The organism is Enterococcus sp. DIV1368f, from assembly GCF_051712245.1.
Classification (GTDB): domain Bacteria; phylum Bacillota; class Bacilli; order Lactobacillales; family Enterococcaceae; genus Enterococcus; species Enterococcus faecalis.
The window spans coordinates 1865245-1980587 of record NZ_JBIOON010000001.1 but is presented as its reverse complement, the minus strand read 5'-3'; the positions used below and the strand labels follow the sequence as shown (position 1 = coordinate 1980587).

General features: G+C 36.6%; 96 protein-coding genes, 1 other RNA gene, 3 pseudogenes and 1 riboswitch (1 of these 101 running past the window's edge). Of the genes and pseudogenes, 70 read left to right on the top strand and 30 right to left on the bottom strand.

The genetic code is table 11. From position 1 onward, the window contains the following. From ybeY to IGL07_RS09640, 7 genes are all read left to right on the top strand, one after another. Positions 1–448: the 3' portion of an rRNA maturation RNase YbeY gene (gene ybeY / locus IGL07_RS09670; RefSeq protein WP_002356745.1), read on the top strand. It extends 32 nt beyond the left edge of the window; 448 of the gene's 480 nt are visible here — the last part of the coding sequence; its start codon lies off the left edge, out of view; the stop codon is at positions 446–448. Beyond that, positions 432–833 (top strand): diacylglycerol kinase family protein, encoded by a 402-nt coding sequence (locus tag IGL07_RS09665; RefSeq protein ID WP_002382764.1) that lies wholly within the window; start codon positions 432–434, stop codon positions 831–833. Before ybeY ends, IGL07_RS09665 begins: the two co-directional genes overlap by 17 nt. A gap of 13 nt (positions 834–846) precedes the next feature. Continuing rightward, complete coding sequence (gene era / locus IGL07_RS09660) at positions 847–1749, top strand: GTPase Era (protein ID WP_195526180.1); 903 nt, start codon at positions 847–849, stop codon at positions 1747–1749. Between the two features lie 82 nt (positions 1750–1831). Beyond that, on the top strand, positions 1832–2626 hold the full coding sequence (gene recO / locus IGL07_RS09655) for a DNA repair protein RecO (protein WP_002374343.1): 795 nt from the start codon (positions 1832–1834) through the stop codon (positions 2624–2626). Between the two features lie 863 nt (positions 2627–3489). After that, positions 3490–4398, top strand: a complete 909-nt coding sequence (gene glyQ / locus IGL07_RS09650) for a glycine--tRNA ligase subunit alpha (RefSeq protein WP_002379669.1) — start codon at positions 3490–3492, stop codon at positions 4396–4398. Position 4399: 1 nt separating this feature from the next. Continuing rightward, positions 4400–6484, top strand: a complete 2085-nt coding sequence (gene glyS / locus IGL07_RS09645) for a glycine--tRNA ligase subunit beta (protein WP_002374344.1) — start codon at positions 4400–4402, stop codon at positions 6482–6484. Between the two features lie 39 nt (positions 6485–6523). Next, positions 6524–6715 carry a DNA-directed RNA polymerase subunit alpha C-terminal domain-containing protein gene (locus IGL07_RS09640; protein WP_002374345.1) on the top strand — a complete coding sequence of 64 codons (192 nt, stop codon included), beginning with the start codon at positions 6524–6526 and terminating at the stop codon, positions 6713–6715. A 33-nt stretch (positions 6716–6748) separates the two neighbouring features. Here the strand turns inward: IGL07_RS09640 and yidC are convergent, their stop codons facing one another. Together yidC and IGL07_RS09630 are read right to left on the bottom strand one after the other, a co-directional pair. Then, positions 6749–7681, bottom strand: a complete 933-nt coding sequence (yidC, locus tag IGL07_RS09635) for a membrane protein insertase YidC (protein WP_002356755.1) — start codon at positions 7679–7681, stop codon at positions 6749–6751. A 166-nt stretch (positions 7682–7847) separates the two neighbouring features. Continuing rightward, entirely contained in the window at positions 7848–8123 is a 276-nt protein-coding gene (locus IGL07_RS09630) for an acylphosphatase (RefSeq protein ID WP_010706543.1), read from the bottom strand. Positions 8124–8229: 106 nt separating this feature from the next. Between IGL07_RS09630 and IGL07_RS09625 the strand changes: the two genes are divergently transcribed. The 11 genes from IGL07_RS09625 (at position 8230) to sufB (ending at position 18503) form a co-directional block, all read left to right on the top strand. Further along, positions 8230–9006, top strand: a complete 777-nt coding sequence (locus tag IGL07_RS09625; RefSeq protein WP_010817502.1) for a TrmH family RNA methyltransferase — start codon at positions 8230–8232, stop codon at positions 9004–9006. A 19-nt stretch (positions 9007–9025) separates the two neighbouring features. Then, the gene (locus IGL07_RS09620) at positions 9026–9460 is read left to right on the top strand and encodes a GNAT family N-acetyltransferase (protein ID WP_010817501.1); all 435 of its coding nucleotides are present in this window, start codon (positions 9026–9028) and stop codon (positions 9458–9460) included. Positions 9461–9646: 186 nt separating this feature from the next. Beyond that, a complete protein-coding gene (gene rpsB, locus IGL07_RS09615) occupies positions 9647–10432 on the top strand; it encodes a 30S ribosomal protein S2 (protein WP_002356759.1) in 786 nt (261 codons plus the stop codon). Between the two features lie 105 nt (positions 10433–10537). Next, the gene (tsf, locus tag IGL07_RS09610; protein WP_002356760.1) at positions 10538–11419 is read left to right on the top strand and encodes a translation elongation factor Ts; all 882 of its coding nucleotides are present in this window, start codon (positions 10538–10540) and stop codon (positions 11417–11419) included. A gap of 260 nt (positions 11420–11679) precedes the next feature. Next, complete coding sequence (gene pyrH / locus IGL07_RS09605) at positions 11680–12402, top strand: UMP kinase (protein WP_002356761.1); 723 nt, start codon at positions 11680–11682, stop codon at positions 12400–12402. A 3-nt stretch (positions 12403–12405) separates the two neighbouring features. Beyond that, a complete protein-coding gene (gene frr / locus IGL07_RS09600; RefSeq protein WP_010817500.1) occupies positions 12406–12963 on the top strand; it encodes a ribosome recycling factor in 558 nt (185 codons plus the stop codon). Between the two features lie 369 nt (positions 12964–13332). After that, positions 13333–14103 carry a Fe-S cluster assembly ATPase SufC gene (sufC, locus tag IGL07_RS09595; protein WP_002356763.1) on the top strand — a complete coding sequence of 257 codons (771 nt, stop codon included), beginning with the start codon at positions 13333–13335 and terminating at the stop codon, positions 14101–14103. 14 nt (positions 14104–14117) lie between these two features. Continuing rightward, a complete protein-coding gene (gene sufD, locus IGL07_RS09590; protein WP_010817499.1) occupies positions 14118–15404 on the top strand; it encodes a Fe-S cluster assembly protein SufD in 1287 nt (428 codons plus the stop codon). Further along, positions 15401–16636: a cysteine desulfurase gene (locus tag IGL07_RS09585; RefSeq protein WP_438747338.1), complete on the top strand. Its 1236-nt coding sequence runs from the start codon at positions 15401–15403 to the stop codon at positions 16634–16636. Before sufD ends, IGL07_RS09585 begins: the two co-directional genes overlap by 4 nt. Then, complete coding sequence (gene sufU / locus IGL07_RS09580; protein WP_002356768.1) at positions 16623–17090, top strand: Fe-S cluster assembly sulfur transfer protein SufU; 468 nt, start codon at positions 16623–16625, stop codon at positions 17088–17090. The genes IGL07_RS09585 and sufU overlap by 14 nt, the downstream gene beginning before the upstream one ends. Positions 17091–17108: 18 nt before the next feature. Beyond that, positions 17109–18503: a Fe-S cluster assembly protein SufB gene (sufB, locus tag IGL07_RS09575; RefSeq protein ID WP_002356769.1), complete on the top strand. Its 1395-nt coding sequence runs from the start codon at positions 17109–17111 to the stop codon at positions 18501–18503. A gap of 85 nt (positions 18504–18588) precedes the next feature. Here sufB and IGL07_RS09570 read toward each other — a convergent pair. The 8 genes and pseudogenes from IGL07_RS09570 to IGL07_RS09535 all read right to left on the bottom strand — a co-directional run. Next, positions 18589–18726, bottom strand: a pseudogene (locus IGL07_RS09570) (site-specific integrase); the annotation flags it as partial. 827 nt (positions 18727–19553) lie between these two features. Then, entirely contained in the window at positions 19554–20282 is a 729-nt protein-coding gene (locus IGL07_RS09565; protein ID WP_002401908.1) for an ABC transporter permease, read from the bottom strand. Further along, on the bottom strand, positions 20282–21067 hold the full coding sequence (locus IGL07_RS09560; RefSeq protein WP_002362855.1) for an ABC transporter permease: 786 nt from the start codon (positions 21065–21067) through the stop codon (positions 20282–20284). Before IGL07_RS09560 ends, IGL07_RS09565 begins: the two co-directional genes overlap by 1 nt. 2 nt (positions 21068–21069) lie before the next feature. Continuing rightward, positions 21070–21777, bottom strand: a complete 708-nt coding sequence (locus IGL07_RS09555; RefSeq protein WP_002378542.1) for an ABC transporter ATP-binding protein — start codon at positions 21775–21777, stop codon at positions 21070–21072. Between the two features lie 51 nt (positions 21778–21828). Continuing rightward, the gene (locus tag IGL07_RS09550) at positions 21829–24120 is read right to left on the bottom strand and encodes a lasso peptide biosynthesis B2 protein (protein ID WP_002407163.1); all 2292 of its coding nucleotides are present in this window, start codon (positions 24118–24120) and stop codon (positions 21829–21831) included. Next, positions 24120–24368 (bottom strand): PqqD family protein, encoded by a 249-nt coding sequence (locus IGL07_RS09545; protein ID WP_002362859.1) that lies wholly within the window; start codon positions 24366–24368, stop codon positions 24120–24122. Before IGL07_RS09545 ends, IGL07_RS09550 begins: the two co-directional genes overlap by 1 nt. A 57-nt stretch (positions 24369–24425) precedes the next feature. Continuing rightward, positions 24426–26156, bottom strand: coding sequence for an asparagine synthase-related protein (locus tag IGL07_RS09540; RefSeq protein ID WP_010817498.1), 1731 nt, complete (start codon positions 26154–26156; stop codon positions 24426–24428). A 174-nt stretch (positions 26157–26330) separates the two neighbouring features. Next, positions 26331–26468 (bottom strand): hypothetical protein, encoded by a 138-nt coding sequence (locus IGL07_RS09535; RefSeq protein ID WP_002414657.1) that lies wholly within the window; start codon positions 26466–26468, stop codon positions 26331–26333. A gap of 460 nt (positions 26469–26928) precedes the next feature. Between IGL07_RS09535 and IGL07_RS09530 the strand changes: the two genes are divergently transcribed. Together IGL07_RS09530 and IGL07_RS09525 are read left to right on the top strand one after the other, a co-directional pair. Continuing rightward, the gene (locus IGL07_RS09530) at positions 26929–28890 is read left to right on the top strand and encodes a sensor histidine kinase (protein ID WP_002404120.1); all 1962 of its coding nucleotides are present in this window, start codon (positions 26929–26931) and stop codon (positions 28888–28890) included. Next, a complete protein-coding gene (locus tag IGL07_RS09525) occupies positions 28887–29480 on the top strand; it encodes a response regulator transcription factor (RefSeq protein WP_002362865.1) in 594 nt (197 codons plus the stop codon). Before IGL07_RS09530 ends, IGL07_RS09525 begins: the two co-directional genes overlap by 4 nt. A gap of 50 nt (positions 29481–29530) precedes the next feature. Here the strand turns inward: IGL07_RS09525 and IGL07_RS09520 are convergent. Continuing rightward, positions 29531–30102 (bottom strand): annotated as a pseudogene (locus IGL07_RS09520) (CHAP domain-containing protein); the annotation flags it as partial. Then, positions 30053–30385 (bottom strand): ATP-binding protein, encoded by a 333-nt coding sequence (locus IGL07_RS09515; RefSeq protein ID WP_075575401.1) that lies wholly within the window; start codon positions 30383–30385, stop codon positions 30053–30055. The pseudogene IGL07_RS09520 and the gene IGL07_RS09515, both read right to left, overlap by 50 nt. Positions 30386–30702: 317 nt before the next feature. Here IGL07_RS09515 and IGL07_RS09510 point away from each other — a divergent pair, with 317 nt between their 5' ends. Further along, complete coding sequence (locus IGL07_RS09510; RefSeq protein ID WP_438747331.1) at positions 30703–30933, top strand: hypothetical protein; 231 nt, start codon at positions 30703–30705, stop codon at positions 30931–30933. A 56-nt stretch (positions 30934–30989) separates the two neighbouring features. On the opposite strand, the gene IGL07_RS09505 is transcribed toward IGL07_RS09510, so the two are convergent. Then, positions 30990–31592, bottom strand: coding sequence for a YczE/YyaS/YitT family protein (locus IGL07_RS09505; protein ID WP_002393123.1), 603 nt, complete (start codon positions 31590–31592; stop codon positions 30990–30992). A gap of 85 nt (positions 31593–31677) precedes the next feature. Beyond that, positions 31678–32457, bottom strand: coding sequence for an SDR family oxidoreductase (locus tag IGL07_RS09500; RefSeq protein ID WP_002359767.1), 780 nt, complete (start codon positions 32455–32457; stop codon positions 31678–31680). Positions 32458–32872: 415 nt separating this feature from the next. Here IGL07_RS09500 and rseP point away from each other — a divergent pair, with 415 nt between their 5' ends. The 9 genes and pseudogenes from rseP (at position 32873) to asnS (ending at position 49968) form a co-directional block, all read left to right on the top strand. Then, positions 32873–34141 carry an RIP metalloprotease RseP gene (gene rseP / locus IGL07_RS09495; RefSeq protein WP_002362168.1) on the top strand — a complete coding sequence of 423 codons (1269 nt, stop codon included), beginning with the start codon at positions 32873–32875 and terminating at the stop codon, positions 34139–34141. A 71-nt stretch (positions 34142–34212) separates the two neighbouring features. Then, on the top strand, positions 34213–35931 hold the full coding sequence (locus tag IGL07_RS09490; protein WP_002359769.1) for a proline--tRNA ligase: 1719 nt from the start codon (positions 34213–34215) through the stop codon (positions 35929–35931). 250 nt (positions 35932–36181) lie between these two features. Next, on the top strand, positions 36182–40537 hold the full coding sequence (locus tag IGL07_RS09485; RefSeq protein WP_002381593.1) for a PolC-type DNA polymerase III: 4356 nt from the start codon (positions 36182–36184) through the stop codon (positions 40535–40537). Between the two features lie 210 nt (positions 40538–40747). Beyond that, positions 40748–42205, top strand: coding sequence for an amino acid permease (locus IGL07_RS09480; protein WP_002356790.1), 1458 nt, complete (start codon positions 40748–40750; stop codon positions 42203–42205). A 216-nt stretch (positions 42206–42421) separates the two neighbouring features. Beyond that, positions 42422–43797 (top strand): annotated as a pseudogene (locus IGL07_RS09475) (hypothetical protein). A 180-nt stretch (positions 43798–43977) separates the two neighbouring features. Beyond that, complete coding sequence (locus IGL07_RS09470) at positions 43978–46767, top strand: ATP-dependent DNA helicase DinG (RefSeq protein WP_075575400.1); 2790 nt, start codon at positions 43978–43980, stop codon at positions 46765–46767. Positions 46768–46842: 75 nt separating this feature from the next. After that, positions 46843–47361: a cell wall elongation regulator TseB-like domain-containing protein gene (locus tag IGL07_RS09465; protein WP_025189406.1), complete on the top strand. Its 519-nt coding sequence runs from the start codon at positions 46843–46845 to the stop codon at positions 47359–47361. A 38-nt stretch (positions 47362–47399) separates the two neighbouring features. After that, positions 47400–48599, top strand: a complete 1200-nt coding sequence (locus IGL07_RS09460; protein ID WP_002376910.1) for a pyridoxal phosphate-dependent aminotransferase — start codon at positions 47400–47402, stop codon at positions 48597–48599. Positions 48600–48615: 16 nt separating this feature from the next. After that, a complete protein-coding gene (asnS, locus tag IGL07_RS09455) occupies positions 48616–49968 on the top strand; it encodes an asparagine--tRNA ligase (RefSeq protein WP_002376912.1) in 1353 nt (450 codons plus the stop codon). 46 nt (positions 49969–50014) lie between these two features. Here asnS and IGL07_RS09450 read toward each other — a convergent pair whose 3' ends face one another. Further along, positions 50015–50974 (bottom strand): Gfo/Idh/MocA family protein, encoded by a 960-nt coding sequence (locus tag IGL07_RS09450; protein ID WP_002389307.1) that lies wholly within the window; start codon positions 50972–50974, stop codon positions 50015–50017. 166 nt (positions 50975–51140) lie between these two features. Here IGL07_RS09450 and IGL07_RS09445 point away from each other — a divergent pair, with 166 nt between their 5' ends. The 12 genes from IGL07_RS09445 to clpB all read left to right on the top strand — a co-directional run bounded on the left by IGL07_RS09445 (position 51141) and on the right by clpB (position 68036). Then, complete coding sequence (locus IGL07_RS09445; RefSeq protein ID WP_002382789.1) at positions 51141–51665, top strand: hypothetical protein; 525 nt, start codon at positions 51141–51143, stop codon at positions 51663–51665. A 59-nt stretch (positions 51666–51724) separates the two neighbouring features. Continuing rightward, the gene (locus tag IGL07_RS09440; RefSeq protein ID WP_002384259.1) at positions 51725–51904 is read left to right on the top strand and encodes a hypothetical protein; all 180 of its coding nucleotides are present in this window, start codon (positions 51725–51727) and stop codon (positions 51902–51904) included. A 99-nt stretch (positions 51905–52003) separates the two neighbouring features. Continuing rightward, the gene (locus IGL07_RS09435) at positions 52004–52645 is read left to right on the top strand and encodes a glycoside hydrolase family 73 protein (protein ID WP_010712655.1); all 642 of its coding nucleotides are present in this window, start codon (positions 52004–52006) and stop codon (positions 52643–52645) included. Between the two features lie 19 nt (positions 52646–52664). Continuing rightward, positions 52665–53351, top strand: coding sequence for a hydrolase (locus IGL07_RS09430; RefSeq protein WP_002356802.1), 687 nt, complete (start codon positions 52665–52667; stop codon positions 53349–53351). A gap of 147 nt (positions 53352–53498) precedes the next feature. Further along, positions 53499–53596, top strand: a riboswitch (purine riboswitch). A 154-nt stretch (positions 53597–53750) separates the two neighbouring features. Further along, positions 53751–54332 (top strand): xanthine phosphoribosyltransferase, encoded by a 582-nt coding sequence (locus IGL07_RS09425; RefSeq protein WP_002356804.1) that lies wholly within the window; start codon positions 53751–53753, stop codon positions 54330–54332. Positions 54333–54334: 2 nt separating this feature from the next. Continuing rightward, on the top strand, positions 54335–55654 hold the full coding sequence (locus IGL07_RS09420; protein WP_010712654.1) for a nucleobase:cation symporter-2 family protein: 1320 nt from the start codon (positions 54335–54337) through the stop codon (positions 55652–55654). Between the two features lie 328 nt (positions 55655–55982). Continuing rightward, entirely contained in the window at positions 55983–57098 is a 1116-nt protein-coding gene (gene purK, locus IGL07_RS09415; protein WP_010712653.1) for a 5-(carboxyamino)imidazole ribonucleotide synthase, read from the top strand. 42 nt (positions 57099–57140) lie between these two features. After that, positions 57141–58436, top strand: coding sequence for an adenylosuccinate lyase (gene purB, locus IGL07_RS09410; protein ID WP_010817495.1), 1296 nt, complete (start codon positions 57141–57143; stop codon positions 58434–58436). A gap of 395 nt (positions 58437–58831) precedes the next feature. Beyond that, entirely contained in the window at positions 58832–59893 is a 1062-nt protein-coding gene (locus IGL07_RS09405) for a DUF916 and DUF3324 domain-containing protein (protein ID WP_010817494.1), read from the top strand. A 30-nt stretch (positions 59894–59923) separates the two neighbouring features. Then, the gene (locus IGL07_RS09400; RefSeq protein WP_010817493.1) at positions 59924–64600 is read left to right on the top strand and encodes a WxL domain-containing protein; all 4677 of its coding nucleotides are present in this window, start codon (positions 59924–59926) and stop codon (positions 64598–64600) included. A 187-nt stretch (positions 64601–64787) separates the two neighbouring features. Next, positions 64788–65159 carry a DoxX family protein gene (locus IGL07_RS09395; protein ID WP_002368998.1) on the top strand — a complete coding sequence of 124 codons (372 nt, stop codon included), beginning with the start codon at positions 64788–64790 and terminating at the stop codon, positions 65157–65159. A 270-nt stretch (positions 65160–65429) separates the two neighbouring features. Beyond that, entirely contained in the window at positions 65430–68036 is a 2607-nt protein-coding gene (clpB, locus tag IGL07_RS09390) for an ATP-dependent chaperone ClpB (protein WP_002356811.1), read from the top strand. 35 nt (positions 68037–68071) lie between these two features. Here the strand turns inward: clpB and IGL07_RS09385 are convergent, their stop codons facing one another. Both IGL07_RS09385 and IGL07_RS09380 read right to left on the bottom strand, forming a co-directional pair. After that, positions 68072–68551, bottom strand: coding sequence for a nucleoside 2-deoxyribosyltransferase (locus IGL07_RS09385; RefSeq protein WP_002362157.1), 480 nt, complete (start codon positions 68549–68551; stop codon positions 68072–68074). A gap of 23 nt (positions 68552–68574) precedes the next feature. Then, positions 68575–69795 carry a GNAT family N-acetyltransferase gene (locus tag IGL07_RS09380; protein ID WP_438747326.1) on the bottom strand — a complete coding sequence of 407 codons (1221 nt, stop codon included), beginning with the start codon at positions 69793–69795 and terminating at the stop codon, positions 68575–68577. A gap of 246 nt (positions 69796–70041) precedes the next feature. Between IGL07_RS09380 and lepA the strand changes: the two genes are divergently transcribed. After that, positions 70042–71880 carry a translation elongation factor 4 gene (gene lepA, locus IGL07_RS09375; protein ID WP_002362887.1) on the top strand — a complete coding sequence of 613 codons (1839 nt, stop codon included), beginning with the start codon at positions 70042–70044 and terminating at the stop codon, positions 71878–71880. Positions 71881–72136: 256 nt separating this feature from the next. Then, positions 72137–72970 carry a hypothetical protein gene (locus IGL07_RS09370; RefSeq protein WP_002369000.1) on the top strand — a complete coding sequence of 278 codons (834 nt, stop codon included), beginning with the start codon at positions 72137–72139 and terminating at the stop codon, positions 72968–72970. A 40-nt stretch (positions 72971–73010) separates the two neighbouring features. On the opposite strand, the gene IGL07_RS09365 is transcribed toward IGL07_RS09370, so the two are convergent. Continuing rightward, positions 73011–74072: a LacI family DNA-binding transcriptional regulator gene (locus tag IGL07_RS09365; RefSeq protein WP_010817492.1), complete on the bottom strand. Its 1062-nt coding sequence runs from the start codon at positions 74070–74072 to the stop codon at positions 73011–73013. Between the two features lie 175 nt (positions 74073–74247). On the opposite strand from IGL07_RS09365, the gene IGL07_RS09360 reads away from it, so the two are divergent. From IGL07_RS09360 to trpS, 10 genes are all read left to right on the top strand, one after another. Next, entirely contained in the window at positions 74248–74634 is a 387-nt protein-coding gene (locus IGL07_RS09360) for a hypothetical protein (protein ID WP_010712644.1), read from the top strand. Continuing rightward, positions 74615–76414 (top strand): DUF2264 domain-containing protein, encoded by a 1800-nt coding sequence (locus tag IGL07_RS09355; protein WP_002359866.1) that lies wholly within the window; start codon positions 74615–74617, stop codon positions 76412–76414. Before IGL07_RS09360 ends, IGL07_RS09355 begins: the two co-directional genes overlap by 20 nt. Positions 76415–76429: 15 nt before the next feature. Next, positions 76430–77572 carry a glycoside hydrolase family 88 protein gene (locus IGL07_RS09350; RefSeq protein ID WP_010817491.1) on the top strand — a complete coding sequence of 381 codons (1143 nt, stop codon included), beginning with the start codon at positions 76430–76432 and terminating at the stop codon, positions 77570–77572. 49 nt (positions 77573–77621) lie between these two features. Then, complete coding sequence (locus IGL07_RS09345) at positions 77622–78899, top strand: ABC transporter substrate-binding protein (protein WP_002356838.1); 1278 nt, start codon at positions 77622–77624, stop codon at positions 78897–78899. Between the two features lie 150 nt (positions 78900–79049). Then, positions 79050–79952 carry a carbohydrate ABC transporter permease gene (locus IGL07_RS09340; protein ID WP_002356840.1) on the top strand — a complete coding sequence of 301 codons (903 nt, stop codon included), beginning with the start codon at positions 79050–79052 and terminating at the stop codon, positions 79950–79952. Further along, the gene (locus tag IGL07_RS09335; RefSeq protein ID WP_002383582.1) at positions 79925–80842 is read left to right on the top strand and encodes a carbohydrate ABC transporter permease; all 918 of its coding nucleotides are present in this window, start codon (positions 79925–79927) and stop codon (positions 80840–80842) included. The genes IGL07_RS09340 and IGL07_RS09335 overlap by 28 nt, the downstream gene beginning before the upstream one ends. Before the next feature lie 12 nt (positions 80843–80854). Next, positions 80855–81526: a hypothetical protein gene (locus IGL07_RS09330; protein ID WP_002389246.1), complete on the top strand. Its 672-nt coding sequence runs from the start codon at positions 80855–80857 to the stop codon at positions 81524–81526. Between the two features lie 100 nt (positions 81527–81626). Next, the gene (locus IGL07_RS09325; protein WP_010817490.1) at positions 81627–82595 is read left to right on the top strand and encodes a hypothetical protein; all 969 of its coding nucleotides are present in this window, start codon (positions 81627–81629) and stop codon (positions 82593–82595) included. A gap of 10 nt (positions 82596–82605) precedes the next feature. Next, entirely contained in the window at positions 82606–86385 is a 3780-nt protein-coding gene (locus IGL07_RS09320) for an Ig-like domain-containing protein (protein ID WP_438747322.1), read from the top strand. Positions 86386–86546: 161 nt separating this feature from the next. Further along, positions 86547–87551: a tryptophan--tRNA ligase gene (gene trpS, locus IGL07_RS09315; RefSeq protein WP_010817488.1), complete on the top strand. Its 1005-nt coding sequence runs from the start codon at positions 86547–86549 to the stop codon at positions 87549–87551. Positions 87552–87604: 53 nt separating this feature from the next. Here the strand turns inward: trpS and IGL07_RS09310 are convergent, their stop codons facing one another. After that, positions 87605–89383: an ABC transporter ATP-binding protein gene (locus IGL07_RS09310; protein ID WP_002374418.1), complete on the bottom strand. Its 1779-nt coding sequence runs from the start codon at positions 89381–89383 to the stop codon at positions 87605–87607. Between the two features lie 52 nt (positions 89384–89435). Continuing rightward, positions 89436–91163 carry an ABC transporter ATP-binding protein gene (locus IGL07_RS09305; RefSeq protein WP_010817487.1) on the bottom strand — a complete coding sequence of 576 codons (1728 nt, stop codon included), beginning with the start codon at positions 91161–91163 and terminating at the stop codon, positions 89436–89438. Positions 91164–91229: 66 nt separating this feature from the next. Between IGL07_RS09305 and IGL07_RS09300 the strand changes: the two genes are divergently transcribed. Continuing rightward, positions 91230–92045, top strand: coding sequence for a MerR family transcriptional regulator (locus IGL07_RS09300; protein WP_025189568.1), 816 nt, complete (start codon positions 91230–91232; stop codon positions 92043–92045). A 63-nt stretch (positions 92046–92108) separates the two neighbouring features. Here IGL07_RS09300 and IGL07_RS09295 read toward each other — a convergent pair whose 3' ends face one another. Beyond that, complete coding sequence (locus tag IGL07_RS09295) at positions 92109–92267, bottom strand: hypothetical protein (RefSeq protein WP_002369010.1); 159 nt, start codon at positions 92265–92267, stop codon at positions 92109–92111. Between the two features lie 284 nt (positions 92268–92551). Here IGL07_RS09295 and IGL07_RS09290 point away from each other — a divergent pair, with 284 nt between their 5' ends. The 6 genes from IGL07_RS09290 (at position 92552) to IGL07_RS09265 (ending at position 99816) form a co-directional block, all read left to right on the top strand. Further along, positions 92552–93508 (top strand): ABC transporter permease, encoded by a 957-nt coding sequence (locus IGL07_RS09290; protein ID WP_002356852.1) that lies wholly within the window; start codon positions 92552–92554, stop codon positions 93506–93508. 11 nt (positions 93509–93519) lie between these two features. Further along, on the top strand, positions 93520–94443 hold the full coding sequence (locus IGL07_RS09285) for a carbohydrate ABC transporter permease (RefSeq protein ID WP_002359877.1): 924 nt from the start codon (positions 93520–93522) through the stop codon (positions 94441–94443). 23 nt (positions 94444–94466) lie between these two features. Beyond that, positions 94467–95933 carry an ABC transporter substrate-binding protein gene (locus IGL07_RS09280; RefSeq protein ID WP_002369012.1) on the top strand — a complete coding sequence of 489 codons (1467 nt, stop codon included), beginning with the start codon at positions 94467–94469 and terminating at the stop codon, positions 95931–95933. A gap of 70 nt (positions 95934–96003) precedes the next feature. Continuing rightward, positions 96004–96639 (top strand): YesL family protein, encoded by a 636-nt coding sequence (locus tag IGL07_RS09275; RefSeq protein ID WP_002362905.1) that lies wholly within the window; start codon positions 96004–96006, stop codon positions 96637–96639. Further along, on the top strand, positions 96593–98323 hold the full coding sequence (locus tag IGL07_RS09270) for a sensor histidine kinase (RefSeq protein ID WP_029659062.1): 1731 nt from the start codon (positions 96593–96595) through the stop codon (positions 98321–98323). The genes IGL07_RS09275 and IGL07_RS09270 overlap by 47 nt, the downstream gene beginning before the upstream one ends. An 11-nt stretch (positions 98324–98334) precedes the next feature. Then, positions 98335–99816, top strand: a complete 1482-nt coding sequence (locus tag IGL07_RS09265) for a response regulator transcription factor (protein WP_010817484.1) — start codon at positions 98335–98337, stop codon at positions 99814–99816. 40 nt (positions 99817–99856) lie between these two features. On the opposite strand, the gene IGL07_RS09260 is transcribed toward IGL07_RS09265, so the two are convergent. Next, complete coding sequence (locus IGL07_RS09260) at positions 99857–101998, bottom strand: GH92 family glycosyl hydrolase (protein ID WP_010817483.1); 2142 nt, start codon at positions 101996–101998, stop codon at positions 99857–99859. Between the two features lie 172 nt (positions 101999–102170). Between IGL07_RS09260 and IGL07_RS09255 the strand changes: the two genes are divergently transcribed. Next, positions 102171–103283: an FUSC family protein gene (locus IGL07_RS09255; RefSeq protein ID WP_010817482.1), complete on the top strand. Its 1113-nt coding sequence runs from the start codon at positions 102171–102173 to the stop codon at positions 103281–103283. Positions 103284–103326: 43 nt separating this feature from the next. On the opposite strand, the gene IGL07_RS09250 is transcribed toward IGL07_RS09255, so the two are convergent. After that, entirely contained in the window at positions 103327–103809 is a 483-nt protein-coding gene (locus IGL07_RS09250; RefSeq protein WP_002356863.1) for an SRPBCC family protein, read from the bottom strand. A 21-nt stretch (positions 103810–103830) separates the two neighbouring features. Continuing rightward, entirely contained in the window at positions 103831–104211 is a 381-nt protein-coding gene (gene gloA2, locus IGL07_RS09245; protein WP_002356864.1) for an SMU1112c/YaeR family gloxylase I-like metalloprotein, read from the bottom strand. Between the two features lie 211 nt (positions 104212–104422). Here gloA2 and treP point away from each other — a divergent pair, with 211 nt between their 5' ends. Further along, entirely contained in the window at positions 104423–105889 is a 1467-nt protein-coding gene (gene treP, locus IGL07_RS09240; RefSeq protein ID WP_002383776.1) for a PTS system trehalose-specific EIIBC component, read from the top strand. Positions 105890–106016: 127 nt separating this feature from the next. Next, positions 106017–107021: a nucleoid-associated protein gene (locus tag IGL07_RS09235; RefSeq protein WP_002389942.1), complete on the top strand. Its 1005-nt coding sequence runs from the start codon at positions 106017–106019 to the stop codon at positions 107019–107021. A gap of 39 nt (positions 107022–107060) precedes the next feature. On the opposite strand, the gene IGL07_RS09230 is transcribed toward IGL07_RS09235, so the two are convergent. Then, positions 107061–107414 carry a YxeA family protein gene (locus IGL07_RS09230; protein WP_010817481.1) on the bottom strand — a complete coding sequence of 118 codons (354 nt, stop codon included), beginning with the start codon at positions 107412–107414 and terminating at the stop codon, positions 107061–107063. Positions 107415–107611: 197 nt separating this feature from the next. Here IGL07_RS09230 and IGL07_RS09225 point away from each other — a divergent pair, with 197 nt between their 5' ends. Continuing rightward, positions 107612–108316 (top strand): zinc metallopeptidase, encoded by a 705-nt coding sequence (locus tag IGL07_RS09225; RefSeq protein ID WP_010817480.1) that lies wholly within the window; start codon positions 107612–107614, stop codon positions 108314–108316. A gap of 83 nt (positions 108317–108399) precedes the next feature. Further along, the gene (locus IGL07_RS09220; protein ID WP_002356871.1) at positions 108400–108738 is read left to right on the top strand and encodes a hypothetical protein; all 339 of its coding nucleotides are present in this window, start codon (positions 108400–108402) and stop codon (positions 108736–108738) included. Between the two features lie 26 nt (positions 108739–108764). Here the strand turns inward: IGL07_RS09220 and IGL07_RS09215 are convergent, their stop codons facing one another. Both IGL07_RS09215 and IGL07_RS09210 read right to left on the bottom strand, forming a co-directional pair. Then, positions 108765–109610 carry a PhzF family phenazine biosynthesis protein gene (locus IGL07_RS09215; protein WP_010817479.1) on the bottom strand — a complete coding sequence of 282 codons (846 nt, stop codon included), beginning with the start codon at positions 109608–109610 and terminating at the stop codon, positions 108765–108767. Positions 109611–109666: 56 nt separating this feature from the next. Further along, positions 109667–110518, bottom strand: coding sequence for a PucR family transcriptional regulator (locus tag IGL07_RS09210; RefSeq protein WP_002398570.1), 852 nt, complete (start codon positions 110516–110518; stop codon positions 109667–109669). 77 nt (positions 110519–110595) lie between these two features. Between IGL07_RS09210 and tadA the strand changes: the two genes are divergently transcribed. Next, positions 110596–111117, top strand: a complete 522-nt coding sequence (gene tadA, locus IGL07_RS09205) for a tRNA adenosine(34) deaminase TadA (RefSeq protein WP_002369024.1) — start codon at positions 110596–110598, stop codon at positions 111115–111117. Positions 111118–111156: 39 nt separating this feature from the next. Further along, positions 111157–111243, top strand: an RNA gene (ffs, locus tag IGL07_RS09200) — signal recognition particle sRNA small type. A 92-nt stretch (positions 111244–111335) separates the two neighbouring features. On the opposite strand, the gene IGL07_RS09195 is transcribed toward ffs, so the two are convergent. Together IGL07_RS09195 and IGL07_RS09190 are read right to left on the bottom strand one after the other, a co-directional pair. Beyond that, positions 111336–111716 carry a PH domain-containing protein gene (locus IGL07_RS09195; RefSeq protein ID WP_002356881.1) on the bottom strand — a complete coding sequence of 127 codons (381 nt, stop codon included), beginning with the start codon at positions 111714–111716 and terminating at the stop codon, positions 111336–111338. A 259-nt stretch (positions 111717–111975) separates the two neighbouring features. Then, entirely contained in the window at positions 111976–113214 is a 1239-nt protein-coding gene (locus tag IGL07_RS09190; protein ID WP_010817478.1) for an aminopeptidase, read from the bottom strand. Between the two features lie 250 nt (positions 113215–113464). Here IGL07_RS09190 and IGL07_RS09185 point away from each other — a divergent pair, with 250 nt between their 5' ends. Both IGL07_RS09185 and IGL07_RS09180 read left to right on the top strand, forming a co-directional pair. Next, positions 113465–114037: a TetR/AcrR family transcriptional regulator gene (locus tag IGL07_RS09185; RefSeq protein ID WP_002356883.1), complete on the top strand. Its 573-nt coding sequence runs from the start codon at positions 113465–113467 to the stop codon at positions 114035–114037. Positions 114038–114194: 157 nt separating this feature from the next. After that, positions 114195–114668: a TspO/MBR family protein gene (locus IGL07_RS09180; RefSeq protein WP_002356884.1), complete on the top strand. Its 474-nt coding sequence runs from the start codon at positions 114195–114197 to the stop codon at positions 114666–114668. Positions 114669–114742: 74 nt separating this feature from the next. On the opposite strand, the gene IGL07_RS09175 is transcribed toward IGL07_RS09180, so the two are convergent. Then, positions 114743–115186, bottom strand: a complete 444-nt coding sequence (locus IGL07_RS09175; RefSeq protein WP_010817477.1) for a flavodoxin — start codon at positions 115184–115186, stop codon at positions 114743–114745. Between the last annotated feature and the right edge of the window lie 157 nt (positions 115187–115343).

Below are 115343 nucleotides of genomic sequence, written 5' to 3'. Positions count from 1 at the left end.
AGTACCAACAGAAGAAATCAAAGAAATCGAAAACTTGCTGCAATTTGCAGCGGGTTTTCTAGAAATTGCCGAAGATACGGAGATGTCGGTGACTTTTACAGATAACGCAGGTATCCAAGTGATTAATCGTGACTATCGGGGCAAAGATATGCCTACAGATGTCATTAGTTTTGCTTTAGAGGATGAAGGGGAAGACGAATTGCCAATTATTTTTGATGATGAAGAGTTGGCAGAGTTACCACGTAATCTAGGTGATTTAATTATTTCAACAGAGCGAGCAGCAGAACAAGCAGTTGAATATGGGCACACATTGGAACGAGAAATGGGCTTTTTGGCAGTACATGGCTTTTTACATTTGAATGGGTACGATCATATGGAACCTGAAGATGAAAAAGAAATGTTTGGTTTACAGAAAGAGATTTTAGATGCGTATGGCCTTAAAAGATGAGCAAACAGGAAAAAATAAACATTTTATTAATTCATTAGAATTTGCCTGGCAAGGAATCAAAACAGTTTTTCGAGAAGAACGTAATATGCGCAAACATGTGGCGTTTGGCGTCACGGCCATTGTGTTTGGTTTCTTGTTTTCCTTAACACTTGCTGAATGGCTGTGGTTGTTATTGGCCGTTTTTCTCGTCTGGTTGGCAGAAATTATCAACACAATTTTTGAAAATGTCGTAGATATGTTTACGGATTTTCACTTTCATCCAATCGGAAAAAAAGTCAAAGACATGGCCGCAGGAGCTGTTTTATTAACAGCCGGTTTCGCAGTGCTAGTAGGACTAATTCTATTTGTACCAAAAATTTTACAAATCATTCAAATGTGGAAATAAGAGGAGAAATACAATGACAACTGAACATAAATCTGGTTTCGTAGCCATTGTCGGCAGACCAAATGTTGGAAAATCAACATTGTTAAATCGAATTGTCGGCCAAAAAATTGCAATTATGAGTGACAAAGCACAAACAACTCGTAATAAGATTCAAGGAATTTATACAATTCCTGAAGCACAAATTGTTTTTATCGATACTCCAGGGATTCACAAACCTAAACACCGCTTAGGCGATTTCATGGTGGAAAGTGCCTACAATGCGATGCGTGAAGTAGATGCTACTTTATTTATGGTAAGTGCTGATCAAAAACGCGGGAAAGGTGACGACTTTATTATTGAACGATTGAAAAATAATAATAGTCCAGTCTACTTGATTATTAATAAAATTGACAAAGTCCATCCAGATGATTTATTGATTATTATTGAAGACTATTCGAAACAAATGGACTTTAAAGAAATTATTCCCATTTCTGCTACGGAAGGAAATAATTTTGAGCATTTAATGGATGTTCTCGTTGAGCAAATGCCAGAAGGACCACAGTATTTCCCTGATGACCAAATTACGGATCATCCAGAATATTTTATCGTTTCCGAATTAATTCGTGAAAAGGTGTTACTTTTAACAAGAGATGAGATTCCTCATTCTGTCGCTCTCGTTGTGGACTCAATGAAACGAGATGAAAACGATAAAGTCCATGTCCAAGCAACCATTATTGTGGAACGGGACAGTCAAAAAGGCATCATCATTGGCAAAGGCGGAAAAATGCTGAAACAAATTGGTACCAAGGCGCGTCAAGATATTGAATATTTATTAGATGACAAAGTGTATTTGGAGCTTTGGGTAAAAGTCCAAAAAGACTGGCGTGACAAAAAAATCTATTTACAAGATTTTGGTTATCGCAAAGAAGAATATTAAGAAAGTAGTGTTTGGGAAGCGAGTGTATAAACGAACTTTCCAAACACTACACTAATTTACATAAGAAATGGAAGTGAATTGAATGGCATTAGGGGAGACCAAAGGCATTATTTTATTTACGAAGGATTTTAAAGAGAAGGATAAACTCGTCAAAATTTTTACAGAATCCTATGGAAAATTGATGTTTTTTGTGAAAGGTGCGCATCGAAAAAATAATCCTCTTTTGCCAGCGATTCTGCCATTTACAGAAGCCGTCTACATCGGAAACTTTAGAGAAGAAGGCTTATCTTTTCTCAATAGCAGCAAAGAAGTTCAACCTTTTCGAAACATTCAACAAGACATATTTATTAACGCATACGGAACATATATTTTAAACTTAGTCGATGCAGCAATTGAAGATCAGCACTATGACCCTAATTTATTTCAATTTACCCACATGGCATTATCCGCTTTAAATGAGCAAAAAGATCCGGAAATCATTACAAATATTTTTGAAATTCAATTGTTAGAACGGTTTGGTGTACGACCAGAATGGCATCATTGTGTGGCTTGTGGCGAAACACAAGGGAAATTTGATTATTCCTCAAAATATAGCGGTGTGCTTTGTGAAAAACATTGGCATTTAGATGAGCAGCGCTACCATGCAGATCCTAGAGCGATTCATTTTATTCGCTTATTTTCGCAAGTCTCCTATGAAAAAGTCCAAAACATTCAAGTAAAAGAAGAAACTAAGAAAAGTATTCGAGAAACGATTGATATGTTATACGATGAATATGTCGGTTTGCACTTAAAAAGCAAAAAATTTATTGATCAAATGAAAACGTGGGAAAATACGTTAAAAATTCCACCACGAAAGAAGGAAGAAAAAGAAACATAAACAAGCAGTCATTTTTCTAAAAAAAAAATTGACAACTTCCCTCAGACACCGTATTATGATAGAGAAGTTAAATACGTACGAAGAAAAAGAGAAGTAAAAAGAACCCTCTGTTAAGCGAATCTGGGAGAGTGGGAGCCAGAAACACGGAACTTTTGAAAGGCACTTTGGAGTACGACAAACGAAGCTGCCGATGAACACATCGGAAGTAGGGTGGAACCGCGATAATTATTCGTCCCTATGTCTATTAATAGGCATGGGGACTTTTTGCTGTGAATCACTACGATTGGCGCAAATGCGACAGAGTAGATGATGAACAGTACAAGGTGACCAAAGGGAACGTTGTCTCCTCTATGTTAAAACAAACTGCTTAGCCAAAAACATGGAGCAGATGATGAACAGCACAAGGTGACCAAAGGGAACGTTGTAACCGAATAAAAAAAAGCAAACAGTTAACACCAAAAGAAAAAATAGTAACGTTTATTCAAAAAAGCTCAATTGGCGCAAAAGTGTCAGAGCAGATGTGGAACAGCACAAGGTGACTGAAAGGAACGTTGTCTCCTCTGTTCCTCTGTGTTAAAACAAACTGCTTAGCCAAAAACATGGAGCAGATGATGAACAGCACAAGGTGACCAAAGGGAACGTTGTAACCGAATAAAAAAAAAGCAAACAGTTAACACCAAAAGAAAAAATAGTAACGTTTATTCAAAAAAGCTCAATTGGCGCAAAGGCGACAGAGTAGATGATGAACAGCATAAAAATTATCCCATTCTACAAAATTGTTTTTCTGTAGCCCTTTTTAAATTTACATTCCCGAAGCAAAGTCAATCCCTATGTCTATAAAAAATATTCCAAGGAGGAAAACAATGAAAAACAAGTTAACCGTACAAGAAATGATTTTAACCTTGCAAAAATTTTGGTCATCTAATGGCTGTATGTTAATGCAAGCCTATGATACAGAAAAGGGAGCCGGCACCATGAGTCCTTACACGTTTTTACGTGCCATTGGACCTGAACCATGGAATGCTGCCTACGTAGAACCTTCTCGTCGTCCAGCTGATGGACGCTATGGCGAAAATCCGAACCGTCTATACCAACATCATCAATTCCAAGTTGTAATGAAGCCTTCTCCTGAAAATATCCAAGAACTTTATCTAGAAAGTTTGAAATTATTAGGAATTGATCCATTAGAACATGACATTCGTTTTGTAGAAGATAACTGGGAAAATCCTTCAATGGGCTGTGCTGGTTTAGGTTGGGAAGTTTGGTTAGATGGCATGGAAATTACCCAATTTACGTATTTCCAACAAGTTGGCGGCTTACAATGTCATCCTGTCACTTCTGAAATTACTTACGGGTTAGAACGCTTAGCATCATATATCCAAGAAGTCGAAAGTGTCTATGATTTAGAATGGACACAAGGCGTTAAATATGGTGAAATTTTTGTGCAACCTGAATATGAACATTCAAAATATTCCTTTGAAATTAGTAATCAAGAAATGCTTTTAGAAAACTTTGACAAATTTGAAAAAGAAGCTAAACGCTGTATTGAAGAAAGCTTAGTTCATCCAGCCTATGATTATATTTTAAAATGTAGCCATACATTCAATTTATTAGATGCTCGCGGCGCTGTCTCTGTAACAGAACGTGCAGGATATTTAGCCCGCATTCGGAATATGGCTCGTTCCGTAGCGAAAATTTTTGTGGCTGAACGTGAAAAATTAGGGTTCCCATTATTAAATAAAGATCAAAGTGTATCCAAGGAGGCAGAATAACATGGCAAAAGATTTATTATTAGAAATTGGCTTAGAAGAAATGCCCGCACATGTTGTCACACCAAGCCGTATCCAACTTGAAGAAAAAGTAATCAAATTTTTAGATGAACATCATTTAGACTATGAAACAGTGCAATCCTTTGCCACACCTCGTCGTTTAGCCGTGAAAGTAACTGCGATTCCTGAAAAACAAGCGGATGTTGAAGAAGAAGTAAAAGGTCCAGCGAAAAAAATTGCTTTAGATGCTGAAGGAAATTGGTCAAAAGCTGCACAAGGTTTTGTACGCGGCCAAGGAGTTACAACTGAGGACATTGTTTTCAAAGAATTAAATGGTGTCGAATATGTCTATGTGACGAAGTTTACCAAAGGCCAAAGTGCCAAAGAGGTATTAACAAAATTAAATGACGTGATTACAAGTCTAACTTTCCCGGTAACAATGCACTGGGCAAACTATGATTTCGAATATATTCGTCCAATTCATTGGATTGTGGCACTACTTGATGATGAAGTAATTCCTTTCAAAGTGTTAGACGTGACGACAGGGCAAACTTCTCGTGGCCACCGTTTCTTGGGAGACAATGTGACGTTCCAACATGCTAATGAATATGAAGCAAAATTAAAAGAACAATTTGTAGTGGTTCAACCGAATGAACGGAAACAAATGATTGTTGATCAAGCGAACGCACTCGCTGCAGAAAAAAATTGGCAGTTAGCTTTAGATGAAGAGTTATTGGAAGAAGTCACGAATTTAGTGGAATATCCAACTGCATTTGTAGGCAGTTTTGATGAAAAATATTTATCTGTTCCAGATGAAGTATTAGTGACTTCTATGAAAGAACACCAACGTTACTTTGAAGTTCGTAACGACCAAGGCTTATTAATGCCGCATTTTATCGCTGTTCGCAATGGGGATAATGTTCACCTTGAAAACGTGATTAAAGGAAATGAAAAAGTGTTAATTGCTCGTTTAGAAGATGCAGAATTCTTTTACAATGAAGATAAAAAATTAACGATTGAAGCATGTGTTGAAAAACTAAAAAATGTGACTTTCCATGAAAAGATTGGTTCAATTTATGAAAAAATGCAACGGGTTGCTTTAATTGCACAAATCATTGGTCGAAAAGTTGGCTTATCTGAGGAGGAATTGGAAGATTTAAAACGTGCCTCTGAAATTTATAAATTTGACTTAGTAACAAATATGGTTGGTGAATTCCCAGAATTACAAGGAATTATGGGAGAAAAATATGCCTTATTACAAGGCGAAAAACCAGCCGTAGCAACGGCGATTCGAGAACATTATCTACCAACTTCCAGTGAAGGTGAATTGCCAGAAACAGCAATCGGGGCTGTTTTAGCCTTAGCCGATAAGCTTGACAGCGTCTTTTCATTCTTCTCAGTTGGTATGATTCCAACAGGTTCTAACGATCCTTATGCACTTCGTCGTCAAACCTATGGCGTTATCCGAATTATTGAAGATAAAGGCTGGACCTTCCCATTAGTTCAATTACAAACAGAAGTTGATGAAGCAGTGAATCAAGATGTTGAGAAATATGGCGTTTTACTAAACGAAGGACAAGCAGAAGTCGTTGAATTTGTGAAAGCTCGCTTACGTCAATTATTAATGACGAAAAATGTTCGCCATGACATTATCGATGCAGTGGTGTCTGCTGAGCAAGCCGATTTATCGAAATTATTTGCTTCAGCGAATATTTTAAAAAGCCGTTTTGAAGATCAAGATTTTAAACCATCAATGGAAGCCTTAACGCGTGTTATTAATTTAGCGAAAAAAGGTCAAGAACTTTTAGGTGATACTGAAGAAGGGATTGATCCAAGTCTGTTTGAAAATAAGGCAGAAAAAGAACTGTATCAAGCGGTTAACGATTTATCTGAAGCTTTTGCGACACGCACGATTGCAGAAAACTATGAAGCACTAGTAAATCTACGTCCGTTAATTGATGCGTACTTCAATGAAACGATGGTTATGGTTGAGGATGAAAAAGTCAAACAAAACCGATTAAAACAATTAATGCAAATTGCTAAAATGGCGTTATCAATTGCTAGCTTAGACTTATTAATTGTAAAATAAAAAGCGCTGCTTTTCGACCGCTAAGGAGGAACTGGTAGCATGCTAGAAACAACATTTGAACAAATTTTAACACAATTATCAAAGCCAGCTGTTCGTGCGCTAACGAATGAAAAAATCGACAGTGTGGATGAACTCTACGCACGAGGCCGAGAAGCATTACTTTCGTTGCATGGCTTTGGTCCAAAGTCTATTCGAACTATTGAAGAGATGACTGGGAAGGAATTGAAGTAAAAAAAGGATCGCCGTTTAGAGGCGATCCTTTTTTTATTTACGTTTTTGTTTTCCAGCATTGCGACCTTTATTGCCGTTTGCTTTTGGTTGGTTCGTTTTTTGCGTTACTTTGTTTGTTTCTTTTGGTGTCACATCCTTAATAGGAGTAACCACTTGTTTTGGTGGGTTATTTTTCAATTCTTCTTGTACTTGTTTTTTAATTCTTGGACGTAAGAGGATATTTGTGATGGCAGATTGAATACATGTGAAAATACCACCAACTACCCAGTAAAGCGCTACGCCTGCAGGTGAGCTAAAGGACATGAAAACAATCATTAATGGTGAAACAATCAGCATTGATTTCATTGTTTTCTTTTGTTCTTCAGGAATACCAATCATTGAAATATAACCTTGAGCTAAATAGGCTAAACCAGCTAATGCCACTAAAATCATATTTGGTTGCCCTAAATTCATTCCTAAGAAGCTTGCTGTGGCAATACCTTTTGTATAACGAGCAGCAAAGAACAGAGAAGAGAAAATAGGCATTTGAATTAATAAAGGCAAACAACCAATTCCGCCAACCATACTCACATTGTTTTCTTTATAAATCTTTTGTAGTTCTGCTTGTGCGGCCATTTGTTCTTCACGCGTACTTGCTTGTTTCATTTTTGCTTGTGCAACATCCACTTGGGGTTTGATTGCTTGCATTTTTTCCGTTTGGATAAAGCTTTTTTTCGATTGATGTAAGCCTAACGGTAAAATAATGATCCGTACAATAATGGTGATAAAAATAATCGCCCAACCATAGTTCCAATTAAAGTTATCGACAAGATAAGTAATTGCATTACTCATCGGTAAAACAAGGAAGTTATAGACAAAACCTTCACCAGTTGGTTGTCCATCTGCTCCTGTTTTCACACAGCCTGATAAAAACATTACTAAAAATAGTAAGCCAGAGCCGTAAAGCCATCGGTTTAATTTACGCATGTAATTCGGTCCTTTTCTAAAAAATTTTTACATGGTTAACTATACTTGAAACAGCGCTCTTTTTCAATCAAAATCGAAAAGAAGCTCTTACAAAAATCAATAAAAAGCAGGAACTACTTGCTGTTCAAGGCTTCTTCCCAAAGAAATCAATTGTTAGAAAGTAAGTTTATTGAATCACTTTAAATTGTTCCGTTTCTTCTAACAAAGGGTCTTCTTGAATATCAACATACGTTACACGTCCCGCTGGACTGGGGGAATCTTTGATTTTTTTGATAAATGTTTCCATTATGTCTTCGGGTGCAATTGCTGTAATTGAAACGGACCCGTCGTCTTCGTTCCTCACTGAACCAGTGACACCTAATTGATCTGCCACCATTTTGGTCATGTAGCGGAAGCCAACACCTTGGACACGTCCTTGTACATTCATTCTTAGTTTTTCCATGAGAGACACTTCCTTTGCTTTTTTCTTTATGATAGCGATTTTTCTTGGTTCTAGCAAGTATCCAAGCAAGCTAGAAGCATGCTATAATACAAAGGCGAGGTGACTTATGAAAGAAATTACATCAACGAAAAATAACCAATTAAAAGAATGGAAAAAATTACACAAAAAGAAGTACCGAGAAGAACTGAACCAATATATAATAGAAGGATTTCATTTAGTTGAAGAAGCGGTGAAGGCCAATGCCGATGTCCAGTGGATTTTGTTTAACCAAAGAGGTCAACAAGAATGGGGAACTTGGTTAGCTGAACAAGAAACAGAAAAATTAATTTTTGTAAGTGATGAGGTTTTAAATAGTTTGTCGGAGCTGCCAACTTCACAAGGAATTTTGGCAATTGTCACCTTGGAAACGCAGAAAGAGCAGTCGCTTTCTTTTAAAGGTGGTTGGTTACTTTTAGATAATATCCAAGACCCTGGTAATGTTGGTACGATGATTCGCACAGCTGATGCAGCAGGTTTAGCAGGTGTGATTTTAGGCAAAGGCACAGCAGATATTTACAATACAAAAGTGTTGCGCTCAATGCAGGGAAGCCACTATCATTTACCAGTTCTCCAACGAGAGTTGACCGAAGTGGTTCAGGCATTCAAGAAGCAAGGACTACCAGTTTTCGGTACAGAATTAAATGAAGCTGCGATTGCTTATTATGAACAAGAGGCAGTGGAAAATTATGCGTTGATTTTAGGCAATGAAGGTAGCGGGGTTTCGCCAGAATTGTTAGCAGAAACCACGAAAAATCTTTATATTCCAATGAAAGGTCAAGCAGAATCATTGAATGTCGCTATCGCAGCGGGCGTGTTAATGTTTTATTTTGAAAATAATCAATAACAGAAACGAGTGTCAAAAAATGCTGACTATCAAAAAGACAACCCAGTTAACAGAAAAAGAATTAGAAACCATTATGGCGATTTGGCTGCAAACGAATCTAGAAGCTCATCCATTTGTCGCACCAACTTATTGGCAAGAAAATAAGGCATTTGTCCGCGCTGCGTTGCCAAAAGCAACACTGATCTTAGCGGAAGAAGAGGGTCAGATAATTGGGTTTTTAGGCTTAATGGATAACTATATCGCAGGAATTTTTATAAAAAAAGCGTTTCAAGGGAAGGGCATCGGTCAGAAATTACTGCAAGTAGCAAAAGAAGAACAGGACATCTTATCTTTGGCTGTTTACAGGAAAAATCAAGCAGCTTATGCCTTTTATCAAAAACAAGGCTTTGTCCAACAAAAGCGAACCATCGATGAAACGGGAAACGAAGAATGTCATCTTGTTTGGCAAGCGTAGCAGGAGCGACATTTCTAGTTTTAAGGCTTGCTATTTTTCTGAAAATATCTTATACTGTTAAAGGTGTGATTTTCACACACGAAATCCACATTCTTTTCCATCTGCGAAGTGGTGCTACTACGGTAGTTCTTCAAGGAGTTGACGAAAAGAAGAGGAAAATAAAAACCAAACTGGAGGAAACACAACATGGCAGTAATTTCTATGAAACAATTACTAGAAGCCGGCGTACACTTTGGTCACCAAACTCGTCGCTGGAACCCAAAAATGAAGAAATATATCTTCACAGAAAGAAACGGTATCTACATCATTGACTTACAAAAAACAGTGAAATTAGTAGATGCAGCTTACGATTACATGAAAAACGTTGCAGAAGAAGGCGGCGTTGCTTTATTCGTAGGAACTAAAAAACAAGCACAAGAAGCAATCAAAGATGAAGCAATCCGCGCTGGTCAATACTATGTAAACCATCGTTGGTTAGGTGGTACGTTAACTAACTGGGATACAATCCAAAAACGTATTGCTCGCTTGAAAAAAATCAATGCAATGGAAGAAGACGGCACTTTCGAAGTTTTACCTAAGAAAGAAGTTGCTGGCTTAAACAAAGAACGTGAACGTTTAGAAAAATTCTTAGGTGGTATCGCTGATATGCCAAGAATTCCTGATGTAATGTACATCGTTGACCCACGTAAAGAACGCATTGCTGTTCAAGAAGCACACAAATTAAACATTCCAATCGTTGCAATGGTTGATACAAACTGTGATCCTGATGAGATTGATGTTGTAATCCCTTCAAATGATGATGCAATCCGCGCCGTGAAATTAATCACTGCTAAAATGGCTGATGCTTTCATCGAAGGTAACCAAGGGGAAGACCAAGCAACTGAAGAGTTATTCGTTGAAGAAACACCAGAAGCAACTTCAATCGAAGAAATCGTTGATGTTGTTGAAGGAAACAACGAATCAGCTGAATAATAATGATTACGGAGCTGTCTCAAAGGCTAGGCGACAAAAAGCCTGATTCTCCTTTGAGATAGCTTTTTTAAAAAGAATTGATAATATCCGAGGAGGACACAAATAATGGCAGACGTTACAGCTAAAATGGTAAAAGAATTACGCGATATGACTGGCGTTGGAATGATGGACGCTAAAAAAGCATTAGTAAAAGTAGAAGGCGACATGGAAAAAGCCGTAGACTTTTTACGTGAAAATGGTATGGCTAAAGCAGCGAAGAAAAATGACCGCATTGCGGCTGAAGGTTTAGCAAACGTAGCAACTGTAGGTAACGTTGCAGCAATCGTTGAAGTAAACTCAGAAACTGACTTCGTTTCTAAAAACGAAATGTTCCAAGATTTAGTTAAAGATATTGCGACTAAAGTTGCTGAAAACAAACCAGCTACGATGGAAGAAGCAATGGCTATTAAAACTGAAAAAGGCACAATCGAATCTGATTTAATCGAAGCAACAACTGTTATCGGTGAAAAAATCAGCTTCCGTCGTTTTGAAGTTGTCGAAAAAGCTGACAATGCTGCATTTGGCGCTTACTTACACATGGGTGGCCGTATTGCTGTATTAACAGTTATCGATGGCACAACTGACGAAGAAGTAGCGAAAGATGTTGCTATGCACATCGCGGCAATCAACCCTCGCTATGTCAACGAATCTCAAATTCCTCAAGAAGAATTAGAACACGAAAAAGCTGTGTTAACTGAACAAGCATTAAACGAAGGTAAACCAGCAAATATCGTTGAAAAAATGGTTGTTGGTCGTCTACAAAAATTCAAAGCAGAAATCGCTTTGGTTGACCAACCATTTGTTAAAGATCCAGATATGACTGTCGAAAAATTTGTTGCTTCTAAAGGCGGCGAAGTGAAATCATTCGTACGTTTTGAAGTTGGCGAAGGTATCGAAAAACGTGAAGATAACTTTGCGGATGAAGTAATGAGCCAAATGAAAAACTAAGAGCATCAAACGCTCGGTTGAAAAGCCGTGAATCATAAGTATCTAAACAGACAGCGATCCCCAAAGGAAGCTGCATAAATTGATTACTGCTTGATTCAAGGCAGTCTTTCAGCCATTTGGGAACGCATAACTTTGATATGCGCTCCCTTTTTTTAGGCAAAACCAGTGGATCGCACTGCTTGGTCTAAAAAATCATTTTGGTGAAAAGTCATCTAAATGAGGAATTGAATGATTTTTAGAGAATCTTGGAGGGAATTATGATGGTTAAACCTAAGTATCAACGTGTCGTATTAAAGTTAAGTGGAGAAGCGCTAGCCGGAGAAGACGGTTTTGGCATTAAACCACCAGTCATTAAAGAAATCGTCCAAGAAATTAAAGAGGTCCATGAATTAGGTATCGAAATGGCCATCGTGGTTGGCGGCGGAAACATCTGGCGTGGACAAATTGGTGCTCAAATGGGCATGGAACGTGCACAAGCAGATTATATGGGCATGTTAGCTACTGTGATGAATGCCTTAGCATTGCAAGATACATTAGAAAATCTTGGTGTGCCTACACGTGTTCAAACATCAATTGAAATGCGTCAAATTGCAGAACCATACATTCGTCGTCGTGCAGAACGTCATTTAGAAAAAGGCCGCGTTGTTATTTTTGCCGGAGGAACAGGAAATCCTTACTTCTCGACAGATACAACGGCTGCGTTACGAGCTGCAGAAGTAGATGCGGACGTCATCTTAATGGCGAAGAACAATGTTGATGGTGTTTATTCTGCGGATCCACGTGTGGATGAAACAGCGACAAAATTTGAAGAACTAACACATTTAGATGTTATTTCTAAAGGGCTACAAGTAATGGATTCAACAGCAAGCTCATTAAGTATGGATAACGATATTCCTTTAGTTGTCTTTAACCTAAATGAAGCAGGAAATATCCGTCGTGCCATCCTTGGTGAAAATATCGGAACAACTGTAAGGGGGAAATAAAGAATGTCTAAAGAAGTTTTAGCAATAGCCAAAGAAAAAATGACAAAAGCGGAAGAAAGCTTACGCCGTGAATTAGGTCAAATTCGTGCTGGTCGTGCGAACGCAAGTCTATTAGACCGTATTCAAGTAGAATATTATGGTGCACCAACACCAGTTAACCAATTAGCAAGTATCAATATCCCAGAAGCTCGTGTATTAATGATTACACCGTTTGACAAAAATTCTATCGCTGACATTGAAAAAGCTATTCAAATGAGTGATATCGGCATTAGCCCAACCAATGATGGAAATGTCATCCGTTTAGTCATTCCACAATTAACGGAAGAACGTCGGAAAGAATTAGCCAAAGACGTGAAAAAAGAAGCGGAAAACTCAAAAATTGCTGTCCGTAACGTTCGTCGTGATGCAATGGATGAGTTGAAAAAAGCTCAAAAAAATGGCGACATCACTGAAGATGAATTACGTTCATTTGAAAAAGATGTTCAAAAATTAACAGATGATAGCATCAAAAATATCGATGCGATTACTGCTGAAAAAGAACAAGAACTTTTAGAAGTATAAAACCAATCACTAATAAAAATTATTGAATCCAGAGAAGCAAATGCTCTGGATTTTTTTGTATAGATGAGGAAGGCGTATCTCAACGCTCTCTTTGCGAAAGTCATTCTAAAGTAATTATTTAAGAAAACGCTTTCTTGAATAAATTCTTTTATTCTACCAGAATTTTTTTCTTTGTGTAGAGAGGATCACTTAAAAATATAGAGAAACTTTGAAATATCAGCCTTTTAAAATTTTCCTTCACAAATTGAATCCTAAAATTTGATGATAAGAGTTGTTATTTTTAGCAATTGTAATTTGCGATTCATTCTCAATTAGGCTAAAATGAGTGAGAACGGAAAAACGATTAAAACAAGTTGGAGGGAATTGTACATGTCTGTGTTAGAAATCAAAAATTTACACGTATCAATTGAAGATAAAAAGATTCTAAAAGGGGTCGATTTAACAATTAATACTGGAGAAATCCATGCAATTATGGGACCTAATGGAACTGGTAAATCTACTTTATCAGCAGCAATTATGGGAAATCCTAACTATGAAGTCACAGAAGGAGAAATTCTATTTGACGGCGTCAACGTTTTAGATTTAGAGGTAGACGAACGTGCTCGCTTAGGTTTATTCTTAGCAATGCAATACCCAAGTGAAATTCCAGGAATTACCAATGCTGAATTCATGCGTGCAGCAATCAATGCAAAACGTGACGAAGACAACAAAATGTCAGTCATGCAGTTCTTAAAAAAATTAGATAGTAAAATGGAATTATTAAATATGCCTGAAGAAATGGCTGAGCGTTACTTAAACGAAGGGTTTTCTGGCGGCGAGAAAAAACGAAATGAAATTTTACAATTATTGATGTTAGAGCCTACGTTTGCCATTTTAGATGAAATTGATTCAGGCTTAGATATCGATGCGTTAAAAGTAGTTTCTAAAGGGGTTAATGAAATGCGCGGTGAGAACTTTGGTGCGTTAATTATTACCCATTATCAACGCTTATTGAACTATATCACGCCAGATGTTGTTCATATCATGATGGAAGGCCGCGTTGTGAAAACCGGTGGGGCTGACTTGGCAAAACGTTTAGAAACAGAAGGCTATGCTGGTATCAGCCAAGAATTAGGTATTGATTACAAAGAAGAAGCGTAAGGAGGACAAGATAAATGAAAAAAGTAAATCTAATGGATTATCTTGACGAAGTCACCGCTTTTTCACTAGAACATGAAGAACCAGCTTGGATGACTGAATTGCGAACAACGGCTTTAAGAAACGCTGACGAAAGTGAGTTACCACATATTGATCGTGTGAAATTTCATCGTTGGCCTTTATTAAATGTTCACATGGAAAGTTATGTGCCTTCTGAAGGAAATGTCGCAAGTTTTGATCAAATGAAAGACAATCCTTTAATTGTTCAACAAGGATCTTTTCATGCTTTTGAGCAATTGCCAGCCTCATTAGCGGAACAAGGGGTAATTTTTACAGACATTTTTACTGCTTTACAAGAGCACCCAGAATTAGTTAAAGAATACTATATGACTAAAGCCGTATTACCAGAAGAAGATAAGCTGACAGCAGCTCATGCAGCTTTCATGAATAGTGGCGTTTTCTTATACGTTCCTAAAAACGTAGTGATTGAAGAGCCCATTGAATCTTTGTTTATTCAGGATTCAGATAGCAACCAACCTTTCTTTAAACATGTTTTAATCGTTGCAGATAATCATAGTGAATTCAGTTATTTAGAACGTTTTCAATCAACTGGTCATCACGCAGAGAAAGCTTCTGGAAATATTGTTGTGGAAGTAATTGCCAAAGATGGCGCAAAAGTTAAATACTCAGCTGTGGATCAATTAGGGAAAACTGTAACGACTTATATGAATCGTCGTGGCTATATTATGCGGGATGCCTCTGTTGATTGGGCTCTAGGCGTCATGAATGATGGCGATGTTGTGGCTGATTTTGATTCTGATTTAGTTGGCGAAGGCGCTCATTCAGAAGTTAAAGTCGTTGCAATTAGTGCAGGTAAACAAACACAAGGCATCGACACACGAGTGACAAACAAAGCGCCACATTCAATTGGTCATATTTTACAACATGGAGTTATTCGTGAACGTGGTACTTTAACGTTTAACGGAATTGGCCACATTTTAAAAGGAGCAAAAGGAGCCGACGCACAGCAAGAAAGTCGTGTTTTAATGTTGTCTGATAAAGCTCGTGGTGATGCCAATCCAATTCTTTTAATTGATGAAAATGAAGTGACTGCCGGGCACGCAGCCAGCGTTGGTCGAGTAGATCCAGAAGAAATGTATTATTTAATGAGCCGCGGCTTGCGTAAAGAAGAAGCGGAACGTTTGGTGATTCGTGGCTTCCTAGGTTCTGTCATTACAGCAATTCCAGTTAAAGAAGTACAAAATGAATTTGTAGAAGTAATCGAAGGGAAGTTAAACGCATGATGGATGCAGCAACCATTCGTCAATCGTTTCCTATTTTATTTCAAGAAGTTAATGATGAACCGCTAGTTTATTTAGACAATGCTGCGACAACCCAAAAACCAACGGCGGTGTTAGATGTTTTACGACATTATTATGAAACCGATAATGCCAATGTTCATCGTGGGATGCACACGTTAGCCGAACGAGCAACGAAAGACTATGAGGCCTCCCGCGAAAAGGTTCGCCAATTTATCCATGCCAAAGAAACAGCGGAAGTTTTATTTACACGAGGAACAACAACCAGTTTGAATTGGATTGCCAAAAGTTATGGTGACTTGGCAGTTACAGCTGGGGATGAAATCGTCATATCTTACATGGAACATCATTCAAACATTATTCCCTGGCAACAATTAGCCCAACGTACAGGAGCCATTTTGAAGTATATAGACGTCACTGAAGACGGCTTTTTAGACATGGCAAGTGCACGTCAACAAATTACAGAAAAAACGAAAATTGTTTCGATTGCTCATGTTTCAAATGTGTTAGGGGTCATTAATCCAATCGAAGAATTAACACAATTAGCTCATCAAAATGGCGCTGTGATGGTGGTAGACGGCGCGCAAGCAGTTCCTCATATGCCTGTGGACGTTCAAGCCATCGATGCTGATTTTTATGCATTTAGTGGTCACAAAATGTGTGGACCAACTGGAATTGGTGTCCTTTATGGCAAACGTCATTTATTGGAACAAATGGAACCTGTGGAATTTGGTGGCGAAATGATTGACTTTGTTCATCTTCAAGAAAGTACTTGGAAAGAGCTTCCATGGAAATTTGAAGCTGGCACACCTAATATTGCCGGGGCAATTGCCTTAGGTGCCGCCATTGATTATTTAACTGAAATTGGTTTAGAGGCCATTCATCAACATGAAGCAGCCCTTGTTCACTATGTTTTGCCGAAGTTGCAAGCTATCGAGGGCTTGACGATTTATGGTCCACAGAATCCAAAAGACCACACAGGTGTGATTGCTTTTAATATTGACGGTTTACATCCACATGATGTGGCTACGGCGTTAGATATGGAAGGGGTCGCTGTCAGAGCGGGTCACCATTGCGCGCAACCGCTATTAAACTATCTGAGCGTGCCAGCAACTGCACGGGCAAGTTTTTATTTATACAATACCAAAGAAGACGCAGATCGCTTAGTTGAAGCGATTAAAGCGACAAAGGAGTTTTTCCAGCATGGCACTTTCTAAATTAGATAACTTATATCGCCAAGTCATTTTGGACCATTCTAGCCACCCACATCACCACGGAACGCTAGATGCGTCTAGCCAAACAATTGAACTGAATAATCCTACTTGTGGAGATGTGATTGAACTGGATGTGGCCATTGAAGACGGTGTGATTAAAGATATCGCCTTTCAAGGAAGTGGCTGTTCCATCAGTACAGCAAGTGCTAGTATGATGACTGATGCGGTCTTAGGAAAAACAATCGCCGAAGCAACGGCCTTAGCAGAGGATTTCTCTCAACTTGTTCAAGGAAATGAAGTGGCCGAAGATGAAAAATTAGGCGATGCAGCAATGTTAAGCGGCGTAGCTAAATTTCCAGCTCGGATTAAATGTGCAACCCTGGCTTGGAAAGCCTTAGAGCAGGCTGTTGCTAATAACGGCCAAGGCGAAGCCGGTCATTTACATTGTGAAAAATAAAGAAAGGGTGACGACGAATTGAGTACAGTACCTGAATTAGAAGAATATAAATTTGGCTTTCACGACGATGTGGAACCAGTCTTTAGTACCGGAGACGGCCTAACAGAAGACGTCGTTCGTGAAATTTCTCGCGTGAAAGGCGAACCAGAATGGATGCTTGACTTCCGTTTAAAATCGTTAGAACAATTCAATAAAATGCCCATGCAAGAATGGGGTCCAGACCTGTCAGATATTGACTTTAGTAAAATTAAATATTACCAAAAACCGAGTGACAAACCCGCACGCGATTGGGATGATGTACCTGATAAAATCAAAGAAACCTTTGAAAAAATTGGGATTCCCGAAGCTGAGCGTGCTTATCTAGCTGGGGCTTCTGCTCAATATGAATCAGAAGTTGTTTACCACAATATGAAAGAAGAATTTGAAAAATTAGGCATCATTTTTACAGATACTGACTCTGCGTTAAAAGAATATCCTGACTTATTCAAAGAGTATTTTTCAAAACTTGTGCCGCCAACAGATAATAAACTGGCCGCTTTAAACTCAGCTGTTTGGTCAGGTGGAACCTTTATTTATGTACCAAAAGGCGTTCGAGTTGATGTACCATTACAAACATATTTCCGAATCAACGCTGAAAATACCGGCCAATTTGAACGGACCTTGATTATTGTCGATGAAGGGGCCAGCGTTCACTATGTCGAAGGCTGTACGGCACCCACGTATTCAAGTAACAGCTTGCATGCGGCCATCGTAGAAATTTTCACTAGAAAAGATGCTTATTGTCGTTATACCACTATTCAAAACTGGTCAGATAACGTCTACAACCTAGTAACCAAACGTGCTAAAGCTTACGAAGGTGCCACTGTCGAATGGATTGATGGGAACCTAGGAGCTAAAACAACCATGAAATACCCAAGCGTTTACTTAGATGGCAAAGGTGCCCGTGGCACGATGTTATCGATTGCCTTTGCTGGCGCTAACCAAATCCAAGATACTGGAGCCAAAATGATTCACAATGCGCCGAATACCTCTAGCTCAATTGTTTCAAAATCAATTGCTAAAGACGGCGGCGAAGTTAACTACCGTGGCCAAGTGACTTTTGGCAAAGACAGCGCAGGCTCGATTTCCCACATCGAATGTGACACGATTATCATGGACGAAAAATCAAAATCAGATACGATTCCGTTTAACGAAATCCATAACAGCCAAGTGTCCTTAGAACACGAAGCCAAAGTTTCAAAAATTTCTGAAGAACAATTATATTATCTAATGAGTCGCGGCTTATCTGAAGCCGAAGCGACAGAAATGATTGTTATGGGCTTTGTTGAACCATTTACGAAAGAATTACCGATGGAATATGCGGTTGAGTTGAATCGGTTGATTAGTTATGAGATGGAAGGCAGTGTAGGGTAAAACCTTTTTTAGCGCTAGAAATGTTGATTTATCAATGTTTCTGGTGCTTCTTTTTTTCAAAAAAGCAAACTAACTACAATTTCTTTTAGAAAAGATATTTTTCCTTTTCAATAAACTGAGCGAATTGGTCAGCGCTACGCTCCTTACGTTCGGGGTAGAAGTAGTTATATACTTGTCGAGTCATCTTTGAATCTTTATGGCCGACACGGTACATAATATCTTCTTTTTTACAACATATTTTTCTAGTAGAAATCTCTTTTCTTTAATATTAAGTTGTTTGATTGCTTATATAAGCAATTCATCTTCAAAATAAGTTTCAAAGTTTTTCAAGTCAAGTGATGACATATTGATAATATTAAAATAGTTATATGTGTAAGAAGAATCGAGCGTGATATCGTGAAAATAGGTAAAGAGTAGTCTAGTGGAGTAGTTCCTCTTTTTTTATAATAGTTGTTTGCATGATAGTGTAGTACACCTATATGAATGTATTTTTTTAGTTTGTTATCGCTTGGAGTATTGTCCATGTAAACTACCTCCTATATCTATGTGACTTTTCCTGATGTCTATACTGCCAAAAACTTTTATGAACTTTTTTAACAGGTAAGCTATTATCGTCTGGCATTTTTGGTAAAATATTATTTACTAGATTGTTATAACCTAAATTGAAATGTAGATTTTTTTGTGATTACAGAATAAATTTGTGAAGCATTCATCGGTATGCCAGAAGTTTTAAAAATGTAGCAGATATTTTTAGAAATAATGTCGTGAGAATAGAAGTAGTCTTTATTTTTTGATCATTAAATTTTGCGTAATCAATTTTTTCTATTTGGTTTAATCGTTTTTCGATTGTCTCACAAAGACTGGTAATTGCTTTTCTCTCATAGATTAATTCAACTATAAGTTTCATAAGCGTTTTTTTCTTCTAATAAATTCAAAATAATCACTTCTTTATTAATAAGAGGTTTTAAAGCCATTCAATAACAACAAAAAACTATCAATTGATTTTTGATAGTTTCTATATAGTAGTATTTAAGGAAAGTGAAGAGGTAGTCATCGAACATCACGATATTGAATCAATCCAAATGAAATTAGACTAAGAAATAAGGACCAGATACTTTGAACTAATAAACCCTGAGAACCATTTAATAAAGTAGTTGTATGGGTTGAAAAAAAAAGATTCATGGTTGCTAAATCGGGTAAGTATTTTGCAAATGCAGTCATTGCGAATAACATTTGACTTAATCCAAGAATAAGAGAGAACATTATTGCAATTGGTAAAATATGTGATTTGGTAATGATGGTCAAAAAGACTGTAATCCAAGTTATTTGCGTCCAACTTAACATTGCAATAATCACTTTAATCAAAAATTCAAGAATTAAAGAGAGAGTAAAAGAGCCGTTAAATTGGATAATACCAATTCCTAAGCAAATTAAACTGGAGAATAAACCAATAATCCATACGATAACTGTTAGAAGAAATAGTTTAGTAGTAATGAGTTTTATTCGAGCAGGTATCGTTAGTAAAGTTGTACGTAAATATGAATTTGAATATTCTTGACCGAAGAAACTAGCAGCTATTATAACAAGTCCCGCTTGACTCAAAAAAAAATTACGTATACTCATGGATAATATCTCATTGGTTACCAAAGGTTGATCATTTCCAATTCCAGAAAAAAATAATATTACAGGAGCTACTAAAATGGTTCCGACTGTGCCGAATAAGCACCAATTATAAGAGAAAAATTTGATTATTTCACTTTGAAGAATATTTTTAACCATCAATATTTTCCTCCCACGTCGCTACGAGTAAACGAATAGAATGCTATTAACATAGAAAAAAATATCCATAGAAGAAGTATCAATGTACCTTTTGCTGGATCATGAGGATAAGATTTAACCGGAGTAGCAACAATAAAATTTCCTGCTGCTACGGGTAGATATTCCCCCCAGGGCCATTTCTCTGCTAGATAACTTCCAAGATTATAGATTTGAGGAACTAGAAATATCAACGGAACAATCATATTTCTAAAAAGTAAGCCAATCAAAAAGGATAAAACCGTTAATAATATCCAATTTAATGTAGTGTAGCCAATAAACTTCCAAGTAGTTTGACTTAAAATGAATGGATTCAATCCTAAACTACCTAATCTAACATGTGTAATCGCAACGGTAATAAATATTGAAATGAATGAAATTGATATAGTAGAAATCAAAATAGTTAGTAGTTTGGCATTAAAAAGTTCTTTACGCTTATTACTATATAACATGGTTGTACGTAAATTATGATTTTTATATTCATTAGCTCCGCTAATTCCGCCCCATATTACAATTGGAAGTACTCCAAATAGAGCGGCATCAAAACCAAAATAATCTAATGGAGGCATAGCTTCTAATAAATCTGGATGTGTTGCAGGAGTTGCATCTAATCCTATGGAAAGTAATTGATCCGCTTCTAATAATCCAAGTAAGGGTTGAAGCACGATTACTAATCCAAAAACTATCCACCATCCACGACTATTTATCAGTTTAGAAAATTCGGAATAAGTTACTTTAACAAAACTCATGATTAATTTCCTCCCTCAGTAAGTAGAAAGAATACATCTTCTAATGTTTCAATATTTTGCATCACTTCATGAAGTTCACCAGTAACAACAATCTGACCTTTGTTAATGATAACAACGTCATCCGCAATAGCTTCGATTTCAGAAAGGTAGTGTGAGGAGAGTAATACTGTTTTTCCTTGATCAGCTTGTCTACGAATAAAATTTCTAAACCATTTTATTCCCATGGGATCTAAACCATTTGTTGGTTCATCAAGAACCAGATATTGGGGATCTCCTAGCAGAGCAATAGCAATACCTAATCTTTGCCCTTCACCTAAAGATAAGGTTCCAAGTTGTGCATGACTTTTATTTGATAGGTCGACAAGATCTAAGACTTCTGAAATACGTTTATTCGGGATGTTGTTACTTTTTGCAATGATTTTCAGATGTGTTTTAACTTTTCTTGATGGAGTTCCGCCAATCCCATCAAATGCCGATCCGACAATTTGTAATGGAAAGATGAAATTACTATACTTTTTTTTACCGAAAGTGGCTGTTCCTGATAAAGGCAGGTCTAAACCGAGAAGTATTCTAAGTGTAGAGCTCTTTCCAGCTCCGTTAGGTCCAAGAAAAGCTGTTATGCGTCCTTCTTTAGCCTTAAAAGTTATATTTTCTAGTATATTTTTCTTTTTATGTTGTTTACATATATTTGAAAGGACAATATTTTTCAATAGTATGGCTCCTTTAAATTTTTTTATTTAATTTGTTCTTAAATTAAAAATTTACAGTTCTCTATCCACAAATTGTTCTTTCGCTAATTCTCGATAAAGTGGAACTGTATCAATTAGCTCATTATGATTTCCTGAACCGACAACTCTACCATGTTCAAGGACATAAATGATATCAGAATCAATTACTGTGGATAGACGATGTGCTACAACGATAACTGTTTTTTTCCCTTTTAATTTATCCACTGCCTTTTTCATTCCTAATTCATTTAAGCTGTCCAAGTTAGAGGTTAATTCGTCAAGTAACACAATTTCTGCAGATGATAAAAGAGAGCGTGCCATAGCCAAACGTTGTCTTTCTCCACCAGAGAGGTTTGCACCAGATTCTCCAACCTGCATATCAAGTCCTTTAGAATTTCTATCTAATAAATGATGAAGATTGACTTCTTCCAATACTTCGATGCAGTTTGAATCAGATATTTTAGAATTTCCTAAAAGTAGGTTGTCGCGTAGTGTCCCAGATATAACAGGAGCGTCTTGTTCAACATAAGTGATGAAGTTCCGAAGCTCCTCTCTGCTATAATGCCTATAATCCTTTCCTTGAACGAATATCTTGCCACTGTCAGGATCATAAAATCTTTCAATTAATTGAAGCAATGTGCTTTTTCCTGCGCCTGAGGGACCTACAATTGCAGTTCTTTTTCCCTTTTCTGCACGTAACGTTACTTCTTTGAGAATCATGCTATCTTCTTTTTCCTTAGGATCAGAACCAAATTTCATTTTATTATATCCAAAGCTGATTTTTTCAAAATAGACTGCAGTTTCCTCAGTTATTAAATTTGAACTGGGGGGAATAGCGGGAGTGACATCATAGTCACTTTCTAATGCAAGTTCTAATAATTCGCGAATTCTAGCAAAAGCACCGAGTGATTCGCCAACGCCCCCGAAGGCATTGAAAACTTGTCCTATCGGACCAATCATTGTATAGAGTAGCAAAGCGAATGCAATTAAGTCAGCAACAGACATTAAACCAATAGACACACGGTATCCACCTATTCCCAGTACAATTAGACCAGATAGTTGCAGAGTCATATTAGAAATAGGAGTCATGAATGCTTGTATTTTAGCTAATCTTATTCCAATATTACGCAATCGTTCTGCTTGCAATTTAGATTTTTCTTCCTCCTTGTCTGTTGCGTTTGTTGCACGAATTGTTCTGATAGCATGTAAATCACGTTCGATATCTCCACTCAATTTTCCCAACTCTTTTTGTGCAGAAAAACTAGCCTTTTGTATAGCTTTACTCATAATGATGGTTCCAATAAAAGATACACAAACTGTTGAAAGAGCCATAAAAAATAGCAAGGAATCTCTCAAAATCATCCCGATAGCTGCCCCAACAACAACTAAAAAACCACTACTGAGCGCAATACTCACTTGTATTAAAGCCATTCTCAATTTAGAAGAGTCACCACTAACCCTGCTTAGTAAATCACCTACACTTCTTGTATCGTACTCGTGGATTGGCAATCTTAATAAATGACTAATTAAACTTTTTCGCGCTTTAAAAACGACCCCTTCACCAATTATTTGTAGCAGATAATATTGAACAGCCGTTAAAATCGTAGATAGTATCAATACTACAATGAGAATTCCTAAACTTGAATTAATCTTAATTCCTGTATTTGATTGATCAATTAAATTAGCAACAAGGTTAGGTTGAGCGAGGGTTAAAGCTGCACTGATTAATCCTAATATTCCAACGCAAATGAATTCCCAATTATGCCCTTTTGCTAATGCAAACAGGGATCTAATATTTACTGAGGGCGTATGGTCTTCAGGATTAACAATTTCGGACTCCTTCTTTTTACGTTCTATATTTTCTTGTTTTATTTTTTTCAAATACGATTCCTTTCTGAGAATATCATTTGAACGGTGTGGAACACATATTGCTTTAGAATATATTTGAACTTCTACGGGTTCTCCAATAGGGCATTCATTCAATTCTATCCATGCATGTGCTCTAAATGGCTCTTGTGCATACCCAGTACACCAACTTACTGATTTACGTTGTAGCCATAGTACTATTACAACAGCAAGCGATCGTCTAAGGCATCCTTCTTGACTTCTACATCTACTACTTACGATACACACTGCGTTTCGCGCAATTTTTACCTGTTTTTCTGATGCGGGAGGATTGTTTTTTATTAGCTTCACCAATATTTTTTCAATTCTCCCAGGGGACATCCAATTAAGCGGTGCAGATAGTATTAAACTCAAACGAGCCAGAAATCTTGCACTAAAAGATACCGGATCTATTTGTTCTGGAAAAAGTTGGATATTCATTATGCAAGTTTCATCTCCTTCAAAAGAGCCATAAACTCGGCAACATCTGTTTCCGCTTGAGCTTTATCTAGAGAAAATGAAGTTTCCAATTGTAGTGCTAACTCTTCTATCGTCAATCCTTTACTCAAACCTTCTAACATAGAAACTCCAGAAGCATTTACTTGGAAATAAATTCCTCTACTTTTATCCAAAACAATTGCACCATCATCTTGGCTAATAATTTTCAACTCTCTTTTTACTTTTCTCATTAATATTACTCCTCCTTTTTAGAAAATAACTACAACTAGGTAAGCAGCAACTTCCTTTTATTTTGAGTTCTTTTTTAAAGCTACACGAAGCCAGCGTTCAACAGCTGCTAATCTCTCAAAGGCTTCAACTCTAGTATGTAGAGCAGAAGGCATTGATAATTCAGAAATTAGTATATCTGCATCTACAATTCCTAATTCAACTAATTTGAATTGGTGCACTTGCTGGGAATGCTTTTTTACGGCTTCTTTGTAACTTTTATACAAACTTGTGGAATAGTCTCCTTTAAATCCACGTGTAAAAATATTTTTTGAAACAAGTCCTTTAGTGGCATTATATAAAATCGATTTTGTTACAGTGTGATCTTGTCTGTAACGAGCTGGTATAGTTAACGAGTAATTAATAATATCGACATCTAAAAAGGGAGCTTGCCAAGTCATACCATTAACACCATATATGTTGTTAATCTGAGTTACCAAATGTCTTTGAAAAAGTAGAGACTCGATCATTTGGTGTCGAGAACGATCGGAATCTAAAGAATTCGATGTGTGATCTAATTTATTTATTAGAACTTTATAACTTAATTCTCGGTAAGGCTTCGTAAGCCAATTAGGTACCGTGACTGGACCGCACCAGTTGAGTGCGGAGTTTTGACGAGTTGGTTTAGCATAACCAAATCCTTTGTCTATTTCATTTTTTACAGCTTCCTTAAAGGAATTATTATTTATTAGATCTACTGTCCCAACTGAAATAGGAATCCGATTTAGTAAACAATATCGTAAGCCTAAGTCTATACTGCGTAATTTATTTTGTCGTACAAGAGACCATGCGTTAGCAGGCATAGGAGTGAATAATTCATCCCCGCCAAGACCTGTAAAATGAGTGGCATTGGCGGGAGTTAATGCTGAATGTTCTATGGATTCAACATATCCCTCTGTATCTGCCCAAAATAATGGAGAATCTGGTAACACTGAGTTTGAGTAATCTCTATCAATTTCAAAATTTTTTCCCGAGCTACCTAAAGAAGGTAATGAAGTAAATATGACGTTGATATCGTTTGAGATTAATTTTGCCCATGTAGAATCGCTATTCCATTCACTATCAGCATTTGCGTGATAAAGTTTAACATTAGCTTGAAGCGCTTTTAAGATATAAATAATTGTTGCTGAATCAACTCCACCCGAAAGGTCAGCGGATATCTCAGAGTAACTAACTGTATTTTGACTAAGCAATTCTAGAAGCCGCTCTCGTATTTTTGAATAAATAGATTCGACTTTGTTTTCTAAGTTTGGAGGTGTCCAAGTTTGTATGGGTTCTAAGATTCCATTTGTTGTACATTTCAAAATATAGAATGGTTGGATCGTGTTTACTTTTTCCCATAAGGGAATATTTTGGAATGGGTAGTATGGTAAATTATGAATTAGATTTAATGCAAGAGCCGATTTAGAAATTGGTAAATTAAGAAATAATGCGATATTTGCTGATGAATCACTAATGATTAGTTCATCATTTGAGTCCAACCATGAAAGAGAAACATCAAATAATGATCCTCCCATAAATAGCCCTTCTTTATTTATTAAAACAAATACGCCTTTAGAAATATTTGCTTGAAGATAATCTAACATGTTTTCTGTAGTAGTGTAGTTAAATTGGTCTTTATTGCAAAATATTCTTGAATATTCAGAAGAAATACAGTAAATTTCAAATTGATCGTGTGTATGTTGAGAGTACTCGGTATTGGATACCAGCAGTATATTAGTGTAGTCTGTAGTAATACGTTTTTGAAACATCAATTTTTTTGAGGATATAGAGATATTTGATTTGTTTACAATAATTAGAAGCACCTCCCTAAATAAAGACTATGCGGATTACTAAAAAGGTCATCGAATTATGTAATTCGATGACCAATGGCATAATTATGTAATTCGATGACCGCTAGCATAATTATTTCCCATTTTTCTGTCCTAGTAATAAATTACAACTTGGAAAAGAGCGCGTCCACCAAATACATCTCTAAATTTACCTGTCCAAAGACCACGAGTAGATTCTTTAAAACCTGCAATTTTTTCAATTGATGGTTTACTGTAATTTTGCTTTGTCATAGAGTTCACCTCCTTCATAGTTGGTGTATACTAAATTTTCTAATTCAAGTAAATTAGAAAATAGTTACCTTGATTACTTAGTACTGAAAAATGAGTATAGGAAATTCTTGACATCTATATTTTAGTTAAACAATAGAACAAAACAGCTAGAATCAGGAAATAAATTACTCTTAATTCGTTGTTTTTAAGGTTAAGTAGCTTTTTTCTATTCAACTTATATATTAATCATACAAAAAAAGGGATTATTTGTAATGAGTATATTGTGCAATTATTTAAGAAAGAGTAAGATGAAGATATCATTAAAAAATACACAGAGTGGAGTATGAATAAAATCTGTGTTGTTTAATACATTAGTGGGATATTAGAAAATTTTATTCAAACTATAAATTCAAAATTAGTATCTTTAAAAAAACGAAGAACTGTAGAATATTCAAGGAATACTTAGATTGGAGAAAAGTGTATGAAAGAAAAATTTGTTTATTTGTTATCCTTATTTGTATTCTTAGTGATAGCTCTACTTACTATTAAGCAGAATGACTATTTGTATGGATCGCAAGCAGTAACTGTTGTACCGATTATTGTTGTACTTATTCTTTTTTGCGCAGTTATTATTTTTGTCTCTAAAGATATTAAAAAGATTAGATACTTCGCTGTACTTACTTTTTTTACTTCCATTTCCTTAGCAATAGGATTATTTCCTTATTCTTTTGTGCATCCTGTCAAATCCCTGCTAATTTCATTTTTACCTTACTTTGTTTATAAGTTTTTTGTCACTTTTAACTTAATTTCGATTTTATCTGTTTCTAAAAAAATTGATCAAATTTTATTTATACAATCTATTATTGTATCCATGTTACTGCTTCTTAATTTTGAAAAATTCATATGGATGGTGAGTATAGTAATCATTTTGGATATTTTTGGTTGTTTATTTTTATATTTTAAAGGAAAAGATCGACTAACCATTCGAACAAAAAAAGAACAAGTTTTTCTAATTCGAATACTAGTTTTATCGCTATTTTCGTTAATTATTTCTACTTCTATTTTAAGTGGGTTGGTTCTTTTTCTTATCCCAATCACAGTCGGAATTATTTTAATAAAACGTAATGAAATTAGCTTAGATAAAGTATCAATTATTATAAATTTAGTTATCCATATTATTTGTATAGGAATCTTCTTCATTATTAATTTTTATTTTCTTCGATTATCAATACTTGATATCTATTTTATTTCTATTTTTTATTGTCTGATTTTGTTTATCCTTTATTTGAAGAATTGGTATTTGAGTAGTATTGAGGTGAGCCGAATTCAACAAAGAAAGAAAGATTTCCAAAAAGAAAAGATCGATTTTGTACAAACTATCAGTAAAGAAAAGACTTTGTCTTCAGTAAGTACTTTAATTAGTACAATCTTTTTGCAACATTACGAAATAAATAGTTATTTAATGGTTTGGAAAGATCAATACCAACCATATATTTTGTCTAGCTCAGGAGAATTTTCTAAACTGATTTTAACGAATAAAATTATTGCTGAATTTGAACGCGACTCTAACATATTCCATTATCACAACAATAAATATAGAAAATTCACTTTTTTTGAGAATAAACAAATTTTAGGTTGGTTACTCATAGATAGAGAAAAAGACTTTGACTTGGCGAGTATGAAACATGAAGAAATATATGATTTAGTTGGTGTTGCTGGTAAAATAATTATTGAAAATGAACGCTTATATGATATTAAACAAGAATCATTAAAAATAGAAAGTTTATCTTATGATGAATACGTGAATTATGAATATTTAAACATGGTGCAAAATTTTCATAAAGATTTTTCATTTTTTATTCATGACAATGTTTTACAAAATATTTTGGCTTTAAAAAAACTAATCGAATCTATGTCTACTGAAAATGTAGAAACAAAGAAATTAGTATTAGAAACTTTTGATACTTTAAATAAAACTTTTAGAGACAAGATATTTGAATTATATCCTTCGACGATTGAAACAGTGCCTGTGTCGCAAAGCATTCGAATTCTTTGTGATAAATTCAATGAGGGACAAGAATCTATATTTGTTCATTTTTATTGTCCACAAGAAATGCATCTAAAAAAAGAAGAGAAATTTCATATTTATCGAATTATACAAGAGTTAATAACTAATGCTCTAAAACACTCTCGAGCAACAGTAGTTTGTGTTTATCTCATTCAAAGGGACTTTTATATAGAATGTATTGTACAAGATGATGGCACAGGCTTTGATTATAGCAAAATAAAACTTAGAGGATTTGAAAATAAACATTTTGGTATTCTATCAATAAATCAAGAGGTTAATTCATTAAATGGAAAAATGAGAGTATCATCTGTAAATCCACATGGTACAAAATTTACAATAACTTTACCGATTGCAAAGGAGGATATAGATTCATGAAAGTATATTTATTAGACGATCATGCACTTTTCTCTAAAAGTCTTGAAATTGCATTTCAACCAATGGATGTCTCAATTACTAGTTTTACTAATCCAGAATTTTTTTTAAATAAACTAAAAAATGAGCAACCAGATTTAGCATTATTGGATATCCATATTGGAGAGTTAAGTGGATTTGAAATATCTAAAGAAATTATTGGAAAATTTCCAAATCAAAAAATAGTTTTTTTATCAGGTTTTGATTTAATTGAATACAAGAATGAAGCAATAAAATCTGGAGCATGGGGACTATTAAATAAAAATGTAACAATTGAAGAATTGTATGATGATTTACAAAAAATACATCATGGAACTGATCTGCTACCCAAGTGCCAAAGTACATTAGATGTTCTTAGTAAACGAGAAAAAGAGATACTAAAATGTGCTGCAGAAGGTTTTAAGCAGCAGGAGATAGCAGAACAACTTCATATCAGTAGAAGAACAGTAAATAATCATCTTGTATCCATAAATAATAAGCTAGAGGTAAATTCAACCATTTCTGCAATTATTCAAGCTATTGAATTGGGAATTATTAGAGTAAAAGGATATTGATACTAAAAAATGTTGAAATTATCAAACATTTATTCAGAAAGATATGCTGTTTACGGAATACCATAACCCATGATATAAGGGCTATTTTTTCATAACTTAGTTTAGCAATTTTGTTTCCTGAATTCTCTTCAATTGTGTAAACAACTTCATTTTCTACTTTCTCAACAATCCCAACGTAATAACTGATAGAATCACCATCCCAATCAAAAAAGATGATATTCCCATTTTTAGGCAAACTTCCTTTCCTAAACCATTGGTTATTCGCTTTAAAATTTTCAATACCAGTTGGGCAATAGGCAAAATGTTCCATTTTAACTCCAGCTTTTTCAGCATTATAAGAAACAAAAATAGCGCACCATTCTACACGTCCATTAAAGCCATACCATTGCCAATATTTCGTTCCACCCTTATGTATTCCTTCATTCAATTCTTTAAGTGCTGCTTTTACAATAGCTGAATTCCCTTGACTATTGTTGTTGGAAATAGAAGTGATGTATTGTTTAACAATTTGAGCATAAAACATATTGCCATACGCATAACGATAATCATAGCCTATGTTGATAGCTATAGGATTAGTGTAAGTGACTGTTTTTCCATCTGCTTGAGTTTTTGAGAATTGAATCGTAATAAAGTGGATGATTGATCACCTCCATAATCCGATTAAAAAACTCAGATTTAGGGTCAACGTACAAGACTTTTCCATTCATTAAAACGGAGAGGAAGAAAATGAACTTTGCCAAGTAAGATTTTCCGTTTACAGTGGGTCCAGTGATGGCAATGTGCGGGCTATTGGCTTTTTTATCGGTGATATCATTTAGTATAATTGTACTATAAAACAATTGAACACATTGAAAGGGGAAGAAATGTACAAATTCAAAAAGTACAAATATAAAGGCGAGGAGCATTATTTTACTGGTGTTACTCTTTTCAAAGTGAACGACAATAAAATTATTTCGCTTAAAGAATTTAAATCAATAACAAATACTTATCGTCCTTTCAAGTAGAATAATTTAGTGTTGCACTTAAACTGTAACACTAGGTTTATTATAAAAACGTACGTTCTTGTTTGTAAATAACTCTTTTGTCGTAATTAATTTATTCATGAAAACTGACTTTGTTATAGTTATTCGTTTAGCTCGCATTTTTCTTACTAAAAACTATCCAAAAGTATCCATATTTTTATAGTTGAAACGGTTTGAAACTAAATCAAAACTAACTACAATTGAAAAAAATCACTGGTATTTCACAACATTCTAAGAAAAAGAATAATGCTGTCATACCAACGATTAGAGCTTATCAGAAGCTCTTAAAAAAACTAACCCTTTGCTGGAAGGCTCTGTCGGCTAGTTTTTCACTCTACCAACAAATAATCAACCAAAATAACAACGGAAAGCCAAACAAGAAACACCCTGATCATGCTTCTTCAAAGAAAGCACAAATAAAAAAGCGATGACTCGAGAAGAAAATCTCTATGAAGTCATCGCTTTTTCTTATATTTTAGTTAAAAAATTATTTTACTAAAGGTTGAAGTAACTTGTTCCAGAAACTAATGAGTGGGCCAGCACCAAATGCACAAATAATTGTACCAATCCCAATTGGACCACCAGCAATAAAGCCAATTAATAGGACCAACAAATCTTGTGCTTTTCGAACAGAAGCGTAAGGTTTGTTGATTTGTTGACAGATGGTTGGCGCAATCGCATCATAGGGGGATTCGCCTTGATCTGTAGCCATGTATAAGGCGCAGCCAAATGTAAAAATCAGAACTCCGACGAATAAAGAAAGTAGTTTGCCAATTGTTGAGCCTCCTAAACTATCGGCGTAAGGTTGAAGCCAAGTAGAAATCTGTTGAATCAAAATCCCTACTAAAAGCATATTTAAAATAGTTCCCAGACCAATGGCTTTTTTGTTTTTTAAATAGACATAGAATAAAATAAACGCATTGACAATAATTTGAAAAATGCCTAATTGCATACCAAACATCGAAGAAAGTCCGATATTCATAGCAGTGAAAGGATCAACTCCTAAACCTGCCACTCTTAAAGTGGATGCGCCAATCCCGATAATAACTAAACCAATTAAAATTAAAAGAACATTTTTGACTAGTTTCATGGTAAGCCTCCTGAATAGATTTTGTGTGTGATAGTACAAAGTCTGCAACAAAAATTCATAGAGAATTTTTGTTGCAGACTACTTTTTAACCAGCTCCGTGTTGGAACGAAGGGTATAGAGACATCCCGCCATCTACAAAGAGTGTTGTTCCGGTTACGTATGAGGATTCATCAGAAGCTAACCAAGCGGCCGCAGCAGCTACTTGATTGGGTTTACCAATAATGCCCATAGGAACCATGCTCGTTGTTTGTTTTAACTGTTCGGGATCGGAAAATTTTTCAGCATTAATAGGTGTGTTAATCGCTCCAGGCGCAATACAGTTGGCACGAATACCATATTCCGCATATTCCAAAGCGATTGTTTTCGTGAACATTTCGGTTGCACCTTTACTTGCCGCATAGTGGGCGAACGTTGGCCAAGGAATTCTTTGGTGAACGGAGGACATATTAATGATTGACCCTTTGATTTTTTGATCTCTAAATATTCGGAGTGCCTCTCTAGAACCCAAAAAGACACCGTTTAAATTGACATCAATGACACGTTGCCATTCTTTTAATGGCATATCAATTGTCGGAAAAGAAGCCTCCACACCGGCGTTATTTACCCAAATGTCAACATGACCAAACTCTTTTAAAGCGGTTTCAGCTAACGCTTTAATATCTTCTTCATTAGAGACATCAGCCTTCACGAATTTTACGCGGTCTGCGTGCTTGGCTTGGACATCTTCAAATTCTTTAGGCAGCTCACCGACATAGTCAGCAACAACATTCATGCCCTCTAAGATATAACGCAGAGTAATAAATAATCCTAAGCCCGTAGCTGCACCAGTGACAACGGCCACTTTACCATGTAATTCTCCATACATTGATTCATTCCCCCTAAAATTACTATTAATACTTTCATGGTAGCACATGTCAATCAGCGTGTTGATAAAATACGACAAACTGTCGGAAAAGTTTATGGTCTAAAGTTAGCTACTATTGTTGAAGGTCTTTAAAAAAATACTGGTCGTAGTAATCAATTCCTCTCATTTATAGAGTTTTCTAAAAAAACACAAAATATCTAGGCGAAGTGGTCAAGTCCAATGGTTATTTATGAGTGAATATGCTAAAATAAAACTTGTCTTACATAAGGAAAGATTTGTTCACTAACAGTGGTGACTGTTCTCAGTAAACAGCTGCACTGGTTTATCGGGAAGGGAACAGAGCAAGTTTTACGAGACTTTCCCATGTAATAATAAAAAGCACTGAACGTCAGTGAATGAAGGAAGAAGGACATCTATGAAAACAATTATCACATTCATTATTGTCTTCGGTATTCTTGTCCTCGTACATGAATTTGGCCACTTTTATTTTGCAAAACGAGCGGGTATTTTAGTTCGTGAGTTTGCAATCGGAATGGGACCAAAGATTTTTGCGCATCGTGGAAAAGATGGCACCACTTATACGATTCGCTTATTGCCAATTGGTGGCTATGTGCGAATGGCTGGGATGGGCGAAGACATGACAGAAATCACACCAGGTATGCCTCTATCTGTTGAGTTAAATGCCGTGGGTAATGTGGTTAAAATTAATACAAGTAAAAAAGTACAATTACCTCATAGTATTCCGATGGAAGTCGTTGATTTTGATCTTGAAAAAGAATTATTCATCAAGGGCTATGTCAATGGAAACGAGGAAGAAGAAACCGTTTATAAAGTTGACCATGATGCAACGATTATTGAAAGTGATGGGACCGAGGTGCGGATTGCGCCACTTGACGTTCAATTTCAATCAGCGAAATTATCGCAACGCATTTTGACGAACTTTGCGGGACCCATGAATAACTTTATCTTAGGGTTTATTCTGTTTACGTTAGCGGTCTTTCTACAAGGAGGCGTCACTGATTTAAACACGAACCAAATTGGACAAGTGATTCCTAATGGCCCAGCCGCAGAAGCTGGGTTGAAAGAAAACGATAAAGTCTTATCGATCAATAATCAAAAAATCAAAAAATACGAAGATTTTACAACCATTGTGCAGAAGAACCCCGAAAAGCCGTTAACGTTCGTAGTTGAGCGTAACGGCAAAGAAGAGCAACTAACAGTGACACCAGAAAAACAAAAAGTGGAAAAACAAACGATTGGTAAAGTCGGCGTTTATCCTTATATGAAAACCGATTTACCGTCAAAATTGATGGGCGGTATTCAGGATACTTTAAATAGTACGACACAGATTTTTAAAGCACTCGGCTCACTATTCACAGGCTTTAGTTTAAACAAACTAGGTGGGCCAGTCATGATGTTTAAGTTATCGGAAGAAGCATCCAATGCTGGAGTAAGTACAGTTGTATTCTTAATGGCCATGTTGTCAATGAACTTAGGGATTATTAATTTGTTGCCGATCCCAGCTTTAGATGGCGGGAAAATTGTCTTAAACATTATTGAAGGTGTACGTGGAAAACCAATTAGTCCTGAAAAAGAAGGCATCATTACGTTAATTGGCTTTGGGTTTGTCATGGTGTTAATGGTGTTAGTTACTTGGAACGATATTCAACGCTTTTTCTTTTAAGGAGAAAGCTTAAGTAAAAAAGTGTGTAAAGAAATCAAAAATAGTTGATTTTAAAATAGAGGAGAGTTTTAATGAAACAGTCAAAAATGTTAATTCCAACGTTAAGAGAAGTACCAAATGATGCAGAAGTCTTAAGTCATCAAATTCTGTTGCGCGCAGGCTATATTCGTCAAGTCGCTGCAGGGATCTATTCTTATTTACCTTTAGCCAATCGTGTTTTAGAAAAATTAAAAACGATTATGCGAGAAGAATTTGAGAAAATTGATGCAGTTGAAATGTTAATGCCTGCGTTATTGCCCGCAGAACTTTGGAAAGAATCAGGTCGTTATGAAACTTATGGACCTAACTTGTATCGCTTAAAAGATCGCAATGACCGTGACTATATCTTAGGCCCAACGCATGAAGAAACCTTCACAGAATTAATTCGTGATGAAATCAATTCTTACAAACGATTACCTTTGAATTTATACCAAATTCAAACAAAATATCGTGATGAAAAACGCCCACGTTCTGGCTTATTAAGAGGCCGTGAATTTATCATGAAAGATGGCTATTCTTTCCATGCCGATGAAGCTAGTTTAGATCAATCATACCGTGATTACGAAAAAGCTTACTCACGCATTTTTGAACGCTGTGGACTAGAATTCCGTGCCATTATTGGGGACGGTGGTGCCATGGGTGGTAAAGATTCTAAAGAATTTATGGCGATTTCTGAAATTGGGGAAGATACTATTTGTTATTCAACAGAAAGTGATTATGCTGCCAATTTAGAAATGGCAACAAGTCTTTATACGCCGAAAAAATCACATGAAACACAATTAGATTTAGAAAAAATTGCAACACCAGAAGTGGGTACAATTGCCGAAGTGGCAAACTTCTTTGAAGTTGAGCCACAACGAATTATTAAATCAGTACTATTTATTGCCGATGAAGAGCCAGTAATGGTCTTGGTTCGTGGCGATCATGATGTCAATGATGTCAAATTAAAAAACTTCTTAGGCGCTGATTTCTTAGATGAAGCAACAGAAGAAGATGCTCGCCGTGTCTTAGGAGCGGGCTTTGGTTCAATTGGTCCAGTCAATGTTTCCGAAGATGTTAAAATTTATGCAGATTTAGCCGTTCAAGATTTAGCCAACGCCATTGTTGGAGCTAACGAAGATGGCTATCATTTGACAAATGTAAATCCAGATCGTGATTTCCAACCAATTAGTTACGAAGATTTACGCTTTGTTCAAGAAGGCGATCCTTCTCCTGATGGCAATGGTGTCTTAGCCTTTACCAAAGGAATCGAAATTGGTCATATCTTCAAATTAGGAACGCGTTACAGTGATGCTATGGGCGCAACAGTTTTAGATGAAAACGGTCGTGAAAAATCAGTGATCATGGGTTGCTATGGTATCGGTGTTAGTCGTTTACTTTCAGCAATCGTTGAACAAAATGCAGACGAGCGCGGTATTAATTGGCCAACAGGAATTGCGCCATTTGATTTACACGTGGTCCAAATGAATGTGAAAGATGAGTATCAAACAAAACTATCACAAGAAGTTGAAGCAATGATGACCGAAGCGGGCTACGAAGTATTAGTTGATGACCGCAACGAGCGCGCAGGCGTAAAATTTGCTGATGCTGATTTAATTGGTTGTCCAATCCGTATCACAGTCGGGAAAAAAGCAGTCGATGGTGTGGTAGAAGTCAAAATCAAACGTACTGGTGAAATGTTGGAAGTACGCAAGGAAGAATTAGAAAGTACACTTTCTATTTTGATGAACACAACATCAGAAGTGGAATAATAATGAAAAGGGCGGACAGAATGATTAGGATAAACTGTTTCCGCCACTTATCAGCGTTTAAGCTTGAAGCAAAAATCTAAAGTGATTTTTGCTTCAAGCTCTTCTTAGCTCTTTTTAGAAAAGAAACAAGATTGTTTTTTTACAAAAAACGAGTATACTTAATAGAGAAGCGAATGCAGAGAAACCGAAAAAAGGCACTTGACAGATTTGTCTGAGGGCCTTTTTTCAATGATAGAAGGAGGTTCATTTTGTGACAGAAAAAGCACGCGATTTATTTGATAAACTGATGACGCAAATTCAGTTAGATGACACAGCGAAAGAACATCCCTTAATTCAAAATGGCCGGATTGACAAGGTCATTGTTCACCAACAAAGTCGCTTATGGGAATTTCATTTAAGTTTTGATGAATTGATGCCAGTGATGCTATATCAAACATTTATGCAACAATTGGAACTAGCTTTTCAACAAATTGCGCAGGTATCCGTTCAAATAACCACAAATCAGACAACATTTACTGAGGAACAATTAACGGATTATTGGCAGTTGGCCTTGTTAAATAGTCAATGTAATACGCCGTTAGTTCAGAAAGTCTTAAAAACACAGACACCACAATTTGAAGATCGGAAAATTATCTTACCTGTTGATAATGAAGCAGTTATTCCTTATTTGAAGCAACAATATTTACCAATTATTGAGGAACTTTATTTCTCTTACGGGTTTCCTAAATTTCATATTGAACCAAAAATGGATCAACAGCAAGCTGCAGAAGTGCTGAAAAAGTTTGAAGAGCAAAAATTAGAACAAGCCGCAGCCTTTCAACAACAAGCTGCTGAATCGCTTGTTAAACATGAACAAATGAAAAAAGAAAAACAACAACAAGCGCCTGCGTTTGATGGTCCAATTCGTTTAGGTCGGAATATTCCCAATGATGAACCCATTATGCCAATGGGAAATATACTGGAAGAAGAACGTCGGATAACGATTGAAGGCTTTATTTTTGATAAAGAAGTGCGTGAATTGCGTTCTAAACGAAAAATTTTAATTTTGAAAATTACTGATTATACTTCCTCTTTCGTGGTGAAGAAATTTTCGAATGGGGAAAAAGATGAACAAGTTTTTGATGCGATTCAACCGCAAAGTTGGATTCGTGTTCGTGGTAGTGTACAAGAAGATACCTTCATGCGTGATTTAGTCATGAATGCCCAAGATTTGATGGAAGTCGCCCATGCGCCAAGAAAAGACTACGCGCCAGAAGGTGAAAAACGTGTAGAATTACACATGCATAGTAACATGAGTACAATGGATGCGACCAATAAAGTCGGTGACTTGGTGGCGCAAGCGGGGAAATGGGGGCACAAGGCCATCGCAATTACGGATCATGGCGGCGCCCAAGCGTTTCCTGATGCCCATGCTGCAGGTAAAAAAGCAGGCGTTAAAATTTTATACGGCGTGGAAGCCAATATTGTTGATGATGGTGTACCTATTGCTTACAACGAAGAACATATTGAATTAACAGATGCTACCTATGTGGTCTTTGACGTGGAAACAACGGGGCTTTCCGCTGTTTATGATACAATTATTGAATTGGCCGCTGTCAAAATGCACAAAGGAAATGTCATTGAGACTTTCGAGCAGTTTATTGATCCTGGCCATCCATTATCTCAAACGACGATCAATTTAACTGGGATTACAGATGAAATGGTGCGCGGCTCAAAATCCGAAGAAGAAGTTTTACGCATGTTTAAAGAGTTTTCAGAAGGAACTATTTTAGTGGCCCACAACGCTTCTTTTGATATGGGGTTCTTAAATACAAGTTATGGCAAACATGGAATACCTGAAGCGGCTAATCCCGTCATCGATACATTAGAATTATCCAGATTCTTGTATCCACATTTCAAAAGCCATCGTCTAAATACCTTATCGAAAAAATTTGGCGTCAACTTAGAACAACATCACCGTGCCATCTATGACTCAGAATCAACAGGTCATTTGTGCTGGATTTTCTTAAAAGAAGCGAAAGAGAATCATGATATGCATTTCCATGATGATTTGAATCGTCATATTGGCGAAGGAGACTCATACAAACGAGCTCGACCTTTCCATGCAACGATTTTAGCAACAACTCAAGCAGGATTAAAAAATCTTTTTAAATTGATTTCGATGTCCAATGTAGATTATTTTTTCCGAGTACCACGGATTCCTCGTTCGCAATTATCGAAGTTAAGAGAAGGGCTTTTAATCGGTTCCGCATGTTCAAACGGCGAAATTTTTGAAGCGATGATGCAAAAAGGTGTCGAAGAAGCAAAAAATCGTGCCAAATTCTATGATTATATTGAAGTTATGCCCAAACCAGTTTACGCGCCATTAATTGAACAAGAATTGGTGAAAAATGAAGCAGATTTGGAAGAAATTATTAGTAATCTAGTGAAAATCGGTGACGAACTTGGCAAGCTGGTTGTCGCCACTGGAAATGTTCATTATTTAAATGAAGAAGATGCCATCTATCGGAAAATTTTAGTCGGATCTATGGGTGGCGCTAATCCGTTAAATCGCCATAGTTTACCAAAGGTTCATTTCAGAACCACCGATGAAATGTTAACGGAATTCCAATTTTTAGGACAAGACGTCGCTAAGCGAATTGTAGTAGAAAATCCCAACAAAGTCGCTGATTTATGTGAAGAAGTTATTCCAGTAAAAGACGATTTGTATACGCCAAAAATTCCTGGGTCTGAACAAGAGATCACTGATTTAAGCTACAATCGTGCGCGCGAATTGTATGGAGATCCTTTACCAGAAATTGTCGAAAAACGGTTAGAAAAGGAACTGAATTCGATTAACGGGAATGGTTTCTCGGTTATTTATTTAATTTCTCAAAAACTGGTGCATAAAAGTAATGAAGACGGCTATTTAGTCGGTTCACGGGGCTCTGTCGGTTCGAGTTTTGTTGCGACAATGACAGGGATTACTGAAGTAAATCCTTTAGCGCCACATTATTATTGTCCTGAGTGTCAATATTCTGAGTTCTATGAAGATGGTTCCTATGGTTCAGGGTTTGATATGCCTGAAAAAGCCTGTCCAAAATGTGGCGCTCGATTGTTTAAAGATGGTCACGACATTCCTTTTGAAACGTTCTTAGGATTCCATGGCGACAAAGTTCCCGATATCGATTTGAACTTTTCTGGCGATTATCAAGCCGAAGCCCATAACTACACGAAAGTTCTTTTTGGTGAAGAATATGTCTACCGGGCAGGAACCATTGGTACAGTAGCCGACAAAACAGCGTATGGCTTTGTTAAAGGATATGAAAGAGATCATAATTTACATTTGCGTGGTGCTGAAATTGATCGCTTAGCTAAAGGTTCAACAGGGGTTAAACGGACGACTGGGCAGCATCCCGGCGGTATTATTGTAATTCCTGATTACATGGATGTTTATGACTTTACGCCAATCCAATACCCTGCTGATGATCAAGAGGCAGAATGGAAAACGACGCACTTTGATTTCCATTCCATTCACGATAATATTTTAAAACTTGATATTCTGGGACATGATGATCCAACCGTGATTCGGATGTTACAAGATTTATCTGGGATTGAGCCAAAAACCATCCCAACAGACGATCCAGAAGTGATGCGTATTTTTGAAGGACCTGATGTTCTAGGTGTGGATGCAGAGCAAATTTATTCTAAAACAGGAACTTTAGGAATTCCTGAATTTGGGACACGTTTCGTTCGAGGTATGTTAGAACAGACCCATCCATCAACTTTTGCAGAATTACTTCAAATTTCTGGACTGTCTCACGGAACCGATGTGTGGCTAGGGAATGCAGAAGAATTGATTCGCCGTGGCGAAGCCAATCTTGCTGAAGTAATTGGTTGTCGGGATGATATCATGGTTTATTTAATTCATGCTGGTTTGGACAGTGGGATGGCCTTTAAGATTATGGAAACGGTACGTAAAGGACAATGGAATAAGATTCCTGATGAACTACGGGATACGTATTTAAATGCGATGAAGGAAAACAACGTCCCTGACTGGTATATTGATTCTTGTTCTAAAATTAAATATATGTTCCCGAAAGCCCATGCGGCAGCATACGTATTAATGGCATTGCGGGTCGCTTACTTTAAAGTTTATTTCCCAATCTTATATTACTGTGCATTTTTCTCCGTTCGGGCGGATGACTTTGACTTAGTGGCAATGTCACAAGGGAAAGAAGCTGTGAAAGCACGAATGAAAGAAATTACGGACAAAGGGATGGACGCCTCCACCAAAGAGAAAAACTTATTAACGGTTTTAGAATTATGTAATGAAATGTTGGAACGGGGCTATAAATTTGGCATGATTGATTTGTACAAATCAGATGCTGAAAATTTTGTGATTGAAGGGGATACCTTGATTGCACCTTTCCGAGCAGTGCCAAGTTTAGGCCTCAACGTAGCGAAAGCCATTGTCGCTGCGCGAGAAGAGCAACCGTTCTTGTCGAAAGAAGATTTGGCAACACGAGGTAAAGTTTCTAAAACATTGATTGAATACATGAATGAAAATGGTGTCTTAAAAGACTTGCCAGATGAAAACCAATTATCATTATTTGATATGTTATAAAAGAAAAATCTCTTAGAAAAAGGCTGGTGAAGCAACTTATTCACCGGCCTTTTTTAGTCATCAAATAAATTAGAAAATCATTGCTAGAAGCGTTTTAATTACTTATTAAAAAGCCATCTTTATTTAATTATGTTGAGCTTGTGCATAAAAAGTAAAATGCTTATGATAAATGAAGAGCTTTATTTTTTTAATAAGAAAGGAATTGGTTATATGGACAAAAAGCAATTACGATGGTTCACCGTCGGGTTAATTGCCTTTAACATGGTCTGGGGTCTTGGAAATGTTGTGAATAATTATGCACAACAAGGGATTTCAGTGGTCACTTCATGGCTTTTGATTTTAGTTTTATATTTTATTCCCTATGCGTTAATCGTAGGACAGTTAGGTTCAACATTTAAAGACAGCAATGGTGGGGTTAGTTCGTGGGTGCAAAACACCAGTACTAAACGTCTAGCCTATTATGCAGCATGGACTTATTGGGTAGTGCACATTCCTTACTTGGCACAAAAACCACAAGCAATTTTAATTGCCTTAGGTTGGGCAGTTCAAGGAAATGGAAACCTAGTCAATACGATGCCAATTGTAACGGTATCATTTATTTCATTAATAATTTTCTTGGTTTTCTTGTTATTATCAACAAAAGGGTTAACCACCTTAAAAGTTATTGGTGGTTTAGCTGGAACCGCCATGTTTGTGATGTCTATTTTATTCATTTTATTAGCGGTAGGCGCACCATTTATTAATTCAACGGTTGAATTTGCGACGCCAAACATGTCACAAGTCAGTACTTACATTCCTAAATTTGACTTTAGTTATTTTACAACCGTATCAATGTTAGTTTTTGCGGTAGGTGGCGCTGAAAAAATTTCTCCTTACGTAAATGCAACTAAAAATCCAGCCAAAGAGTTCCCTAAAGGAATGATTTTCCTAGCAGCAATGGTTGGTTTATCGGCTGTTTTAGGTTCATTTGCAATGGGAATGTTATTCTCAAGTGATAATATTCCTAAAGATTTAATGGCAAATGGTGCCTACAGTGCCTTCCAAAAATTAGGTGCGTATTATGGTGTCGGTAATCTCTTAATGATTGTTTATGCGTTAACGAATACAGTGGGTCAAGTGGCTGCGCTAGCCTTTTCAATTGATGCTCCACTGAAAATTCTTTTAGCTGAAGCAGATCCAGAATTTGTTCCAAGTTGGTTACGTAAACGTACGAAAAAAGGTACGTTAATTAATGGTTACTTATTAACAGGTATTTTAGTAAGTATTATTATCGCTTTACCAATGTTTGGGTTGAAGGACATGAACGAAGTGGTTAAATGGCTAACTAACTTAAATTCTGTAGTTATGCCAATGCGTTATTTGTGGGTCTTCTTTGCCTATATGCTTCTAAACAAAGCATACAAACAATTTAATTCAGAATATAAATTTGTTAAAAATCCTAAAATTGGTTTTGTGTTTGGTCTTTGGTGTTTCCTATTTACAGCCTTTGCTTGTATCCTAGGAATGGTGCCTAAATTTGAGTATGCCTCAGACCCTCAAGGCTGGTTGTTCCAATTAGCTTCTAACATTGTGACACCAATCGTCTTAATTCTATTAGGAATGATTTTACCAGCAATTGCACGTCGCGAGAAAAAAGACACGATTTTGCCAATTGATTCAGCAGAATAATTGGTTACATGTCCAAGGATAAAATAGTTAGTATAAGTATTTTGCGTGAGATAAATGGTCAATAGGACTGTTTGTCTCACGTTTTTTTCTGTCGATTTTTCTCTAAAATTTCTATTGTCTCTTAAAAATATGAGAAAATCAGAAGAATTTCTCCTGTATACTAAAGGTATCTATCATTAAAAATGGTTATTAACGGAGAAAAAGGAAGTGAACCTCATGACTAAAACACTTGAAACACAACCAGAAGAGAAAACGGTCTTTCTTTGTAAAGAAACGAATCCAGATTTTTTAGGACGAGAAATTTATGCGGATAATGTTGAAACACCGTATAATTTTTACTTAATTCGCAAGCTTTATTTAGCGAAAGAGTATCAAAATTTAGCAGAAGGGGAACAATTTTTTGAGGCTTTATGTGAAAGTTGGGATGAATCAGAACAGTTTGAAGAGTTAATTGTTAAAAAGATTTATGTCTATGTTGAAACGGAGTTAATGTACTACACTATTTATTTTGGAAGCTTTGAGCCGACCACTCGTGACTTACGATTCGCACTAAAACAATGGATGTATGAAATACCGACAACTAAAAATAAAAAAACAGTCCGTACGAATGAAACCAATGTGCAAGTAGTGCCGCAAGAAAATCAAATAACGGAATTAGCTGGTGAAATTGCTGTCTTACGTGAAATGTTGACACTTTTAAAAGAAAATTTAGCCTCCTTGAATGAAGCCGTTAATCAAACGAGAAATCCCGTCATTTCTAGACAAATAAAAACGATCCATTTGAAAAGAGCTTCTCCTGTGATAACCGCAGAACAGGCATCGCTGAAAGTATCAGAGGATGCTAATCTGAAACAACCAGACGTCAATCTCTCGCCTGATAATCGGGAAAATCAAGAAGTTGAAACAACTGTAGCAACAAGTGAAGCAGAGCTTCCTGTTAACAAACCAGCGCTTGAAGAACCAGCGAAAGAACCAGTGCTATCTGAACCAGCGCCATTTAAAGAAGCGCTGCCAGAAAAAAACAAGAAAACCAACAGAGTACCGCGGCAAAACCTTTATTTACTTTTCTACAAGAAACAGAAAAAAGCTCGCTAAATTCAGTGAATGAGTCTGTCAAAAAAGAAGAGGAGCAGAAGCCAGAAAAAGAAGCTGCCTCTATGGAAAGTGAAGAAGAAAGTTCATCAAGTCGGACAATTCCTGCAGACTTTCAACGACAATTGGACGAATTAGAAGAGGAAATTTATCGTCGCTTTATGAGTCGCCAATTAGAGGATACTGATGGAAATCAAGTAGTACCGAAAATAACGATTGAAAAAAGACAGTTAGAAGCACAAATGATTGAAGCAAAAGCATTCTCACAATCATTTAAACAAGTTCAAAAGAAAAAAGCAGGAGACGTGCGAATTTGCAATCAGTTAAGTTGTATGAAATTAGAAAAAGGATTAGATAAATTTTTAGATGAAGTTACAGAATATGTTGAAAAGCGGACACTATTTAATAAAAAGGTTCGTTGTCCGCTCCCAGTAATCAGAGAATTGGAAGGCTATGGGCAATTAAACCAGTATATGCAGAAAATCCTTGACTGTTATTAATCGTTTATTTAGGAGAAGGTAAGACAAAAACGTTCAGTTTATCAGTTTTTAAACCTGAAACAAAAATCACTTTGGATTTTTGTTTCAGGTTCTTTCTTATTATCTCTGGAAAAGATTTCAAGAGAATTTTTGAAATACTAGTGAAAATCCTATAAATTGTAGTATAATTTTCAAAGATGAATGAAAGGCGTGAAGTCATTGAAAGACAAACAAGTGTATGCAGTAGTTGACCTTGAAACGACTGGAACAGATCCTACAAGTGATCGGATCATTCAGTTTGGATGCGTTCTCGTTCAAGATGGAAAGATTATTGCGAACTTTGCGACAGATGTGAATCCCAATCAAGTAGTACCAAAACAAATTCAAAGTTTAACGGGGATTAGTAATACGCAAGTTCAAAAAGCGCCTTATTTTGAAGATGTAGCACATACAATTTATCATTATCTGGAAGATACTATTTTTGTGGCGCATAACGTCCACTTTGATTATAATTTTTTAGCTCGTGAACTGGTACGGTGTGGCACGCCGCCACTTACCATTCCAGCCATTGATACAGTGGAATTGGCACAGATTTTTTTACCGACAGAAAAAAGTTTCCGTTTAAGTGATTTGTCGGAAAGTTTAGGTTTGTCTCATGAGAATCCCCATCAAGCAGATAGTGATGCGCAGGTTACAGCCGAACTTTTGTTATTAATTCAAGAAAAAATGAAATCTTTACCATTAGTCACTATGGAAAAAATTGCGGAATTAAGTCAACAGACAGCGCGGGAAACCAGTGCCTTTATTCAACAAACATATGAACAAATGAAAAAACAAGTGACACCATTAAATCCAGCTTATCAAGTGGTCAGTGGCATTGCTTTACGCAAAAAAGAAGTTCCTCTTTTTGAAGAAACGTTCTATCAGACTAGTACGTATCCCAAAACTAAAAAAGCCAAAGAAAAACTGTTTGGCGAACGTTTCGCTTATCGTGCGGAACAGAGTCGGATGATGAATTTAGTCTATGATCATTTTACAGAAGGAACGACAAAAGATTTATTTATTGAAGCGGCGACTGGAACGGGAAAAACATTAGGCTATCTGTTACCGATGAGCTATTTAGCAACGCCAGAAAAACCAGTCATTATTTCAACAGTTTCGATTGTTTTACAAAATCAATTAGTAGAAAAAGATTTACCGTTAGCCAATCAAATCTGCCAAGGGAAATTACGTGGCATTGTTATTAAAAGCCATCGACACTATCTTGATTTACAACGCTTTAAGGCAACGTTGAATCAGCCAACTCCGCAAAAACAATACGCTCTTTATCAAATGGGCGTTCTCGTCTGGTTGCTAGAAACAGAAACGGGCGATTTAGATGAACTACAATTGACGAATTTAAATCATTTATTCTGGAAAGAAGTTACACATCGCGGATTGGATTTTCTTTCAAAAAAAGATGAACTTTATGAAGTTGACTTTTTAAGACATCTGTATAAAAAAGTCGCTCAAAGTAACGTGTTGATTGTTAATCATGCATTTTTGGCGCAAGAGTCGCTAAGGAAACAACCGTTATTACCTGAAAGTCCGTGGCTAATTATTGATGAAGCACATCATTTACCAGACATCGCTAGTCGGATGGCGAGCGAACGAGTGAACAGTGTGATACTAAAAAAACAAGTCACGCATTTTATTGAAAAAGAACAACTTTTTGTTGCTTTACAGCAAATTTTTCAACAGTTTTCTGAAGAGCAGCGGCTTGTAAAAATTTATCAGCAAGGTTTACTGGATTTTGTGGATGAATGGCAAGATTTTCTTTTTGAATTGCATCGTTTATTTAGTAAAACGCAGAAGCGGATAGACCATCAGGAGTTGCTTTTAACCAAAGAACGTATTGATTATTTATCTGCTGCGGGAGAAAAACATAGTCAAACGCTCCAGCTTTTACTGCAGGAGTTGTTAACTATTCAAAGTAAGTTACAGCAAACAATTATGAGTCAGTTGGAAACCTTTAGTTTGGCTGATCGCATCGTTTTTGTTCGCTTGTTTCAATTTTTTGATGAAATTGAACGTATTCACCACTGTTTTACCATTTATCTTGATGATTGGCGTCCACGTTGGGTAAAAGAATATTTACCACAAAATGAAGACCATGGCTTGATTGAAATTCATGACTTAGAAGCTAGTTTGCTTCCTGAAACAAAGTGGTATCCGCGGTATGAACGAATTATTTATACAAGCGGCACATTGAAGTTTGGCAACAATAAAAAGTATTTACCGCAACGGTTAGGTTTAACAGAGGTGACGTTCAAAACCCTGCCAACGCCATATAACTATGCAGAAAATGCGCGAGTCTATGTACCGGAAGAAGCAGTAGCCATTCAAAATGCCTCTTTCTATGAAATGGGTCAATACATTTCAGATACCATTGAAAAATTGATGGCGCAAGAGGAACGTTCGATGTTGGTTCTTTTTACTTCGCATGAATTATTGTCCACCGTGTATCATCAAGTCCAGCCAAGATTATTGGAAAAAGGACAAGAGGTCCTCGCCCAAGGGATTAGCGGCAGTCGTGAAAAAATTCTTAAACGGTTCTCTAATGGAAAACCGAATGTCTTGCTAGGAGCCGATAGCTTTTGGGAAGGCGTGGACTTACCAGGAACAGCTTTACAGTTATTGATAGTCACGCGTTTACCTTTTGAAAATCCGAAACGACCACTTGTGCAAGCAAAATATGCATATTTAGAAGCAGAAGGGATACAACCATTTGCTCAAGAAGCGGTACCGAAAGCAGCCTTACGTTTGCGACAAGCACTGGGCCGTCTAATCCGTTCTGAAGAAGACAGAGGGGCATTGCTGATTCTGGATCGTCGTTTAGTCACTGCAAAATATGGCAAACGATTAATCAAAGCGTTTCCTAAGGGACTCTCAGTAAAAGAAGCGCCCATGCCTGAAATTTTAGAAGAATTAAAGGAATTTTTAAACAAATAATCGATTATTTTTAGGTCATATTTGTGAAAGGCCGCTATTTTTCTGCTATAATAAGACCCAGTAAGTTTAGAGAGGATGGAAGGATTTTTGGAGGAATTAGAAGAAAAGAAAGAGAAGAAACGGATTACTGTCCTTTTAACCCTATTGGCAATCCTTTTAGCAATTCTTGTAACAATAATTATCTTTTTTGTACGAACCAATCAACCAATGGCTCAAGCCAAAAAAGAAGCAACCGCAATTGCCAAAACTTCTGCTAATTTAGAAACAGTTGATAAATTTTACTGGTTTACACGCAAAAATACGTATTTTACTTTAACCGGCAAAAATGATAAAGGCACAGAGATTGTCGTGATTGTCCCTAAATCGGGAGAAAAAGTCACGGTCTTAAATCAAAAAGATGGTCAAACTGAACAACAAATAACAGACATGGTTGCTAAAGCCCATCCCGATGAATCGGTGATGAAAGCTACGTTAGGGCTTTATGATAAGCGCCCTGCATGGGAAGTGGTCACCGAAAATGATCAAGGAGTACTAACGTATTATCTGATGAGCTTTGATAAAGGCGAAGAGATTAACGTTGTCAAAGATATTTAATTTAGATAGGTTTTGATGAAAGTGGGAGTGAAAGGTGTATGAACGTATCAAATCGAGCACAGCAATTGACTCCTTCTGTTACATTAGCAGCTGCCGCCAAAGCGAAAGCATTAAAAGCAAAAGGTGTAGATGTTTTAAGCTTAACGGTTGGGGAACCAGATTTTGTAACCCCGAAAAATATTCAAAAAGCAGCAATTGCTTCAATTGAGGATGGAAGAGCAAGTTATTACACACCTTCTGGCGGCATTCCTGAATTAAAGCAAGCAATTGTTTCTTATGTGGAACGAGAATATCAACTTTGTTATCAACCCAAGCAAGTTATTGTGACAGATGGTGCCAAATATGCGCTGTATCTATTATTTCAAGCCATTTTGAACGTTGGGGACGAAGTGATTATCCCTGTCCCTTATTGGGTAAGTTATGGTGAACAAGTCAAGTTAGCAGAAGGCAAGCCAGTGTTTGTATCAAGCACGCAAGAGCAATCATTTAAAGTATCAGTCGCACAATTAGAAGCTGTACGAACAGACAAAACGAAAGCAATCATTTTAAATTCACCATCTAACCCAACTGGTGTTATTTATACGGAAGAAGAATTACGACAAATTGGTGAATGGGCAGTTGCTCATAATATCCTCATTATTGCAGATGATATTTATGGTCGTTTGGTGTACAATGGACATCGGTTCACACCAATTGCAACCATCTCAGAAGCAATTCGTCAACAGACAATCATTATTAATGGTGTTTCCAAAACATATGCAATGACAGGCTGGCGCATTGGTTTTGCAGTCGGTGATGAAAAAATTATTCAAGCAATGACACAACTCGCTTCACAATCCACCAGTAATCCAGTCGCAGTTAGCCAATATGCGGCAATTGAGGCTTTAACAGGTGAACAGACGACAGTTGAAGACATGCGTCAGGCCTTTGAAAAACGCCTGAATCATATCTATCCAAAAGTAGCAGCTTTGCCAGGTGTTTCGCTAATAAAACCTGAAGGCGCCTTTTATCTATTCCCGAATGTCAAAAAAACATTAGAAATTTGTGGGTATGATAACGTGACTAATTGGGTGGAAGATTTATTACAAGAAGCGCATGTTGCTCTGGTAACGGGAGAGGGCTTTGGTGCACCAGAACATGTGCGGATGAGCTATGCGACAGATTTAATGACGTTAGAAAAAGCGATTGAGCGAATGAACGACTTTATAGAAAAGAAACGGATTCAGCACAACGCCTAAAAGAATAAACTAAGAAATGAACGGAGAGACAAACGTGGAACAAATTCAAATTATTGATTCAAACAAACATGTTGGAGAAACAGTAAAAATTGGCGCTTGGATTGCTAACAAACGCTCAAGCGGAAAAATTGCCTTTTTACAATTACGTGACGGGACAGCCTTTTTCCAAGGTGTCGTGTTCAAACCAAACTTCATTGAAGCTTTTGGTGAAGAAGCTGGTACAGAAAAATTCCAAGAAATTAAACATTTATCACAAGAAACAGCAGTCATGGTTACTGGTGTTATCAAAGAAGATAGCCGTTCTAAATTCGGCTATGAAATGGATATCACTGATTTAGAAGTCGTTGGCGCTTCAGAAGATTACCCAATCACGCCGAAAGAACACGGCACAGATTTCTTAATGGATCATCGTCATTTATGGTTACGTTCAAGCAAACAACATGCAATCATGTTAGTTCGTAACGAAATTATTCGTGCTACTTACGAGTTCTTTAACGAACAAGGATTCATTAAAATTGATAGCCCAATTTTAACAGGCTCAGCACCAGAAGGCACAACAGAATTATTTGAAACAGATTACTTCGGACAACCAGCATTCTTATCACAAACAGGTCAATTATATGCAGAAGCTGGTGCGATGGCATTTGGAAAAGTCTTTACTTTTGGACCAACCTTCCGTGCGGAAAAATCCAAAACTCGTCGTCACTTAACGGAATTCTGGATGATTGAACCAGAAATGGCATACACAACTCATGAAGAATCACTAGATATTCAAGAAGCCTACGTAAAACATTTAATTAAATCAGTATTGAAAAATCAACAATATCCATTGGATGTTTTAGAACGTGATACAGCGTTACTGGAAAAATATGTTTCGGAACCATTCAAACGTATTACTTACGATGATGCGATTGAGTTATTACAAAAAGAAGAAGCAAACAATGATTATGATCACATTGAATGGGGCGAAGACTTTGGTAGCCCACATGAAACCTTTATTTCAAATTACTATGGCGTTCCAACATTCATTTTAAATTATCCAAAAGCAATTAAAGCCTTCTATATGAAACCACATCCAACACGTGAAGATGTTGTAATTTGTGCCGATTTAATTGCGCCAGAAGGTTATGGTGAAATTATCGGTGGTTCAGAGCGTGCAACTGATTATGATTATTTGAAAGAAAAAGTAGCTGAGTTTGGCTTATCTGAAGAAGAATACAGCTGGTATTTAGATTTACGTAAATACGGTTCAGTGCCACATTCTGGCTTCGGATTAGGTTTAGAACGTGCTGTTACGTTCATTACTGGTAATGAACACATTCGTGAAGCGATTCCGTTCCCACGTATGTTAAACCGTATTTATCCATAGAGAACAAATAAAAAAAGAACTTCAGCAAAAGCCGAAGTTCTTTTTTTTAATTCTGCCATAATTTTTGCATCTGGTCCAAAATATCAATGACTTCTGTCGTGAAAAATAAGGAGCGGTTGGGTTGTGTACCTTTGATTGCTTCAACCATATTGTAGATTTCGTAATTCATGGCTTCAGCTGAGTACCCAGAAACGATGGTCTCAACCGTACCGTCGTTGTAGTGAACAATCGCTTCATCTGCGCGTGGATAATCTGTAATGGTAATATAGGCATCTTCAAAAGCAACAATTCCTTGCTTTGGCATTTTTGCTTGGAATGTTAATGAAATAGTAGCCAACTCATTTTCTTTATTCCGAAGCAATGTCACCGATTGTTCATCAACACCAGTAGAGAAGGGAACCATGCTAGAAGCTAAAACGTCTGGCTGTGAGCTGAGAAACCAACGAGCAAACGAAACCGCATAAGTACCAATATCTAACAATGCGCCGCCTGCTAAGTCAGGATTAAAAAAGCGATTTTTAGGATCGGGTTCTTTGTAACTTCCAAATGGTGCTTGAATCATTTTTAACTGACCAAATTTGCCAGCATCCATCAAGCGACGTAATTCGTCGTATAGTGGCATGTTAAAAATAGTCATGGCCTCTGCTAAAATAAGGTCATTTTTTTCTGCAACTGCCAAGGCTTGTTTTAATTCTGCAGCGTTCATCGTAATAGCTTTTTCACACAACACATGTTTTCCAGCCTGGAGCGCTTTTAAAATGTGTTCAGCATGTTGTTTATTTGGCACTGCTATATAGACAACATCGATCGTTTCATCTGCTAGCAATTCTTCATAAGAACCATAGGCTTTGGGGATTGAATAATCAGCGGCAAATTGTTCTGCTTTAGTCAATGTCCGTGAAGCAACAGCTGCAAGTTGGCTAGTTTCTTGTTTAAACGTTGAAGCAAATTCGTGGGCAATCCCACCTAATCCGACGATGCCCCATTGATATAATTTTTTTGTCAAAAGAAGTCCTCCTAATCTATGCAATTTCTTCAAATCTTCTTCATTATTTATTATACTGTAAACAAGAGAAATTAGAAAACAAGGACAATTTTGTAAATATGATAAAATCCAGAGATAAAAAGATGCTTTTTTTAGAGAATTTCAGTAAAATAGAAAATGGAGGCGAATGATTATGCATCAAGTTTATGTAGATATTATTGTTGACGCAATTATTGAACAGTACCAAACAGAAGAAAATTTTTACTCCGCTTATCAAATTCAAGCAGCCGATTGGCAAGCTTGGAAAGAAGGCCAATTTGGTTTGGACAATGAAGTCATGCAAAAAATTAAGAATTTGTTTACGGATTATGAGTGGATGCTGACTCAAAAAATACTCCGCCAAACCATCTTATTTCCGGAAAAACGCAACCTAGCTGTTTCGGAATATAAACGGTTAAAAACAACAATTGCCAAAAAATGGCTGCAATCTGATTTGGGCGTTGTAGAATTAATTCCTAACAATAAACAGGAACAAGAAATTGCTGCTGGTTATATTGATTTGAAAGTGACGCTAGCCTATGGTGAATGGGGTTTTGATGACATTATTACATTCCGATTACCAGCTACGATTCAACGACAATTGGAAGGTTCAAAAGTTGAATTATTAGATTGGGTCAACGAAAATCTGATGGATACTTACGTAGGTGAATAACGAATAGGAAGGATGGTCTTTTGAAATACACAATTGCTGGGATTTTATCTGTGATTATTATGTTTGGTGCGGTAATTTTTGTCTTTTTTGGCAAAAAGCCAGTTGAAGAATCTGTTCACACATCAACTGAAACAACAGTGAAATCATCCACTAAAATTTCTGAAAGTAGTACAGTTTCTTCAACTGCTACCACTGAATCAAGTACTGAAATCACGAGCGTAAGCAGTGATGAAAGTTGATAATTTTCTGTGAAAATGATACAATTATTCGGTTATAGTAACAAATGAAATCAATCACGAAAGTGAAAGATAGTGAAACATTTTATCGGAAAATAAAAGATGAAGTGGGGAATTAATGAAGTGAGCAACTATCAGAAAAAAAGAAAAAAGCAGCTGAATTTGCCAAAGTTATTCTTAGGCGTAGTTGTCGTCGGTTTGGCCTTTGTCTTTTCGTTATCTGTCCTTTCTGATTCAGATAAGGGACAAAACGAGTCAGTCAATCGCCAAAATGAAAACATCTCAAAAGAAGAATTTGTTGCTGAAATCACACCGTATGCACGTGAATTACAAGAATCTTACGGGGTATTACCAAGTATTATTATGGGGCAAGCAGTTTTAGAATCAAATTTTGGACAAAGTCAATTAGCATCGAAATATAACAATCTTTTTGGGATTAAAGCATATGGCAATCAACCAAAAGTCAATTTAGAAACAAAAGAGTATGTCAATGAGGTCTGGATTACGATTCAGGGTGATTTTCGAGTTTATGACAATTGGGAAGAATCCATGCGAGATCATACCAAGTTATTTGTTGATGGAGTCGATTGGGATCCAAATTTATATGAAAAAGTCTTGTTAGCCAAAAATTATAAAGAGGCTGCACAAGCGCTTCAAGATGCTGGATACGCAACGGATCCTACATACGCTGATAAGATCATTCATGTAATTGAAGAATACAATTTAAATAAATACGACCGTTAAGCATGGAGGAACGATGACAATGAGCGAAAAGTGGATTCCAGAAATTATGACGCCGCTGAAACAAGATATTGTAAAAATGCCAGAGATTATTCGGCAAGCCAGTGGCATTAAAATTTTTGGCCGTAAAATAAAATCAATTATTTTTACGACAGATATTGCGATTATCCGCAATACGGATGCACAGGCAGTGATTGCTGTATATCCTTTTACACCGCATCCAGCGATTACAAAAGGCATTATTGAAGCAGCGGATATTCCTGTCTTTTCAGGAGTCGGCGGCGGTTTAACGCAAGGCATGCGTTCTGCTTATATGAGTTTATTTGCAGAAGCACAAGGCTCAATGGGTGTCGTTTTGAATGGTCCTACACCAATTGAAACAATTAAAATGGTGGATGAAGCAATCGATATTCCTATTATCAGCACAGTAACTTCTATTCATACGCCAATTGATGAAAAACTTGCGGCTGGCGTGGATATGATTAATATCAGTGCAGGAAAAGACACTGCAGCCACTGTACGCTATTTCCGTGGCAAGTATCCAGAATTACCGATTATTGCAACAGGAGGACCAACTGAATCGAGTATTCATGAAACCATTATCGCCGGAGCGAATGCTATTACATATACGCCCCCTAGTAACGGTGAATTATTCAGCAAAAAAATGAAAAAATATCGTGAACAAGAAAAAGCAACCGATGAAGAATAAAAAAACGCTTTGGCAGGATAGACTGCCAAAGCGTTTTTGGCTATTTAATGTTCGCTTTTACGGAACAATGGAAGAATGAACCAATTATTTGAAAATTCTAATGAAAAAAAGCTGTTAAACCATTGAAAGTTAGAGATTTTTGTACTATCCTAGAGAAACATAGAAGCTTGTATAAGGTCAAAATACGGTTGACCGTCTCTACCCAGCACCGTAAATGCTGGTCTATAAGTGAAGAAGAGCGGATAGCCCTTTTTTGCTTTGGCAAAATGGGCTTTTTTCTTTTGTTAGAACACGAATATAAATAGCACTTTGTTTTATTTCGTTCGTTTTTAACGAACCGTCCTTTCCTCAGGATGAGAACAAAGCATCTATCGAAAAATAAGTAAAGGAGTTCATATTGTGAAGGAATTAGTCGAACGTATTAAAAATGATGGCCGTGTATTAGGTGAAGGTGTTTTAAAAGTAGATAGTTTTATTACGCACCAAGTGGATCCAGAATTGATGGAGGCTATGGGTAATCGTTTTGCTGAGGTTTTCGCAGAAGCAGGCATTACCAAAGTAATTACAATTGAAGCATCAGGAATCGCTCCTGCCTTATACGCAGCGCAAAAATTAGGCGTGCCAATGATCTTCGCTCGTAAGGCAAAAAGTTTAACCATGGATGAAGAGCTTTTAACAGCTTCAGTTTATTCATTTACAAAACAAGTGACAAGCCAAATTTCCATTTCAAGAAAATTCTTATCTGATGCTGATAAAGTGTTGATTATTGATGACTTTTTAGCTAACGGACAAGCTGCCAAAGGATTGGTAGAATTGTGCCAACAGGCTGGTGCAAAGGTTGAAGGAATTGGTATCGTAATTGAAAAATCATTCCAAGATGGTCGTCAGTTATTAGAAGACATGGGCTTAAATGTAGTCTCTTTAGCACGTATTGCTTCATTAAGTGAAGGAACGGTGACGTTTTTAGAGGAGGATGCATAATCTTGGAAACAAAACAATTGAATACACCACAACAGACGGAAACATCAAATGGAAAAGCCGCCGTTTTAGGATTGCAACATTTATTAGCGATGTACGCTGGGGCAGTTGCCGTACCTTTATTAATCGGAACCGGCTTGAATTTTGATTCGCAACAAATGACGTATTTAATTTCAATCGATATTTTTATGTGCGGTGTTGCGACACTTTTACAATTAACGGTGAATAAGTTTTTTGGGATTGGCTTGCCAGTCGTTTTAGGTTGTGCCATTCAAGCAGTTGCGCCTTTAATCATGATTGGTACGAACAAAGGGGTTGGGGCAATTTACGGTTCAATTATTGCTTCGGGCATTTTTGTCGTTCTTATTGCAGGATTTTTCTCAAAAATTAAACGTCTATTTCCGCCTTTAGTCACCGGCACAGTCATTACAGTTATTGGTTTGACCTTAATTCCTGTTGCTGTTGAAAAAATGGGTGGCGGCTTAGCAACGGACAAAAGTTTTGGTGATCCTAAAAACTTGCTCCTCGCATTTGTAACAATTGCCTTAATCATTGTTGTGCAAGTTTGGGGACGTGGCTTTATCAAGTCAATTGCCGTGTTAATCGGCCTAGTCGGCGGCACAATTTTAGCTGCGTTTCTGGGATTAGTGGATTTGTCTCCTGTTAGTCAAGCTACGTGGTTTCATTTTCCACAGCCATTTTATTTTGGCAAACCAACGTTTGATCTTTCTTCTATTGTGTTGATGATTATTATTTCAATTGTTAGTATGGTTGAATCAACAGGTGTTTATTTTGCCTTAGGAGATATTACAGGGAAGAAAATTGGCGAAGATGATTTACGTCGTGGGTATCATGCAGAAGGTTTAGCCGTCATTTTAGGGGGGATTTTTAATACGTTTCCTTATACAGGTTTCTCTCAAAATGTCGGGTTAGTTCAATTATCTGGGATCAAAACACGTCGACCAATTTATTTTTCTGCTTTTTTCTTAATTATTTTAGGCTTATTACCAAAAATTGGTGCGATGGCCCAAATTATCCCAGAGCCAGTTTTAGGTGGTGGAATGCTGGTTATGTTTGGAATGGTGGCTGTCCAAGGAATGCGCATGTTGTCAAAAGTTGACTACTCAAATGACAAAAATTTATTAATTATTGCCATCTCGATTGGCTTTGGTTTAGGCTTTAATATTATGCCGACGCTCTTTAATAAAGTACCAGAAACTGTTAGCATGTTTACTGGTAATGGAATTGTCATGAGCAGCATTACCGCAATTATTTTAAATCTTTTATTCAATGGTTTAAAAGAAACCTCAGAAAGTAACGAATAGTTTCAAAAAAAGTATGATAGATAAGGTCAGGTGGCTTTTCTTTCATACTTTTTTGACCTCATCATCGTTTAGAAAAATTTAATGTTTTCATTAATCTGAAGAGAATAAGAGAAAAAAGCTTGGTTACAAAGAGACGAGTAGTAAGTTACCGCTGTTTTATCCTAAAGTATGTTAATAAATTCTGATGAGAAAACCTAATGGAAACACTGCTGGCACTTGAAGTTGAGCCTTTTTCCTTGTATCATGTAAAAAGAGCACTCTTAAAGGCTAGACTGCGACGAGAAACCGCAGAAGGATTTTAAGGATAAAACTGTGATGGAAAGTTGTGATGAACTTGGATAAACCACTATTACCTGGTCAAGTGATTGGTATCATTGGTGGCGGACATTTAGCAAAAATGATGGCCCTTAGTGCAAGAGAAATGGGGTTTCGAGTGGGTGTGCTAGATCCACAAATTGATTGTCCTGCTGCACAAGTTGCCGATTGGCAATTATTAGGAGCATATAATGATCCTGAAGCGTTAGAGAAATTGGCAAAACGTGCCCAAGTGATTACGTATGAATTTGAACATGCAGATGTTGATGCGTTAACAGCGATTCAACATTTAGCGAATATACCACAAGGAACAGACATTTTAGCGATTACGCAAGATCGCTTAATGGAAAAAAGTTTCTTGGAAGATAATAATATTGTGATTGCACCTTATGCAACGATTGTTAGTCCGACTGATATTCAAGAAGCAATTGATGGCATTGGCTACCCGTGTATCTTGAAGAACACGCGAGGGGAAGGTCGTTATGTACTACATAGTACTTCAGACTTAGCGCCATCCATGAATCTTCTAAGAGAAGGAACCTGTGTCTTGGAAGCTTGGATTCCTTACGAAAAAGAATTATCTGTTCTGATTTCTGGTAATGGTCGTGGCGAATTTGCGACATTTCCAGTTGTGGAAACAATTAAAAAAGAGCGTAAGCTACATGAAACGATTGCGCCAGCCCAAATTGATGACGAAGTCAGTGGCGAGTTGCAACGAATTGCTAAGGTGATTGCTAAAGCAGTTGGTTTAGTCGGCACCCTTTCAATTGAAATGTTTTATACAGAAACAGGCGGGATTTATGTAAATAAAATTTTACCTCGTCCAGAAGATGCAGGGAATTTTTCTATAGATGCTTGTTCTTTTAGCCAATATGATACGCATATTCGTGGTTTATGTAATTGGCCAATGCCAACGATTCAACTGTTGTCTGAAGCGATCACGGTCAATGTACTTGGGAATGAAGCCTATGAAACGATGGACATTATTAATGAACATCCAGATTGGCATTTCCACTATTATGGCCACAGTGAAGCAAAAGCGCAACGAGCGATGGGGCATATTACTATATTAACCAAAGAAATTGATGAAACACTGGAAGAAATTAAAGAAACAAAGATTTGGTCGTAATTATTTTTCAAAAATTGAGGAGTAAAGAGGGGATAAGGCACAATGATTGATCGTTATACAAGACCCGAAATGGGCGCAATTTGGACAGATGAGAACCGTTACAAGGCATGGCTAGAAGTTGAAATTTTGGCGGATGAAGCTTGGGCAGAACTTGGCGAAATTCCTAAAGAAGATGTACAAAAAATCCGAGAAAATGCATCATTTGATGTTGCACGTATTTTAGAAATTGAAGCAGAAACCCGTCATGATGTTGTCGCTTTTACTCGTGCCGTTTCAGAAACGCTTGGTGAAGAGCGAAAATGGGTGCACTATGGGTTAACCAGCACAGATGTTGTGGATACTGCCTATGGTTATCTATTGAAACAGGCGAATGATATTTTACGGAAAGATTTACAAACATTTACGGAGATTGTCGGATCCAAAGCTAAAGAGTATAAACATACGGTCATGATGGGAAGAACGCATGGTGTTCATGCAGAACCGACTACATTTGGTTTGAAATTAGCGTTGTGGTATTCTGAAATGAAACGCAATATTGAACGTTTTGAACATGCAGCCAAAGGTGTCGAAGCAGGTAAAATCAGTGGAGCCGTAGGTACCTTTGCCAATATTTCACCATTTGTTGAAGAATATGTTTGCGAACATTTGGGGATCCGTGCTCAAGAGATTTCGACACAAGTTTTACCACGTGATTTACATGCTGAATATGTTTCTGCTATGGCATTAATTGCGACAAGTATTGAAAAATTTGCAACAGAAATTCGTGGTCTACAGAAATCAGAAACGCGTGAAGTAGAAGAATTTTTTGCAAAAGGACAAAAAGGGTCTTCGGCAATGCCGCATAAACGGAATCCAATTGGTTCTGAAAATATGACTGGCTTGGCACGTGTGATTCGTGGTCATGTCATTACTGCCTTTGAAAATGTGAGTTTATGGCATGAACGAGATATTTCTCACTCGTCTGCTGAACGGATTATTATTCCCGATACGACGATTTTGCTAAATTACATGTTGAATCGTTTTGGTAATATTGTCAAAAACTTAACGGTCTTCCCAGAAAATATGAAACGTAACATGGATGCGACCTATGGACTAATTTACAGCCAACGTGTCTTATTAAAATTGATTGACCATGGCATGACACGTGAAGAAGCGTATGATCTGGTCCAACCAAAAACAGCTTACGCATGGGATCATCAAACGGCGTTCCGTCCGTTGCTAGATGCGGATGAAAAAATTACTTCTGTCTTATCAAAAGAAGAGCTAGATGATGCCTTTGATTACCATTATCATTTAAAAAACGTTGACACGATTTTTGAACGTGTTGGTTTAGGATAAAAAGAGAGCAGTTAGGACAAAAACACTTTGTTTTTGTCCTGGCTGCCCTTTTTTATTTTCAGAAAAAAAGTTGAAAAGTTATTTAGTAGAAATTAGAGAAAAAAGTATTAAATTTTAGCGAGCAAACGTCAATAGGTGAAAGAACGACACTTATCTTATGATGTTTGTTCGCTATTTATTTGTTTGCTCTTTAGATTTTAAAGGAGATATTTTTCAAAACAAGAGGGAATTTAGAGGTTTTCATAGGGAGAAAGTGCCGCTAAACCCTTGTGGAATAAGAAGATACTGTTTTTTTAATTATAGGTTTAAAAATTCAAAATTATTTTTTGTGTGTCTTCAGATATAATGAGTCTATTAACGGTAATTCTTAAAAGAAAGGGGGAAAGTTGGTTGAAATGAAATTGTCACAAGCCCCAAATAAGACTACAGGGGATGGAATGAAAGTATTTAGCTATCTCTGTTTTATAATTATTTATTATCTAATCTTCTTACATTTCGAAGTTGCTTTAGCGCAACAACCTGAGTCAAAACCGCTAGCAGGTTTCACAGTTGAAAGTATGATACCAGATAATCAGCTAGATAAGAACCAAACTTATTTTTATTTAGGTGTTCAGCCAAGTAGTCAGCAGATTGTTCAAGTAAAAATCAGAAGTTTGCAAAAAGAACCAGTCACTGTCGCTTTAAGTATTCATGATGCGGTTAACGGAACGGAAGGACAGATTGACTATACGCAGACGAATCCTAAATTAGATTCTAGTTTAACGAATTCCATCACGCAAATTGTACATTTACAAAATAAGGAAGCTACGGTCACTGTAAAAAACTTTGAAGAAAAAATAGTAAATTATGAAATTAGAACGCCTAAAGAGCCATTTTCGGGAGTTAAATTAGGTGCATTACGATTTGTCAAACAACTAGAGGATGAATCATTAACAACTAATCAATTTACATCAACCTATGCTTATACTATTTCAATCATGCTGACAGAAGATAAAGAGCCATTTGATGAAGGAGCAGAATTGAAACTAAAAAAAGTTGATACAACGATCAGCGGTGGCCTACCTGTTGTTCAAGCAACATTCCAAAATCGACAACCAAAAGTTATGAAAGGAGCAACAATTACCAACTGGTTAACCAAAAAAGGTCAGCCAAAAGAGTTACTAAAAAAAGTACAAGCAGATGTGTCAGTGGCACCAAATTCTCTATTAGCTATGGATTTATCATTGAATGAAGTCGCCCTTTCACCGGGAACGTATACTTTCCATAGTCAAGCCAGTGCTGGTAACCAAGAATGGCACTGGCGAAAAGATTTTACAATCACACAAATGCAAGTAAACCAATGGTCGGCTAGTACAGCTTCAGCAATAAGTCAACCGCTTTTGTTAATAGGTCTTAGCGCATTGTGTCTTGTTACAATTAGCGTTTATTTTTATTTTAGAAAGAGTAGGACAAAATAAAGGAATAAAAAGGAAAAGAAGGTGTTGGTTATGAATAAGAAACCGAGTTGTCTTATTTGTGTCATAGTCATATTATTAGGAACGATGATTTTACCAATTAATGGCTTAGCTGAGGGGTCTAAGCCGACAACAGTAACGAGTGAAGTGCAACAAATTATTGAAGATTCATTACCTAAGCTATCAGAGCCATCACAACAAGCGACAGAAACAACCGATTCTTCAACTGCAACAACAGAAACAACCGATTCTTCAACTGAAAAAACTCAAGAAACAGAAGAGACGAAAGAATTAGAAACTGTTTCTTTTACTTGGTCACAACAAGAACCAGAACGGCAAGTGAGTGCAGGCTCGGATTTTTATCTAAAAATAACTAGTAATGTAACCTGGGCGGAAATACAATTGCCTCAGGAAATTCAATATAATCCCCAAAAAAATCAACAATTGAAGGAGCATAGTTCCTATAATCAAGAACAACATAGCTTGGTTTTAAGAAACTTAGCTCAGTTTGGGGAGAGCTACTTGCTGTTGACAACGACAAAAGCAGGAACTTTCACTTTATCAGTCAAAGACAAAAATCAAAAAGAATTGGCTAAAAATTTAGACGTAACGGTTGCTAAAGAACAAATACCTGAGGCTCAAAAGCCACAGGAGCGTAGTGAGCAGAAGCAAACGAAGGAAAACAAAAAAAGTAGTCCGGTCCTTAAATCTAAAACTATTGCCTCAAAAGCGAATGGAATTACGGTCGGTTTGACTGCTCCTGCCACTTATCGTACGTATACCGACTCTACCACAGGAACAGCACCAGATTACTTAACGATTTCTATACCAGTTTCCATCAGCCAAGCGGGCCTCACTGGTACTTCAATTGAACTTCCTTATGGCTTTTATCCAAGTAAAAGCGACCCCGTTTTTAAATACTTTGATAATACAGCACCCATTTTTTCGTTGGTGACACCTAGTACGCCTAATGCTAATTCAATTGTAGCATCGTATGTAAATGATACGACCAATAAAAAGTTGATTATTCGTTTGAAACAAACCAAGACAACATTAGAGACGATTAACTTACGATTTAAATTTAATAACGTCTATAATGCCAAAATCCCACCTGAACAAATCGTGTGGAATAATCTCCAAGCGAAGGTATTTGACAATACCGGTAAACAAATCGCAAGTTCAGGTACGAATAAGACTATAAAAACTAATGTGAATTCTTTGGCTACATATGTAGGTTCTGGTTATGCAGTTCCTATTGACGACAGCTATTTTGACGGTGATATTGTGATGTCAACTACTTATCGCTTTAATTATTTATCTAGAGCAAATTTAGACCCTAGTTATAATCATCAAGTGTATGTTGAAATTCCAACGGGAGCTACATTAAAGGGAACTTTAGCCAATAGATTATTAAAAACAGGAATCACGAACGCACAAGACTCTAGTGTTCCAGTGGGCTTCACTCGGTACTACCAGAAATTAGCAATCTTCAACCCAAGCGCTTTAGAAAACCCAGCAACGCTGATTGATTTATACTATGTCGACACAAGGGTTACTTTAAATAAAACTTATGCAGAAGGTCGTTCTTTTTCTATAAATTTTGGAATGAAGGTAAAACACCTGAATGGGAGAATAACTACGCTCACAAGTACGAAAAAATATATAAAGCGCTCTAGACCAGATTTTCAATTGTCAGGAACAGGGGTTAATTCAGGTTTTGCTGGCACTGTTGAAACAGTTAATAACTTAAATAATTTAGCAACAACCGGACATTTTTACGCTTTTGGCCTTAATACATTTAATCGAACTAGTACTATTAAGAATACTGGATCTAAAGCAATTCAAGGGGTGACATACAAATTACAAGATTTAACTGCAGGCTCAGCTAAAGGAAACTTTACTGATTTATATATTTATGTTTTAACTGATGGAGTGAATACACCAGCCTATTACCGCCCTTGGTTTTATGTGAAAAATGCTGTAACTGGAACGAGTCGTTCTGTTTGGAGTACTACACTAGCTAAGAACAGCAGCTTTAGCCCCGCTTTGCCGACTTTAGCAACTAATGAGTATATTTCAGAAATTTATGTCGTTCCTATGGGAACCGATGGCAAAACAAGAAATTCGTTACCTCCAGGGAACGGAATGACGCTTCGTTATCAAATCAAAAGTTGGCCTACTGGGAAATGGCCAGATGGAACTGCTCTTTCTAAGAAGGTTAATCCAGTCACCTTTGGAGGTACCATGCAGTACCAAGACGCAACCGGTACGCTTAAAGAACTTAAATTAAGAGATAATGAAGTATATTATAATAAAGGCGTAGCTTTGAATGGTTCTGCCAAGTTGGCTAGTGTTAATAGTCAAAATAAACTGCCTGGGGACACGATTAACTATGAAATAATCGGGGAAAATTTTAGCTACTATATGACTACTTCCTATGGGGATTGGACGAATCCTATTATTACAATTAAAGTTCCTAAACAGTTGCGATTAAAAGCTACTACGAAAAAAGATTTTATTGATGACAGTAATCAAGTTACCTATCCAGCTTCGGTGACCGTTGAAACGTTACCAATCAAAGACACGGCGTACAATTATTATCGTTTTAAGACATCCAGCACGGCTTATAAATCTAAAGTATCGGGAAAAAGTAGTATTTTTCGGATTCCATTAGAATTTGTCGTAGATAGTTCAACCGCTTCTGGAAGCTATCAGATTCCTTATGTCGCCTATAGCAGCTCTAAGGCAACGGATTTCTTTAATCGCGTACCTACTCAGCTAAATGCTGCAGAGGCTAAGAAAGTCGGTTTAGACAACGCGAATGAAAATAGCTACGGGGTGAACGCATCTACTGCTAGTAACACCGGTTTCTCCATTGTTGATGCTTCAAAACTGGACAGCGCAACGAATGCTCGTGGATCGGCAACGCAAGCTTGGTCTAGCAGTAATATCTTTGCGGTGGAGAGTAAAGGAACTCCGCAAATGCAAACAGTGATTAAAAACTCAGGGAATACCAGCTTTACGAGCGTTCGGTTATATAACATATTGCCTTCTGCTAGTGATGGTCGTGGTTCAACAGGAAGCATCGGTTTTACAAACTTGACCAATAATAGTGGGACAGCCAAAATTTACTATACAACTAAGCCGGTCGCACAATTACCTGGTTATAATAATAATGATTTACAAGCCTGGAATGCCGCTAAACTAACCAGTTTAGGGTTCACTACAACTAAACCCGCTAATTCAGCTTTAATCACAGCAATCTATGTCGATTTTGGCGCGACCACAATCAAACCAGGCGAGACCTTAGATGCGATTATGGACTTTTTAGTGCCGGAAGCGGAAAATCAAAAAGCGATTAACCAATTTCAATATTCTGCCAAAGAAGCCAAAGCAGGAGCAACTTTAACGGCAGTCAGTAACAAAATCACCTTTAGTACGGAGTTTGCTCAAGTAGCCTATGAACAAAATTTACCAAATGTTATTGTGTCAGGAAGTGGTGTTAAAGGTCTACCTTCTCCGCAAACAATTCAGTTAGATGTCAATGGTGCCGGAAAAGTTATCATTCCAACAACCAAACCAACACTTAGTGGTTATACGTTTGTGGAATGGCAAGATGTTGCAACAGCAACCAAAAAATATCAACCTGGTGCAACGATCAGCTTTACGTCTACTTCAACTACTACAAAAATAACACTGAAAGCTATTTGGAAGCCTATCTCAGTGAATGTGACTTTTAATGCCAATGGGGGCTCGGGTGGTACAGCTGCTAAAGCGTATACTTTTGGGACAGTGGTTAATTTAAGTACTGTTGCGAAGCCAACAAGAACGGGTTACACTTTCCAAGGTTGGGCTACAACAGCCAACGCCGCAATCCCCAATATTACAACAAATCCTCTCGTTAATTATACTTCAGCTAGGACCTATTATGCTGTTTGGAAAGGGAATAGCTATACTGTGAAGTTTGATGCTAATGGAGGAACGGGTACGATGCCTAATACGAGTTTTATTTATGGAATAGGTAAGCCATTACCAGCCAATACTTTTACAAAAGAGAGTAATACATTTCTTGGTTGGGCAAGGACGCGAGCAAGTGAAGTTGTATATACAGATAAACAAATAGTTTCAATATTAACTTCTACTAATAATGGGACTGTAACGTTATATGCGAAATGGAGTGGACAACGGCCTGTATTGATGGGGACACCAAGTACTTTTGATTTTGGCAAACAAGCTATTTCGCCGATGACAAAAAATTACGGATTAAATTCAGCAAACTATGTAGGAAGTCCCGAATTACAACAAGCTGGTTTTAAGTTACGTCTAGAAGATAATCGACCAATCAGCACAGGTTGGAAATTAAACGTTAGTTTATCTGAATTTAAAGATAGTACTGGTAAATCTTTACCACAAGGAGAAGGGATTACCTTGAACTTTGCGAACACTCAACTTCAAAAAGTTCAATATGCTAATACAGCTGTGGAATCAGTAACTAATAGTTTTACCAACGGACCGACGTTAGGTTCTCAAGCTTTTCGATCGGGTGCAACAGCCCAATCAATAATAACAGCAACTGGAACGCAAGGAAGTGGAACTTGGCAACTATATTTTCCTTTTGAAGAGATAAAATTAACTGTGCCTGCAAATGTAGGAGAAATATCAAAAGTATATCAATCTACAGTAACCTGGTCATTGGACGATGTAGTCTAATCTTAGTATGTTTCACTTGAAAGGAAAGTTAATTGTATTAAGAAAAAATATAAGTTTTACAGTAACATTAAAAAACAAACGTATTGTTAAATACGTTTGTTTTTTTCTATACTTTTTTCGATTTATCCTTTATAATGTAACTTAAATAGTTACATTAACTATTTAATGCAAACAAAGGAGGAGAAGTATGGATAAACAACAGCGAGGCATTCAAGTGATTAGAATTTGGCTAGGGGTGACGATGCTAATTCATGGAGTGATGAAAGTAACGTCATTGGAAGATACTTTAGCGTTTTTTGCTAGTATTGGTTTGCCAAGTCTTTTCGTTTATGGTGTAGCGGCAATTGAATTAATTGGTGGGTTATTTATGATTATTGGCTTTTTAATTCCTTTGGTATCAGTAGGATTCATAGCAGTTTTAGTCGGAGCTATTTTTTCTTTTGGTTTGGCAAGTGGTTTTAGTGGTTATGAGTACGAATTATTTTTAGCAATAACCAGTTTGGCTATTTTGATTAGCCATGCCGATAAAAAGTATCTTACGTTAAAACTTTATTTTTAATAAATCAAAGCAATAAAGAGTTGGTCAAACTAGTTGTTATTGCGAAAAAAGCCCTAAATCAGTGATAGTTAGCTGTTTTAGGTTTTTTTTATTGAAAAGGTCAAAAAAGGTCAATTTATTCATTGACCTTTACTGACCAATGGAGTATAATAAATTTATAAGGTTTACAGATACCTTAACTTTTGAAGAAATCCATCAAAAGTCGGATAATAATAATTGTAAAGAATGTTAAAATAAAAAAGACAAAACAATAAACGGGAGGGATCGTTTATGAATATTGAAAAAATGACAACCACGCTACAAGAGGCGATTGCTGAAGCTCAAAAAGTTGCGGTGACACGGCAACATCAAGAAATTGATATCGCACATTTATGGAAAATTTTTCTTCAACCAAACCATTTTGGGCGTAATTTTTACACAGATGCTGGTTTAGATGTTGACGCATTTGAACGAGAAGTAGATAACGCGTTAGATGAATATCCAAGTGTGGCAGGCGGTAATGTGCAATATGGTCAAAATTTAAGTCAAAATTTGTTCCATTTATTGCAAGAAGCTGATTCACTTCGAGAAGAATTCCAAGATGAATTTTTATCAACCGAAATTGTACTTTTAGCTTTAATGAAATTGAAAAATTATCGTTTAACAAAATATTTAATGCAACAAGGTATTACGGAAAAAGAATTAAGAAAAAATATTGAAGAGATGAGAGGAGGAGATCGTGTGACTTCTCAAAACCAGGAAGAACAATATAAAGCACTAGAAAAATACGGTGTTGACTTAGTACAACAAGTAAAAGCAGGAAAACAAGATCCAATCATTGGTCGTGACGAAGAAATTCGTGACGTTATTCGGATTTTATCAAGAAAAACTAAAAATAATCCAGTCTTAATTGGTGAACCAGGTGTTGGTAAAACAGCGATTGTTGAAGGATTAGCACAACGAATCGTTCGTAAAGATGTTCCCGAAAACTTAAAAGATAAAACCATTTTTTCTTTAGATATGGGTGCCTTAATTGCGGGAGCAAAATTCCGTGGCGAATTTGAAGAACGGTTAAAAGCTGTTTTAAAAGAAGTGAAAAAAAGTGATGGCAAAATCATTTTATTCATTGATGAAATTCATAATATCGTCGGAGCTGGTAAAACAGAAGGCAGTATGGACGCCGGGAACTTATTAAAACCGATGCTAGCACGTGGTGAATTGCATTTAATCGGTGCCACAACGCTTGATGAATATCGCCAATATATGGAAAAAGATAAAGCCTTAGAACGTCGTTTCCAAAAAGTATTAGTCAAAGAACCAACAGTAGAAGATACAATTTCTATTTTGCGTGGCTTAAAAGAACGATTTGAAATTCACCACGGCGTGAATATTCATGACAATGCTTTAGTTGCTGCCGCTACTTTATCCGATCGCTATATTACTGATCGTTTCTTACCAGATAAAGCGATTGACTTAGTCGATGAAGCAAGCGCAACGATTCGAGTGGAAATGAATTCAATGCCAACAGAGCTCGATCAAGTAACACGTCGGTTAATGCAACTAGAAATTGAAGAAGCGGCCTTGAAAAAAGAATCGGATGATGCAAGTAAAAAACGGTTAGCCAACTTGCAAGAAGAATTAGCAGATTTGCGTGAAGAAGCTAACTCAATGAAAATGCAATGGGAAACGGAAAAAGAAGAAGTTAATGCGGTTTCCAACAAACGTGCAGAGATTGATAAAGCAAAACACGAATTAGAAGATGCTGAAAATAATTATGATTTAGAACGAGCTGCTGTTTTGCGTCATGGAACAATTCCGCAATTAGAACATGAATTGAAAGAATTGGAAGAAAAAAACGCCAAAGATAACGTCAAAATGGTACAAGAATCGGTTACTGAAAACGAAATTGCGCAAGTGGTCGGTCGTTTAACTGGCATTCCTGTGACAAAATTAGTTGAAGGCGAACGAGAAAAATTAATGAAACTGAATGAAACATTACACAAACGTGTGATTGGTCAAGATGAAGCCGTCGATGCTGTTAGTGATGCGGTGATTCGTTCAAGAGCAGGCTTACAAGATCCAAATCGCCCACTCGGTTCGTTCCTTTTCTTAGGACCAACTGGTGTTGGTAAAACAGAACTTGCTAAAGCTTTAGCTGAAGATTTGTTTGATTCTGAAGATCATATGGTACGGATTGACATGAGTGAATACATGGAAAAACATGCCGTATCTCGTTTGGTTGGTGCCCCTCCAGGCTATGTTGGTTATGAAGAAGGTGGCCAGTTAACGGAAGCTGTTCGTCGAAACCCTTATACAATTGTCTTATTAGACGAAATTGAAAAAGCGCACCCAGATGTCTTTAATATCTTATTACAAGTTTTAGATGATGGTCGTTTGACAGATTCTAAAGGTCGGGTCGTTGATTTTAAAAATACAGTTTTAATTATGACAAGCAACATCGGTTCTCAGCTTTTATTGGAAGGTGTGACACCTGAAGGAACAATTCCAGAAGAAGTTGAAAATCAAGTCATGAATATTCTAAAAGGACACTTTAAACCAGAGTTCTTAAACAGAATTGATGATACCATTTTATTCACACCATTAAGCTTGGATAATGTGAAAGGAATCATTGGTAAAATGACCGCACAACTTGCTCATCGTTTAGAGCAACAAGAAATTGTGTTGGAAATCACAGATGAAGCTAAAACATGGATTGCTGAAAATGGGTATGAGCCAGCTTATGGAGCTCGTCCGTTAAAACGTTTCATTACTCGCGAAGTTGAAACACCATTAGCAAAAGAAATTGTTTCTGGACGAGTAATGCCAAAAACAAAAGTCACGATTAGTCTATTAGACAATCAATTAGTTTTTGAAAATGAACCGATAGAAGAAGTATAAAAAAAGAACGAGCGAATTCGCTCGTTCTTTTTTTGTTATGACAATCGTTGCTTAATTTCTTCCAACAAGTCCTCTTCTGAAGAAACAACCCGACCATTCAATTTAATCAAACCAACTGTGTAAAGGTTTAAATAATGGAATTGATTTTCAGCGACTTCGTTCAAAGCATCAAGCTTTTGGTGATTATCAGCACCTTGTTGGCGGCTGTCTGTGTAAAGGGCAACCACCGGGATTCCTTTGGCATAAGCAACACCAATTTCGGAAGCTACGCCCGCATCAATGGTTGGACCGTCTAATAAAGCAACCAATAAGTCGCTAGCAAGGACATTTTCTGTATCTGCTAAGGCAATCATTTTGCTATCGGCATAAGCAGATTTGTCGTTAATCGCCGCATTTTCTTGTGGTAAATAAAGATCGATTGTTTTATCCAATTGTCGAATTTGTTCGACTAAATAGGCATTATAACGTAAGTCAGCTTGCGAAAATAAAGGTCCTGCAAAATAAATTTTTGTCATTTGTCTGTCTCCAATCCAAGGGTTTAGAAATAATCACTGAAATAAGCTTCTTGGTCAGGAAAAATCCGTTCCAAAGAATTTAAAGTTTCTTTATCTGTATCAATGCGCTCAATTCGATGTAAGTACGAAGGGCGTCGGTAATTCATGACTAAACAAGTTAGTGTTTGAATATCTAAGTGAACGGCGGTGCCTAAAGGTTCATCCGTAATGGTTACTTGATCATTTTCATCCCAAATTAAGCCAAAAATACCATTATTCCACTCAGCGACAGGATCTTTAACAACAAAATGGAAGGGCTTAGCCGTACTTTCAAAAGGAAAATTTTCTAAAAAGGCTTTGACATCGACAATTCGAGCCATATAATAGGGCTCAATGCTTTCTTTAATTTGGCTATCTTCTAAAAGAAAGGCTAATGGTTCGTTTTTATAGATATCGCCCTTGACCCAATAAACCATCGAAAAATGCGCAGTAATAAAATTCCACAAGCCATTTCGGGCTTCTTGGTTCAAGTAAAACATTTCCTTAATATGAAATACCTCATCGGCCACCCAATAAAAAAGTACTCCTAAAGGTTCTTGATTGGCACCATAATAGACAGCAGCAGTTCGTTCTTCCTCGTTTTCGAAACGCCAATATTCTTCCCAGTTGAAGGCACTACGAATGAGTGCGCCGTGATTTTGACGAGCGAATCGCGCATAGACATCAAAGACATCTGGGTGATCGACAGCTAACCGTTCAATCATTCCTGGAACAGGAACGGTTTTTGGTAATTGCGTATCCCGAATTTTAAAAGATAACTTGTCAGACATGATTTCCCAACCTTTACGTCGGTAATAAGGAATGTTGTAAGGGAAAAGATAAGAAATCCACTGTTTATCTTGGCGCATTTCTTCTAATGCCGTTTGAATCAAGTCTTTCATTAAACCGTGGTTGGCATATTCAGGATAGGTACCGACACCAGTAACGCCGCCCATTTTATACAAAGCACCATGGATATTGACTTCGCATGGATAGATAGCAATTTGTGAAATTAATTGATTTTCGTGAAACCAGCCAAATACTTTTGAAAGTTCTAAAATCGGTTGTTTTGATTTGATAAATGCGCGTTTGTTTTCAAAACCACTTTTTTCAATATCTGCTTCAGTCACTTGAAAAACATAGGAAAGAAGTTCATTAAATTGATCAATGTGTTCTTCCTCAACAGGCTTTAAGGTCAGTTGCTTTCGAAATTCTTGTTCATCCATTTTTCCATCTCCAATAAATTTACTGTTTTTAGTATACCAAATTTTTCGAAACTCTGTTAGCCTTTGGAAACCAAAAGAATAAAAGGGAAGTGCTTTAAATCTTCTTCAAAAATTGGTATAATGAAAAGTGCTGATTATCCTAGACCTTTAAACATGATAATTTGATAAAAAAGGCAACTAAAATATAACAATTGATTGATGAAGCTAGCAGGGAGCTAGCTTTTCTTAAAAGAAATGAGGCAAAAAATGAACAATAAAGAAATGAAAGCAAGACAAGAGAAAATTCGTAATTTCTCGATCATTGCCCACATTGACCATGGGAAGTCAACTTTAGCCGACCGGATTTTGGAAAAAACAAATACAGTCAGCAGTCGAGAAATGCAAGATCAATTACTTGATTCAATGGATTTAGAGAGAGAACGCGGCATTACCATCAAATTGAACGCAATTGAATTAAACTATACAGCCAAAGATGGTGAAACCTATACTTTCCATTTGATTGACACACCAGGGCACGTCGATTTCACCTACGAAGTTTCTCGTAGTTTGGCAGCTTGTGAAGGGGCTGTTTTAGTTGTTGATGCGGCGCAAGGAATTGAAGCGCAAACGCTAGCAAATGTCTATTTGGCATTGGATAATGACTTAGAAATTTTACCTGTTATTAATAAAATTGATTTACCCGCTGCTGATCCAGAGCGTGTTCGGACAGAGATTGAAGACGTAATTGGGATTGATGCATCGGAAGCTGTTTTAGCAAGTGCAAAAGCAGGGATTGGGATTGAAGATATTTTAGAACAAGTGGTGGAGTATGTACCAGCTCCATCAGGCGATATTGAGGCTCCTTTAAAGGCTTTGATTTTTGACTCTATTTACGATAGCTATCGAGGAGTTGTTTTAAACATTCGTGTAATTGACGGTGTCGTTCGTCCTGGAGATAAAATCCAAATGATGAGTAACGGTAAAACGTTTGATGTAACAGAAGTCGGCGTTTTTTCACCGAAACCAATTGCTCGTGATTATTTAATGGTTGGTGATGTGGGCTATATCACCGCTAGCATTAAAACGGTTCAAGATACACGGGTTGGGGATACAGTGACTTTGGCTGACAATCCAGCAGCAGAAGCACTACCAGGCTACCGCAAAATGAATCCAATGGTTTATTGTGGCTTATATCCAATTGATACGTCGCGCTACAATGATTTACGGGAAGCATTAGAAAAATTACAATTAAATGATGCGGCGTTACAATTTGAACCAGAAACATCGCAAGCTTTAGGGTTTGGTTTCCGTTGTGGTTTCTTAGGTTTGCTGCACATGGATGTTGTTCAGGAACGTTTGGAACGAGAATTTAATTTAGAGTTAATTACAACAGCACCGTCCGTAATCTATCACGTTAATAAAACTGACGGAACAACCGTTGTTGTTGACAACCCAGCTGAATTTCCAGAACCAGTAACGATTGAATCTGTGGAAGAACCTTATGTTAAAGCGCAAATCATGGTGCCAAACGATTATGTAGGAGCAGTAATGGAATTATCACAACGTAAACGTGGCGAATTCATTACAATGGATTACTTAGACGATTATCGTGTAAACGTAGTTTATGAAATTCCGTTATCTGAAATCGTGTTTGACTTTTTCGATAAATTGAAATCAAGTACAAAAGGCTATGCATCCTTAGATTACGAAATGGCTGGCTATCGTACCAGCCGTCTAGTAAAAATGGATATTCTATTAAATGCTGAAAAAGTGGATGCTTTAAGCTTTATTGTTCACCGAGATTTCGCATTTGAGCGTGGTAAAGCGATTGTTGAGAAACTGAAAAAACTAATTCCACGTCAACAGTTTGAAGTCCCAGTTCAAGCGGCGATTGGTCAAAAAATTGTGGCTCGTTCAGATATTAAAGCCTTACGCAAAAACGTACTGGCTAAATGCTATGGTGGCGATGTTTCTCGTAAACGTAAATTGTTAGAGAAACAAAAAGAAGGGAAGAAACGGATGAAACAAATTGGATCCGTGGAAGTTCCTCAAGAAGCCTTTATGGCGGTTCTGAAGATGGATGAAGATGATCAGAAAAAATCATAAATTTATTCTTTTTTAATTGAAAGTGAGCCGACCCCCAAAAAGTTAGACCTAGGAATCTAACTTTTGGGGGTCGGCTCAACTTATGTCTCACTTCCTAAATCTTAAGATAGTTAGTTGAACAAAAGAAGCCTTTTAAGAAGCCCCTTTTTATTTTTTTAATCTAAACATTTATTCTGTAACCATCTATTATTTTAGTAAAAAATAGATTAATTTACTAAAATAATATATAATAAAGGTAAAATTAGGAGGGAAGCATATGACGTGTATTTCATTATCGATTTTAAATCAAGAACAAGAAGTTAGAAAAGCTAAGATAGATGATTCAGATTCTTTGAAAGAGTTAACTATTACAGGAAAAGATTTTGTTTGTTTAGCTGCTCGGGATTGTCAATTACAAGACGGCGATGTGATTCAAGTTTGTTTAGATACGCCCAATACTTATTTAATGGTGAAGTTAGATGCTACGCTTGATAGCAGTTTAATTTATGTTCCAGAACAAAAATGGACGTTTCCAATCATAAAAAATGAAAACGCTATCGAAGCGCGAGCAGCGTATCGTTTTGAAACCAAGAAACCTTATATAAGTGTGCGTATTGCCACTAAAGAAGAAATTAAGAGTTATCGTAATTGGGCGTTAAATCCACATGATTTACAACATTTTACTGGTGCGTATCCTCATGCATCTGCCAACGTAGAAACGCGAAATGATGCCACTTTTTTTGCTTGTAATGCGATTGATGGTACCTTCGCTAATCTTTATCATGGGCCGTATCCTTATCAATCATGGGGGATTAATCAGCAGTTAGATGCCGCATTAAAAATTGAATTTGGGCGTGAAGTCTTGTTGGATAAAGTGATCTTAACATTACGAGCGGACTTTCCTCATGATAATTATTGGCAACAAGTGACTTTAAAATTTTCCGACGGTACACATGAAGTTTTTAAAACTGTTAAGACTGAGCAACGCCAGAGCTTTACCTTTGCGAAACGGGCAGCGGAGTGGGTGATACTAACAGAGTTAATTCAAGCAGATGAACCATCACCATTTCCAGCATTAACACAAATTGAATTATTTGGTCAAAACAAATAAAAAATAAGGACGGTTCCTTTATAGGAGCGGTCCTTATTTTTTATTTCTGGCGTGGGCTAGTTGTCGATTGGCGGACAACCAATTCTGTGTTTAACAGGACTCTACGAGGAATGCTAGGCATTTGAATTCGTTTGTGCAATAAATTAATGCCTGTCTCGCCCATTTCTTCAGTAAAGGCATGGACAGAGGATAGCGGCGGTGAGACATATTGAGAAATAGAGATATCATTGATCCCCATGACACTAATTTTTTCAGGAACCTTTATACCGTGTGCGGCTAACGTATGTATCACACCGATTGCAAAGGCGTCATTATAAGCAAGAATCGCAGTAGGTAAATCATTTCCCCATTTTTCTAACGCTTCTTCTGTCAATTGTTCCCCCGTTTTGACATCCAACATGCCATTTTCTTTTAAGATAAAATAATCTTCGTTAAACAAGTGATAATGCTGCATAATGTCAAGATAAGCGTTGGTTGTCGGTGTTTTATAGCGACGGAAACCATACATATTTTCGCTTTCTTCGGCACCAATAAAGGCAATTTTTTCGTGGCCCAATTCCAAAAGATGGGTTAAGGCAATCTCGGTTGCTTGATAAAAATCAGTATTTACAGAATCAAATTCTTCCAATGGGAAATTACTGCCAATTACACAAAGATTGGGATGCAGTTGCTGCAACTCTTGTAACGTCTTTTGAGTGAATTTGCCAATTGCCAAAATACCATCAATCCCTTGAAGGTTATGTTGTTCTAATTGAGAAACTTTTAGAATATTGTAACCTAACTCTTCGGCCCGTTTTTCAGCGCCTAAACGAATCGACATATAGTAAATATCCGTTAGTTCTTCGTCATCTGAACGCCACTGAACGACGGCAATCGAAGGCTCTTGCGGAGCTGTTTGTACGGAAAGGTTAGGTGTCAGTTGCTCCTGCTGTTTGTTTTTATTTTTAGTTTTATATTTCGTATAATTCAGGGTTTCTGCTGCTTCAAAAATTTTTCGCTTGGTTTCCTCTGTAACGGATAAGTTTGGATCATAGTTCAGAACTCGCGATACAGTTGAAATTGAAACATTCGCGACTTTTGCGATATCTGTGATAGTTGCCATTCTAAATGCCTCCTTCTCAAGTACTATTATAGCATATAGTATATTTCTTTTTAGTAAAAAAAAGCAAGAAAAAGCTTTTTTTACTTTTTTTTAGCAAAAACTATTGATTTTTTGACTAAAAAAATATACTATAAAGTCAAAGAAAGCGCTTTAATTCGATGGAGAAGGTGGTTTAGTGAAAAGATTTTCACTTTTTTTACTAATTTTACTTACTTTAACAGGTTGTAAATCTGGTGAAAAAGAATTTGATGAAGAGTCTCTTCAAAATCTAAAGGAAACGGCACAGTCTTATTCAGAAACAGAATTACAAAATGGTGACGTTCGTTTAAATGAATATATTTCTTTGAAAGGGGAGATTGTTGAGAGTGACAGTCGTTCCAGTTTAATAAAAAAAGGTGATCGTTTTATTTTGAAAAGTGGTTCTAGTAAATATCAAGTTTTTAATGAGCAAAAGAAAAAATTGAAAATTGGTGACGAAGTGACAGTTTACGGAGAATATTACGGCTTTTTGAAAGGGACATTAATTGAAAGTGAGGAGAATCATGATTCAGCCACGAATTAGACAGAATCCTTTTGAAACATACGAAGAAGTTGCAGAAGGATTTGAAGATTTATTAGCGCCACTGGAATTGTTTTTTGATCGAGAGTATCAAGGTCATCTGGATTTAGGGACACACGGGACAGTTTATTCTAAAGGAACACGTGATGCGGAGGCATTTTTACGACCATTATGGGGACTAGGTCCTTATGTAACGCAAAATGAAAGTGAGTATTTGAATGACTTTCTAACGGGAATTATCGAAGGCACCGATCCTGAGAGTTCATCTTATTGGGGAAAAACAAAAGATTATGATCAATTGATTGTTGAGATGGCAGCATTAAGTACATTTCTTTTGTTAAACAAAGAAAAAACGTGGGACCAATTAACAAAAGAACAGCAAAACAATTTACACAGTTGGCTGATACAAGCCAATGAAAATATTATTCCGCCAAATAATTGGCATTTCTTTAGAGTGTTGCTGAATTTAGCGATGAAACATTGTGAAATGCCGTATTCAAAAGAACAGATCGCTGTTGATTTGGCTGTAATTGATCGTTTTTATGTCGGTAATGGTTGGTATTATGACGGAGTCGAGACACAAGTTGATTATTATGTTTCTTTCGCTATTCATTATTATAGTTTATTGTATTGTCGTTTTGCCCCGGAAGATACCGCAAGAGTGGCTATTATGAAGGAACGAGCAACTTTGTTCGCGCAAGAGTTTAAATATTGGTTTACTCAGCCAGGAGAAGCGATTCCCTTCGGACGTAGCTTAACATATCGTTTTGCTCAAGTGTCATTTTTTAGTGCCTTAGTTTTTGCAGATGTTGAAGCATTGCCGTGGGGTGAGATCAAAGGTCTAATCAGCCGACATCTTCATCAATGGATGAACAAAGATATTTTTACAACAGATGGATTATTGTCGGTAGGTTATGATTATCAAAATATGGTCTTTGCCGAAGGCTATAATGGTCCTGGTTCACCTTATTGGGCCTTTAAAACATTCATTTTGTTAGCGGTTCCAAAAGATCATCCTTATTGGCAAGCAGAAACACAGCCTATTAGTTTTCCAGAAAAACACTTACCTTCACCAGAAAGTCGGAACTACTATCAAGTAAATGATGCAGGGACACATGGTTTAATGTTTCCAGCGGGACAATTTATTAATTATCAAGCTCATGCGCATGATAAATATAGTAAATTTGTTTATTCTTCCCATTTTGGTTTCAGTACTATAAAGAGTGATTATTGGTATTACGAAGGTGCTTATGATAATTGCTTGGCTTTAGCTGAAGACGACCATTATTTCCGCACGAAAGGATTAGATGATCAGTACGAAATTCTTGATGATCGTATCATTCATCAATGGCATCCTTGGTCCGATGTAGCAATCAAAACGACAATTGTACCATTAGAAGGCCAACATTTACGGATCCACGAAATTGAGACACAACGTGCATTAGTGGCTTATGAAGGTGGCTTCTCAATCCCGCTCTTCGATGAAAAGGTCACTTGCGTTTCTGATCAAATGGCTGAGGTAAAAAATGCAAAAGGTGTGTCAAAAGTAGAAAATATCAACGGTTTTTCTGAAGCTGCGATTATTCGGACAGAACCGAATACAAATTTACTTTATCCGTTAACGGAGTTGCCATATTTGAAAGCAAACTTGTCGAAAGGGAAACATCTTTTAATTTCATTGGTGACAGGCGTACTACCGAATGAACAAATTGAGCCAGTTAAAGTTAGGTTAAAAGAAAATCAGCTTTTAGTTGAAGAAAAAGTTGTAATTTTGGGGAATTAGGGGGAGAAATACACAATGACAGAAAATGGACAGATTGAGTGGTTGCCGAAGCAAATCAGTTTTGCTTTAAACAAAGTTCGAGGAAATTTAGAGACATTTAAAGAATTAGTTCCACCCGCGGCAAGTTTAAATCAAATTTATTATCCTGAAGAAAATATTGACTGGACGGCCAGCTTTTGGCCAGGAATGTTATTTTTAGCAAAGGAATTAACAAATTCAACAGAGTTCGATGAGGTGATTGCCACACAGATGGCTTCTTTTCAACATCGCTTAGATGAACAAATTGAGCTGGAGACACATGATATAGGCTTTTTGTATATTTTAACAGCCATTGCCGATTATCAAGTCAATGGTCATGAGTCCTCAAAAGAAATGGCCTTGCAAGCTGCGGATTTATTAATGAAACGTTATTCACCAAAAGCCAAGATTATTCAAGCTTGGGGGAATTTAGACGATCCAGAGCAACGAGGCAGAATGATTATTGATTGTTTAATGAACTTACCATTATTATACTTTGCAGCAAAAATGACTGGCAAGCAAGAGTATTATGAAGCTGCCTACAATCATGCGAAACAAACACAAAAATATATTGTGCGAGAAAATCACACCACGTTCCATACGTATTATTTTGATACGGAAACAGGCGAAGCCTTGTACGGAAAGACACAGCAAGGATATTCAGATGATTCTTGTTGGGCTCGCGGCCAAGCCTGGGGAATTTACGGCTTTACGTTAAGTTATTTATATACAGGAGATAGTAGTTTTCTGGAAACAGCGAAAAATGTTGCTGATTACTTTATTCAAGAATTACCAGAGGACAAAATCTGTTACTGGGATTTAATTTTCAATGAAGGGAGTGGAGAAGAACGTGATAGCTCATCTGCTGCAATTGCTGCATGTGGCTTACTAGAATTATCTCGTCAGCTTCCATTAAATGATGAAAAACATGGCTATTATGAAAAGGTTGCGCTAGAACTATTACAAGCATTAGCGGAAAAGTATACAACGGTTTTACGACCAGAGTCGAACGGCCTATTGCTTCATGGTGTCTATGATAAAAAAACAAATACAGGAGTCGATGAATGCATGATTTGGGGCGACTACTTTTATTTGGAAGCGTTAACTCGTTTGGCGAAAAGCTGGTATTCTTTTTGGTAATTCATGGAGGAAAACTCCTAAAAAATAATAAATAGCGGAGGTAGTACAAATGAAATTTTGGAAAAAAGGCTTAACAGCGGCAGCGTTGTTAGCGGTGGCGGCAGTAACTTTAACAGCATGTGGTGGTTCAAGTGAAAAGAAAGCAACTGAAAAGAGTGAAGATGGCAAAACAAAATTAACAGTAACTACTTGGAATTATGACACGACCCCAGAATTTGAGAAATTATTCAGAGCTTTTGAAGCGGAAAATCCTGATATCACTATTGAACCGGTGGACATTGCTTCAGATGATTATGACACAAAAGTAACAACGATGCTTTCATCAGGAGATACGACGGATATTTTAACCATGAAAAACTTACTTTCATATTCTAATTACGCGCTACGCAATCAATTGGTGGATTTAACCGATCACGTTAAAGATTTAGATATCGCACCTGCCAAAGCAAGTTACGAGATGTATGAAATCGATGGTAAAACCTATGCTCAGCCTTACCGTACAGATTTCTGGGTATTGTATTACAATAAAAAAATGTTTGATGAAGCCGGAATTGCCTATCCCGATAACTTGACTTGGGACGAATATGAAGCATTAGCGAAAAAATTATCTAAACCAGAAGAACAAGTATATGGTGCCTATCAACATACTTGGCGCTCAACCGTTCAAGCGATTGCTGCTGCTCAAAACAATGCCAATTTGATTGAACCAAAATACAATTATATGGAAACTTATTATGATCGCGCATTGAGAATGCAAAAAGATCAATCACAAATGGATTTTGGAACAGCAAAATCAACAAAAGTAACGTATCAATCACAATTTGAAAATTCAAAAGCGGCGATGATGTACATGGGTAGCTGGTACATGGGGACTTTATTAACCAACATTGATGATGGCAAAACAAATGTCGAATGGGGGATTGCCGAAATACCACAACAAGAAAAAGGCAAAGCAACTACCTTTGGCTCACCGACAAGTTTTGCAATTAATAAAAACAGTAAAAAACAAAAAGCTGCTCAAAAATTCTTAGACTTTGCTTCAGGTAAAGAAGGTGCAAAACTTTTAGCAGAAGTAGGAGTGGTTCCTTCTTATAAAACAGATGAAATTGACAAAATCTACTTTGCAAGAAAAGGAATGCCTTCAGATGAAGTCTCACAAAAAGCCTTTAACCCAGATACAATTAATTTAGAATTCCCATCTGATAAAAACGGTGCCGCAATTGATAAAGTATTACAAGAAGAACATGATTTAATTATGGTCGGCGACGAAAAACCAAAAGATGGTATTGCTAACATGGAAAAACGTGTCAAAGCAGAGATAGACTAACTATTATTTCCTGCAAAAACACAAAAGATTGATGAAAAAAATAAGCTGAAATGAGTAACCTACAATGAATTTCAGCTTATTTTTTTAAATAAAGAATGTAGCTTGAGTTTGGAAGGAGGGCCTGTTAAGTTCACTTAACAGAATACAATTATGGAAATTACTTCAAAAACAAAAACAGCAAATAAATTGAGACGAAAAAATACGTGGACTGCGTTATCTTTTATCGCACCAAACTTTATTGGCTTTTTCCTCTTCACTTTAATCCCGGTTATCTGTTCACTGATTTTAGCTTTTATGAGTTGGGATTCTTTTTCAACTCCTGAATTTGTCGGAATGAAAAATTTCACCAAAATGATTCATGATGATACGTTTTGGATTTCGTTAAAACAAACGTTTATCTATACGATTGGTGTTGTTCCGTTAACATTGATTTGCTCATTAGGACTAGCAATTTTGTTGAATCGTAAAATTAGAGGGATGAAATTTTTTAGAACGGCTTTTTTCTTTCCTTATGTAACGTCATTAGTTGCGATTGCGGTCGTTTGGAATATGCTATTTCATCCAACGATGGGACCAATTAATCAATTTTTGAAATTATTTATTGAAAATCCTCCTGGCTGGACATCTAGTTCTACTTGGGCTTTACCAGCAATTATCATCGTTAGTGTGTGGCGCTTTATGGGGTATTATATGATTTTGTATTTAGCTGGTTTACAAAGTGTGCCAAGAGAATTATATGAAGCAGCGTCAATGGATGGCGCGGGTAAATGGAATCAATTTTTAAATGTTACCTTACCTTCATTACGACCAACGACCTTTTTCGTGACTATCATGCTTGTAATTAACTGTTTCAAAGTTTTTGACTTAGTTCAAGTTATGACTGGTGGTGGACCAGGACGTGCAACGAATGTGTTAGTTTATGAAATTTACAATGAAGCCTTTGTCAAATTTAATTTTGGTTATGCATCAGCCATTGCGATGGTCTTATTCATCATCGTTCTAGCGATTACTGTGGCTCAATTTAAATGGAATCAACATCAAGAGAAAGTTTAGGAGGAGAAAAGATGGAAGCAACTTTTTCAAAAAAAGAAAATACTCGAAAAGCAAAAACGAAAAAAGCAGAAAAAGTCACACCTGGTGGGATCCTTGTAATCATTCTCTTAACTTTACTTGCGTTAATTACTTTGGTGCCTTTTATTTGGATGGTTTCAGCATCATTTAAAACAAACAATGAAGTTTTCACCATTCCAATTCAATGGATTCCTAAAAGTTGGCATCCAGAAAACTATTCCGTTATTTGGGAACGCATTCCATTGTTAACTTTCTTTAAAAATACGTTATTTTTAAGTATTGTGATTACAATTATTCAACTATTTACTTCAAGTTTTGCAGCATATGGCTTTTCAAAAATGAATTTTAGAGGAAGAGATACACTTTTTATTACGTACATCGCAACAATTGCTATTCCTTGGCAATCGTATATGATTCCACAATTTATTATGATGCGTCAACTAGGTTTGACTGATACATTATGGTCACTTGTTTTATTACAAGCATTTAATGCATTTGGGGTCTTTTTACTGAAACAATATTACAGCAGTATTCCAGATTCACTATGTGAAAGCGCGCGGATTGATGGGTTAAGTGAGTGGGGAATTTATTGGAAAATTATTTTACCATTAACCAAACCAGCTTTAGCCAGTCTCACGATTATTACTTTTGTGAATACATGGAATGACTATATGGGTCCTTTCATTTATTTATCTTCTACTGAGAATAAAACGATTCAGTTAGGTTTGAAAATGTTCGTCGGTTTATTTGATGCTGAATATGCCTTAATCATGGCCGCATCAGTGGTTTCTATTTTACCAGTAGGGATTGTCTTTTTAGCAATGCAAAAATACTTTGTTGAAGGTATTGCTACATCTGGAATGAAGAATTAGGAGGAAGTTTGAATGTTTACTAAGCAAACCTTTGATAATAATATCTATATGAAAATTTTTCGCTGGCTTTACATTTTATTTATCGGTAATCTAGGGCTTCTCTTAGTGAACATTCCTTTTTTCATAGCGGTGATTAGCTTAGACATTGATCCACGAAACCTCCCACTTTTTGTAGTAACGTTGCTGCCGATGGGGGCAGGGATGATTGCACTTTTAGGCTTAATCGATACTTTTAAAGAAGAAAAGGAGCTGGATCCATTTAAAACTTTTTTCCAAAAGTTTCGTCAGTTTGGGTTAAGAGGCTTTCTTATCAGCTTGCTAGGCTTAGGAAGTAGCATCATCAGTGTGACAGATATATTCTTTTTTGCCAAAACAACGATTGGTAAATGGTTTATTCCATTGATGGTCCTTCTGCTAATTTTTGGGTTAGCTATTATGCTGAATGCTTGGTATTTTCAAGTACGAAACCCGCAGGCTTCTTTTAAAGATGTGTTTCGGATTTCTGTTTACTATGGACTGCGGAAATGGTATGTCAGCTGTCTAAATGTTTTTTTACTATTCTCAATGTTTGCAATGATGTTTTTGAAGCCACAGTTTGGGTTTGTTGTAACCCCTGTCCTTTTCCTAGGGATTATTTATTTAAATACTGGGAAATTGCATGAAAAGCAAAAAAAGAATAAATAATTTTTACATAATAAGTAATCTCGATTTTCAGGAAAATGAATGAAGGTGGGGTTGCTTATTTTGTTCTTGCCTTGTTTATTAAAGTGGAGGGAGTGAACGAATGAAGAAAAAAATAATTATTTTAAGTAGCTTTTTGATAGGTGCTATTTTTGTGCTCGTTATTTTTACTACCAGCCAGCAAAGTATGATTAATAACGAAGCAATCCAAGTCGAAGAATTAATTGTTTATGGCGATAAAAATATGAATCGTGTAGCGAAGCAATTCTCTGATCAGAATAATTTAACTTCGTTTGGAAAAAATTTCTGGCGCAAAACGTATAACGGAAAATCACCCACTCAGGAACTACTGAAGGTTGCAACGGAGGATTTAGTACAACATAAAATGATTAAACAACTGGCGACGGAGTTAGAAATAGTCCACTCACAAACATTTGGGCAAGAAAAAAAAGAATGGCAAGACCAAAAGAGCAGTTTAACGCTCTGGCAATTTTTAGATGCAAAAGATCAACAATTACAGGACCAAATAAAAGAGAAATTAATGGAGAAAGAAAAGCCAACGCAAAAAGAATTGCGGCAGGCCTTTGAGCAATTGGATGATAAATATAAAAAGACCGATTACTTTGTTGAAGCAATTGAAATTCCAACTTTTTCAGGTAAGCAAGCAGAATTAGAAAAAATAGCCGAAGCAATCTCTCCGAATCTATCTTATGAGGAGACGTTATTGGAGTGGCAAAATAAATTACCTAATCTTGTTATTGAATCGTATCAATTGAAGAGTGCAGAAATCCAAAAAGAGGATATTTATTCGTTGTCTGTTGGGGAGATTCTTAGTGAAAAAGCTGTTGGTACCGTGGTGAAAGGATACCACGAAAACCAATACTTTTATATTTTTAATAAGGAAGGAGGGCAACTTTTACAGTTTGAAGAAGCACCACAATTTGGCAAAAATGCCTATATCAACACATGCTACAAAGAGAAATTAGCTACGTATCAACAAGCAACTAAAGTGGACTTGTTAGAGAAAGACAGAGAAAAGTTTTTTCAAAATTATCAAAATAAAAACAGTTAAGGAGCAGAAAATGAGAAAAAAAGCGTATTTTAAAAGTGTAACCATCTTCCTTTCTATTTTGCTTGTTTTTTCCCAGCTTCAATTATTTAGTCTTCCTGCTTATGGGGAAACAGTGAGTGATCAACCGTTACTTTTTCGTTCAGCAGGTGTCGCTCAAAATGGGACGACCTACTATGTGGATGGGGAAGGAGGAAATAATGCCAACGATGGGCAGTCTCCAGCCAGTGCTTGGCGTGATTTTGAAAAAGTGAATAAGACGGAGTTTCAGCCAGGCGACCATCTTCTGCTGAATGCGCAAAGTACCTGGAATAACCAATTGTTGCATCCAAAAGGGAATGGGACAGCGGCACAAAAGATTGTCATTGATTTTTATGATACGAATGACAAAGGAGAAACCATTTTTGAAACAACACGGCGTCCGATTATTAACGGTGGTGGCACCTACAGCACAGGGACTTTCAAACGTGCAATCTCAGGGGCCGTGCAGTTAGTGAACCAAGAATATTGGGATATTTCAAACTTAGAAGTGACAAATACACCAGAGCTAGATAATCTCGAAGGCTATAAGAAACCAGGAGATGCTCAAAGAGCGGGGATATTAGTCCTAGGATATGAACAAAATCGAACGTTCAATAGTGTCACGATACGGAATAACTATGTTCATGATGTTCAAACAGAATATTATTTGAATCTAAGTGGGAATACTGCAACCAAACGATTAAAAGCGGTAGGTGGAATTATTGTTTTAGGAAGTTGGTTTGATGAGAATGGCAATGTAGTAACGGCTGCCAATGATCATCGAACAACGACTGGATTTAATGATATTTTGATTGAAAATAACGTGATTCAACGAGTGGGACTTGAAGGAATTCGAACAAAAGCTGATTCAGATACATCAAGAGGCAACACTTTCTACAAAACGTTTTCTAATATTACGATTCGTAATAACTATTTAGAAGATATTGCTGGCGACGGGATTGTCTTGTCAGAAGCCAAAAGTGGCGGTGTGGTTGAAGGAAATGTTGCTGTCCGAATGTGCAACGCCGATTATGGTACACAAAATTACGCGGGCGTTTGGGCAATGTCTGTAGATGACGGACTGTTCCAATATAACGAAGTATACGGAATCAAATATGGATTTAACGATGCCGAAGCTTATGATGTGGACATGCAGTCAAACAATGTTATTTATCAATATAACTATTCACATCATAATACTGGCGGCTTTTTGTTGCTTATGTCTGATCAAAAAAATTCGGTTATTCGGTACAATATCTCAGCTAATGACGGCGGTGGTAACCGAGGAACAGGTAAAGACAATCCAGGCGGAGCTGGGGGCTACAATTATAAAGAACAAAGTATTTTCCATTATTGGGTAAAAAATGATGGAGCGGCAATGCCAACTATCCACAATAATACGATTTATGTTGGCGACGGCATTTCAACGTCATTATTTGGTGAAGGAAATAGTTCTGACAACAGTGGTACAGTAGCCAATTTTTACAATAATATTTTATACAAAGAAGGTACCGGACAATTAAAATTCTTATCTAATTATCCAACAAATGGGACACAACCAATTGAACGTAAAATGGTCGATAATCCAGAAAAATATTTCAAAAATAATGTTATTTGGCCAAAAGAAATTGCTACAGAAAAAAGTGGTGCAACTGTTGCAAAATTAGTATCAAGTGGAAACATTTTTGAAAAACCACAATTAGAAATCACAGATAACCCTGAAAAAGTGAAAGAGTTGGCAGAGCAAGAATTTACGACAATGAAACCAACAAAAGATAATGTGGTTGAATTTACTTCTAAAGAACGCTTACGTCAGCGAGCACAAATGTTCCAATTAAAAGAAACCTCTCCAGCGATTGGTAAAGGCTTGTCGGAAGTGAATAGTGCGGCCGAAGACTTCTTTGGAAATAGCTTGAAAAATAAAGTTTTAGATATTGGTGCGCAACAAGCATCCACAATTGAAAAAAGTATTCGTTATCAAAATCAAGTGTTAGAAATTAGTTCGGCAACAGGTGTGTATCCTAATTTGCCAGAGCAAGTTGAATTAACGTACGAAGAAGTCGTTAATGAAGAAGTGGTTGCGACAGGCAAAAAAGAATTTAAGTTACAATGGGAAGCAATCCCTCAAGAAAAAATTAATACAGCAGGCACAGTTGAAGTTGCAGCAACAGTTATCGGCTTACCGATAGATGCTGTCAAAGTAACAGCCAAGGTCTCTTTTGAGGGTGAACTTGGTGAAGGAAAAGACACCGTTAAACTAAAAACAGCCCAAACTGCCTATGTTCAAAAGAGTGATGGTAACCGAGCATACTCTGCTATAGCAGGCGGTACTGCTGCCATTAGTTCAGGAGACGCCTATAAATATCCATATGGAGTAAACTATACAGGCAATTACGCATTAAAATTAAAAAATGCTAGTTCTGCGGGGTATAATCGCCGGATTTACGTTGAAATTGATACACAAGAATTGAAGAACTATCAATCACTAAAAAGTGCCAATTTAGAACTAAATGTGATGCGTTATGATGCGTGGAATGGTGCTGGAAATACAAATGATGAACGTTTGAAAAATACGCAGTTCCAAGTAGATGTTTATGGAACAAATACTAATTGGATGAGTAACACCATTACTTGGAACAATGGTCCAAATAATTTAAATGTACCAAATGAAGAATTTATTGCTCGACAATCTTTTACAAATAGTTCAATTATAAATAATCAAAATACAATCTCTATTGATATTAGTAACTATCTACGGAAGCTAATTCAAAGTGGTGAGAAAATTCCAGCCAAGTTAAGTTTCTTATTAGCGATTACAGACAGTCGTTTGACTGGTTATGATTCTGATAATGCTGGGTTTGATGCTTTTTCAAAAGAAGGCGCACAAAAGGCCTATCAAGACTTTTTAGCAGGCAAATTGACCTTGCCAACTGGTCAACAGCTAACAGAGGATAGTTTAGGTCCTAAAATTGTTTTATCGAATGTTTTCGAAGTCAAACATGAGTCGATTGAGGTCACGACAGAAGCGGGTCAAGCCCCTAATCTACCAGAAAAAACAACTATTTTTTATTCGGATGGTTCACAACGAGAAGTGACTGTCAATTGGTCAGAAGTTCCAGCATCTTCTTATCAAAAAGAAGGAACATTCACTGTTGTAGGACGAGCAGCAGGTGTCTCAATGCCAATTATTGCCAATGTAAAAGTCACCGCTAAACATATTGTTGGATTCAAGGAATTGCCTACGCTGGATCGACTAACAGGCACCTCGCGAGGCGAACTGAATTTGCCAACTGAAGTAATTGCAAAATTAGATGATGGTAGCGAAACGAAATTGAAGGTTATTTCTTGGGATGACGATGTTAGTAATTATTCGCCAAGTAGCCCGCCAGGTACTTACCAGTTCCCTGCTGCAGTAGAAGAAAAAATAGGAATTGCGAATCCCGATGAACGAAAAATCTTCCAAGTTGTGCAAACTCATGCGATTCCTGAAAGAATTCAATTTGCTACAGAAACAGCTACTATAAAATCAGGCGAAAATTATCAAATTCAATCTAAAGTGATCGGTCAAGCGCCGCACACAGAAACGGATGCTTGGAGCTCACAAGTAACATATGAGTTGGTTACACCAGATGCTGGCAATACAGTAAGTGTAGATGGAAACGGTCTGATTAGGACAGAAGCAACGACTGCTGCAGGAAATTATCAAATCAAAGTAACAAGCAAAGTTTTGCCGATAGTGACTGCACAATTTTCAATTAAAGTCACAAAATAAATAAACTGTTTGAAGAGACTGGAACAAGAATTGCTGTACCTTGCAATCTTTCTAGTCTCTTCGATTATCTAGAATCAATAAATATTCTATTGCCTACTATTCATTCTTTTTAAAACAAGGTAAAATAATAAATGAAAGTAAATGATAAAGGTGTGTAGACAATGAATACTATCTTAACAGGTGATCGTCCAACTGGTAAATTGCACCTAGGACATTACGTAGGTTCTTTAAAAAAACGAGTAGAAATGCAAGCAGACCCTACAAATCAATTATTTGTCATGATTGCAGATTTACAAGCATTGACAGATAATGCAAAAAATCCCGAAAAAGTTTCAGCCAATGTTTTAGAAGTTGCTTTGGACTATTTAGCAGTTGGTTTAGACCCTACGAAAACAACAATTTTTATCCAATCGCAAATTCCACAGTTAGCTGAATTAACAATGTACTATCTAAATTTAGTGACCACGTCACGTGTTCGTCGGAATCCAACGGTCAAAGCAGAAATTGAGCAAAAAAAATTTGGGGAGGGTGTTCCGACAGGATTCTTTATTTATCCCGTTTCACAAGCTGCTGATATTACTGCCTTTCAAGCGAACTTAGTCCCAGTTGGGGAAGACCAAAAACCAATGTTGGAACAAGCGCAAGAAATTGTGCATAGTTTTAATCAGACGTACGGTGAAGTTTTAGTTAGACCGGAAGCTGTGTTACCACCAAAAGGCATGGGACGCTTGCCAGGAATTGATGGCAACGGAAAAATGAGTAAGTCTTTAGGCAATGGTATTTATCTTTCAGATCCAGCTGAAGTGGTACAGAAAAAAGTAATGAGTATGTATACCGATCCAAATCATATTCGTATAGAGGACCCAGGACAAGTTGAAGGAAATATGGTCTTTACTTACTTGGATGTCTTTGGGAAAGAGAAAGAATATATTGAAGAATTAAAAGAACACTATCGTCATGGCGGTTTAGGAGATGTGAAAATTAAACGTTACTTAATTGATGTCCTAGAAGAAGAACTCGCACCGATTCGTCGACGTCGTGAAGAGCTGGCTAAAAATCCAGAAGCGATTATGGAAATGTTGCATAAAGGAAGTATTGCTGCTGAAAAAGTGGCAGCACAAACCTTAACAGAAGTCAAAAAAGCAATGGGAATTCAATACTTCTAAGCAATAAAAGAACTGGAACAAGTCAAAAGAAGAATGACTTGTTCCAGTTCTTTTTAAGTGGTTTGAAATTGACTATTATATAAGCTGGCGTAAAGAGTCGGAGCTTGTAATAGTTCCTGATGCGTTCCTTTTTCAATAATATCGCCATTTTTCATCACTAAAATTAAATCAGCATTTTCAATCGTGGATAATCGATGAGCGATAACGAAGCTTGTTCGATTTTCTGTGACAGTTTCCATCGCTTTTTGAATATGGGCTTCTGTTCGTGTGTCCACACTCGAAGTTGCTTCATCGAGAATAACAACGGGCGGATTTGCTAAAATGATTCGGGCGATGGTTAATAACTGTTGTTGCCCTTGTGATAATGCACCATTTTCGCTAGAAATAATTGTGTCATATCCTTGAGGAAGGGTCCGAATAAAATGATCACATTGAGCAATTTTAGCTGCTTCAATTATTTCTTCACGAGAAGCATCTTTTTTTCCATAGGCAATATTATCTGCTACGGTTCCTTCAAATAGCCAAGTGTTTTGTAAAACCATGCCAAATAAATTTCTTAGATTTTGTCGAGAAAGTTTCGTAATATCAATCCCATCAAAAGTAATGGCACCTTGATTTATTTCATAGAAACGCATTAATAAGTTGACTAATGTTGTTTTACCAGCGCCGGTGGGTCCTACAATGGCCACTGTTTTTTTCGGTTGAACAGAAAAATCAACATTCTTCATTAAAATTTTTTCTGGTGTGTAGCCAAATTGAACATTTTTAAATTCAATGGCTCCTTTAGGAGAAGAAATAGTTTCTAAATGAGTTGCTTCTGGCTGTTCATCAGCTTCATCTAAGATAACAAAAATCCGATCAATGGAAGCCATCGCTGCTTGAATTGAGTTAATGACATAAGAAGCAGTAGAAATCGGCTCAGAAATTTGGTTGATATATTGCAAATACGCTTGCAAGAAACCAATCGTAATACCACCAGATAAAACGAGCATTGCGCCTAAGATAGCACTGATAATAAAAGCCAACTGATTGATAAAACGAATAGCTGGATAAATCGCAAAATTTAGAAACTGTGCTTTTTTAAAGGCGCGATAATGTTGTTGATTAACAGCATCAATTGTTTTTTCAGCATTTTGCTGTTGATTAAAGGTTTTTGTGACCAAATTTCCTGCTAAATATTCTTCCATCTTATTATTTAATTGACCTAATTCAGCTTGACTTTGATCAGCAAACACCTTGTTTTTATTCGCAATTTTTGTCGTCATGAAAGTACTGCCGCCAATTAGCAGCAACACTAAAATGGTTAATTTTGCATCAATATAGAACAACATGATTCCTGCAAATAGGATAGTCACGACGGAAGTGAAAAATTGGTTGATGCCTGTTAAAAGAACTTGTGACAATTGGTTTAAGCCAGTTGTTGAACGACTAATGATATCGCCCACTTGGTGATTGTCAAAGAAGGCCATTGGTAAAGTTTTAAACTTTTTTGTCACTTCTTTTCTAATTCTTAAAGTAACCCGTTCACTTAAAGAAGCCATTGCTCGTTCCTGGATAAAAGAAGTGATACTACTAATGATTGAAAAGAGAATTAAAAGTAAGACGGGACCTAAGAGTGCTTCTTCAACTAAAGGAAGTGTCATGCCTTTGAGCCCGACACGCTTGATAGCTTCTAAGAGGTTATCAATCCCGATTGCCATAATATAGGTCATGGCAACAATTAATAAGTTTCCAATTAAACTGCAGATCATTAGACCATAAAAGATTGGATGCTCAGGTTTAATCATTTTCCAGAAACGTTTAAAGCTTTGAAGATTCATTGTTTTTTTCATTGTATGGCTTGAAAAGAAAACTTTCTTTCAAGCAGTCACATCCTTTCTTTAATTACTTGGGTAAGATACCTTGCGATTTAGCAAAGTCTTGGTAATAGCTATTAGTGGTAAGTAAATCAGCGTGGGTGCCTTGACCAACAATCCTTCCTTCATCTAGGACGATAATATTGTCAGCGTTCATGATTGTACTTAACCGTTGAGCAACAATGAGTAAAGTTTTGTCCGCCATTTGTGCATGTAAAGCGGCACGTAGAGCGGCGTCAGTTTTGTAATCTAATGCGGAAAAGCTGTCATCGAAAATATAAACGTCTGCCGGTTTGATTAAGGCTCGTGCAATACACATTCTTTGTTTTTGACCACCAGAATAGTTGGACCCGCCTTGTGCTACGAAACTTTCAATCCCTTGTGGTAAGGAATCGATAAATTCAGAAGATTGTGAAATTTCTAGTGCCGTTCTTATTTCTTCTGTAGTTGCTTCGGCATTTCCCATTAATAAGTTTGATAAGATTGTCCCACTGAAAAGAAAGGCTTTTTGTGGCACATAACTGATGACTTGGCGAATCGTTTGCTGAGATAATGAGCGGATATCTGTGCCAGAATAGCTAATCGTGCCGGCTGTGACCTCATTTATTCGTAAAAGTAACTTAACTAAAGTACTTTTACCAGCGCCAGTTGCACCAACAATCGCCGTTGTTTTTCCTTTAGGGATGACAAAACTAACATTTTCTAAAACAGGATCAGCTGTTTCTGTGTATTGAAACGTGACGTGATCGAAGCAAATCAAGGCTTTCTCAGGATGATAAGCAATGGTTGCTTCAGTGTGAGGATCGCTAATTTCAATTTCTTCTGACAAAACTTCTTGCAAGCGATTCAAGGAAGCAACGGACCGTGGAATGACAACTAATACCATAGCCGCGATCATTAAGTAGGCCAAAGTTAGAAGCGTATATTCAATCACAGCTGTAACGGTGCCAATTTGTAGGGTGCCTACTGCAACTAAATTACCGCCAAACCACAAAATAGAGGCGTACACAACGCCCATTAATAAAAAGGCAACGGGAGTAATCCAAGCAAAGATTCGATTCACTTTACTCATGCGTTCAGCATAATTTTTAAATGTTTGATTGGTTCGCTGCTCTTCAAAGTCTTGATTATTGAACGCACGAATCATATTAATTCCAGTAAAGAACTCTCGTAAAGTCGTAGTAATTCGATCCATTTTTGGTTGAATTTTTAAAGATAAAGGGGTACCTTTTTTCATTAAAAAATAAACAACGACTAAGTAAAATACGATGGAAGCCAATGTTACCCAAGCGAGTGAAACTGAATAAGAAAATGTCATCACTAAGGCAAATAAACTAATAATAGGCGCTGGAAAGATTAATTGGCAAAACAGCACAATCATTGTTTGAACATTATCTACATCGTTGGTCATTCTAGTTAGCAAAGAATTTGAACCAAATTTATCAACATTTTTCATCGAGAATTGTTGAAATTTTTTAAAGAACAATCCTCTAACTTGAAAACCAAATTTAGCAGCTACTAAAGCAGACAAATAGCTAGAAATAATTGCGGCAATTGTTCCAATGAATGCCACAAGAAACATTTGTATGCCAATCGTTTTAATTACTTGTTGGTCACCGCTAACGATGCCCACATCAATCAACTTGCCAACTAATTTAGGGACGCCAAGGGTTCCTGCGATTTGCAAACAGATGGTTAAAGTTGTCGCAAGAACAATCCATTTATTTTCTTTAATAAACTCTTTCATTAATTTCATGAAATTTCCTCCTTAAACAATACCGTTTTAGCTGTTACAAAGAGTCATTGTACACGTTCAAGTAACTTGAATGTCAACAGTAGAAATGCTAAACTTTTTGATGGAGGGAACAGGATGGAAAAAAATTACACAATAAAAGATGTTTCTGAGTTGTTAAATATCCCTAAGTCCACGATTCGTTATTGGGACGAGCAAGGGTTGATTAGTACAACACGCAATGAAGAAAACGGATATCGAACGTTTGATTTAGAAGATTTGTTCAAAATATATGATATTGATTTTTATCGAAAAATGGGGATTCCTATCAAAGATATGTTGAATTTGTATAAAAAGACACCTACCGATCTCTATGCCACCATGGAAGCAACAGAAGAACAACTGGGGCAAGAAATAAAAAGGCTTCAACATAAATACAAAGAAATTAAGAAAAGAAAATTACATTTACATGCGTTAATTGATTTAGAAACATTGGTTTTTTCAGATGAACCAATTCCTTTTGATAAAATTGTTGTTGTTGATATTGAGGATCCAGAAGAGATGAAAGTTTATATGGAACACATTTCAACTTTAGGTATTTACGGGGATTTAAGTGTATCCAATGAACTGACGTATGGGATTTGTTTGGCAAATCATGTGAATAAAAAAAGTTTAGATAAAGTGATTTGGCTCAAAGAATCAAGTAGCCAATACAAAGGCTTTATTTTAAAAGTCAATACACAAGATACCCGTTTGAATAATATCGAAGAAGTAAAAAAGCGTTTAGCAAAACAAGGATTTGAAACAGGCATCGTTGTCGGAGAGCATATCTTGACACAACTAGAAGAGGAAAATCAATATATTGAATATTATTATGGTTGGATTGAAATTTTAGGGGAAAAGTGAAGTAATTGAAACAAAGAAGGAACTAGCAATAGCAAATGTAGCTAAGCTAGTTCCTTTTTTTATTTATAACAAGAAATCCAACATATTGTGTGTGCATAAAGGCAAATAGAAAAATAGTAGTGAAATAGCTAATAATAATAAAGAACCAGCTTGCATTAAAACTGCAAAAAAATATACCACAATTAAACGAATTGCTCTGGTGTTTTTACGGATAAAATTCAAAAATAGTCCTCCTCAAAAATAATTAGATAATATCCTTTGTGAAAATAACAAGTTCTCAGCTTTTATACAACAAATACACACTAGCAAAATCGCTTTATGAGTGAGGCTTAGCCAATTATTTTTAAGGTTCTTAAGAGATTGTAAAAAAATATCAGACAAACGTTTTCACAAAGAAAAGTTAATTCGGTAAATTTTTAGCTTAAAATGATACAAAATCTATAATTTGTTTCTCAAATCCTATAATTTGTTCCTTAAAAAGATATTATGAAAACGCTATTATATTTATGAAAGGAGCGAAACGAATGAAGAAGAAAAACGGTTTTTTTCAAAATGTATGGCGTTATAAGGCCTTAATCCTTATGGCGTTACCAGGATTTATCTGGTTTATATTTTTCTTCTATATACCAGTCTTAGCCAATGTGGTCGCATTTAAAGATTTTCATATTTCACCAGATGGTTTCTTAGCTAGTCTAAGAGAAAGTCCTTGGGTTGGTTTTGAAAACTTTAAATTTTTATTTGCGTCAAAAGATGCTTGGTTAATTACTAGAAATACCATTTTGTACAATGTCGTCTTTTTAGCCTTTAACTTATTCTTCGCGATTGCTTTTGCTATTATTATGAGTGAATTAAGAAATCGTCGCTTGGTTAAAGTTTATCACACGATGTCATTGCTACCATATTTCTTATCTTGGATGGTTATTAACTATTTTGTTTATGCCTTTTTAAGTCCAGATAAAGGGATTTTGAATCAATGGATTACTGGTAATGGCGGCACAATGATTAACTGGTATGCAGATCCACGTTGGTGGCCAGTAATTTTTGTCTTCCTAAATGTTTGGAAGAGCCTAGGCTACAACAGTATTATCTACTATGCTTCTGTGATGGGGATTGATCCGACATACTATGAAGCAGCGATGGTGGATGGTGCCAACAAATGGCAACAAATAAAAAATGTTACGATTCCACAAATTTTACCAATGATGTCTGTTTTATTAATTTTAAACATCGGCGGTATCTTCAGAGCAGACTTTGGTTTGTTCTACATCGTACCAAGAAACTCAGGTGCGCTTTACAACGTGACAAGTGTGTTAGATACCTATATTTACAATGGCTTAACGGCTACTGGTGATGTAGGCATGACGGCAGCTGCAGCGTTATATCAATCTGTCGTTGGGGCATGTTTGTTATTAATTGCGAATTTAGTTGTTCGTCGAATTGAACCAGATTCAGCACTATTTTAGGAGGAAGGATTATGAAAAAGAAAAAAGTCACTAGCGTTAACGTTCGATCCTTCAACCCGACAGCGAATTTGATTTTCAATATTGTCATTGCTATTTTTGCTATTTCCTGTGTGGTTCCGTTTTTCTTTGTTATTATGATTTCATTGACAAGTGAAGGATCATTAGCAGCAAACGGCTACCGGTTTTGGCCAAAAGAATTTTCATTGGAGGCCTATCGTTACATTTTCCAAGGGGCAATGAGTCAACGCATTATTCATGCCTTAGGGGTAACGGTCTTCATTACGGTGACAGGGACGATTGTCAATGCAACAATGACGTCATTATATGCCTATGTCATTTCTCGTTCCAACTTTCCATTTAAAAAATTCTTTACATTGTTTGCGTTAATTACAATGTTATTTTCACCAGGGATGGTTGCGAACTATTTAGTAATGACAAACTTATTGCAATTGAAAGATACAATTTGGGCGTTAATTTTGCCTTTAGCTTTAGGACCATTTAATATTTTAGTGATGCGAACGTTTTTCAAGAAAACCGTGCCTGACAGTATTATTGAATCGGCACGTATTGATGGCGCAAGTGAAATGCGCATTTTTGTCAGCATTGTGTTACCACTAGCCGTTCCAGGGATTGCCACAATTAGTTTGTTTGCGGCTTTGGGTTATTGGAACGATTGGTTCAATGCGTTACTTTACATTCAAAAAGATACCTTGGTACCATTACAGTATTTATTGATGAAAATTCAAAACAACTTAGAGTTCTTATCAAGAAGTACGGATATGGGTGCAGCAGCACAAGAAGGCTTAGGCGTTCTACCAAGTGAATCGGCTCGAATGGCGATTGTTGTCTTATCTACGTTACCAATTGCGTTAACTTACCCATTCTTCCAAAAATATTTCGTGGGTGGTTTAACAATCGGCGGCGTGAAAGAATAAAATTGTACAGGAGGAAATAAGGAATGAAAAAATGGCAAAAAGGATTAGCCGTAGCTGGCGCAGCAGCTTTAGCTGTAGGATTAAGCGCGTGCGGTAAATCTTCAAAAGATGCAGCGTCAAAAGGTGATGATAGTACACCAACGTTATTAATGTATCGTGTTGGGGACAAACCAGATAATTATGACCAATTAATCGATAATGCGAATAAAATTATCGAGAAAAAAATTGGGGCAAAATTAAAAATGGAATTTGTTGGTTGGGGCGATTGGGACCAAAAAATGTCAACAATCGTTGCTTCTGGTGAAAGCTATGATATTTCATTAGCACAAAATTATGCAACGAATGCACAAAAAGGCGCCTATGCTGATTTAACTGATTTAGCACCTAAATATGCAAAAGAAGCCTATGATCAATTGCCAGATAACTATATTAAAGGAAATACGATCAATGGAAAACTGTATGCGTTCCCAATTTTAGGTAACTCTTACGGTCAACAAGTTTTAACTTTTAATAAAGAATATGTCGATAAATACAATTTAGATATTAGTAAAGTCGATGGTAGTTATGAAAGTGCAACGGAAGTTCTAAAAGAATTCCATAAAAAAGAACCAAATATTGCTGCTTTTGCTATCGGCCAAACATTCTTTGCAACAGGTAATTATGACTTCCCTATTGGTAACCAATATCCATTTGCAGTAAAAACAACTGATACTGGCTCACCAAAAATTATTAACCAATATGCCGACAAAGACATGATTAATAACTTAAAAGTCTTACATCAATGGTATAAAGATGGCTTGATTCCAACAGATGCTGCTACAAGTACAACACCATATGACTTAAATACCAATACTTGGTTCATGCGTCAAGAAACACAAGGACCTATGGATTATGGTGATACAATCTTAACACAAGCTGCTGGCAAACCACTTGTTTCTCGCCCACTAACAGAACCATTAAAAACAACAGCACAAGCGCAAATGGCTAACTATGTTGTTGCAAATACGTCTAAAAACAAAGAAAAAGCTGTTGAATTGCTAGGCTTATTAAACAGCAATCCAGAATTGCTAAACGGACTTGTTTATGGTGAAGAAGGCAAACAATATGAAAAAGTTGGCGATGATCGTGTGAAATTATTGAAAGATTACACACCAACAACTCATTTGAGTGCTTGGAACACAGGAAACAACTTAATCATTTGGCCAGAAGAATCTGTCACTGAAGACATGGTTAAAGAACGTGATAAGAGCATCGAAGAAGCAAAAGATTCACCAATTCTTGGTTTTACTTTTGTAAATGATAAAGTGAAAACTGAAATCACTAACGTTGCTACAGTTATGAATCGTTACGCAGCAAGCTTAAATACAGGAACTGTTGATCCAGAAGAAACACTTCCAAAATTAATGGATGACCTAAAAACAGCTGGCTGGGATAAAGTTCAAAAAGAAATGCAAACACAATTAGACGAATATATCCAATCTCAAAAATAATCACAGGAGGCTGAGGCATTAGCTGAGCGCTTTTGGCTCAGCCTTTTACATAATAGAAAGGAAGAGGAAGATGGAAAGTACAGGGATTCAGCGGTTGTTTTACCTTTCCTGGACAGTAATCAAACTAAATTTACTGTTTGTTTTATTTAGTTTAGCTGGAGGGATTATTTTTGGTGTTGGTCCAGCACTCCAAATGATGACTGATTTCATTTTGGAAGAGGGCATGAATTATCAAGCAATCACCGTTAAACGAGCATTTGAATCATGGAAAGCACATTTTAAAAGAAGTAACTGTTATTTTTTACTTTTTCTCTTCACTTTAGGATTTGTTTTTTATAATATTTATTTAGCCGTTCAATTTACCGGAATAATGTGGTTAATTATTACATTTATTTTATTTTTTGTTTCCCTAATACTCGTTATTTTTTACATTTATATGCTACTATATGAAGGAAGCTATTTTATCTCAACTATTGATTTAATGAAGCTTTCATTTATCAGTATCTTTTTAAACCTCGGTGTATTTTTTAAAGTCTTATTCGGTGTAATTAGTATCGTTGCTTTAACTTGGAAAATGAAAGGACTGCTACTATTTGCTTCGTTTGCCTTAATTATGATGTGGTGTGCCTATGTCACGCGTAAAAATCGCCAGTTTATTGATGGAAAGTTGGAACAAAATGAAGCGAATCTTCAAAAAACTGTTTAAAAAAAAATATTTATTAAATCGATTAGTACAAAAATACAGTCTACTGTTAACAAGTATTATTTTGTTAACGGTGGCTGCTTTGTGCGTTTATGTTACTTATACAATTAACTTATCAATTGATTCACAAAAAAATAACGCCGTTTCCCAAATTGACAGCTATGTAACGAATAAAAATAATGCAGCAACGAATATGATTAATGAATTAGCTGGCTCTGCAAGTAAAATTGAAAACATGCGAAAATATATGGAACTTTCTCCTCCTGAGTATTTTGACTATACTTACAGCCAATGGTCAGAAGATCGGGTCAGTACCCACTTTGGAAATAATTTAAGTACATTATTTAGCACCTTTCCTGACTTAGAAGAAGTGATTATTCGCTTAGATGAATTTGATCAGGTTTTGTTCGCCAATCGCACAGCTACAAATGGGAAAAAAATGGATATGTCATCAATTAAAAAACATGGCTTTCAACTAATGCGAATTATCTCCGATCCTTATACAGGACAACCGTTGGGAGAATTGTACACTGTGTTTTCAAGTCAAGAGTTGCTAGGCAACCAAGCAGACTTATTGAAAAAATCAGGTATTAATGCGTTTATCTATGATAGTGCTGGGAATCAAATTTTTTCTGAAAAAGCACAATTTACCAAAGAAGAAGAGCGGCAACTAGATAAAAGAATGCACACCGATAGTGACATTCAACAGGTTTTTCATAATCGCTACGATATTACGGAAATAGAAAGCAGTGGCCGGAGTACCATTCTCTTATTAACAAGCCGCCGAGTCTTATTTCAACAATTGTTTATGAATTATGCGGCCATTTTAGGGATTGGGTTACTTTTGATTGTTATTTTATTAGTGGGCTTAAACCGCCTGTTTAAACGCTATTCTCAACAAGTCCAATTAATTTTAGAAGCAACACGAGCCATTGGCGATGGCAATTTAAAAGAACGAATTGACACGAATCAAGTTCAGGAAGAGTTGAATGATATTGCTTCCGCGATTAATTTTATGGTAGACAGTTTAGATCAATACATTCACGATATTTATACTTTAGAAATTAAGCAACGTGATGCCCACATGAGAGCGTTACAGTCGCAAATTAATCCTCATTTTCTTTATAATACGTTGGAATATATTCGCATGTATGCTTTGAGTCGGCAACAAGAAGAACTAGCTGATGTTGTCTATGCTTTTTCAACGCTACTTAGGAATAATATTAACCAAGAAAAAACCACGACCTTGGCAGAGGAAATCTCATTTTGCGAAAAGTATGTGTATTTGTATCAAATGCGTTATCCCGACCAATTTGCCTATAAGTTCGAAATAGAAGAAGCAATTGCTGATGTTGAAATTCCTAAGTTCATTATTCAGCCGCTTGTCGAAAATTATTTTGTGCATGGTATTGACTATCAACGACAAGACAATGCTATCAAGGTCCACGCCTACCGAGAAGATGAAAGAATTATTGTGGCTGTTGTGGATAATGGAAAAGGAATTACCGCCAATCGGTTAGAGGAAATTCGCGCACGTTTAAATCAAACAGAAATAGAAACGGAACAATCCATTGGGTTAAGAAATGTTCATGAACGTTTACAACGCTTTTTTGGGGAGAGTTATGGTTTAACCATTGAAGGGAAAGAAGGAGAAGGGACGACAATTCGTCTTTCGTTTGTAGCATAAGGGGTGAAAAGATGTATCGAGTGATGTTTGTTGATGATGAATATATGATTTTAGAAGGCTTAAAATGGATTATTCCTTGGCAAGAGTTAGGCTTTGAAATTGTTAAAACAGCACGTAGTGCGCAAGAAGCATTGGCTTTTTTAGAAACAGAATCCATTGATGTTTTATTAACAGATATTACGATGCCGGAAATGAGCGGGATCGAATTAATTGAGCAAGCAAAGAAAAAAGGACATCAATTTATTAGTTTAATTTTATCAGGTTATCAAGAGTTTGATTACGTCAAAAAAGGCATGGCTTTGCAGGTCCAAGATTATCTTTTGAAACCAGTCAATAAACAAGAACTATTAGCCAATATCCAGAGAATTAAAACAGAATTGGACCAACAAAAAAAATCCCATGCCCGCGTGCGTCTATATCTAGAAAATGGCTTGATGCGTTGGCTTAATGATGAAATCAGCGAAGGGGAATACGAAGAGTTAATGCAGCAATTTGCGACTATAAAACCAGGTGATTTTACCGTTTTATTGGTTGAATCTGAGATGCCATTTTTAGAAACAATCAAGGAACTATTTATGAAAAAAGGTCAACTGTTATTCATTGAAAGTTGGATGAGTACGTACCACCAATTGTTACTTATCTATAAAGGGGCCAGACAAGAAGCGTTCTTATTTATTCGTGAAATTGAAGCGATTCTAGCTGGTCAAGGTCAGATTTTTGTAGGGGAATCTGTCAATGAATGGGAAACGGTTTATGAAAGTTATGAGAAAGTAAAACAGTTGCAAGCAATTGAAACGTTCTATCAAGAATTTCTGCCAAATAATCAAAAAGAACAAATGAATCGTTCGGCAGAAGATTTTACTTTTCTAGCGTTTAACCAAGCCTTGATGATTGGGGATATGCAGACCATTCAACGGGAGTTAGATGCTATTTTCAATCAGTTAAGTCAACAACATGCTACGCCAGAATATGTACGCTATGTAGTCTTCTTACTTTTTTCAGATATCTCCCGTCAGTATCCAACTGTGTTAGAAGAAAACTATGAAAAAATCGTGGAAGAAATTCGAGCTAGCAACAATCTTAATACACTGTATGCGTTAATGCAGCAAGTCTTGGCAGAAGTGAAAAATAAACCTAAAATAAAAAAATATTCAGAAAGTGTTAGCCAAGCTGTAGAAAGAATTGAACAAGGCTATTTAGAAGAATTAAACTTAAAAACGGTGGCGGATGAGCTTCATTTGAATCCTAGTTATTTAGGCCAAATTTTCAAAAAAGAAACCAAGCGGAGTTTTTCTCAATATTTGAATCAAGTGCGTACCAAGCATGCCCAAAAATTATTATTGTACACGGATGATACAATCAACGAAATTTCAGAAAAAGTAGGATTTAACAATACCAACTATTTTTCAAAAATGTTTAAAAAATTAAATGGAATTACGCCAAAAGAATTTCGAGAGCAATACCAATCAAATTACGCAGGTGTCGAAGAATAAAAAGAAAGATGTTCAATTTTTATGAACATCTTTCTTTTTATTATTTTTCCGTACTTAATGAAAACGGTCGTTCTGCTGTGTTTTGTGGATTCGGGACGATCCCTAATTGATAATCTAAAGTCCCGCCGTTTAATAGTTCTTGATGAGTAAAATAAGGCGCAGTATGTTTTTCTTGGTTTAACTGAATTTCATGAATAAATTGTTGTTGGACTTTGTTTGGTGATGTCTGAATGGTTAATTGTTTACCATTTGACAGTTTTACTTCCGCCGTCTGGACTAAAGGCATCCCGATTACATATTCACCAGTTCCTGGTGTGACGGGATAAAAGCCTAAGCTATTAAAAATATACCAAGCAGACATGCTGCCATTGTCTTCATCACCTGGATAGCCAGTTGGTGAAGCATCAAATGTTTGCATTAGTTGTTTTAAAAGTGGTTGAGCCATCTCTGGTTTGCCGATGTAGCTGAATAGAAACGGATAATGGAAACTTGGTTGATTTGAGATGGCTAATTGACCAAAATCAATTGCCGCCATTTCACTCATTTCATGAATTTCAAAACCATAGCCTTCAACGTTAAAGTTAGGCGCTTGATTGCAGAGCTGAATTAATTTTTTTTCGAAAGCTAACTCGCTACCATATAGCTTAATCAAACCTGCAAAATCTTGATAAACCGCAAAACTTGATTGCCAAGCACTTCCTTCGGCGTAATCTTTGCCCCAACGAATATCTAAAAAGTCAGGACGGAAATTGCCTTCAGTATCCTTTGCTTGCATAAAGCCAGTTTCAGGATTAAAAAGTTGTTGATAATTCAAGGCTTGTTGACGATAAAACGTTGCGGTCTCTGAATCATTCAATGTTTTTGCAACTTGCGAAATACAGAAATCGCTGTACGCATAGTCTAAGGTATGATTGACAGATTCATGATAGGTTGAAGGAACATAGCCATATTTTAGATAATCCAGAGTTCCTTGACGTCCATAATTTTCTCGTTCGCTTTGTTGTGTGGCGCCTTTTTTCATCGCTTCTAGGAACTGAGGCATCAAGTCAGGACGAATCTTTTTCACGGCGGCATCAGCAATGACAGCGTCAATCAAGGTGCCGGGCATTAAACCACGCTCATCTGGAGATAACCATTTTGGCAAGAAACCTGTTTCGTTGTAACTATTTAAAAAGCCTTCTAGCATCTCTTCGTATTTTTCTTGAGCAATTAGTGAGAACAATGGGTAAACCGTTTTATAAGTATCCCAAAAGCCATTATTGGTATATAGTAGACCAGGACGAACCGTTTGCGAGAACGTATCATAATGAATCGGCTGCTGATTTTCGTCCAATTCATAAAAGGTTTGCGGAAATAGGAATGTTCGATACAGTGTATGATAAAACGTTTTAGTATGTTCAGGATTTTCATGCGTTACTTTAAGACGATCGAAATAATTATGCCAATCTGCGATTCCTTGTTGCAGCATCTCAGTAGAACGCAAAGAGATTTCTCGCGCTAAATTTAACTGCGCTTGTTTTTCAGAAATAAATGAACTACTAAAATGAACAACTTGTTGAGCAATATTTCCAAAAGAAAGAAGGATTTTGCCATCTTCACCTGAAGAAGGGGCAAACCATTTGGTTAAAGGCTGTTCAAAATGAAGCACAAAATAAAAACTAAAATCTGGATCTTCACAACCAGAATAGTTGATGACTTTTACAGCCACTTGATGGTCATCTAATTGTTTTACTTGATAACGTCCAGGCAGAGTTAGTAGTAAGTGATTGTCTTTTTGTTGATAATCAATGGTTAAGATACCACCATACATGCTTGGGATTAATTGAGAAGTTATTTGATAGCGTAATTGAGTTAAGTTAATTTCAACAGGAGAAAAAAGGCTTTCTTCTGGACGATAAGAACTTTGGGCATGGAATAAAGAAAGTTCCAACAATGAACCACTGACAGGGGTCATTAATAAATGGCTAAAATCACCCATCCAAGGACTTGGTTGATGCGTTACTCGATAGCCTTGAAATGTTCGATCTTCTGGATGAAACCACCAGCTGCCTTTTTGGTCAGTTGTTTGCGGGGCGTAAAAATTCATCCCAAATGGCACGCCAGTATAGGGTAGACAATTTCCATTTGAAAAACTATGTTGGTTGGCAGTTCCGTGTCGCGTATCAATCGCTTGAATATTCATTAAAGTAGCTCCTTTGTTTTAAATGATATATCATATAGGCTGATTATAGCACAAAAAACGAGAAATGAAAGCGTATTTATTTGCTTTTTTATTTATTTTTAACGAATTGGTATATTCAATTTGGAAAGGGAATTGACAAGCATGTTACAATGGATAAGGAATCGATATTGGAGTGATTGTTATTTATTTTTTTAGTACAAAAAGTCAGCAATTTTTTGCGTATGTTTGGGCCATTTTCCCAGTCATCGCCTTTTTTTTGGTTAGTTTTTATACATTGGATTTTTTATTTTCCCCAAGCTATTTAATTATGGTGCCTGTATTTACTATTATGTTTAAAATTAACTATAAAAAAGATTATTCGTTTGTAGCGCTGCTCAAAATGAGTATCAGGCAATTTGTGATCAGTTTTTTAGCATTTATAGCTAGTAGTTCCTTTAGCTGGTCTATTATTTTAAATAGTAGTGTGACATTTTTAATTGTTTATTTATTTTATTCATCTGCGACACCGATGCGGTACCATAGTTATTTGATGATGTTTACGTTTTGTCAGTTAATCCAGGTTAAAGGAAATACATTTTTGATGCAATCTCAAGTTGTGGCCTTTTTAATTGGTCTTTTTTTATTGGCTTTAACACTAAACGCTTGGTGGCAAACAGGATTAAGTCAGCTAACCAGCTTAAAGAGTAGAGGCTATGTTCGCTTTTTTAAAAGCATTCAATTAAATATGAAGCAACAAAAATTGGCGGTTATTAATTTCTGGTACGACTTACAACAGACTTTTTTTGGGATTACAAGTTTCAAACAATTTTTAGAAAGTCCTGACGAAAGGGTGCAACGATTTCGTTTAGCTATTCGTATGAGTTTCACCATTACGCTGAGTTTTATTTTAATGTGGAGTGTAGGAGGCATTAAAATAATTTGGATTCCAATGAATGTTTTTCTACTCTTGCATCCAGTGAAAGCAGAAATGAACACGCGTATTAAGACACGTTTTTGGGGGACTCTTTTAGGATGTTTCCTTAGTCTGTTTGTTGTCAATTGGCTTCAATTGCCACTGACACACCTCGTTGTTTCTAGTTTGATTGGCATTTTTGTTTATGCCCTAAAACCAGGAACCGTGTTACAAGTGACAATGGCAACGATTTTTGGGTTATGTTTGGCAACAATTAGTTTACGAGGGATGTACGCCGCAGAGTTGCGGGTCTCTTTTGTATTATTGGCAATTTTTGTTGTTTGCTTAATTGATTTAGGTTTATTTGTTTATCAGCGTATCTTACGTTTTTAAAAAGTGTGGCACAGAGGGTTATTTACCCGTTGTGCCACACTTTTTAATTTTCTAAATTCGTTAATTTTTCCAAGTAATGATTTTCTATTTGCGGAAAATCTATTTTTTCTGGTGCTGCATCAGGGGTTTCAACTACTTGCTTCAAGCGGTTGAGAACAATTGACCAACCAGCGATATCTTTATGGCGAGGTGTTGTAAAATTTTCTGGGAGAGATTCTGAAAAGACTAACAGGGTCTGATGAGGTGCTTGTTCTTTTAAGTCAAAATAGATGATACCAGTATCCCAAGTCACGCCCAGATATTTTTCCTCTGCATAGTCAGTGAAAGGCATTGTTTCTTCAAAATCGGGCAGAATAAACCGCCAAAACCCGTTAACACCTAATTCACCAATTTCTAATTCTGGAAACCATTGTTTTAGCTTGTCTGTCTCAGTTAGGTAGCGCCAAATCGTTTGAGGGCTGGCTGAAATTGCTCGTTCTGTACCAAAATAAATCGTCTGGTTTTCTAAGCGAAAGGTATCTTTCATTTTGTTTCTCTCCTTTATTTATTATTCATGAAGTTCTAAAGGTAGTCCATCTGGATCAAAAAAGAAGGTCATTTTTTCACCCGTAAAATCATCTACTCGTAGCGGTTCTGTTTCAATTCCTTGCTCATTTAAAAAAGCAATCACTTCTTCAATATGTTCAACTTTAAAAGCTAAATGACGTAATCCTAAAGCTTCAGGATAAGAGGGGCGAGCTGGAAATTGATCAGAAATGAAAATTTCCAATTCTTGGCTGCCTAATTTTAAATCTAATTTAATATCGTTTTTTTCGGGACGATGATTTTCGCGAAGAACTTCAAAGCCCAACTTTTCGACATAAAAATTTTTAGTTGCTTGATAATTTGAGGCATTGATTGCCACATGATGAATTTCTTTAAAAAACATTTTTCATACTCCTTTTCGTTTTTTCCCTCTGTAGTATAGCAATAAAGAAGCAGCTAAAAAAGCGTTCTGTTTGACTCTTTAAGAAAAGACAAGGGATTTGCAAAAAAATAAAATTATTTTTTTGAAAGAAAGCGCTTGCCAAAAAAAGAATAATCAAGTATGATGTATATACAACTTAATTGTATATACAAGTTTGAGAGGAGAATGTAAAATGGGTAAGTTTCAAAGCGATGCACAACAGTTGTTGAAAGCAGTAGGAGGCAAAGAAAATATTTCAGCTGTTTCTCATTGTGCAACTCGAATGCGTTTTGTATTAAAAGATCCAAAAAAAGCGGATGTACCTGTGATTGAAGATATTCCTTCTGTAAAAGGAACCTTTACAAATGCTGGACAGTTTCAAGTAATTATTGGGAATGAAGTCCCACAATTTTATAATGATTTTTCTGCAATTTCCGGTTTAGAAGGGGTTTCAAAAGAAGAAGGGAAAGCAGCTGCCAAAAGTAATTTGAGTCCTGTTCAACGAGTTGTTTCTGTTTTAGCTGAGATTTTTACACCATTGATTCCTGCACTTGTTATCGGGGGATTGATTTTAGGGTTCCGCAATATTTTGGAAGGGGTTCCATTTGGCTTTCTTGATGGTCAAACAATCGTGGAAGTTTCTCAATTTTGGAATGGAGTCAATTCATTCTTATGGTTAATCGGCGAAGCAATTTTCCACTTCTTGCCAGTTGGGATTACGTGGAGTATTACGAAGAAAATGGGAACCACACAAATTTTGGGGATTGTCCTAGGGATTACATTAGTCTCACCACAACTTCTGAATGCTTATTCAGTTGCGACGACTAAAGCAGCAGAAATTCCTTTCTGGGATTTTGGGTTTGCACAAGTTAACATGATTGGTTATCAAGCGCAAGTTATCCCAGCCATGTTAGCCGGCTTCTTGCTTGCCTATCTTGAAATTTTCTTTAGAAAAGTGATTCCTCAAGCAATTTCAATGATTTTTGTCCCATTGTTTGCTTTAGTACCAACAGTATTGGCTGCACATGTCATTTTAGGACCAATTGGTTGGACGATTGGTAGTTGGGTTTCTGATATTGTAAATGCAGGATTAACGTCAACATTTAATTGGTTATTTGGCGCCGTCTTTGGCTTTATGTACGCACCATTAGTCATCACTGGGTTGCATCATATGAGTAATGCGATTGATTTACAGTTGATTGCTGACTTTCAGTCAACCAACTTATGGCCAATGATTGCTCTATCAAATATTGCACAAGGTTCAGCAGTTTTAGCGGTTATCTTTATGCATCGTGGAAACAAAAAAGAAGAACAAGTTTCGATTCCAGCAATGATTTCTTGTTACCTAGGTGTGACTGAACCAGCGATGTTTGGGATCAACTTAAAATATGTTTATCCATTTGTTGCGGGCATGATTGGTTCAGCAATGGCAGGAATGTTTGCCACTTTAATGGGCGTTCGTGCGACAAGTATCGGCGTCGGTGGCTTGCCAGGAATTTTATCTATTGTGCCACAATATTACTTGCCGTTTTTAGGCGCAATGGTGATTGCTATTATCGTACCAATGGGCTTAACTTATATTTTCAGAAAGAAAGGCATTTTTAATAAAGTCGATCCAGTTGATGAAGCAACAGGGATGTTATACAGCGAAGAAGGGTAATCGCTTTTTGAAGTAAAGAAGAATTCGTAGAAAAATGTCTACGAATTCTTCTTCTTTTTATAGAAACTATTGGCTTTTTTCTCTCTTTCAGTTAGACTAAAAAGGTTGAGAAAAGGAGAGCGTAAAAATGGATATTTATTTAAAAAAAGCAATTTTACACATTATTGATCGAGAAACTGGGACGCCGGTTTTCTCTGAAAAGGAACTAGATTTAACCACTGAGTATATTCGAACGTATTTAACTGCAAAAATTTCAAAACTTTCGACTGCACAAACAAAGACTGGAACATTGGCGGAAAATAGTTCCTTTGTTGACACGTTACGTGGGATTCCTAGTGATTTTGTGAAGAAAAGCCAAGAAGTTACCCAACATTGGTATGATGTTTATTCAGGAAGCGAAGATGCGCCTAGTGCTGATATTTTGTTCATTTTATATGAATTAGATACGGTGTTACATGTCGCAATGATTAAATTAAACTATAAAGAAAGTTACACGCATTACGTCGACTATGAAGAAGAATCCGTTTATAACAAACTGATTATCAATCGAGCAATTTTGTCTTCAAAATCACAAAAACCAGATGAAGGGATTACGGTTGACTTAGATACATTAGCGTTTGAATTACTAGAGAAAAGATATGAATTTTCAGGAGAAAAAATCTGGTATTTCTCTGAAAAAGTGATTGAGACACAAGCGGCACCTTCCATGGAAGAAAATATCAAAGAAATTAAAAAGGCAGTCAAACGCATTGGAAAGAAATTTAACGAAGATGAGTTTGAACTAATGGCTTCGGTAAAAGAAGCGGTATATGATAGCATTGAGGAAACGGGAACGATTGACAATGAGCAAATTGCTGATCAAGTGTTTAAAGAAAATGTATCAGCTAAATTAGCTTACCAAGAAGAAGTGAATGAGTCGAAGTTTGTCGACAAAACACCGCCAGTCAGAGAATCTCGCGAAATTTCTGAAAAGAAATTTGGCAAACAAAAGTTAAAAATGGATAACGGTATTGAATTAATTGTTCCGTTAGATGTTTACCGCAATGGGGATTTAATTGAATTTGTTAATAATCCAGATGGCACAGTGTCCATCATGCTAAAAAATATCGAAAAAATTAGTAATCAATTATAAAGAAAAAAGCCGTTGGCAATCGACCAACGGCTTTTTTCTTTATTTTAATTTTTCCAAAGCTTTTTCTGGGACTTCTTTTTCTGTCACTTCATTCCAGCTGATCACACCTTTACGGGGATTGACTTTCAATTTTAGATAGGCTTTCATACGCAAAGGTTGATCACGATATTCGTTTAATTCAACGGTCTTTTCTTTACCGTTTTTATTAAACGCAGGTTGTTGATAGTAATACAAAGTCGTCGGTTCACCAGAAGCTGATTTTTCATCTTTCTTTTCACCAGATGTTGTGATTTGTGTATAGTAGGCTTCTCCGCCGTAATAGTAATTATAAACGCCCCAGCTACCGCCAGCTAAAATGACTATGGGAATTAATATTTTTAGTAATGTTTTCATTTTCCTCACCTCAAGGAATAGTATGCCTTTTTTTTGGGAAATTTGCCATATTTTTTTCCGTTAATTGAGTGACACTTTTGTTAGTTTTGGCACTTTCTTGAAAAATTCATCATTTTTTTAAACAAAAGACAACGTTTGTCGCTCCCTTTTTTTCACTATCATGCTACAATAAAGAAAAAAGATGGAGGTAGAGGACAATGATGCCCTTTTATTTTGGAATCGATCCAACCTATATATTGGTAATTATCGGAATTGTGATTTCTGGTGCGGCCTCCGCATATGTTAACAGTACCTTTCGTAAATATGATCAAGTACGAAGCAGTAAACATGTTACAGGCACGCAGGCAGCACAATATATTTTACAAAAAGAACAAATTAATGATGTTGGAGTTCAGCAAATTGCTGGTGATTTAACTGACAATTATAATTCTGGAAACAAAATGTTGAGCTTATCCGAAGCCACTGCTCAATCGACATCGGTCGCGGCTATTGGCGTGGCGGCTCATGAATGCGGACATGCGGTACAAGATCATACGAACTATGTGCCTTTACGTCTTCGTGCAGCCATTGTTCCAGTTGCCAACATCGGTTCAACCATCTCCTTTCCACTAATTTTGATTGGTGTTTTATTTAGTTGGAATCAAACATTAATCAACATTGGAATTTTGGCTTTTTCATTAGCCTTGATTTTTCAATTGGTGACTTTACCGGTGGAGTTTAATGCGTCTAGACGTGCATTAAGTATTCTTTCTGAAGGTGGGTTATTAACAGAAGAAGAAGTCCCAATGGCCAGAAAAGTTCTTTTTGCAGCTGCACTTACCTACGTAGCAGCGGCGCTTTCGACCTTTTTACAACTTTTACGTTTGGTTATTTTATTTGGTGGCAACAACCGCCGAGACTAAGTGCCAGCAAAGGTCTTTCTATTACGCATAAAAGTAATAATATGTTATGATTAAAATAGAAAATAACAGAGGAGCTGAAGGAAATGAAAGCATCAACAAAAATTGGTATCGGTTTAAGCATTGCTGCAGTTGCAAGTGTCTCTGTTGCAGTCATCGCTTCTGAAAAAATTATTAAGAAGGTATCTCATGTTTCCAATCGTTATAAAGTTAAAAAGTTTGTAGACGATAAATTTGATGGAAACCAAAAATTATTATCGATTGTCGATGATTTATCCGATGATGAATTAGATTCTGTTTTAAATGTTGTTGATCGTGTGAAAGATGGCGGTTCAAAATTAGCTGAATATGGCGAAAAAGTTAAAGACAATACAGATTCTTTAAAAGAACGCTTTTTCACATTTATTGAAGATGCAATGAAGTAAAAAAGATGGCCTAGGCCATCTTTTTTTTATAAAAATAATTCTTTTGTTTCAACATAATAGCCTCTGCCACCAACTAGAACTTGATCAATTGTCTTTTGGGATGTAGTGTTCAAACGCACTAAAACTTCTGAAGGAGCGTTTAAGGTATAACCTTGGGCAAAGGTGTAATTGGTTTTTTGTAAAATTTGGTGATGGTACAGATAACAAGCTAACGCACCATTTGATGTACCAGTAGCGGCTTCTTCATCGATGTCATAAAGGGGCGCAAAATTCCTACAAATGATATTTTCTTCAGACAAAGCAAAAAGATGCATCCCAATAACTCCATACTTTTGACTAAGTAACTTAATTTTTTCAAAGTTTGGTTGTAAATCCTGTAATAATTGCGCATTTTTAATGGGAACCAAAATATCTTTTAGACCCGTTGATACAATCTGGATAGGAAAAACAGTTGCCACTGCGTTTAAATCAAAGCAGCCGCTCAATTCTTCTAAAGTGAGCGTATCATAAAAAGTTGGGACAGTTTGTTCCATAAATAGTTGTTCATCGTTCACCGTGATTGCGAGCAAACCGCTGTTCGTTTCGATTGTATATGCTGTTTGCAATAATTTATTTAAGTGCTTCATGATGGTGAAAGCGCCAATTGTCGCGTGGCCACATAAGTCGACTTCTTCTTTTGGCGTAAAATATTCAAGGCGGAAATCAGCAATCTTTGAGTCTGAAATAAAAGCAGTTTCTGCAAATCCTAGTTCTTTGGCGATGGCCATTTTTTGGGTTCTCGTTAAGGGCTGTGTCATAAAAACAACGCCTGCTTTGTTGCCACCTTCGTGGTTTTTACTAAATGCACTAGCGACATATGCGGTAATTTTCATTGGAACGCCTACTTTCTAATTGGGAATAAAAAACATACGAGTAAAAAATGGACGTACTACTTTCTTAATAACAAATAACAAAAGATTAAATCATCCATTTTTTTTAAAGATAAGCCAGTTTGTTCAAAAAACTTTTCCAACCGATAGTGTAAAGTATTTCGATGCATAAATAAATCTTTTGCAGTGGAGCTGATATTGCCTTGATTTTTCCACAAAGCGCTGATGATTGGCTGAATATCGGTGTCTTTATTTAATAAACGACGATAATACTCAACAAGTACATTTTGACTCATGGCTTCCTTGGTAAAATAGTGGAGGGCGACATCGGTTAAACTAAAAACAGTCGTCCGGCTAGAGGAATTAAGTTCTTCTGAAAAAATACGTTGTTCTTCATGGAAACAACGCCGGAGAATGTCTTCAGAGGAATAAAAATTGCCAACAAATACAGCACTAGTGCAATCAAAGTCTGTATCTAATGTTAAAAAGATCCCTTGAATTTCTTCTTGTTGAAAGGTATTTTTTGACTGTTCTTCAACTAAAATATACATATTATTACTTGGACTGAAACAATCAACTGTATCTGGAAACATCTTTGTTAAATTAAATTGCCATTCAGCTTGTAATTCTTTTGGGACATTCGTTTGAATTTGCAACATACGAAAGGTCCCTTCGGCAGGTAATTTTGCCTGTTGAAATAAGTAACTGAACCAAGGATGGTTACCAGTAATTGTGGGATTTTCAGAAATTGGGAAAAGCGCTTCCAACAAATGCTGTTCTTTAATGCTTAAGAAAGCTTTATTCACAATGAAAAATTGGTCGTCAACAGGAATTGAATAGGTGGCTTCGGAACCAATTGTTTTTGATAAATAGCCTTTGGGATAAAGCTGAGATAAATTTTCAATAATCATAGACACACCTCACTGATTTATTGTACCATGAAGCAAGACAGAAGTTTAGTGGGAAAAAGCCGAAAGGTGGAAATTAATTGGGAAAAAAAGAAACAACGTTAACACAAGAAGAAAAAGAAATTTTTATGCGAGAAGCCATTGCAGAAGCGAAAAAAGCAGAAGGTTTGGCTGAGGTGCCTATTGGAGCTGTAATTGTTCGACAAGGGGAAATTATTGGCCGCGGGCATAATCTGAGAGAAGCACGGCAAGAAGCAACGGCGCATGCAGAAATGTATGCAATCCAAGAAGCGTGTCGCGGGATAGAAAATTGGCGTCTAGAAGAAACCCAATTATTTGTAACTTTAGAACCTTGTCCAATGTGTAGTGGGGCGATGCTTTTAGCACGAATTCCAGAAGTTTATTATGGCGCAACTGATCCTAAAGCAGGCACTGCTGGCACATTGATGAATTTATTAGAAGATGAACGCTTCAATCATGTGGCCTATGTCGAAGCAGGCGTTTTAGAAGAAGAGTGTCGCTTATTGCTAGTTCAGTTCTTTAAAAAGTTACGGGCAAAGAAAAAAGAAGAGAAACTTTTAAAAAATCAAAAGAAAGACTAGTCAAAAGAATAAAAATACGTTATACTAGGTTTTGCCGAAAGGCTAGGACAATGGCGGGCTAGTGAATTGTGTCAGATCCGGAAGGAAGCAGCACTAAGCAAGTGCCGCCATGTGTCTGATTGAATAAGGAACGTATCAAGGCTGAGAAGCCTTTTTTTATTTTATCTAAAATTAAAAAGACAGGAAAGTTGGTCGCTTTCCTGTCTTTTTTAGTGGATTCAAGATAATACAGCAGCTGCTAAGGCTTGTTGAATAGCAACAATATCTTTATCTTTTCTAAATTGAAGACTTACTGAAGGTAATTCAGCACTTGAAATCCATATCTTTAGTTCCGCATCTAGGTCGAAATGTCCACTAGTTTCAACAGAAAAGCGTGAAATAGATTTGTAGGGAATCGATTTATAATCAACTTTTTTACCTGTAATTCCTTGTTTATCGACTAAAATTAAACGTTTATCTGTAAAGACAATTAAATCTCTTACTAAAGTGAAGGCCATATCTACTTTTTCGTTAGGGATTAAAACATCCCGTAATTCTTTTTCAGCTGTTTCATTATTATTTTGTGTTGCATTTCCTAATAATCCATCAAATAATCCCATGTTAATTCTCCAATTCTACTTTTTTGAAAAAAATTCTTTTATTTAAAAGTAAACTTATATCGTGCAAAAGAATCCGCTTTCAATTTGATTATAACGTTAAAGGTCCTTCGAATGCAATTGATTTTTTAGCATAAGAAAGTGAGGCCTAAGTCGCTGCAACTTAGGCCTCACTTTCTAAATTTTAAAAGAACCTACTGAATAAAAGCAGTTTCTTCTTATTTCTTGGAGCTAAAAACTTTGGTTTCAACATTTGGTAGGACTATGCCCAATCGCCATTTCTAAAAACTGGAACAATCGTCCCGTCTTCCTTAATGCCGTCAATATTCATTTTGTCAGATCCTACCATAAAGTCCACATGTGTTTGGCTACGATTTAAACCAGCTTCAGCTAATTCTTCTTCGCTCATCTCCGTGCCGCCTTGTAAGTTGAAGGCATAGGCCGAACCAAAGGCTAAATGATTAGAGGCATTTTCATCAAACAATGTATTATAAAAAATCAAACCGGATTGTGAAATTGGTGAAGGGTCGGGTACTAAAGCAACTTCTCCTAAGTGTTTGGCACCTTCATCAATAGCTAAGAGATTTTTCAATGCTTCTTCACCTTGTTCAGCTGAGAAGTCAACAACTTTTCCATCTTTAAATGTAAATTTCATTCCCGAAATGATAGTGCCAGCATAACTTAGTGGTTTTGTACTAGAAACATAACCATCAACGCGGCGACTATCTGGGGCGGTGAAAACTTCTTCTGTTGGCATATTAGCCATAAATTCTTCCCCACGCGCGTTATAACTACCAGCGCCTTCCCATAAATGGTTTTTAGGCAAACCAATCGTTAAATCTGTCCCAGGAGCTGTGTAGTGTAAAGCAGTAAATTGTTGTTCGTTTAATTCAGCCGCTTTTTCTTGTAATTTTTTATCATGGATATCCCAAGCAATGACTGGGTTTTCTTCATAAATTCGTGTTGTTTTGAAAATTTCATTCCAAAGTGCATCAACTTGTTCTTCACTTGTTGCTAATTCTGGAAAGACTTTAGCTGCCCAGCCTTCACTAGCAGCAGCTACAACAGTCCAACTTACTTTGTTGGCTTGCGTTGCTTTTCGTAGATTGACCAATGCTTTCCCATTAGCCGCTTGGAAAGTTGCTACACGTTGTGCATCCACGCCAGCTAATGCATCAGGATTAGAAGAAACCACGCTAATTCGGCTTGCGCCTTTGGCAATCCAATCATCGGTTTGATCAATTTTATATTGAGGAACATTTTCAATACGATCAGTTGCAGCATGAGCTAAAAATTCACGTTGAATGGTTTCGTCGCTCCATTGAACAATTACTTCGGCCGCGCCTAAGCGATAAGCTTCTTCCGTAATTAAGCGGGCAAGGGGCGCTTGATCGACACTGATTTGTAAAACAACCGTGTGATTGTCCTGAACATTGACACCCGTTTCAGCAATTAAACGTGCATATTTCTTTAGATTTTCATTAAAATTCTCTAAGGTCATTCGTGATTCCTCCTTCATTTTGATGGGTAATGACTGCTCATATCATAACACGGAAGAGCGGGGAACTCAACGAAATAAAGCCTTTATCAACTGTTATTTTAAGTCGGGGTAAAAGTTGTCGTGCTCCCGCTCAGTGAACTTTTGTACAAAGAGTTGTTCTAATTTTGCATAATAGAAAAATCGTGTTACAATAACCATAAGCATTTATTTGGAAGCGTTGTATATGAATGAATAAAGGGGATAGGGAATTATGGCAAGAAAAAAAACCATTACGAAAGAGCAGATTTTAACAGCTGCCTATGAAGTAGTCGCCACTGAAGGATTTTCGAAGTTCACTGCACGTAATATTGCTAATAAAATGAAATGTTCCACCCAACCGATTTATTTGGAATTTAAAAACATGGATGATTTACGCGATGCTTTATTCCAAAAAATTCATAAATACTTAGCGAAAGAAGTATTTCCAGTAAAACATACCGGGAATACAATTGTTGATTTGGCTTTAAACTATATTCATTTTGCGACAAGTGAAAGTAAGTTATACCGTGCGCTTTATTTAGAAGAATATGGTGGCGGCAAAAAAATGCAAGAATTCTCTTATCACTATTTTACTGAAGCGGTAAAAGCTGATCCTGAGTATGCTAATTTAAACGATGTTCAAATTGACTCTTTACACATGGGAACATGGGTGGTCGCTACTGGTGTGGCTGCATTGATGACTTCTGGAATTATCCATCCTTCAGAAGAACAAATCATTCATTTAATGAAAGATAGTATTGAAGCAATTCTTGAACGAGATGAACCAATTGATATTGACCTATAAAAATTAAAAAAAGTGTAACCTCATGCTGATAACTTCTGTGAGGTTACAGCAAAAGACTGTTTCTTAAAAGAACGGTCTTTTTTTGTTAAGTGTATTAATGGTAGATTATTCGCAACCATGCTACAGTAAAGAAGAGAGATAGAAAGGGGCAAAAAACATGAACCGAGTGAAAGATAAGCGTTTATGGCTAAGTATTGTAGGAATTACCGGACTAGGGCTCTTGTCGGGCTTATTTTCAGTAAATGCGAGAGAATATTATCAAGCGTTGAGATTACCAAGTTTTGCTCCGCCAGGCTGGTTATTTGGACCAGTGTGGTTGGTGTTGTATATTTTTATGGGCATTACTTTTTATTTCATCTTAGTTCATCCAAATAAACAACAGAAAAAACGGATGATTACGCTATTTATTTTACAATTTATTGCGAACTTTTTCTGGACATTTTTCTTTTTTTCTTTACAAAATAATTTATTATCTGTGATTGATATCTCATTGTTATGGTTATTATTAATAGTTCAACAGTGGGACTACTTGCGTTATAAATTAATAACGCGTGGCTGGTTGATGATTCCTTATATTCTTTGGGTTACTTTTGCGGCAGCTTTAAATTACAGTATTTTATTTTTAAATTAGGAATATCAAAACACCAGAGAAAAATGGCTAGTTCCCATTTTTTTCTGGTGTTTATTTTATTTATTTCAACGTAGTTATTCTGCGGCAGTTGCTAATTTTTTCGCAAATTCTTCTAAACGTTTGATGTCGTCTTCTTCAGCGGCTAGATCAACTTTAACGCTGTCGGCGCCTTTTTTTGCCCCAATTTGAGTAAAGACTGCTTCGAAGTCGTCCACCGATTTACAAAAATCATCATAAAACGTGTCTCCTGAACCACAAACGCCGAAGATTTTTCCTGATAAATCAATCTCTTGTAAGTCTTCATAAAAGTCGACAATTTCATCAGGTAAATCGCCATCGCCATACGTATATGTAGCTACTACACAGATATCGGCCTCTTCAAAATCAGCGGCATCGACTTGCGTACACTCATCAATTTCGACCTCTAATTCTAAATCTTCAAATGCTTCTGCAACAATGTCGGCAATTTCTTCTGTATTCCCAGTCATGCTTGCATACACAATTTTAGCTAACGTCATAAACTTTCTTCCCCCTCATACAATTCTGTCACTTATTATAGCAGATGCGCATTTCTTATAAAAGACTAGTGAGTGCTTTTATTAAGGGACTTTTTGAAAATTGGTGTTTGAACAATCTTTTTTGCAAAAAATGTGATAAAATAATTTGAATGAAACA

Excerpts from the sequence above, each read along its gene's own strand:
- IGL07_RS09665 (WP_002382764.1), top strand. The coding sequence starts at position 432 with ATGGCCTTAAAAGATGAGCAAACAGGAAAAAATAAACATTTTATTAAT.
- era (WP_195526180.1), top strand. The coding sequence starts at position 847 with ATGACAACTGAACATAAATCTGGTTTCGTAGCCATTGTCGGCAGACCA.
- recO (WP_002374343.1), top strand. The coding sequence starts at position 1,832 with ATGGCATTAGGGGAGACCAAAGGCATTATTTTATTTACGAAGGATTTT.
- glyQ (WP_002379669.1), top strand. The coding sequence starts at position 3,490 with ATGAAAAACAAGTTAACCGTACAAGAAATGATTTTAACCTTGCAAAAA.
- glyS (WP_002374344.1), top strand. The coding sequence starts at position 4,400 with ATGGCAAAAGATTTATTATTAGAAATTGGCTTAGAAGAAATGCCCGCA.
- IGL07_RS09640 (WP_002374345.1), top strand. The coding sequence starts at position 6,524 with ATGCTAGAAACAACATTTGAACAAATTTTAACACAATTATCAAAGCCA.
- yidC (WP_002356755.1), bottom strand. The coding sequence starts at position 7,681 with ATGCGTAAATTAAACCGATGGCTTTACGGCTCTGGCTTACTATTTTTA.
- IGL07_RS09630 (WP_010706543.1), bottom strand. The coding sequence starts at position 8,123 with ATGGAAAAACTAAGAATGAATGTACAAGGACGTGTCCAAGGTGTTGGC.
- IGL07_RS09625 (WP_010817502.1), top strand. The coding sequence starts at position 8,230 with ATGAAAGAAATTACATCAACGAAAAATAACCAATTAAAAGAATGGAAA.
- IGL07_RS09620 (WP_010817501.1), top strand. The coding sequence starts at position 9,026 with ATGCTGACTATCAAAAAGACAACCCAGTTAACAGAAAAAGAATTAGAA.
- rpsB (WP_002356759.1), top strand. The coding sequence starts at position 9,647 with ATGGCAGTAATTTCTATGAAACAATTACTAGAAGCCGGCGTACACTTT.
- tsf (WP_002356760.1), top strand. The coding sequence starts at position 10,538 with ATGGCAGACGTTACAGCTAAAATGGTAAAAGAATTACGCGATATGACT.
- pyrH (WP_002356761.1), top strand. The coding sequence starts at position 11,680 with ATGGTTAAACCTAAGTATCAACGTGTCGTATTAAAGTTAAGTGGAGAA.
- frr (WP_010817500.1), top strand. The coding sequence starts at position 12,406 with ATGTCTAAAGAAGTTTTAGCAATAGCCAAAGAAAAAATGACAAAAGCG.
- sufC (WP_002356763.1), top strand. The coding sequence starts at position 13,333 with ATGTCTGTGTTAGAAATCAAAAATTTACACGTATCAATTGAAGATAAA.
- sufD (WP_010817499.1), top strand. The coding sequence starts at position 14,118 with ATGAAAAAAGTAAATCTAATGGATTATCTTGACGAAGTCACCGCTTTT.
- IGL07_RS09585 (WP_438747338.1), top strand. The coding sequence starts at position 15,401 with ATGATGGATGCAGCAACCATTCGTCAATCGTTTCCTATTTTATTTCAA.
- sufU (WP_002356768.1), top strand. The coding sequence starts at position 16,623 with ATGGCACTTTCTAAATTAGATAACTTATATCGCCAAGTCATTTTGGAC.
- IGL07_RS09565 (WP_002401908.1), bottom strand. The coding sequence starts at position 20,282 with ATGGTTAAAAATATTCTTCAAAGTGAAATAATCAAATTTTTCTCTTAT.
- IGL07_RS09560 (WP_002362855.1), bottom strand. The coding sequence starts at position 21,067 with ATGAGTTTTGTTAAAGTAACTTATTCCGAATTTTCTAAACTGATAAAT.
- IGL07_RS09550 (WP_002407163.1), bottom strand. The coding sequence starts at position 24,120 with ATGAATATCCAACTTTTTCCAGAACAAATAGATCCGGTATCTTTTAGT.
- IGL07_RS09545 (WP_002362859.1), bottom strand. The coding sequence starts at position 24,368 with ATGAGAAAAGTAAAAAGAGAGTTGAAAATTATTAGCCAAGATGATGGT.
- IGL07_RS09540 (WP_010817498.1), bottom strand. The coding sequence starts at position 26,156 with ATGTTTCAAAAACGTATTACTACAGACTACACTAATATACTGCTGGTA.
- IGL07_RS09535 (WP_002414657.1), bottom strand. The coding sequence starts at position 26,468 with ATGACAAAGCAAAATTACAGTAAACCATCAATTGAAAAAATTGCAGGT.
- IGL07_RS09530 (WP_002404120.1), top strand. The coding sequence starts at position 26,929 with ATGAAAGAAAAATTTGTTTATTTGTTATCCTTATTTGTATTCTTAGTG.
- IGL07_RS09525 (WP_002362865.1), top strand. The coding sequence starts at position 28,887 with ATGAAAGTATATTTATTAGACGATCATGCACTTTTCTCTAAAAGTCTT.
- IGL07_RS09515 (WP_075575401.1), bottom strand. The coding sequence starts at position 30,385 with ATGCTCCTCGCCTTTATATTTGTACTTTTTGAATTTGTACATTTCTTC.
- IGL07_RS09505 (WP_002393123.1), bottom strand. The coding sequence starts at position 31,592 with ATGAAACTAGTCAAAAATGTTCTTTTAATTTTAATTGGTTTAGTTATT.
- IGL07_RS09500 (WP_002359767.1), bottom strand. The coding sequence starts at position 32,457 with ATGTATGGAGAATTACATGGTAAAGTGGCCGTTGTCACTGGTGCAGCT.
- rseP (WP_002362168.1), top strand. The coding sequence starts at position 32,873 with ATGAAAACAATTATCACATTCATTATTGTCTTCGGTATTCTTGTCCTC.
- IGL07_RS09490 (WP_002359769.1), top strand. The coding sequence starts at position 34,213 with ATGAAACAGTCAAAAATGTTAATTCCAACGTTAAGAGAAGTACCAAAT.
- IGL07_RS09480 (WP_002356790.1), top strand. The coding sequence starts at position 40,748 with ATGGACAAAAAGCAATTACGATGGTTCACCGTCGGGTTAATTGCCTTT.
- IGL07_RS09470 (WP_075575400.1), top strand. The coding sequence starts at position 43,978 with ATGAAAGGCGTGAAGTCATTGAAAGACAAACAAGTGTATGCAGTAGTT.
- IGL07_RS09465 (WP_025189406.1), top strand. The coding sequence starts at position 46,843 with ATGGAAGGATTTTTGGAGGAATTAGAAGAAAAGAAAGAGAAGAAACGG.
- IGL07_RS09460 (WP_002376910.1), top strand. The coding sequence starts at position 47,400 with ATGAACGTATCAAATCGAGCACAGCAATTGACTCCTTCTGTTACATTA.
- asnS (WP_002376912.1), top strand. The coding sequence starts at position 48,616 with ATGAACGGAGAGACAAACGTGGAACAAATTCAAATTATTGATTCAAAC.
- IGL07_RS09445 (WP_002382789.1), top strand. The coding sequence starts at position 51,141 with ATGATTATGCATCAAGTTTATGTAGATATTATTGTTGACGCAATTATT.
- IGL07_RS09440 (WP_002384259.1), top strand. The coding sequence starts at position 51,725 with ATGTTTGGTGCGGTAATTTTTGTCTTTTTTGGCAAAAAGCCAGTTGAA.
- IGL07_RS09435 (WP_010712655.1), top strand. The coding sequence starts at position 52,004 with ATGAAGTGGGGAATTAATGAAGTGAGCAACTATCAGAAAAAAAGAAAA.
- IGL07_RS09430 (WP_002356802.1), top strand. The coding sequence starts at position 52,665 with ATGAGCGAAAAGTGGATTCCAGAAATTATGACGCCGCTGAAACAAGAT.
- purK (WP_010712653.1), top strand. The coding sequence starts at position 55,983 with ATGAACTTGGATAAACCACTATTACCTGGTCAAGTGATTGGTATCATT.
- purB (WP_010817495.1), top strand. The coding sequence starts at position 57,141 with ATGATTGATCGTTATACAAGACCCGAAATGGGCGCAATTTGGACAGAT.
- IGL07_RS09405 (WP_010817494.1), top strand. The coding sequence starts at position 58,832 with ATGAAATTGTCACAAGCCCCAAATAAGACTACAGGGGATGGAATGAAA.
- IGL07_RS09400 (WP_010817493.1), top strand. The coding sequence starts at position 59,924 with ATGAATAAGAAACCGAGTTGTCTTATTTGTGTCATAGTCATATTATTA.
- IGL07_RS09395 (WP_002368998.1), top strand. The coding sequence starts at position 64,788 with ATGGATAAACAACAGCGAGGCATTCAAGTGATTAGAATTTGGCTAGGG.
- clpB (WP_002356811.1), top strand. The coding sequence starts at position 65,430 with ATGAATATTGAAAAAATGACAACCACGCTACAAGAGGCGATTGCTGAA.
- IGL07_RS09385 (WP_002362157.1), bottom strand. The coding sequence starts at position 68,551 with ATGACAAAAATTTATTTTGCAGGACCTTTATTTTCGCAAGCTGACTTA.
- IGL07_RS09380 (WP_438747326.1), bottom strand. The coding sequence starts at position 69,795 with ATGGATGAACAAGAATTTCGAAAGCAACTGACCTTAAAGCCTGTTGAG.
- lepA (WP_002362887.1), top strand. The coding sequence starts at position 70,042 with ATGAACAATAAAGAAATGAAAGCAAGACAAGAGAAAATTCGTAATTTC.
- IGL07_RS09370 (WP_002369000.1), top strand. The coding sequence starts at position 72,137 with ATGACGTGTATTTCATTATCGATTTTAAATCAAGAACAAGAAGTTAGA.
- IGL07_RS09365 (WP_010817492.1), bottom strand. The coding sequence starts at position 74,072 with ATGGCAACTATCACAGATATCGCAAAAGTCGCGAATGTTTCAATTTCA.
- IGL07_RS09355 (WP_002359866.1), top strand. The coding sequence starts at position 74,615 with ATGATTCAGCCACGAATTAGACAGAATCCTTTTGAAACATACGAAGAA.
- IGL07_RS09350 (WP_010817491.1), top strand. The coding sequence starts at position 76,430 with ATGACAGAAAATGGACAGATTGAGTGGTTGCCGAAGCAAATCAGTTTT.
- IGL07_RS09345 (WP_002356838.1), top strand. The coding sequence starts at position 77,622 with ATGAAATTTTGGAAAAAAGGCTTAACAGCGGCAGCGTTGTTAGCGGTG.
- IGL07_RS09340 (WP_002356840.1), top strand. The coding sequence starts at position 79,050 with ATGGAAATTACTTCAAAAACAAAAACAGCAAATAAATTGAGACGAAAA.
- IGL07_RS09335 (WP_002383582.1), top strand. The coding sequence starts at position 79,925 with ATGGAATCAACATCAAGAGAAAGTTTAGGAGGAGAAAAGATGGAAGCA.
- IGL07_RS09330 (WP_002389246.1), top strand. The coding sequence starts at position 80,855 with ATGTTTACTAAGCAAACCTTTGATAATAATATCTATATGAAAATTTTT.
- IGL07_RS09325 (WP_010817490.1), top strand. The coding sequence starts at position 81,627 with ATGAAGAAAAAAATAATTATTTTAAGTAGCTTTTTGATAGGTGCTATT.
- IGL07_RS09320 (WP_438747322.1), top strand. The coding sequence starts at position 82,606 with ATGAGAAAAAAAGCGTATTTTAAAAGTGTAACCATCTTCCTTTCTATT.
- trpS (WP_010817488.1), top strand. The coding sequence starts at position 86,547 with ATGAATACTATCTTAACAGGTGATCGTCCAACTGGTAAATTGCACCTA.
- IGL07_RS09310 (WP_002374418.1), bottom strand. The coding sequence starts at position 89,383 with ATGAAAAAAACAATGAATCTTCAAAGCTTTAAACGTTTCTGGAAAATG.
- IGL07_RS09305 (WP_010817487.1), bottom strand. The coding sequence starts at position 91,163 with ATGAAATTAATGAAAGAGTTTATTAAAGAAAATAAATGGATTGTTCTT.
- IGL07_RS09290 (WP_002356852.1), top strand. The coding sequence starts at position 92,552 with ATGAAAGGAGCGAAACGAATGAAGAAGAAAAACGGTTTTTTTCAAAAT.
- IGL07_RS09285 (WP_002359877.1), top strand. The coding sequence starts at position 93,520 with ATGAAAAAGAAAAAAGTCACTAGCGTTAACGTTCGATCCTTCAACCCG.
- IGL07_RS09280 (WP_002369012.1), top strand. The coding sequence starts at position 94,467 with ATGAAAAAATGGCAAAAAGGATTAGCCGTAGCTGGCGCAGCAGCTTTA.
- IGL07_RS09275 (WP_002362905.1), top strand. The coding sequence starts at position 96,004 with ATGGAAAGTACAGGGATTCAGCGGTTGTTTTACCTTTCCTGGACAGTA.
- IGL07_RS09270 (WP_029659062.1), top strand. The coding sequence starts at position 96,593 with ATGGAAAGTTGGAACAAAATGAAGCGAATCTTCAAAAAACTGTTTAAA.
- IGL07_RS09265 (WP_010817484.1), top strand. The coding sequence starts at position 98,335 with ATGTATCGAGTGATGTTTGTTGATGATGAATATATGATTTTAGAAGGC.
- IGL07_RS09260 (WP_010817483.1), bottom strand. The coding sequence starts at position 101,998 with ATGAATATTCAAGCGATTGATACGCGACACGGAACTGCCAACCAACAT.
- IGL07_RS09250 (WP_002356863.1), bottom strand. The coding sequence starts at position 103,809 with ATGAAAGATACCTTTCGCTTAGAAAACCAGACGATTTATTTTGGTACA.
- gloA2 (WP_002356864.1), bottom strand. The coding sequence starts at position 104,211 with ATGTTTTTTAAAGAAATTCATCATGTGGCAATCAATGCCTCAAATTAT.
- treP (WP_002383776.1), top strand. The coding sequence starts at position 104,423 with ATGGGTAAGTTTCAAAGCGATGCACAACAGTTGTTGAAAGCAGTAGGA.
- IGL07_RS09235 (WP_002389942.1), top strand. The coding sequence starts at position 106,017 with ATGGATATTTATTTAAAAAAAGCAATTTTACACATTATTGATCGAGAA.
- IGL07_RS09230 (WP_010817481.1), bottom strand. The coding sequence starts at position 107,414 with ATGAAAACATTACTAAAAATATTAATTCCCATAGTCATTTTAGCTGGC.
- IGL07_RS09225 (WP_010817480.1), top strand. The coding sequence starts at position 107,612 with ATGATGCCCTTTTATTTTGGAATCGATCCAACCTATATATTGGTAATT.
- IGL07_RS09220 (WP_002356871.1), top strand. The coding sequence starts at position 108,400 with ATGAAAGCATCAACAAAAATTGGTATCGGTTTAAGCATTGCTGCAGTT.
- IGL07_RS09215 (WP_010817479.1), bottom strand. The coding sequence starts at position 109,610 with ATGAAAATTACCGCATATGTCGCTAGTGCATTTAGTAAAAACCACGAA.
- IGL07_RS09210 (WP_002398570.1), bottom strand. The coding sequence starts at position 110,518 with ATGATTATTGAAAATTTATCTCAGCTTTATCCCAAAGGCTATTTATCA.
- IGL07_RS09195 (WP_002356881.1), bottom strand. The coding sequence starts at position 111,716 with ATGGGATTATTTGATGGATTATTAGGAAATGCAACACAAAATAATAAT.
- IGL07_RS09190 (WP_010817478.1), bottom strand. The coding sequence starts at position 113,214 with ATGACCTTAGAGAATTTTAATGAAAATCTAAAGAAATATGCACGTTTA.
- IGL07_RS09185 (WP_002356883.1), top strand. The coding sequence starts at position 113,465 with ATGGCAAGAAAAAAAACCATTACGAAAGAGCAGATTTTAACAGCTGCC.
- IGL07_RS09180 (WP_002356884.1), top strand. The coding sequence starts at position 114,195 with ATGAACCGAGTGAAAGATAAGCGTTTATGGCTAAGTATTGTAGGAATT.
- IGL07_RS09175 (WP_010817477.1), bottom strand. The coding sequence starts at position 115,186 with ATGACGTTAGCTAAAATTGTGTATGCAAGCATGACTGGGAATACAGAA.